Below are 115,343 nucleotides of genomic sequence, written 5' to 3'. Positions count from 1 at the left end.
CGCTCCTGTCAAACCTCCGAAGGATACCAACATAGTCGACTTTGAAGTGGCAAAAGTGGATATCTGGAATTACCAGGATGATTACCTGCAACCCATGCAGCTGAAGAATGCAGAGAAGGAACTGAAAAGAAGTTATCTGGCGGTATATTATCCCGGCAATAAACAGATCGTGCAACTGGCCGACAAAGACATGGAAAGTATCAGTGTTGCAGACGAAGGCAACAGTCCCTATGCGGTAGGTTATACCGACAAAGGGCAACGCCTCGCCATGCAGTGGACGGGCCATTCCCTGAAAACCAGCTACCTCGTGAACCTGGAAAACGGCAACCGTAAGTTATTACAGCAAACCCTTGATAGTATCAGCCGAATATCCCCTGCCGGACGTTACATCACATGGTATAACCTCCAGCAGAAACAGTGGTTCGCCTATGAAACTGCTACAGGCATTACCAGGAATATCACAGAGAAGATCCCCGTTTCTTTTGCTGAAGAAGATGATGATCATCCGGATGCTCCAGGCCCTTATGGCATGGCAGGATGGCTGGAAGACGATAAGGCTGTTTATATCTACGACAGATACGACATCTGGCAGGTCGATCCTGCCGGGAAAGCTGTTCCGCAGATGATCACCGCAGGTTATGGCCGTCAGCAGAAACTGCGTTTCCGTTACACGAAGGTGAAAAAGGAGGAACGTTTCTTTACACCCGGTCAGCAGCTGCTGTTAGAAACCTTCAATGAAACAACTAAAGAGAACGGTTTTTATACGGCCCCCAGCACCTTCAAAAAGGCCCCTTTAAAGCCCGAACTCCTCGTCATGGGACCATATACCTTCGGCGACCCGGAAAAGGCTGAAAACGCCGGAAATTACATTTTCACCAAAGCCAGTTATATACAGTCGCCCGATCTTTATACCGGCGCTTCACTGGCAAAAGCTGAACAGATCAGCCACATCAATCCGCAACAGCAGCAATACAACTGGGGTACGGCCGAGCTTTTCAAATGGACTGCTTACAACGGCAAGCCCGCTGAAGGTATCCTCTACAAACCCGAGGATTTCGACAGTACGAAGAAGTACCCTGTATTGCTGTATTTCTATGAGAAGCTGACAGATGGTTTGTATAATTATGTGCCACCCGCTCCCACTCCTTCCAGGCTTAATATATCTTTCTTTGTAAGCCGTGGCTATCTTGTGCTTGCACCGGATATCACCTATGAGAACGGTTATCCTGGACAGGGTGCTTACGACTACGTAGTAAGCGGCGCCCGCGCAGTAGCAAGCCATTCCTGGGCTGACAGTCTGAACATGGGCATCCAGGGCCAAAGCTGGGGCGGCTACCAGGTAGCATACCTGATCACCCGTACCTCTCTTTTCAAGGCTGCCTGGGCCGGCGCCCCTGTAGCGAATATGACCAGCGCCTATGGCGGCATCCGCTGGGAAAGCGGCATGAACCGTCAGTTCCAGTACGAACGTTCACAGAGCCGTATCGGCGCCACACTGTGGGAAAAGCCGGAGCTGTATATGCAGAACTCCCCTCTTTTCCAACTGCCTGCAGTAACTACTCCGCTGGCTATTATGAGTAACGATGCAGATGGAGCTGTACCCTGGTACCAGGGCATTGAGCTGTTCACCGGTCTGCGTCGTCTTGGCAAAAAAGTATGGATGCTGAACTACAACAACGAGGCGCACAACCTGGTACAGCGTCAGAACCGTAAAGATATTCAGCGCCGTGAGCAGCAGTTCTTTGATCATTTCCTTAAAAATGCGCCTATGCCGGAATGGATGGAGAAAGGAGTTCCGGCAACGGACAAGGGAAAAAATTGGGGCTGGGAAACGGCGGAGCAATAAGAGACTTCAAACTAAAAGGTCAACTTCTATAACAGTCGTTGACCTTTTGGTTTGTAGGCGCTCCTCGAACCGCCTGTCTTTCAACCTACTCAAATTAATTTTTTTTATATACTTACAAACCACTAAGTTTGTATAAGAAATGAAGACCTGATTCAGATTTCGTGGATGTTTTGCATATCTGATAACCTTATACATGTTCCTATGAATTTCCGTATCTACCAACCGGCAACTTCGCTGGCACCGTATGTTAAGCAGTATTATCATTTACAAAGCGCTAATAATGGATTGATCAACCTGCCTCAGAACCTTTTCTCCCTCGGAGATCTTTACATGGTATTTCTGCAGGAAGGAGAAGTGATCTTCCAGCCATCTCAGCACGCTTCTTTTACTTTACCGGAGGCTTCCGTAGTAGGACATTTTACCTGTCATCATCAGATCAGGGTAAAAGGCCCCGTAAAAATGACCGTGATCCAGCTGAACGCCTATGGCTGCTACAGGCTGGCAGGTCTGGATATGTCATCCTTCAATAACTACTTCCGTGATCTGCAGAAGCAGGACCGTGAATGCTGGAAGGACCTGGCAGATAAAATAGCATCTAACGAAGATGCGACCAAACTGGATGCAGTGCTGGACAATGCATTTACCAACATGATGTGCTCACATGTACACAACCTGAAGCAGGTAGATGAAATTGCAGAATATATCATTGACCGTCAGGGATATACGAATATTGAGTGGCTGACGAAGAAATTCAAATTGTCCCGTCATACACTGGAGAGGAAGTTCATGGAAGTGATAGGGCTGACGCCGCAGTTATTTGCACGTATGCTCCGCTTCAGGGATGCGATGCGCCATATGCAGAAGATGAATGTGGAAGAATGGCAGGCGTTCATTACAAACAACGATTACTACAGTCAGGCATTATTTATACAGGATTTCCTCTTCTTCAAAGGAGAAGCACCGGTCCTGAACCAGGAAACTGCTATCGCTCAAATGCCGGTAGCGCGCCCTGTAGCCGTGGCGTAACAAGACTTTGGACTAAAAAAATGAAAAATAAGAGAGCCGCCTCGTTCACGGGACGGCTTTTTCATTATGACTATTTTCCTTTCTTTTGTATCATGTACACACCTAGACACAACGCTGCTTACTGGCGCGAACACCTGCGCTTACAGTCCCATGTAGAAGGGGGCGCATTCAGAGAAACCTATCGTTCCTCCTGGGAATTTAAACGATCTGAGTTGCCGGACGCGATGAAAGGCGACCGCAATGCCTCGACAGCAATCTATTTCCTGCTGGAAGACGGCCAGTTCTCCGGGTTCCATCGTATTGCGGCCGATGAGATGTGGCATTTTTATGATGGACATTCCCTGGTTATCTACGATATTGATCCACAGGGAGGGTTAACGGTCCACAAACTGGGCCTGAATATAGAAGATGGAGAGCAACCTCAATTGGTGATCAGGGCCGGTCACTGGTTTGCATCCCGTACTGAGGTACCTGGCGGTTTTGCCCTGGTAGGCTGCACCGTTGCCCCGGGCTTCGATTTCGCTGATTTTGAAATGGCTACGAAGGCTGGCCTGCAAGCGTTATACCCACAACATAGTGAGCTGATCGCCTCTCTTGTGTATAGTTAATACAGGCTGATAAGGATCAGCTATGGACTATCAGCCATAAATATTATATTCGCTTTTGATCGTCGGGGTACTTACTTAAGTGAGTTGTAACTTATAATTTAAAAAACACAACGCTCTACCAACTGTATGTCAGGGCTATGGCCCAACGTTTGTAGACTTTTGCATACATTACTAACTAACAAACATCATCACTATGGACCTATGTTCCGCTATGGACTGCGGTCCGCAGCAACTATCTCTTCCGTTATGAAAAGATTCTTTCGTTTCGTTTTTTTCCTGTCCCTGGCAATCCTGCTATTCTGGCTGGGCAAACAATTTGGTAGTAAAAGTGTAAATCAGAGCATTCTTTCCAACAGCCAGATCGTACGTGAGATCGCAGAACTGGCCAGTCTTGAAGTACAGGGTAATGCCACTATCAAACGTAGTAATATCGCTGATGACGGAGAGTGGACCACGAACCTCAAAAAGGCTTTTCTGGAGAATACCATCTGGGTATCTATCCCCTACCTGGCTAAATATGGCATCAATGCAGATGAGAAGAATTTCCATATAACAGTGTCAGATAAGAAGATCACCATTAACTTGCCGCAACCCAAACTACTGAGTTACGAACTGAAGGTAGATAAAATGGAAACGTCCAACAGGAAAGGCTGGTTCCTGTTCCAAGATGATGAAACCTATACCGATGTGCAGAAGAAGCTGTATCAGTCTTCCCGCGATCAGCTGGAGAATAACAATCTGTACATTAATCAGTCAAAAGAGAAACTCACCAAGATCATCAGGCAGTATTATGAGCCTTTCCTTCATGATCATGAGCTGGAAATTACGTTCGGCAACAGCGCGCCGGTATTATTGAATTGATAAAAAATAAGTCGTTATCCTGCTTAGGCGGCATTGGTGGCAATGTATTTCACCAGGGACCGCTTGGCAATGGGCAGTAAAGTCTCTGTTACCGGAAATACCAGGTTTGTATCAATGCGGTATACTGCAGGGGTAGGCAATTCTTTACGCTGCCGTACAAGGCTTGTTTTAATATGTTCACAGGTATGCACCAGGTCTTTGGTGTATGTGTCGAGGTATTGAGTATGGATACCACGGTACTTTTCATCGTGGCGCTCGAAAATGCTTAACCTGTACTCATAGACAATAACATCCTGATAGCGGCCGTCACAAAGGAAGAAGTAGCCTTCCTGCGTGTCCAGCGGGATCAGTCCTACCGGTGAAATGTTCAGGCTTTCTTCTACAAATTCATAGATCTCCGTGCCTTCACGGATGGCACTATTCATCTTTTGAATAGCGTACTGGATGATAGTTTCCAGTTCCTGCATCAGTTCATCGTCGGCAATGATCTGTTCATAAAGCAGTTGCAGGCGCTCCATATTCACGGCAGTAAGGCGTTTGGGGAACTGCTGCTGAAGGAACTGTTTGTTTTCCCTGAAAGACAGCAGGTTGTTGTAATGGAAGATAACGTCCCCCAGCTGCGGATACAGCTTGTTTTCATTGAAATAACGGGTTATTTGCTGCAGGTAAGCAAGTAGGGTATACTTTTTCTGCTCAAAGTCGATATAACCATCAGCAAACCACGTCTCACTCAGGCTACTCATATCAAAAGAATTTAATGGATTATACCTATTAATTTACAAAAAATCAGGCAACTATCCATAAAACGGAAGTGGTAATTCCCGCCACTGTTAACGGTATATTTACTTTATGAAATAATTTCCGGGGGCGATGTATTTATTGAACTTATTTGTTTATCTTCAATATTATTTTTCATTTTTTTAATTTTTTAGTCATGAACATTTACGTAGCCAACCTGCACTACAGGTTGAACGATGAAGACCTTCACCAGATATTTAGCGAATTTGGAGAGGTTACTTCCGCTAAAATTATCAAGGACCATGAGACTGGCCGTTCACGCGGTTTCGGATTCGTGGAGATGCCCAACCAGGAAGAAGGTAGCAAGGCTATGGATAGTTTGAACGGTACTGAAATCGAAGGCAAACAACTGATGGTAAACGAAGCAAGACCTAAACAACCGAATAATAACTCAAGAGGTGGTGGATTTAATCGCGGTGGCGGCGGTGGATACGGCGGCGGCGGCGGCCGTGGTCGTTATTAATTCTGTTGGCCAAAGCTTATCTCGGTCAAGAAATTGAAAAAGGCTCCTGCAAAGGAGCTTTTTTTATGCCTGCAAGTTTCTCTTACATTGTTCCACGATGTCTTGTATTGCCCTTCTATACAGGGAATTACAACATAGTTCCTACAAAAAAATTACGAATGACAAATACAGCTTCACGATTGTCATCGTCCTTGTATTTATCATTCGTAATAAATATCTATACACGGGTTATGATATGTGTTGCGCCAGTATTCCGGCAAAACACCGTTAACCGCAGTTCCCCCCACATATACTACCTATAGATGCAGCGCCTCAACGAAGCATCATTTAAAGTTAGTAGCTCCTGTTCTCGTCAAAATTCTCCAGTTCCTGTGCTACTGCACTCAGGAAGGTAGAACCCAATGCGCCATCCACGATACGGTGATCGTAAGACAGTGACAGGTACATCATATGACGGATGGCGATAGTATCACCATGAGATGTTTCAATTACAACAGGGCGTTTTTTGATAGCGCCTACTGCCAGGATAGCCACCTGCGGTTGATTGATGATCGGCGTACCTGCCAGGCTGCCAAAGGTGCCCACGTTGGTCAGGGTAATGGTGCCGTTCTGTGTATCATCTGGTTTCAGGCGGTTCTGACGGGCTGCATTAGCCAGCTGGTTTACCTGACGCGTCAGGCCTACCAGGTTAAGCATGTCAGCATTACGGATCACCGGAACGATCAGGTTACCTGTAGGCAAAGCCGTTGCCATACCGATGTTGATGTCTTTCTTCACAATGATCTTATCGCCGTCCAGTGAACTGTTTAACAGCGGGAAACGTTTGATGCACTTTATCATCGCTTCAATGAAAAGCGGTGTAAAAGTGATCTTCTCTCCTTCTCTCTTTTCGAAATCCTTCTTCACCTGATCACGCCATTTCACCATATTGGTCACATCCGCTTCAGCAAAGCTGGTTACGTGGGGACTGGTATGTTTGCTACGTACCATATGCTCGGCTATCAGTTTACGCATACGGTCCATTTCGATGATCTCCACATTACCACCGTAGTTGCCGGTGCTTACCGGTGCAGACACCGGTTGAGCGCCAACACCATTACTTGTGGTAGCAGCGGGAGTTACAGCAGCAGCCGGGCGACTAACAGGTTGTTCTGCAGGTGCAGGTGCTTCTGTTCTTTGTGCTACAGGAGCGGCAACAGGGGTCAGTCCCTTGCTCTTCGCTTCTACGAAGTTCAATATATCTTTTTTGGTGACACGGCCTTCATTGCCGGTACCAGGTATTTTTTCCAATTCAGCAAAGCTGATACCTTCCTGTTGTGCAATAGTCAGCACCAGCGGAGAATAAAAACGTGCACCACTGGTTACGAACTGCGCCTCATAAGGGGCACTCACCGTTTCCTGCGAAACAGGTGCTTCTTCCCTTACTACAGCAGGAGCTTCCTGCGCAGCAGAAGGAGCAACAGGAGCAGTAGTGGTAAAACCAGCATCAGCTGCAGTGTTGATACGAGCAATGACAGTACCTACAGGTACCACGTCATTTTCTGCGAAGAGAATCTCTGTAATTTCCCCATCGGCTATAGAAGGTACTTCGCTATCCACCTTATCCGTAGCAATTTCAAGCACGGTTTCATCAGATTTCACCTGATCTCCCGGCTTCTTATGCCAGCGTAATATGGTGGCTTCCATAATACTTTCCCCCATTTTGGGCATTACCAGTTCTACAATGGCCATAAAATTGTATTTAGCGTTTTGGTACGGGAACAAAAGTAAGGTTTATACTATCAACTTCCTCAATTCATTCATCGCATAGGCTGCCGTCATGTGTATGTTATTCAACCGGTCAAAACGCAACTGGAACTTCACTGTCACCAGTTCTTTAGTACTACCGGCCGCGATCCATACCGTACCTACCGGCTTTTCCGGAGTACCGCCATCAGGCCCCATGATGCCCGATACAGCTATAACATAGTCAGTTTTTAACTGCTGCAATGCACCTATCGCCATCTCTCTTACCACTGCTTCGCTCACCGCACCATTTGTCTGTAATGTTTCCTGTTTTACGTGCAGCAATCCGCTTTTTATTTCGTTGGCATAACTTACAATACTGCCTTTATACCAGGCCGAACTTCCCGGCACCAGGGTAATACTGTGCGCAATAAACCCTCCGGTACAACTTTCCGCCGTACCTACCGTTTTGCCCTTCTCTTTCAACAAGTTGCCCAGTACTTCAGCAATAGGAAGGTCCTGATCTGCCACTGCAAAATCTGCCAGCAGCTCTTTCATCTGATGGAAGTAGATGGATAATGCGGCTGCAGTAGATAGCTTATCTATCCCGAAAGAGGTGAGCCTCAGTTTCAGCAGGCCGTAAGACGGCAGGTATGCCAGTTTGATATGTGGCGGCAAGGAGGACTCAAAGTGCGCCAGCCGTTCTGCAATGAACGACTCTCCCATGCCTGAAGTCAGCAATGTCTGGTGTACGATGGCCGGCGTCTGGAAGTATTCCTGTAAGCGTGGCAACACATGATCGGACATCAGTCCTTTCATTTCATGTGGTACGCCCGGCATAGAGACATAGACTTTTCCGTCCTTCTCGAACCACATGCCCGGCGCAGTGCCCCTGGTATTATGCAGCACTGTGGCTACATCAGGAACCAGCGCCTGGTCAACATTACGCTGAAGCGTTGGCAGGTTCCTGCTTGCGAAGAACTCCATCACCTGTAAATAGGTAGCTTCGTCCCTCACCAGCTTTCCGCCGAAATATTCACACAATACGGGTTTGGTAATATCATCAGCCGTAGGCCCCAATCCCCCCGTGATCAGAACAATATCCGATACTGCCCCTTCCCTGTCCAATGCCTCAAGGATAGCTTCCCTTACATCTCCGATGGCTACACGGCGATGTACCCATATCCCCATCGCATTCAGATGCTGGGCTATCCAGGCCGAATTCGTGTCTATTGTCTGTCCTATCAGTAGTTCATCTCCTATCGTGATGATACTTGCTAGTACCTTATCCGCTTGTACTGTCATGATTACATGCTTTTTTCAAAAAAAGGCGCCAGGCGTTCCATCATGACCGGCGGCATCCCGTACCGTAGTCTGGTATCTGCATGCAGGAATACCAGGGTAGTGACGCCTACGTTCAGCAGCTCACCCTTTTCATTATACAATTCTGTGTGGAACCGGATCTTGTGATCAACCGGCAATTCCTTCAATATAGTCTTAACTGTTATAAGATCATCATAATAAGCCGGGCGCAGGTACTTTGAGTTTAACTCCGCTACCGGCATAATGATTCCTTGTTTTTCCAGTTCAGCATAGGTAAAACCCAGCGTCCTGATGGCTTCCGCACGTCCTACTTCATAGTATAACGCATAATTGCCGTAATAAAGGTACCCCATCTGGTCCGTTTCACCATAGCGTACGCGTATCTGTGTCGTCTGTATAAACATAATATCGGTCTTATAAAGCCGATGCCTGCATTCACCGCAAAATGCATTCCGCGTTTTCCGGCGCCTGCAGGCATCTGGCATTTGATTATTTTCCTATCAGATGATCCAGGCTGTATTTACCCGGTCCTGCTACCAATATAGCGGTGAATGCAGCCAGGAACAGGATGCCCATTTCGTTTTGAGAGAATGGTACATTCTTCATTACAATAAATACTACAACACCCATGCAGATCACCAATGGTATAGCTGCAAAGCGGGTCAGTAATCCGATCACCACCAATGCTGCACAAAGCGTTTCCGCGAAGACAGTCAGCGACAGGGAGATGGTTTGCCCTATATGCAGCGGATCAGGGAAGCCACCTTTAATTTCGGAGAACTTGTTCAGTTTCGCTAATCCATGTGTGAACATTGCTGCTCCAAAAACCACGCGTAATACCAGCATGGCCAAATTTACAGCGCCGGTGTTCACACGTGAAGTAAATAGTTTACTCATAGAGAAAGTAATTTAATCCTGCAGATCTGTTTACCTTTTCCTGTTTACAGTTAAAGTTTGCAGGGACGTTTTTAAATTTAAATGAACTGGTGATAGAGTGCGCCAAAAATATGATTAATAATAAACAATTAAAACCTGTTATCAGACAATCAGGTAATTGACCCAGGCAATTATTTTCATCATCTGCAATATGCACTGAGCATCAGGCGCCGGCAACCATACCGTTACGCACAAATGCCGGATTATGTGGCGTTTAGATAAGTTGGTTTAATTCTTGCGTGTCAACACCTTAATTTCAGAGCAGCACGATCAGATCATAAGCAGGTTCCGCGTATCAGGTGCCGGTTGACCGGTTCCCGCCAGGTCCCTTCGGACGGCGTATAGCTTAATTAAATGCAATAGCTATATTTGTTGCTGTTTTTGTCTCCCTCAAAGCAATATATTATTGATTCTGAATGGAAAATAATTTCTGTTCAGGATTCGTTTTAAACGCATATTTAAGATATAACAGGTTAAAAGCATGCAATTCATAAGAAAGTTTCTTGTTCCCGGACATTGGTACTTATTCCTGGCATCTTTCTGTATACTGTCCGCACCTGTGTTAAAAGCACAGCAAACGCGCGTCTATACCGAGCCGGATAAAGTTTTCAAGGATGCCCAGCAACTTTTCCAGCAGGAAAAATATGCAGTGGCCATGCAATTGTTCCGGCAAACGATCGATAATATCAGCTATTTCCAGGAAACCAGCCGTAGCCTGGTAAGGACAGACGCACAGTATTATTATACCGTTTGTGCGCTGAAGCTGGGACAGGCCAATGCAGAAAAGCTGGCCCTCGAGTTCCTCGCTAACTATAACAACAATGCACGCGAGCAGCTTGTCAGCTATCAGCTGGCGAAGTACTACTTCCATCAGAACAAACTGAAAGAAGCTATTCCCCTGTACGAAAAAGCTAACATCGAGAACCTTTCCAACAGCGAGATCGCAGAGGCAAAATTTGAACTGGCCTACTGTTATTTCAACGTAAAAGACTTCCAGAAAGCCCAGCCCCTCTTTGGTTCCATCAAGGAGGTTCCCGGCAAATACTATCAGCCTGCCAACTACTACTACGGCTTCATCGCCTATTACAACAGGCAGTATAACGATGCGCTTACCAGCTTCCAGCGCGTTGTGGACGATCCTAAATACAGCAAGATCGTTCCCTATTACATCGCAGAGATCTATTACTTCCAGAATAAAAAAGACAAGTTGATCAGCTATGCAGAGCCCCTCGTTAAAAAAGGAGGACTCTATTATGAAGCAGAACTGAAACAACTACTGGGTCAGGCTTATTTTGAAAGAAAAGAATACCAGAAAGCACTCCCCTACCTGCAGGAGTTCCAGGACAACGCAGAAGAAGTAAGGAAAGAAGATATTTACCAGCTGTCTTACAGTTACTACCAGACCGGCAACTATTCTAAGGCCATCAATGGTTTCAAACAGCTGAGCAGCGAACAGGATTCCCTGGGACAGAACTCCATGTACCTGCTGGGCGACTGCTACCTGCGTACGAACCAGAAAGCGAATGCACGTAACGCGTTTGCCTTCTGCGCACGTAACAGCGCCAATGCACAGCAACAGGAGATCTCCCGGTTCAACTACGGCAAACTGTCTTACGAACTGGGTTACCAGGACGCTGCTATCACAGAGCTGACAAGCTTCGTTAACACCTATCCGCAGTCAACTTATAACAAAGAGGCCCGCGAGATACTGGTCAACCTGTTCCTCAACACCAATAACTATAATGATGCGTTAAGCATCATAGAGGCGATGCCTGAGAAGACACCTACCGTACTGAAAGCTTACCAGAAAGTAGCTTACGGCCGCGCCACAGAACTGATCAATGATCAGCAACTGGCGGAAGCTGACCGTTTGCTGGATGTTTCACTGAAGAATCCATACGATAAGAACCTGGTACAGCTGGCCCATTTCTGGAAAGCGGAAATTGCGATGCGTCAGAATAAAACAGATGCCGCTATCAGTCACCTGAACGTTTACCTCACTGGCAATGTACCTGCATCCGGCGAAGCCAATGGACAGACCGCCAGCTATAACATGGGTTACAGCCTGCTGAAAAAAGAAGACTATACCCGCGCCCTTCAGCACTTTGAAGCAGCACAACGCACTACCGGTCCTAATGCAGCACGTATCACCACCGATGCCGCCCTCCGTAGTGCCGACTGTTACTATATGCTGAAAGATTATCCGAAAGCAATGGCCCTGTATGACAGGATCATCAACAATAATCAGCCGGGATCAGACTATGCCACTTATCAGAAGAGTATTATCCTCGGTATCCAGGGTAAGACCAACGAAAAGGTGGCCCTCCTGAAACAACTGGGTAACAAGTTCCCTTCTTCCGGTTTTGGCAATGATGCTGACCTTGAAATTGCCAATACTTACCTGGCAGAAGAAAAATACACTGAGGCGATCCCTTACCTGGAAAACGTATTACAAAAGCAGCCTAACGGACCTAATGCACCACGTGCATTGCTGAAACTGGGCCTTTGCTATTTCAACAAGGACAATGATGATAAGGCGATCTCCTATTACCGTCAGGTGGTCGAGAAATATCCAAATTCTCCGGAAGCGAATGAGGCATTGAACGCAGTAAAAGATATTTATGTAGGACAAGGCAAAACAGATGCGTATATCGCCCTGCTGAAATCTACCGGTCAATCAGTAAGTGCTTCTGCCGAAGACTCTCTGAGTTATGCATCTGCTGAATCAAAGTTCAGCAATGGCGACTGTGCCGGCGCTACTATCGCCTTCAACAGTTACCTGCAAAAGTTCCCTAACGGCGCATTTGTACTGCCAGCCAGTTTCTACAAATCAGAATGTGCTTATAATAACAAGGACTATAACGGCGCCTTGCCTGGTTATGAGTTTGTGCTAACAAAGAACAATAGCCTGTACGCAGAGCGTGCAGCTTTACAGGCAGCCAATATCAACTTCTACCAGGTGAAGAATTATGAAAAGGCCCGCACCTATTATCTGCAGCTGCAGGACCTTTCCACCACGAAAGAGAACACCTTCGCTGCTACCCGCGGATTACTACGCAGTAACTATCTTCTGAAACATTGGGATGAAGTGAACAGCTATGCAGAGATCCTGCTGTCCAGCAGCAATATCAGTACTGACGACCAGATCATCGGGCACGCTTACCTGGGCCGTGCAGAGCAGGAACAGGGCCAGTATGACGAAGCCATCAAAGAATATAAGATAGCTGCAGGTCTGACCAAATCTGAAATAGGCGCTGAAGCCCGCTACAACCTGGCTTACTGCCTCTTGCAGAAGAATGACCTGGCAGGTGCAGAGAAAGCCGGTTTTGATGTAATTAAGAATACACCGGGATATGAAGTGTGGGTAGCTAAATCCTACATTCTGCTGGGAGATGTATATGCCCGTCAGAAAGACTATTTCAACGCAAAGGCTACCTTCCAGAGTATTGCCGAGAACTGTCCGATACCTGAACTGAAACAGGAAGCGAAGGACAAACTGGCGAAAGCTGAAGCAGAAGAAAAGGCTGCTTCCAAGATCAAATCCAATAAATAATTCCGAATTACGTTAGCATGAACGCTTATATCAAACATATTCACCGGTTCCTGGCAGTAGCAGGTTGCAGTGCGGCAGGCATACTGATGCATCAGCAGGCATACGCACAGGAAACACTGAAAGAGGAAACAATTGATATCATTTCCAATTACCGCCCGAAATTGCGGGATGCGGCTAAACTGAACCTGACAGCTTCCCTGCCCGGTTTTGATACTACCCGTCCGCGTCTGCAATACCAGGTACCGGCACTGAACCTGTATTTCATGTACCAGCCTATTCCGCTTAAACCGTTAGCGCTGGGTAAAGACTCACTGAGCCAGTTACAGAACAACTTTATCAAAGCCGGTTATGGTAATCTCAGCACGCCGTTGATACAGGCGGGTTTTGGTACCGGGAGGCAGGAAAAATATAACTTCGGATTGTATGTGAATTACACATCCTCCAAAGGAGATATCAAGAACCAGGACTATAGCGCGCTCAATATCCTGGGTTCAGGCACTTATTTCACTCCCCTGTGGGAAGTGAACGGCAGTATCGGATATGACCGTAATCAGGTGCATTACTATGGTTATGATCATGCGCAACTGGAATTCAGCAAGAACGATGTCAAGCAGGCCTTCAACCAGTTCACAGCAACGATAGGCGCTAAGAACAGGACCCTGAACGACTGGGCATTTAAGTTTGAGCCATCCGCCAAATTCATCTACTTCAGCGATTCCTATAAACGTAAAGAACCTACTGCGATCTTCAAGATCCCGGTATCCAAGCAGCTGTTTGAGGATGTTTACCTGAGAGCTGAAGGTATCTTTGACCTGTCTTCCTTCAAAGAAGACGATCATGAGCAGATCAATAATAACGTGGTGGCCATTCATCCGGCACTGGAGATCATCAAGCCGCGTTTCATGTTACATGCAGGTGTGAACCCTACATGGACCAACAGCAAGTTCTATCTGCTGCCAGATATCGTGAACGAAACACACATCATCTATAAAAAGGTGATCTTAAGCAGTGGATGGATGTCTTATGTTAATAAGAACAGCTACCGTAACCTGGCCAATCAGAATCCGTTCATCGGCAGTTACGGCGAAGGTATCCTGAACACAAGGGTGGAAGAGAAATATACTGGGATCAAGGGGTCACTGGGTAGCCATTTTAACTATAATACCAAGTTTGCTGCATTAACCTGGCATAACCTGCCGTTGTTTGTGAATGACAGCATAGACGGTAAGACCTTCTATACGAAGAACGAGGAAGAGTTAAAAGCCTTCAACCTGCATGCAGAGGTAGGTTATATACAGGAAGAGAAGTTCCAGATGAGATTAGCATTCGACTGGTTCAACTATAACAAGCAGAAATCCGAGATCAAGCCATGGGGCCTGATCCCCTTCCAGGCAGACGCTTTCGCGCAATATACCATTGCTAAGAAGCTGCACCTGAACGCGAACCTGTATTACCTGGGAGGTACTTACTACCAGGTATTTGCCACACAGGATTTCGACAAAACTAAGGGTAAATGGGATCTTAGCGCAGGCGCCAACTATGATATCGGCAAAAACTTCAACATCTGGGTGAACGCCAATAATCTGTTTAATTCCAAATACCAGCGTTGGTTCGGTTACCCGACCTACGGACTGAATGTATTGGGAGGCGTGATGATTAAATTTTAAAATCGTACAATTGCACCTAGTAAACGGGAATTAAGGACGAGGAAATTGAATACGGACAATATATTACCCCAATTCCTAATCCTTAATTCCTGATTTCAATTTCGTTCGAGGAGAGAGTCATTTTATAATAATAGGAATATCTACGTAATTGGTACTACAGCAATACATAACAGAAATTTTGTTCAGGCAGCATACATGCTGTCTGCCCCAACTAGGCGTGTTCAAACTAACACATACCCCCGCGCGTTACGATGTCACCAATAAAACCATTTCTCCTCCCGGAGAGATCATCACTTTTGAGGAAACGTTGACAAACGACGGAGGTCTTGTGGAATGGATCTCGCAGAAGGAACTCCTGGTACCTGCTATCGCGCAGCTCAAAATGGAGAAGTATATAGATGAATTCAAGCAGGTCCTCAAAAAGGGTGAGCCTGTTATCATACCAGGTGTGGGAAAATTGCAGGCAAATGTGGTAGGCAGGATCTCCTTTGAACAGGAACCGCCTGCTATAACCAGAGATGTGTTACATGTCAGTCCGGTGATCAGACAGGATGCCAGCCATAAGGTAACAGTTGGGACTAAGGAAGTGGTGAATAAGCAGGTGGTAGACCATCTGACGGCTTCACGGTCATCTTCATCCTCTTCAGCTTCGACCTCACCTGCGGCGTCAACACCTGCACCAGTGGTACCAGCTTCCGATCAGGGAGTTAAACCACCGGCTACCGCGACTCCTGCGGCAACTGAAGATTATGAATTTGACGGATATACCAGGGAAATCCCTTCTAAACTGCGCTGGCTGTGGATCGCTATTCCGGTAGCCTGCGTCGTTACTGCCGGGATAGTATGGTGGTCAGTCAACAGGAACAGACCTGAGATCACCAGGGCAGAAAGTGCAGTTCCTCCTGTACCGGTAGAGGCAGTGCCTGTCCAGGTAGAAAGAGCTGCTGACAGTGTTGCCAAGGCTGCAGCAGCTGCAGCTGCACCGACTACGCAGGAGTACAACGTTATTTTTCAGGTTTTTAAAACCAGAAAAGCTGGTGAGAACATGTATAATAAACGACTTGGATGGAAACAACCTGTAGTGCTCAGAGCTAATAGGGATTCCACATTATTCATGCTGGGCGAGCACTTCCAGACCCCAACGGGCGATACCACCGCCATGAAAGATTCCGTATCTAAAAAATACGGTGCGACCATCGTACCTTTCCTCGAGTTCAGTAAGCTCACCGAAGAGGACAGGAAAGCCTGGAAGTGAGAACAGACAGATATTTAATGATAAAAGAGATCGGGGTAAGGTTTCCAGAACAAAGGAAATCCTACCCCGATCTCTTTTATATCAAACTTTAGTGGATGTCGTTAAAGAACAGCTGTCTGGCTACCGGCGGTTCCTTTTTAAAGAAGACAAAGCTTCCGCTGAGACAAGGTTTCAAACCAGATCTCTTTCTTAGAAACTACAGCCAGCTCTGATCCTGAATTATGTGGGGAAATGTGTCCCTGGAGCTATGGAAACACTAGATCTCTTTTGCTACGATCTCCAGCCCTTCTTCAAAACTATGGGGGGCAAAACCCAGCTCTTTCACAGCCTTATCAATAACAAAACCTGTTTTAGCCGGGCGCTTTGCGGGCTGTGTGAAGCTTTTGGCATCTACCTTTTCAAGAAGCTGTGTGTTCAGTTTAAAATAACCGGCGGTTTGTACGGCCATCTGATAAGGGGTCAGTGTTTCCTTGCCTGATATATGGAAAATACCGGCGGCCTTCTTATCAGCAACCAGTTTGCATCCTACGGCAAGGTCCTGTACGAGCGTGGGCGTGCGCCATTGGTCATCCACGACCTTTAGTTTCTTACCCTGCTCCAGGTTATTCTTAACCCAGGTGATGATGTTACTGCGCTTTGAATCCGCCGCTACACCGTATACCAGTACCGTACGTACGATGGCCCACTGGAGCTTACTGTTGCGGACCATGCTTTCTGCCGCTACTTTGCTGGAGCCATAGTAGCTGATAGGATTGACCACATCATCTTCTGCATATGGTCCCTGTAAACCGTCAAATACGAAGTCGGTAGACAGGAAAACAAAGAAGGTGTTCTGCTTTTCGGCAGCATGCAATAAATAACGGGTAGCTGCGACGTTCGTGTCCCAACACAGGTCTTTATTGCGTTCACAATCATCTACCTGAGTCATGGCAGCAGCGTGGATGAGAATATCCGGCTTGTGCTTCTCCAACAGATGCTCGACGCTGGTGGCATCCCGCAGATTGGTAGCTTCATAGGTATATCCTGCCTGCATTGGCAGCCGGTTAGGGCCTCTTCCGCTGGCTATTACCTGATACCGGCCATCCTCCAAAAAAACGGGAATAAGGTGCTGGCCCAATAATCCGTTGCTTCCTGTGATTAATACCTTCATATCTATGCCTTTTACTAAAATTACGAATTCAGTTTCAATTTGGAATTACGAATTACGGATGAGCAGTGTGATCCTACCCATTCTTTCCCAAAAGCTTATCAGGATAGCAGCAAACAGGGGTCGCTTATACGGACATACGATAATTGCCGGAGCTTCCGGGAAGCACAAAAAAGGCTGACCAGCAGGTCAGCCCTTTAAATATTGACGTAGCTTATATAAGCTAAGATCCTATTCCCACCATAGTTTCAATGGCTGATTAAGATCAGTATCTAATTTAAATGGTCGTTTATCAGCTGGTGCAGTAGTACCGGCCGGCCATTCCACTACTTCCAGGGCTCCTGCTTGTATGCCTAGCTCTGAAATGGTGGCGCCCATTTTCACGCCAGCTTCGGGAGTACCTGACAGTGCGAAACAGTTCGTGATAACATTAGCACCTGTGGCCAATGTAGGTCCGATGGCCACAAATTTGTAAAAATCGGTGTTGTGATCATGTACAATGGTATAGCTATTGGATATGTGGCCTCCTTCGCCCCCCAGACCTGCGAGTCCGCCAGCGGCATATGCATCGAAAGAGAAATAGGCGTAAGACATGTTGATCCTGCAATTATCAAAACTGCCCATCAGACCACCGACGTTATTTCCTCTCAGATGTCCCCTGAAAGAGCAACCTATCATATTGGTATTGTCGTTAAATCCGGAAATACCACCTACGTATGCACTTTTGTTTTTATCTGCCACCAAATCACCTTTCACAGAACAGGCGATAATATTTGCCTGACGGGAAAAACCTACTATCCCTCCCATTGCTGCATCTACCCCGACGATGCCGGCCGGGGCAAGTTCAAGTCTGATATTCTTTATTGTGCTGCCGCTGTCCGCGAAAGGGAACAAACCGATGTATGAAGACAAATTTTCTTTTAGAGGCGCGCTGATCTTCAGGTTTGTAATCTTGTGCCCTTGTCCGTCATAACTGCCCCTCATTCCACGAATGCAAGGAGACCGGTCGAACAGTGTATCAGGAAAAGCAAAATCCTGTACCTGTATGTAGTGGTCTGATGTATCAGAATCACGAGTGATGGCCATGTTAATGAAATCATGGTAATCCCTGACCTTATATTCGGCTTTCTCCGTTTTTGCCTGTATTGTTGCATCAGGGCCGCTAAATGTTACCTTTAGAATCATTTCACCATCGCGGTAATTCGTTAATCTGTTCAATTCGAGTGTTGCGCCGCCATTTGCATCCAGCTTACTGCTGCCTTTCACGGTGGTGTCGGTTGCCTTTTTAAGTCCGTTGCTGCCAACCAGTTCATAAGTAAATGCCCGCCCCGGCATGCCATTACTGACTTTTGCATAAATACCAGGTCCGTTGAGCATACTGGAAATCTCAAACGAGCCGATCTTATCATAATTAAAGATAACCTTGGTCTTGTCGGGTTGGGGTACAGGGGTTTCGGAAGTGCCGTCTTTACTGCAGGCGTTCGCTAACAGCATAGTTGCTGCCAGCATACATAGGTATAAGTGTCTCATGTATAGGTTTACTTTTTTAAAGTTGGTGTGAAATTATTAAAAATATACATATCTACCCGCCCCCGGAAAGATACCGATGATTGAAGCCGCCTTCTGGAACGCTATACAATCAGCAGAAAGCTATCTTTACAACGATAGCTGAAAACACATACATGGTTAAGGATCTGGACAAGTCGCTAAGTGTCAACAATTAAACAAGACTCCTGTCGGGGAAGTAAACTGTAAAAAAAGCCGTACCAGCTGGTACGGCCTTCAATGTTAATTGATCTTAATTATTATTTAATGTTCATGCCGAGGTTATACATGGTAAATGCCCAGACATCTGCTGATTCTTCTATCAATTTGGAGGTAGGCTTACCGGCGCCATGGCCTGCCTGTGTTTCTATGCGTATAAGCGTTGGGTTAGGACCGGCATTGGCCGCCTGTAAAGTAGCGGCGAATTTAAAGGAGTGCGCTGGCACCACACGGTCGTCATGATCTGCTGTTGTGATCAGCGTAGCAGGATACTGCGTACCCGCCTTCAGGTTATGTAACGGGGAATATTTGTACAGATACGGGAACTGTTCGGCCTTGGCGCTGGTACCATATTCTGTTACCCACGCCCAACCGATGGTGAAGTTCTGGAACCGCAGCATATCCATTACTCCCACCGCCGGCAAAGCTACCTTGAACAGGTCAGGACGTTGCGTCATACAGGCGCCCACGAGCAAGCCTCCATTTGAACCACCGCGGATCGCCAGCTTGGAAGGATTTGTATATTTTGATTTTACAAGGAACTCTGCTGCTCCGATGAAATCATCAAATACATTCTGCTTTTTCTCCATCATACCCGCTTTATGCCATGCCTCGCCGTATTCGCTACCACCTCTCAGTGATACTACTGCATAGATGCCGCCCTGCTCCATAAAGAACAGGTTAGATACGCTGAATACAGGGGTCATCGGGATATTGAAGCCGCCATAACCATAAAGCAGTACCGGATTCTGGCCATTCAGTTTAATGCCTTTCCGATAAGACAGAAATACAGGTACTTTCGTTCCATCTTTGCTGGTGAAGAAAACCTGTTTGGTTTCATAGTCTTCCTGGCGGAATTTCACTTCGCTCTTAGAGTAAAGGGTGGACTTACCAGTAGCAATGTCATACTTATATATAGTGGCAGGGGCTACGAAGGAAATATAAGTGTAGAAGAACTCCTTATCATTGTCATTGCCACCAAAACCACTTGCAGCACCAATACCCGAAAGGGCAATGTTCCAGTCCAGCTTACCATCATAGGTATATTGCGCTACCCTGGAAGAAGCGTCTTTCAGGTAGTTAGCGAATAATCTTCTTCCAGCAGTGCCTACGCCTTGCAATACTTCTTTCTGTTCAGCGATGATCAGCTTACGGCTGGTTGGATTCTTCGGGTCTACCAGCTCCACTTTATAGTTTGGTGCGCCTTCATTGGTGAGGAGCAAGAGTTTGTCTCCATCATTGTCTATCACGGAAGGCTCGAACTCAAAACCTTTTACCAGCAGGTTAAACCCTTTCTGAGCGGGGTCCTGCATATCCCAGTAGAATAGCTGGTTACCAGAGGTGCCTTCAGACTGGTGCAGGATAAGGAAGCGCTCGTCTTCTGTCACATCCACGCCGCAGTTGCGCAGGGGATGTTCTTTATCTTCAAAGATCAGCTCATCCTGATCCTGCGAAGTGCCCAGACGGTGGTAATATACTTTATGGAATTCGTTCTTTTTAGACAGCTTGCTCTCTTCATTAGGCTTGTCATACCTGCTGTAATAAAAACCGTCCTTCCTCCAGGAGATGCCACTGAACTTGATCCAGTCAATAGAATCTTTCAGGAGTTGTTTGCTTTCCACGTCCATCACAAATGCCTGTTGCCAGTCAGAGCCGGCCTTTGCTATCTGATAGGCCATGTGCTTTGCGTCTTTCGAAAAAGAGATGCTACCTAGCGCTACAGTACCGGCTGCTGAGAACTTGTTAGGATCAATGAAAACTTCCGGTGTGCCGGTTAATGATTTCTGACGGTACAGTACTGCCTGGTTTTGTAACCCGTCATTCTTATAGAAGTAATAATAGTCGCCTTTTTTGAAAGGAGCGCCTATTTTGGGATAATTCCACAGTTCTTCCAGCCTTTTTTTGATAGCCCCGCGAAAAGGGATCTTGTTCAGGTATTCACTGGTAACAGTGTTCTGGGCGGTCACCCATGCTTTGGTTTCGGGACTGTTATCATCTTCCAGCCAGCGATAGGGGTCTGCAACGACTGTACCATGATAGTTGTCTGTAACGTCTGTTTTATTAGTTTGCGGATAATTTATTCCTTGCTGTTGCGCCATTACTGGTCCTGTTATCATTAATAAATACAAAAAGGTAAAGATAGGGTGTGTTAGCGTACGTGTTTTCATTTGGTGCGTTTGGGTTTGTATTTAAATTATATCTATATATATTTTTTAAAAAAAATTCCAGGTTAGTTAATTAAAAATGAAAATTTCGTGTAATTCATCAGAATACTATTAGAAAGAATACGCAAAATGTTATTTTTGTGCGCCACTTAGATAATTTCCTGGCAATTTATGCATTAGCAGCGTGATTTACAGGAAAAAAGGTAAGAGCGGGGGTTGGAAACAGAGGATGCAAATTATCACACGTTAGGGGTATATCATGGTACAGGAAGCTGAAAAAAACACCAGATTCCCTGAATCCAACATAAAAAAGTAGAGAGGGAAATAAACATAACTATGAAAAAAGTTTCTAACATCGCAGTTCTTACATCTGGCGGGGATGCGCCAGGCATGAACGCAGCCGTTCGTGCAGTTGTAAGGACCGGAATTTACCATCAGTTAAATGTGTATGGTGTTATGTACGGCTACCGGGGAATGCTGAAGAATGAAATATTTCCCTTAGAGTCCAAATCTGTGGCCAACATTATTCAGCGCGGAGGTACTATATTAAAGACCGCACGTTGTAAAGAGTTTTATGAAGCCGAAGGCAGACAAAAGGCCTACGAGAATCTCAAGAAACACAATATTGATGGTATCGTAGTTATCGGAGGTGACGGTTCATTCAACGGAGCTTACAAGATGAGCCAGGAATTTGACATTCCATGTATCGGCTTACCTGGCACTATCGACAAAGATATTGCGGGCACTGATTTTACCATTGGTTTCGACACGGCAGTGAACACAGCAGTGGATGCTATTGACAAGATCCGCGATACGGCTGATGCGCACGACCGTTTATTTGTTATAGAAGTGATGGGACGTGATGCTGGCTATATAGCGCTGCACAGTGGTATCTCCACCGGTGCTGAGCACATCATGACCCCTGAACACCTGATCGATGTACAGGATATCATTGAAGATCTGCAGACGAACGAGCGCCGCAGAAAGCTGGTGAATATCATTGTCGTTGCTGAAGGTTCTATTGCCGGCGGCGCTGAAGAAGTAGCCCGTCAGGTTAAAGCCAGCTGTCCTCAGTTGGATACACGTGTTTGTATTCTGGGGCACATACAGCGTGGTGGCTCTCCCTCCTGTCAGGACCGTATCCTGGCCAGCCGTATGGGTTATGCAGCAGTAGAAGCACTGTTAAGCGGTACTTCGAATGTAATGGTAGGCATTGTAAACAACAAAATCCAATATACACCTCTGGAACAGGCTATCAAGGCCAAAGAACATATTGATCCGGAGTGGTTAAAGATGGTAAAAATACTTGCGAGTTAAAAAAAAGAGCTATGAGTACAAAAGATTTATCAAAATACGTACACAAACAGATGGACCATGCAGCTTCCCGTGCACATTCCCTGCACAAAACAAAAATCGTAGCAACCGTTGGCCCTGCCTGCGATACCTATGAAGGCTTACTGGCATTAGTAAGAGCCGGCGTTAACGTGTTCCGTCTGAACTTTTCACATGGCTCTCACGAGGACAAACTGCGTATCATCGGTTATATCCGTCAGATCAACCAAACCGAGCCTTATAACGTAGCTATCCTGGCCGACCTGCAAGGCCCTAAACTGCGCGTTGGTGAGATCGAGAACAACGCATTACCATTAGTAGCTGGTCAGATCCTGACCTTCGTAAATGAGAAAGTTGTAGGTAACGCTGTAAAGATCTATGTATCTTATGCAGACCTGCACAAAGACGTTAAACCAGGCCAGAAGATCCTCCTGGATGACGGTAAAATTGAAACAGTAGTAAGAGAGATCACTGCCGAAGGTGAGATCAAAGCTGAAGTAGTTCTGCCAGGCGTACTGTCCTCCAAAAAAGGCTTCAACCTGCCAGATACTAAAGTATCTCTGCCGGCACTGACCGAAAAAGATATAGTGGACCTGGAATTCATCATCGACAACGAATGTGATTGGGTTGCCCTGTCCTTCGTTAGACACGTAGATGATCTTCAGCTGATCCGCAAACGCCTGAAAGAGCGCAATTCTAAAATGAAGGTGATCTCCAAGATCGAAAAACCTGAAGCAATTGCGAACCTGAAGGAAATCATCTGGGAAAGCGATGGCGTAATGATCGCCCGTGGTGACCTGGGTGTGGAACTGCCGGTTGAGCAGATCCCAATGATCCAGAAAGATATCATCCGCAAGTGTATCCACCGTGCTAAGCCTGTAATCGTGGCTACACAGATGATGGAAAGCATGATCGATCGTACCCGTCCTAACCGTAGTGAGATCACTGACGTAGCTAACGCGGTTCTGGAAGGTGCTGACGCAGTGATGCTGAGCGGTGAAACCGCTACAGGCCAGTTCCCTGAACTGGTGATCCAGACTATGAGAAAGATCATCGACGAAGTAGAAAAAGAAGACATTATCTACAACCGTAACCTGATCCCTCACCGCCACTCTCCTACCTTCCTGAGCGATGCACTGTGTTACAATGCCTGTAAAATGGCAGAAGACCTGGATGCAGATGCACTGATCGGTATGACACAGAGCGGTTACACCGGCTTCATGCTGAGCAGCTACCGTCCACGTTCTCCACTGTTCATCTTCACTAAAGAAAAGACATTGGTGAATCAGCTGAGCCTCAGCTGGGGTGTACGTGCCTTCTTCTATGATGGTGAAGAAGGTCTGGACGAGATCATCTCTGACCAGATCAATATCCTGAAAGAAAGAGGTTTCGTGAAACCTGCTGATATCGTAGTAAACACCGGTAGTACGCCAGTACAGGAACACCTGCCGACCAATACGATCAAGATCTCCACTGTTGCTGAATAAGCAAAGGGAACAACATTATATAAATAAAAAGGTCTCGTATTAATACGAGACCTTTTTATTTATACTTACATCATCCATTATAATGTCAGCACGAAACGGGTAAAGAGACGGATACCATTGAAACCCATCTGCACGGAATCCCACGCGCCGCCGCTCTCACTGTCATAAGCCGATAACCTTGCGCCATCTACAACACCCAGTGAAGGGTGAACATTGAAGATATTATCTGCACCAATGAACCAGTTAAGCTGTTTGGTGAATTTATAGTTTACAGCCAGATCTGTCACTGCCTTTCCTTTATATTTAAACAGTTCAGGCACCAGTTTGTCTCCATCACTGTCCAGGCCTACTACAGGATTGATACCTGTACCCGCCAGGTCTCCGCTCCAACCATAACCATACAATTCTACCTTACCGAAATAGGTTACGTGAGCGCTTACACCGAATTTATTGATACCATAATCCAGGTTCAGTCCCACTTTTACAGGAGGCGCTGAAGCCAGTACGAAACGCTCTTCACGATCGCTGAAGAATGATTTTCTGTGCAGGTAAGTGTCGTTCAGTCTTTCCGGTACGTTGATCTTGTTGATCTCCATATGTTGGAAGTTAGCTGCAAGCAATGCTCTGAAACGCTGGTTCGCCCAACGTTTGTTATAATCGATCACCACATCAATACCGGTGTTAGTTGTATTTACTGCATTTGCGAAGAACTGTGCATTGTCTATATGCAGATCGTTTAAAGTATTATACAACTCTTCAGAAAGCGTGGTATCGCTTGCGCTGAACTGGCCAGACAATACGATCCTGTCTTTTACCTTCACCAGGTAACCGTCTATCGTTACAGACAAAGCGCTGATCGGCTTCCATGTAAAGCCCAGACTTGCATTCACAGATTTCTCCTGTTTCAGGTCAGGAATGCCCGCCGCCCTGGTAATGCTATTGGTGTTAGGAGCGATTTTCACCTCCGTGATAGTTCCTCCCTGTACGTTTGTGTACTGGGAACTGAAGTTGATCTGTTGCAGTGAAGGAGCACGGAAGCCTGTGCTTACGGAACCACGCAGGTTAAAGTTAGACGTCACCTTGTACCTCGTAGCAAACTTATAATTGCTGGTAAAACCAAAGTCGCTATAGTTCTCGGCACGAACAGCAGCACCTATCAGCCATTTATCAGTCACGTCCAATTCCGCGTCCACAAAACCGGCCACATTAGAACGGTTAGCATTCACTTCATCGCTTGGACGATAGCCAGGGAAACCCTGTGCACCAGTAGCTTTGAAGAAGGTAGGATCATAATTGGTATACGACGCCTCCTCTCCTGCATAGATCTTATAGTTCTCATACCTGTATTCAGCACCTAAAGCCAGGTGTAGACCAGAAGCAACATTGGGCAGCTCTTTACCCAGCGTCAGGTTAGCGGTATTCTGGAGGAAAGAGAATCCACCGTCATCAAAGTGAGTAGGCGTATTAGCGCCCATGGAAGCGTTGAAAGTCTTGTCACCATAGAAGTGAAAGTCGTTACGGCCGAGGGTATTACTGAAATCCCAGGTCCATCCTGTACCAAATTCTCCTTTAATACCGGCAGCTGCGGACCAGTCGTTGATCTTTGTCTGGATAATAGGATCGAACACAGTATCGTTAGGCAATCCACCTGGCGATGTTACAGTGTACATAATATCCTTATAGAAGATGATGTTTCCGTTCGCGTCTGTTGGGAAACGATCAGGGTGCGCACTGGAATTGGGATTATTGCCGTTAAAATGCCTGGTATAGGCATACGTGTCGGAGAATTTATGATTATATCCGCCGAAGGCGTAAAAAGTGGTACGACCGTCTTTAAAAGGTATTTCCATATTCAGCATACCGCCACCGGTAGTCTTGGAAGCATCACCATATGACCTTCTCACTACGTTGATAGGCAGGGCGTCTTTATTCGCCAGATTGGTATCCAGTACCTGGCGGAAAGTCTTACCCTGCTTCAGGAAGTTACCGGAGAAGTTCAGGAATCCACCATTTTTACCGAGCGGTACACCATAGCTTAATCCCACGGAAACAGCGTTACCATCAATAGCACCGTTATTCTTGTATTGATTTAACTCCTTGCCAAAGTAAGTATTGTATTTATGGTCATAGTAACCAGCGTAACCGGCATTTACGTACAGGTGGTTCACTTCTTTTTTGAGGATGATATTGATAACGCCAGCGATAGCGTCAGAGCCATATTGGGCGGAAGCACCATCACGAAGTATTTCCACACGGTCAATGGCAGCTTCGGGAATGGCGTTCAGGTCAGTACCTGAGTTACCACGGCCGCGGGTACCATATACAGCGATGAAAGCGGTCTGGTGACGGCGTTTACCGTTCACGAGCACCAGCGTCTGATCAGGTCCCAGACCACGGAGTGTTGCCAGGTCTATCTGATCGGCACCATCACTACCACTCTGTTTGTTGTAGTTAAAAGAAGGTGCAGAGACGTTGAGCAGCGCTGTCAGGTCCATCTTGGCGGTGGGGTAAGCTGCCTGGCTGAGAGAGATCACATCCACCGGAACAGGTGTTTCGATCTTTGCACGGCCTCCGGAGCGGGTACCTACCAGGACTACCTGGGAGAGTTCTGATACTGTGGACGCCAGCTGGATATCCACCTGTGTACGGCCATTTACAGGAAGAGACAACGGCTTGAAACCAATAGCACTGATTTCCAGTACATCGTTTGATTGCGCTTCAATAGAATAGGCGCCGTCCTTGCCTGTCAGCGTTCCGGCATTACTCTGTTTCACCCTTACGGTGATCCCTTCAAGAGGAACGCCGGTGGTGGCATCTGTAACTTTACCGGTTATTCTTTGTTTCTGAGCATATGCTGCTGCAATTGGCACATACAGGCATAATAATAAAAGTACAATACGACTTAGACTCCTGGTTGACATCATAGATTTACGTTAAGTTGGGTTATTGTTAAATATAACCTATTTCAGGCATATAGATAAAATAGTATCAGTTTACTCAAGTAGTCGGCGTTGGCTGTTATAACATTATATTTTATCTATCTGTCATAGATTGCCTTGAGATAATAACACATTATACTTGGCACTTGTTTAACGCCTTACCGGTTCGTGTAACGGATAGTTATCATGAAAGGTTACCTCAAATCATTAACTTGTTATTAACTATTCACACAAAACAAAAGGATACCTTTATAACACCACGGTTGTCATTGTGCTATCCCTCGAATAGAGATAGTTGCCACTGTTTCAAATTGCGCAAGAATATATTGTTCCCAGTTGTACCGGCGAAAAGCCGGCATGTGCAGCGCTTTTTATTTTATCACCTCAAAAACTGACCAAAAGATGTATCTGTTTTCAGCAGGCTCCATCGAATTTTTCAGAGAGATCTACTCCCCTTCAGATGTTCCCAAAAGATTTTGCGGCACTATTATGCAACACTCAGCCAAAGTCGTGCATGGCGACGCCCAGAAGATCATTTTCCTCCAAAGGCTGGCCGCTGGCTTGTTTGAGGTATTTGAACACCAGGTGATATGTGAAACTACTGAAAAGGAGATATTGCCTACTCCTTTAAAACCTTCGTTGCATTTACACATCTCGCTAGACAACAACGATGTGGATGCATATGTGAACGGCACGGACAGTGTGGAATTGAAAAGGGATGAAGTAAATCTGTTCTATCTGGAAGAGATCAATGTAGCCATTATACCAAAGGGCAAACATTGCTTTTTTCACATCAGCTTCAGTAATGATACATTGTTCCGCATTTTGAAACAGCCTGCCTTCGAATCAGAATTTGACAGGATCAGAAAGAGTGTGCGCAATGCGGAGAAGAACATGGGCGGCATGATCAATGCACCCGGCCAGGTGCCGTTGGATGCATATTACATGATGCTTGTACAACAGATAAGGCATTGCCGTTTTAATGAGATAGCCAGTATCTATTACCGGGAAAAGAAATGTATGATGATGCTGGAACACTTCATAAGGCAAATGCTGCCACGTAAGGAAAATACCATCAGGCTGACCTCATCGAAAGTGATCATCCTGGACCTTGTGAAGGAATATATCAAGGGACATATACACCAATCTCTTACCACTAAAAAACTGTGTCAGCAATTCAATATTACCCGCAATTTCCTGGAGAAAGGTTTCTATCAGCTTAATCGTATTTCGGTAAACCAGTTCATACACTATTACCGGCTGGAATATGCAACTAAACTGTTGTCAATTGAGGATATGCCATTGAATAATATTCCCCGGTTAACCGGTTACAGGAATTACAGATCCTTTGCTGCTGCCTTCAGGAGATATTTCAATTGCGATCCGGAACTGTTCCGTCATCCGTAATAATTTCCACACATCATCCATTCCACCGAGGATATTTTATAAATGTTACATTTACACTATTGCAGACGGCATACATGTTGTCAGCAATAGTGTAAATTGTTTTATATGAGCACTTTCAGAAGTATCAATCCATACAATCAGGAAACAATAGCTGAATATACGGCACACACGGAAGCAGACATTGAACAGCGGCTGGCATGGGGCCATCAGGCATACCGGCATCTGTTGCACACCAGTCTGGAGGAGCGTTGCGACTGGATGCGGAAACTGGCTGGTTTACTGAAGACCCATGCGGATGAGCATGCAGCCATCATTACCCGGGAAATGGGCAAGACGCTGAAGGAAGCAAAGGCCGAAGTACTGAAGTGTGCCATCTCTGCGGAATATTATGTGGAACATATTGCTGATATGCTGCAATCCAAATTAATTACCTCGGACGCGCAGCAAAGCTATATATCGTATGAACCGAAAGGCATTATACTGGCCATTATGCCCTGGAACTTCCCCTACTGGCAGGTGTTCCGCTTTGCTATTCCTAATCTTCTCGCAGGCAATACCGGATTACTGAAGCATGCCAGTAACGTCAGCGGCTGCGCCCTGGCAATGGAAGATCTGTTCCTGGAGGCAGGTTTCCCCGAAGGCGCGTTCCAGGCCCTGCTTGTCAATTCACAGAATATTGAGCATGTTATTGCCGACTACCGTGTACAGGGAGTTACCCTTACCGGCAGCACGGGCGCGGGTATGAGTGTTGGTGCGCTGGCTGGTAAATACATCAAGAAATCCGTCCTTGAACTGGGAGGCAGCGATCCTTTCATTGTACTGAAAGACGCAAATCTTGAAGAAGCCGCTAAGATAGCTGTAAAGGCGCGTATGCAGAATGCCGGACAATCCTGCATTGCTGCCAAACGCTGGATCGTGGAGGAAGCGGTTCTTGGCGACTTTACCGACAAAGTGAGTAATCTTCTGGGCAATATGCGTCAGGGCGATCCCTTCGACCCTGAAACCGATATGGGTCCGATGGCACGCCCGGACCTGGCAGCAGAGCTGGCCCAGCAACTGAAACAAACTGTTTCCCAGGGTGCGAACCTTTCATTGGGTGGGCAACACCAGGAAGCTAACTTCCTTCCTACCCTGCTGACAGGTGTACAACCCGGCATGACGGCTTTTGAGGAAGAAACCTTCGGACCACTGGCGGTGATCATTAAGGCATCCAATGAGGACCATGCTATCCAGCTGGCCAATCAAACTCCTTTTGGTCTGGGCTCGTCACTTTGGACGACCGACCTTGACAAGGCAAGGCGGCTGGCCCGGCAAATAGACAGCGGGAACGTATTCGTCAATGCGATGGTACGCTCGGACGCACGCCTGCCCTTCGGAGGGGTAAAACAGTCTGGTTATGGCCGGGAACTGGCGCTCGAAGGCACACATGAATTTTTGAATGTTAAAACGGTTTATATAGCTTAGCAGCCTGAAAAAACAGGTAACAACACGTAAACTGGCAACAAAATCTGCATGACGAGGAATAATTATGCTCCCTATATTACAATCAGCAGGGAAGAATGGGCTAAAAGGAGTGACGATCCTATGTTACACCTACTCAACGATATCGATACGTTGCAGGGCCTGAACGAGCCACTGACAATGGACGAGATCACCCAGATCTATGTACCGCTTTCCCGTTTGCTGAATTTGTATGTTAGCAGCGCACAGCGGCTTCATGCCGCCACCAACAGCTTCCTGGGAAGTCAGTTCCTGAAAGTGCCGTTCATTATCGGCATTGCCGGAAGTGTGGCTGTGGGCAAGAGCACAACGGCCCGCGTACTGCAACGCTTGTTGTCTGCCTGGCCTAACCACCCTAAAGTTGACCTGGTCACTACGGATGGGTTCCTTTATCCTAACCGGGTACTGGAACAACGGGGTATAATGAACCGTAAGGGCTTTCCGGAGAGCTATGACATCCGCCGGCTCATACAATTCCTCGCCAATGTTAAATCTGCCAGGGAAAGAGTGTCCGCCCCTGTGTACAGTCACCTGGAATACGACATCCTGCCTAACCAGTTAAAATGGATAGAATCTCCCGACATCGTGATCGTCGAAGGCGTGAACGTATTACAGGTAAGACCCCGGCAACAGCAGCGGGAACCAACTATCTTCGTGTCTGACTTCTTTGACTTTTCTATCTATGTAGATGCGGAGCTGGAAGATTTGCAACAATGGTATATTGCCCGTTTCAAATCGCTGCGGCAGACAGCTTTTCAGAACCCCGACTCTTATTTCCACCGGTATGCTCATTTATCTGATATAGAATCGGAAGAATTTGCAACCAACATCTGGAATGAGATCAACAAGCCTAACCTGGAGCTTAACATCATGCCCACCCGTTTCAGGGCCAGTCTTATACTGGAAAAAGGCAGTCATCATTTTGTACAGTCACTAAAACTGAGAAGGATCTGATCTAAAATATTCACTAATGCCAGATATCGACCAGGTAAAACAGGCCTTATTAAAGCTTGATAAACATTCGGGGGATAACTGGCATTTATTTGAGCCGTTACTGCAACCTGTGGAGTTCAGTAATGGCTCTTTTCTTACTCATATGGGCAGGGTCTCTTCTGCTATCTACTTTATCTCTTCGGGCATTGTACGCGTCTTCACTGTACACGAAGACCAGGAAGTATCCCTTGATTTCGCATTTCCGGGGCAGTTTTCTACAGCCTACGCCTCTTTCATTACCCAGCAGCCATCCATCGTATCATTGCAGGCTATAACGCCTGTAAATGGCTTTGCTTTCTATTTTGAGGACCTGCAGGAACTTTATAAAAAAAGCCATGCTGCTGAACATACCGGCCGCTTACTGGCAGAGTATCAGTACGTCCGGAAATACCAGCGGGAACTGGCTTTCTTACAATACACTGCGAAAGAACGGTATCTGCAGCTGCTGGCAGATCATCCGCAGGTAATACAACAAATACCTGTCAAATACATCGCCTCTTACCTGGGCATTGCACCGGAAAGTTTGAGCCGGATCAGAAGGGATCTTAGCTAACATTGATTAAGCTTTTTCGCGGATGAGGGTACTGCGATTCCGGCATTGACCTTCTAGCTCGCAGTTCGGATGGAATCACTGGCTGTATTTCTTTGAAGTTCCTGGGTATTGAGCGTTTTTTGGCTGTTAGGCTTTAGTTTCCTATTAAACCCCTGGTAGAACGCTTCAGCGTACTTCAAAGAACTAAAGGCCAGTGATTTCCAACTGAATGCTCACTGTGGCCGGTCTTCAAAATTATAGCTGGAGTGCCGATTGCCAGATTCTAATGCTACGCTGAAGGAATGGTATGGCACGTTACTCTCTACCTGAACTATCTGGTACCATCAGGCGACATCAGGAAACGTCAGGATATATCGGGCTATCTCACACACCACCACACCCATGCAATGTATATGGGTTGAAATGCCAGTCTGCTCCATGTATACCAGGGAGCCGCTGGTAGTCCGCCGGGAGCGGGTAATTGTTTTATCGCTACGTAAATATTGGCGGGGAACATTGCGATCAGCAATGCGATCAGGCCCCATGCCGCATAAGTTCTTACTGTCGGAAATAGCAATGCTATCCCGAATGTTATTTCAAGTATTCCACTTATGAGTACAAGCTGCAGGGCATATGGCAGCCATCCGTCGATCATATAAGTAAGCTTTCTGGGGGTAACCAGATGCATGACGCCTATCAGTACGAACATTATTGCCGCGGCTATCTGCGCGTCGTGCTGCATATTCTTCAGCCAGGAAATATTGAATAAATAACCGGTTAGCAGTAATAACAAACCTATTGATAAAAGTCCGGATAAAAATGCCATTGTCTTAATTTTGCTGCAAAGTTCTCTTAAAACCAGGCCGGTCGAACTAACATATGTTAGCTTTTGTTAGCTTCCGTTAGCTTTTACCGCCTTCACTTATTAACAATTATTTATAGGTATCGTTTTTGCAGTAGAATAATTATCCGATTACATTTGAATCACTTATTTACGATAATGAACACTACAATGAAAAGAGCATTTTATCCATTTGCTGCCGCTATTATCCTGCTGGCTTCTGCTTTTACGTTTATCTCTTCGCAAAGCTGGAAGATCGCTCAAGGATATTCTATTAAGTTTTCCGGTTCCGGCGCGAATGGTATTTTCAAAGATTTAAAAGGACAGGTGATATTTGACGAGAAAGACCTTGCGGCTTCCAAATTTGATGTCACCATTGATGTAAGTTCGATCAATACCGGCAATGGCTTAAAGAATACACATGCCAAAGGCGGTAAATGGTTTGATGCATCTAAATATCCTACCATCCATTTCACTTCATCCAAAGTAAGCAAAACTGCTGCAGGCTATGAAGCGCATGGCGAACTGGAAATGCATGGCGTGAAGAAACCTTTTACCGTTCCTTTCACTTTCACAAAGAATGGTACTGGTGGCACCTTCAATGGCAACTTTGATGTAAACCGTGTTGACTTTGGTATCGGGGAAGCTGGTGGCAGGGTTGACGATGTATTTAAATTAAATGTGACCGTTCCTGTTACACAATAAACAGCATGTTCAAAAGATATTTCTTCAACGGATTGGCAGCGGGCGTTCTATCAGGTCTTGCTGCCTTTCTTTATTACCGCATCTATGTAATCTCACTCGAGGTTTCTTACACTAGTATCGTATCTCCAACCGGTATATTAAGTGCTTCACTATTTGCAGGAATGTTGATAGCATTATTCTGTTTTAGTGTAGACCGTCTTTTCAAAAAGGAGACGCCGGTTCTGAGCGGTATTCTTCTTACTGCAGGAGCTTTTCTCAGCATCATTATTCCTTTTATGATCAGCCTTCCATTGAATGTTGATCGCCCTGAATTGTTTCCCGGTTTGGTTGTTCCTATGCAGTTGTTTCCAGTGCTGGCCTGGTTTACTTTAAAGCCACTGTTTAAAAATTAACCCTTTGTTGACATTCTGTTTTCTTTAGAGACTCCCTCTTATATTTCAGCCTGCCGGGTTTTGTTGTTTTGAAGCGGTGTTCGCTGCGGTTTCATATAGTCTCCGGTCTGTGCCCGCTTTTAACACTATTTAGCTTTGGGAATTTAGCTAAGCTTTAGTTCATTCATCTTCTTCACCGACTGTGCAGGGAACCGGGCGAAGACCCGGATACTATATGAAACCTCCACTACCTCCTGGCTTCCTATTTTGTTCTGGACGCGTTGATATTTTCTGACGACTCTAAGCACATACCTCTCTTTATAAAACCAGCTTAACGAAATTCAGGCGGAAGTCTTAAATCTTAAATAAGGAAACGCCAAGGGGATCACTTCTTTTTTCATCTTATGTAGAAGAAGATAAAGGATGTAGCATGTAGGATGTAAGATGTAGGATGTCGAATCTAGTGCATATCATTACTATCGTTTAAGCAATGATGGTAGATTGAACAAGATGAAGATATAACTGATATATTAGCAAAGATTGAGTTTACAGTTTAATCTGATCGCTTGTATAAAGGACCACTTCAATGAAGAAAATTAATTTGGTTGAAGTCATGAAGTAGCGGCGGTTTCAGGTGGAGACCCCTGGCCTTTAGTTATTTGAAGCACGCCGATACGACCCACCAGGGGTTAAATAGTCAGCCCATCCGCTTGATAATGCATTATAGCAAGTAGCTTCAAAGAACTACAGCCAGTGGTCCCACCTGAAACCGCAGCAGACCCCCAACCGACAAAATACAAAACATAAAACAAACCGAAGTAACACTCAAATCAAAAAAACCAATCCTGATTAACATACATTCAAAACCAGGTTAACGATACAGCACACACTCAACAACGACTGAAAACCAAAAAGCCCCCGCGTTTTCACGCGAGGGCTCTGGCATAATTTCGTTAAGCTAACAAATCATACCATCTCAAACCCATTCATTGATATGGGTGCCACTGCCCATGCTCAGTTCGCGGGCAGAAATGGTGAAAGCAACGCTCATCGGGCTCTTGTCATCAGCGTCAAAGGACTCTTCAAACTTTACCAGATAGCCTTCCTTAAAATTGAGCTTCTTCAGCTCTGCATCAGAATCTCTTTTGAAGAATGTAATGGTGCCATCTTTTCTTTCAAAGTTGTTCACCATCCATTCAAAGAGGTCTGTTTCACCAGTAGATTCGACAATTAGACGGATGCGACCACCACGGGTTATTGATGAGGGGCGGCCGGTAGCGTCTACTTCTTGGGTGAGGTCGTAGCTGCAGTGTTTTACCACCATTTTTTTGCCAGCTACTTCAAACACTGATTTGAAGGACATGGGTTAAATGTTTAGAGGTTCAATAAAGAAATTAACAAATGAAGCTAACTATTTATGTATTTATCTATCTTTCAAATTTAAATTAATCCCTTAATACAACCAAAAATTTAACTCATCTTGATCTCATTATCTGTCTGTTATAATCCAGTTCATTCCTGGTGGTTTCAAGCTCCCTGTTGAGGTCAGCGATCTTTTCTTTCAGTTCTGCAATAGTCTGTTGTGCATTCTGTAAACCTCTCATTTGTTGTTTACCTTGTTGTATTGACAATAAATTCTGAATAATATTATTGTACAGACCGTAATGTGATACAGATTCTTTTGGAATGGTATTACGCATATTCACAAGGTCCTGTGCAATTACCTGATCCATATAATTGGCATTCTGAGTAGGCAGATTGATCGAATCAAGGTTGTTCTTCACCTTTTCCATCTTTTGCAGAAAATCGCCCTGAAATGCCTGTTCCTGGCGGAATGCACTCAATTGCTTACGAAGGGCGGTATTCTCTCTTGAAGGTACCTGAAAGTTGAAAAATACGGCCAGTACAAAGAGCCCTACTGTAACAACGAAAAAAAGCAGGAACCATAGGAATGCGGATGTTCTCTCCTGTTTGTTTAGTACACGCATGTATTATATTGTTTGAATGAATCAATCTGTAAAAAACCACCTTTTGGTTTTATGCTTACGCAGGTATTCTGCATCTTCGGCAGACTCCTCCTTCACGAAAATGCCGCTGTCTGTTTTACGTCCGATGTAATCCAGCCTGCTCAAGCTTTCGAACAGTTTACTGATTGCACGCACAAACGGGATCATCGGCTGCAGGCACTCCCTCACATCAATATGTTTATAACGGATGTTCGCACAATTGACCATGAGTGTTTCCAGCTCTCCCTGACGCAATTCGCACCATTCAGAGAAGTAGTTCAGTAACTCTTCCTTACCGGTGCCTGCACGCAGATCTATTGCGTTCTTTATAGTACGTGCCAGGCCTGCCACTACTTCCAGCATCTCGGCCGGCGACTGATACAGACCTAACCAGCGGAACTGTGAAATACGGGTACCCAGATATTGTACAAGCCTTTCCGTAATATATAACACTACCTGCGCCAGATCATTATTCTGATTTCTCCCGTAGATCTTCTGCACGATCTGTACACCATGTAATTCCAAATGACCCAGGAACTGGTCCAGCTCCTGATGCAGATCAGCTAATGATGGATGAGCAGACACAATGCTTGTAGGAGGTATATAGTCATCATCGAGCTGCGGACGACCATCCGCAACATTAATACGGCCCAGCACCATCTGATAACTGCCGAGCTGTCCCTGTGGTAATTGTGATACCGGCTGTACGAACAACTGGTATTCAGGTGTAGCATATGGCAAACGTGGCGGATCTTCATGCAACAAAGGTTCTCCACTAGGCTGACGATCAAAAGGGTTCACCTGGATGATGATATAATAAGCACCCTCCGTATGTTGCGGGTCCCATTTAAAGGTTGCTTCCGGAAAAGTAGTTGCATATTTGAGTGAATGCACAGTATGTTCCGGGATCTCAATACGGGCGCCACCAGGAGTTACAGCACGGCATTCCGTCAGCTTGATACGCCACTGATGCTGATTGTCTGTCACAAACCAGCAACGTAAAGATTCCTTGCTCTCTGCCTTCGCCGGCAATAGCCCGTAGTTCTGCGCATGCAAACCGCTGGAGATAGCATCCCGGATCTGATCAAGCATCGCATTTTCTGTTTCTACGAAATGCTGTTTTTTTATTTTCATTCCATCCACCCAGTTAACGGGAAAATGTTTGAGCGGTTCTGCCATGGGATGATTGTTTACGATAAGAAATGATTATTAACATGTATAAGGGATTAACGTACGGTTAATTCAACGATCCAATAATTCAATATCCGTTTATCTTTCAATTGCTGCTGAGCACAACCCTGTTACAAATGATCACACTATTTTCCTGCATGCCGTTCATGAATACCGGCTTCTCAGGGTCCAGTGTGCGCGCTATTCCCAGCCATCTTGATTTAAGATGGAACACCCATCCGTAAGGCTGTCCGTTAGGGTCCATCACGTCTATCGGCGTATTCGGATAACGGTCGTTGTAGTCATTTACAAAGTGATAGAACAGGTCGCCCAGGTCCATCTTAATAGGTGTACGCGCTCTGAAATAAGTACGGTCAAAATCTTTGCTATTCTTCTCCAGTTCAAATCCGATCACGATCAGGTCTCTCATATCTTCTTCATTCACCTCCGGCTGTTCATGATAAACCGGATACTGCCACCACTTGTGCACTTTAGCAGGTATGGCCATCATCTTTTCAAACGTTTTGTATACGAAGGTCGGCAATACAAAAGCGAGGAAACAGGTCAGCATCGGGTAATACAGAAAATCACCCTTGGTGAAAAGGAACTGTACCAGCATAAAGCCCACGCCACCAAACAGGCAGATAGCTAAAATGAAGGAGAGTTCGGAGCCTAGTGTATGCTCATTGGCCCAGAACCGCGTATACATAATATGACAATGAGCAATGCCAAGCCCGAGGAACCAGACCTGGTAAAAGAGATACTGGCTGACAAGATTCTGATGTGTGAACAGGAAAGGAATGGAGCTGATAACTGCAAATACAAGCGTAAGCAGGAACAGGTACCACAATGCCTTTTTCTTATATAGGGTAAAGTTTTTAATATAACGACTCAGTAACCCTACTATCAGAGATCCGATCGCTAATATTGCGGCTAATACAAGATAAATTTTCGCTTTAAGTATCATAGTTTTCCAATTGGGAAAAGGGTTAAAACAGTTTTACAGAGCCAACATTATGTGCAAAAATAGTTCCATTTAAGAGCTACAGGAAAAAATTATATCCCATAATTCCCTCTTTATATTTGCTATCGGCCACAACTACTTGTTTCTCATCAGGATGGGGTTCCAGCAAAGTTTCCACTTCCACATCTGCAGGCATCAGGAAGCCCAGACAAGTCTCCAGTAATTTACCATACGGTTGCCAGGAAAGAAAATCGTATACCCGGCGATGTTGCAATGGCCCTACTTTTACAAGTACCCGCGGCATATCGGTGTAAAACAGGTTGCCAGTCATTGAATCTATTCCCAGCCTGCACTCTCCCAGGCCTGTCTGATTGCCGGTAGATACAGCAACACGGCCATTCTGACGGGTGATCTCCACATGTTCGTCCAGGATAGCTTCCAGATATAATTGCACCAGTGGTAAATTACCTGCTATACGATGAATATACGGCAATAACCTGATAAGTTTATTGACCGGCCCTTTAGGCAGTCCCTGCGGGATTCCCCAGAAGGACAGGAACAACGCATCAGCATCCTTCCCAAAAGCATCAAACAACAGGTGTTTCTCTCGTTGTTCGAGAAATACACGTTGCAGAAAAAATTCATGTTCAAGCGGACGGAAGAATTTACGTGCCTCCTGTTCCTCCTGCTGATGCTTCTTATAGTTCGCCACCATTTCACTGACTTCCTGCTGTTTCTGAGAAGAGAAAGTATGGAACAGTCCTTCCGGCAAGCGGTCATACAATCCGTCACGGGAGAGTGTCAACGTCACAAACGGATGATATGGCTGTGAGTCATCCAATTGTGCATCTAAAATATCTTTATTAAAAGCTCTTGTAAAAACGTTCTTCATTTGCACCGCCACTTCAGCTTCTTTCACATCATTGTCCAGCAGCTCGCCTACCACTACTTCAGCACGTACATCGTAGTGCAGACGGCGTATATGATCAATGACTTCTTCGAGCACTGCGGCTTTTTGGGCATTATTTACCATCAACGGGTTAATTTAGGTTTTTCGATTACTCAGGGTCTTATTTCAGGCTTTCAACTAACACAACAATTATTAAAATTTCAACTACGAATGTAGGTTGTTTAGTCATTTATGTAAAAAAATATTTAAAATTGCATAAATTGAAAAACCCATGACCCCGCGCAAGTCCCAAAACGAGCGAAGACTAAATACGTACAGGCCCTTTAGTAAAATTACAAGCCATATTGACCCAATGGTATTGTATACATTCCTGTCTTTACTTGCTATCAGCATCGTTCTGCTGGCATTCCAGGCATCTAACAGGGAAACCTGCAGCGAAGCTGCCATTGTACTAGCCAGTCAGCAACATGCCAGTAAAACCAATTCATTTACGGCTGGAGAAGTGATCACGTTCAGAGCAGATCTGAAAGGTAGCAGTAACGATGGATTAAGCTGGGATTTCGGCGACTCCACAGCCGCCGCCCCCGGACTTCAGGTATATCATGCTTTCAGCAAAGCCGGCAGTTATACTGTTACCTTACGCCGCGGTAAATGCGACTGGCGTCAGGAAGTGATCGTGCTGAATGCCCCACCAGAGAAAGAACCCGATACCAGAGGAGATATCTACCCGGTCATAGATGGTCCGGAAGAAGTGTTTGTAGGCCGATCCGTCACTTTCTCCAATCGTACGCCTAATGCCCACAGCTGGTCATGGCAACTGTTGCAGCCTAATGCAGAGACCCATTCCGGCAACTCCGTTAAATACACCTTTGGTTCTCCGGGAGAACGTATCCTGTCCCTTATCGTGAATGGCGACAGCAGCAAAATGGTAACTAAACGCATTACCGTGTTCAGTGCAGCGCCTCAACGTCCCGCAAATGACCATTTTGAGCCTATTCCTTTCCCTGAAGAGCCAAAACCTGTAGATCCGTCCGCCGGAGCAGCAGCTGTGCCAGAAAAGCCTAAAACGCCTGCTATTTCGGATGACGAGTTTAAGTTCTTCCTCATGCAGGTTGTAGATAAGCAAAAAAATGCGTCAGACTTCTCTCCGTATCTCTGTGACAATCTCGGTGCACGTGTGCTGCTGAATGATAAAGACACTGATACTTTCTCACACTTCTGCTCCAGGATCCGTGGTAAGAAACGGTTCAAGATAGAACTGGTGAACCTCATCAAAGACCAGAACGGTTGTGTGAAAGAGATCCGGGTAAGATATGACAAGAAATTCCTCGGTATATTCTGATCATTTACACGAGCTGATGAAAAACGAGCTGTATGAAAAACCAGTATTATAAACTGCCACTGGACTTTTCCCGCGTCCTGCAAAAGAAAGACTTGCCGGACTGCAGCCTGGAAGATTCCGTGGCCCAGCATATACACCTGCTTATCACTACCGTACTTGGAGAGAATAAAGACGATCCGCAGTATGGCTGTAAGTTGTGGGATTCGGATTTCGATATCCGTGCATCCAACAACGAGGTAAAGGAACAGGTTGAGATAGCCGTTAAGGCTGCGATCTCCCGCTACGAACAGCGGTTAACACAGATCAGGGTAATGGCGATGGTCAGCCAGGAAGAACTGGCCGGCATTAACGCACGTAAGATCAAAAAGAAGATCAAAGTGACCATTACCGGTACCCTGTCCCGCAACAAAACACCATTCAATTACAGCAGCTTCTTCTATGTAAGTCCGCTGTCGTACGATTAAAGCCATGCCATGCCCAAAGAACAAAAAGAAAGGATAAAAGACCGCATGCTGAAAACAGCTGCCAGACTATGGGGATATCCTGATGCTGAAGTGGAGTCTTCTTTCGATCCCATTGTGCAATTATTGCTTGAAGCCTGTGCCAGCGAGCTCGAAAAGATCTCCGGTGAAATGGACGTATCACATGCGCGCCTCGTTGAACGCCTGGCGCAGATCATGATGCCGGAACCCATTACCAGCAGTCAGCCTGCCTATGGTATCTTACATTCCTCCAGTAATGAATCATCTACCACCATTACATCAGAACACCAGCTTTTCTACACGTTGCGGAACGGCTTCAGTTCAAAGGACCTTTTCTTCATGCCCCTGACCAGGCATCGCCTGTTCCGCGGACAGATAAAATACATGGCTATCGGCAATAAGTTGTTTGAGACCCGTGAACACTGGTTTAAAGAACAGATATTGCAGGGCAACCTGCAGGCCGATACGCCTCCCAATCATCTCTGGATGGGTCTTTCCTTAGAAACCCCTCCTGCTTCCATTGAAGAACTGTCGTTCTTCTTTGATCTCAGGAACGCACACCAGCAGGAAATGTTCTATTACTACCTGCCGCTTGCACGGTTCTTCCTCGGCGATACCGAGCTCACAGTGAAAAGCGGGTATAGCCATAGCCGCGATGTTGCTTCCGAAGATCTTGATAACATTATGCAACAACCGGCCTTCGATACCAACGCACGGTATGGTCAACAGGTATTACAACGCTTCCGGCATCATTTCCTTACCATCAGTAAACCGGCATCGTTGCCGCCCCAACCCGCTCCTCCCGGCGCTTTGCAACAGATCTTCGGACAGGCCTTCTCAAAGCTGCATCCTGATACCTGCTGGATCAGGGTGGAATTTCCCGAAGCGATCAGGCATACTTTACTGGAAGACTTATTCTGTAACATCAACTGTTTCCCTGTTGTCAATAAACGCATCAATGAGCAATCGCAACGCCTGAACCGTTACCTCAACATCATGCCCTTGCATACTTCGGATATCTATTTCGACATCAAACGGGTATATGATGTTACAGGTACTGACTATCACGTCCGTAACTTCACCACTACCGGAGAAATGCAGGAAGGCGAACTCGTGGTACGCAGTAGTGGTATAGGCAGATTTGACTCCCGCGAAGCAAAAGAGATCATTGCCTACCTTATTGAAGTGATCAGGGATGAAAGCTCTCTGTTCGAAGAAGTACGGAATGACTATGTTTCCAGTCGCATAAGGGAACTGCATCAGCTGATAGCCTCTCTGGAAGAACAGCTACAACCGGGTACCAACCGTGGTAACATTCCTTACCTGATGATCAAGCCACGTGAGGATGCCGACTTTCTGTTCATAGAGTTCTACACTACCAATGGCAGCATTGCCAATAACATCCGGATGGGTAGCCGTTTACAGGAGTATGGCAGTGTACAGCTACAACCGGGATCCATCACATTATTATCTAACACACAAGGTGGCAGGGACCGTCTCAGTATAGATGAGAAGATCAATCTCTACCGTTACCACCTGCTCAGCCGTAGTCGTATCGTTACGTCTGAAGATATTAAAGCATTGTGCCGTTACGTCATCGGTAATGAGTTACGGGAAGTTACTATTTCAAAAGGCGTCTCTGTTCTGCCTGGTGCGGCTGAAGGCTATAGCCGCACATTGGATATTAAACTAACACTGTCCAAACCTGCGGCCAACTATGCAACTGGCAACCTTGTTTATCTTAAAGACGAGTTGCTGTCTCAACTGAAAGAACATTCTGCGAATAATTATCCATATAGGATATTTATGAATGAGGTGTTGATGTAAATTCTTCTTTTAGTGGATGGGAGATGCTCCCAGCACGTTTTACAACATGCTGAGAGCATCTCCCTACGAATATCTCAACACCATCATTCTGGACACATTATGATAATAAACACTATACAGCGTTCATTCACAATGAAGAATAGGCAGACTTTTTATTAAGCATCAACCGCGATTATTGAAGCAAACTAGCACAATTAAAATAATGAGCAAACAAAGCAGATGGAGGATTCAATAAGCAAATGAAGCAAAGCAAACCAATTGTCAAACTACTTCCGGAAAACAGTAATCAGTATACACACATACAATATTAGCTGCACTGAATTTATACGATAAATCATTATGGGGAGAACAGAAGCGGCAGCGGTTTCAGTTGGGAATCGCGGGCCTTCGGCTCTTTGAGATACGTTTGATGCAGCTAAATAGAGATCCAATGTCCATACGCTTGAAAAAGTTCAATAGCATTCCAACCAAAGAGGCGCCGACCGCGATCCCAAGCTGAAACCGAAACGCTTCGGGATCAACCAGAAACAAACGCCCGGTTCACACTATCTGGGAGTAAGTCTATCAATAAACACATCTCTTTTACGAACTGTAAAAGCTCTTACTAATTTCAAATCTTCAACAACCGCACATCCTCACCCGATTTCAATGAAGCTGGCGGCACTCCCTTCCTCCCACCAGCATCACAAAGTGTTATAGTATTTCCAAAACCAAGATCAACATAAATACGATCGCTCACGATCCATCCCCTGCCTGATAGTTTAGTATTCTTACGGATATAGACGCCATTCGCCTGAAGATCATCCAGGAGAAGGATACTCACCAGCTGACCATCTTCAAAGGTATTATCACTTTGCAAACGTGCAGAGAATGCGGCAGTAACTACCGGCGTCTTTCCCCGCGTCCTGGTATCAACAGTAATGCGGATGGATTTGAAATCTCTACTGCCAGATGATGCTATAGCCTTTGAAGATTCTCCCGGCTGTACAATACCCGAGGCAGGCTTAGAAAAGACTGAGACATTCGCATTCGCCTTATTGAACACGTTATAGCCAAAGCCGGGAATATAAATCTCAGGACTTTCGAATAACTGTTTAATAGCAATGATCTTGTAAATGTATTGTGCCGTCTCATTATTAAGCGCCAGCTGATAATAGTCGATACTCCCCTGCCTTTTTACGTTCCGGGAAATGTTGCCGGCGCCTGCATTATATGCAGCAGCAGCCAGCGTCCAGGAGTGTAGCTGGCCGTAGAGTTGCCGGAGATACCGGCAGGCAGCATGTGTAGACTTCAGCAGGTGATTACGTTCGTCATTATCGTATCGTACTTCCAGCCCCATGGCAGCGGCAGTAGCAGGCATGAACTGCCAGACGCCCTGCGCACCAACTGCGGAAGTAGCATTGGTAAAACCACTTTCAACAACAGGCAGGTATTTAAAATCTTCCGGTATATTGTACTGCTGTAAAATTGGGATAATAACAGGAAAATAGATATCGGTCTTAGCCTTGAGTACCGGCAGGAAGTTACGGTACTTCAAATGTCCCTTAATGACGTCCATCAGTTTGTAGGAAACGAAGTCGCGTTCCATAGGAACCATTTCTCCGCAGAAACTCACCTGCTGTGCAGTGCCTGTCAGAGCGAATATACAGAGACAGCCAACAAACAATATGTAAATAATGGTACGCACGCGAATGAACCTATTTGCTGATCATATACTTTGGTAAGGCGCTCACAGGAGTGTAAAGCACTATCTGATTGTCTGTAGCCTTATTGTACATTACCAGGATGATCTCATCATTCTTTTTGAAATCTCGGGCAGCGGCTACATACACAACACTTTCATCAGCCCTGCCTGCAATAGTTGACAACCCTTTTCTGTAGAGTACCGGCATAGTGAACAGCGTGGCCGTATCTGCTTTGGTCTTGTGCATCAATGTTACCTTATTGATCACATAAGCGTTGCCTGAACGGTTCCTGATATGAAAACTAAAGTATACCAGGTTGTTAAGGCTCATCCCCTGGGAAAAGCTCAACGTGATACCATCTGCCGTGGTTTCATACTGATGACCACCTCTCCGCTGCTTCCGGAAATCTTCCGCAATGTTGCCTACTGTTACCGTGTCAATGCCCGATGCGGCAATGGCGGCATCCTCAGTTTCTTTGGAATTGTCTTCCTCCTGTGCGGAAGTTGTGCTGCTCCCTGAACCGGCATTGCTACCCGTTTTAACTGAATTGCCGGCAGAAAGATTGTACTTCAATCGCGACAATTCTGCTTTTTCACGGAATGCAAGTATCAGGTAATGTATATTATTTCCTTCCCTGATCACCAGGTTTGTGGCTTTGGGGTTGACCACGGTAGGCCTGATAAATACTACGTTACCATCTACTATGCGATAATCGTAATCTGCGTTCTTGCCATCTCCGATCTGGAATGTAGTGATTGCTGATCCACAGGTAATAAGGGTGACAGCGCCTTTAGTTGTAATAATGCTATCTGTCTGTGATTGTCCGAATGCATTGCACCATGACAATAAAAAACAGAAGACGCCTGTTAAGACATACTTCATCTGATAATCTTTTCCTTTCTTAATTTTAAAATGATGAGGAACAGTGAAGCTGAAGACTGTCCTGCCATTCAACTTCACTGCCTTCAAATCAGGATTTATCCTGTTCGTACTCAGTATCCCATTCTGTTGCATCTTCTCCTTTATGTCCCTCCATTTTGATCATGAAGTTCTTTGCAGGGAAGTATGGTTTCAGATGTATATTGAGATGGATACGATCTTTCTGAATAGGGTCCTGCTCAAACTTACGAACATTAAAATCCTCGATCAGTTTATCAGGCCCTGTAATGCTGTCAAGGAAACGTATGATCTGTTTCATCAGATCTTTACGTGTGTTGGCATTGAAGTTCTCAAAAGCACGACGGTTCAGGAAGTCCATCATCACTTTTGTCACATAGTCGAATACGCGTACAACAGAGTAAGTTTGTAAACCAATATTATCGCCATTGAACAATGTCTTGGCACTGAAGGCCATTACTTTGCCGTATTCTTTTACCATGGGTATCAGACCCATTTTTTCCAGACTGGCAATTTCACTTTTCTTCAGTTCAAACTTCACACCGTCCACTTCATTCATGCCCCCGAATTTCTTACCTGCCGTTACCTGCGACATCAGCGTTCTATAGATCTTACCTGCGAGTGCGCCGGATGGAGGAACATAGAGATTGTCCTGTTCTTTGATCTCATCAAACTTTCCACGGCCTACCAGCCAGTTACACGTCATGATCACATTGGAACGATGTATTTCACCACCGGTCAGGTTAGCCAGTTCAAACATCTCCATCACGTCGTCAGGCGCGTCAAGATGAGAGAAATCTGTTACCAGCATGGTCTTATTTTCATAAGCGATCTTCGCCCATTTCTCCAGTACTTTATTGGAACCGAGATAACCAGGAATAACCAGCAGACTGTAGTTATCACGCAGGTCAAGACGGTCATAGTTGCTGACCAGTTCCTGATGAATAGCATCGATAAATCGGGTATTGTCCAGGTCTTTCAGCTGGTCAAGCTCTACGTTGATGAAAGCAACGTTCTTTACTTTATCCGACTCTGTGTTCTTGAAGAAGAGGGCGACGTTGCGATAGGATTGTTCCAGTTCGCGGGTGGCTTCAACTGCTTCAGACAGGTTATTGTTCAACACTCTTTCCGACTGTTCAGAATGTTCTGTACAGAAGCTGACCATATCGGGCAGGTCCTGTGCTTCCGTCAGTACTTTTTCCCAGAGCTCGAGGGTCTTCTTCAGTTTGTCCCGCTCTCCTTTTTTGGTACTTTCTGTTAAAAAGATATTACGGCGTGCTTTACGCTCGGGGTTCAGGTTCTGCACACCTTCAATAGCGCTTTCCAGCAGGTCAAAACCGCCGTATTTCGCCAGTATGTCAATATTTTCCTGCAGGGATACGGGTTGCTGTTTCGAGGCCGAAGTTTGCAGCTCTTCCGGCTGCTCCTGCTGTTTTTGTAATTCTGCCATAAGAACAAGTTGTCAATTGTCAATTAGGACTCAGGAATCATTCCTGATATTTCACTTTGTGTTCAGGTCTGCCACCAATGCGCGGATGGATTCCAATAATGCCTGCCTGGCAGCGGGATCGGCCAGGGCTGCTTTCAGCACTTTATTTGTTTTCAGATGTTTCATGATCTTGAGGTACTGTTCCTTTTCTGTAGCGAGGTTATCCAGGAATGCACTCTGTGCGGTAATACCCTTCACACCGAAGTCGCCAAGATTGTGGAACTCGAGATTTTCGGGGATAGTACGGCCTTCTGCATCATGGAACAGCATGTTCACAGCAGGCTTGTAATGTTCAAATACACCTTCTACAGTCGTTAGTCCCTGCACTATTTCCGGTTTAACAGGTGTTTGCTGGGTCAACTTTTCAGCAAACAGGGTCCGGTTATGAGAGATCTCAACAATGGCCTCATTAGCGTCGAGTTTTACCTCGTTACCGCCAATACCGTAATTGTCATTCATATCATTTGGTTTTTACAACAATAAATGTTCTATGGTCGTTCTTCTGATCTTCCCTAAACTTCCTGAACGCCCGTATGCCATTGCAGCGTACCTTGAGCGTCTACATCCAGTTTAACGGTCATGTGGGGTTGCAGGCTACCTTCTATGATCATACGTGACAAGGGCTTCCGTAACCTGCTTCGGATCACTTCTTTCAATGGACGGGCGCCATACTGCGGCGAATATCCTTCTGCCGCCAGTTGTTCTCTTGCCGCAACAGATACTTCCAGCGTGATCTGTTGCTGCGTTAGTAACTGCAGCAAATGTTTAAGGTGAATATCAAATATCTTCACTACGTTTTCCTGCTGAATAGGGCCGAATGGTACGATCTCTGTGAGCCTGCCAAGAAATTCGGGTCTGAAACTTCTTGACATGATCTCCATCAACTGTTGGGAGGCGGGTATCACACCCTGTCTGAAAGACTGGGCAATGACATCGCTTCCGATGTTTGAAGTGAACAGGACCAGGGCATTTGAAAAATCGCCGGTCTTACCCAGGCGGTCGTGCAATTTACCTTCGTCCATTATCTGCAGGAAAATATCAAATACTGATGGATGCGCTTTCTCTATTTCATCAAATAAAACAACGGCATAGGGTTGCTGACGGATCTTGTTTACCAGCAATCCCCCTTCTTCATATCCAACATATCCCGGCGGAGCGCCATATAGTAATGCCGCCGAATGTTCTTCTTTAAATTCGGACATGTCAAACCTGATCATGCACCGCTCATCCTGGAACAAGAAGTCTGCCAAAGATTTCGCCAGCTCCGTTTTACCGGTACCTGTCGGCCCGAGAAAAAAGAACGATCCTATCGGCTGGCCCGGTCTGCTGAGACCGGAGCGTGATTCTAAGATCGCTTCCGCAACAGTCTTCAGTGCATGGTCCTGCCCTACTACCCGCTTCCGCAATTCGAGGTCCATATTCACCAGCCGTTCACGTTCGCCCGACTGTATCTTACCCAAAGGGATACCCGTACTTTCTGCGATCATCGTAGCCAGATCAGTAGCTGTCACAGCTGTATGCTGTGTTTGCACTAATGGCTCCAATTGTAATATAATATCTTTCAATGCGGCCTTTAATGCAGGCACATCGTCGATCTTATATACGTCATTTTCTATCTGTAAACGCGTAGTCAGTAATGCGCTGAAACGATGCATACATTGCTGATACCACCACAACAGTTCTTCTTTGCTATCGCCTGCAGCTTCCAATTTTATTTTCAGGTCTTCAAGTGTCTGCGCAGCGGTGTCCTCTGTAGTACGTATAGCTGCCAGCGTACGGTCCAGGAGATTAACAGCACTGTCCGGCAAACTACGTTCTTTCAGGTAACGACGGGACAGCTTGATCGCCTCGGTAATAACGTCGGGTGCTACCTTCAGATTATAATAGCTTTCATAATCCGGCATCACGGCCTGTATCATACGCCCAGCTGTTGACTCGTCAGGCTCGGATAATTGTATGACCTCAAAACAGTGTCGCAGTAAACCATCGGGTTCTATCAATTTGCGATAGCCTTCCGATGTACTCGTCGCGATAAGAATAACCTCGCCTTTGTTCATGGCGGCCTTCAGTACATTACCAATGCCACCGGCTGAACCGGGTTGTTTGTCCAGTAAGGTATGCAGATTATCTATGAATAACACATGCCTTCCGGCACCCTGCAATTGTGTGATGATCTGTTGCAGACGATCTTCCAGCTCATTCTTATAAGCAGCCCCGGCGATGAATGCACCGTAATCCAACGCATAGATGTCGGTCTGTTGTAATTGCTGCGGCGCCTGTTTATTAACAATAGCCCGGGCTAATGCATCAGCCAGAGCGGTTTTCCCCACGCCACCTTCACCTGTAACAAGAATGCTTGACCGTCCTTTCCGTGTCAGTATCTCAAACATGGAACGTACTTCCGCATCCCGTCCCGCAAGTGCATGTTTTGCCTGCAGCCGCTGAGCGTCTGTAAGCTTGTAGATATATTTCTGAGCAGTAGCTTTACCTGAAACAACCGTTGTTTTAGGAGCCGCGTTATTAGTGTTATTATCTTTTTTATTAAAATGAGTCAGCAGTTGTGCTCTTTGCAGCGGAAATGTCTTTAGCTGTTCAAATGAAAAACCTACACCGGGTGTACTAAGCGCCACTAACAGGCACCAGGCATCCGCAGTATCAAGATCATATTCTAATCTTACAGCGTCCGCTTCCTGCAACACGTTTGCAGCGTAATCATCCGCCTCCGGCTCTTCTGGTGAACGTCCGGCTTTAGCAATATTATCTAGCCTGACTTCAGCCCATTCTTCCAGGTAATAAGTATCAACATCCATTGCCTGTAACTGTGAAACAAGACCTATCTCTTTATGCAGACATGCGAGTAGTAAATGAGCGGGCGTATAGTTCACATGGTGGTGTTCCTTTGCCAGCGCCTGTGCGATGCGTATTGCAGTCTGCACTTCCGGAGCATATATGGTATACGTAGTCAGGGTCATTTGGGTAGTTCAAGGTTTTTCAGTGAACTGTTTAAGGGTTAAATATTACATCGATCTGTTCCTTAAATGTAATATCGGGTTTTAATCTTTCAAAGTAAAGATACTGCGAAAATGTATATGAAATATTTATTACGCACACGAAAGAGGGATTAACATATTATGCCATTTGTAAGTATCGTGTATACATAGTTTATACAGCTGTAACAGGGAATAATTATAAAAATTGAAGGTCCCCGAATAAAGAACAGATAATAAAAACACATCACATATCAGTTTTCCAATACAAGCTTTTTTCTCCTTGTCACTTACCTCCATTTATCGCACCCCCTATAAGCACATGCTTCTGAACAATGGGCATCATCTTCTAAAATCCATATAAAAGGCATTTTAAGCCTTTTTTAGCCATTTAAACGGCCAAACTGATAATGGATCAGGAAAAACACTAAATCGCCAAAAATGGCTAATTATAAACGAATTCTGCCATTACCCTTAAAGTGTATACTCTATACTTCTAACGGTCCGCAGCGGCCGAATATACAGCATAGATGTGGTAATAGCATTATCAGTATTTACTGGCATTTTCAGTATTCCCGGGATGCAAACCCGGTCTGAGTAGGCTTTGATCTCTATATCTCCATATCGCGAAACCGTCATCTGGCCGTCACTTTACCGTCATCTATATATCCCTTCGATATAGAGATGACGGTAAAATGATATGGAAGTGACGGTGAAGCGATATGGACGAACAGAGGAAAGACCGATGAAATAAGGATATAATGCAGATTAAACTGCGAAGACTCAATACAGCTGTGACAATAAAAAAGAACCAGATTGAGAAAACCGGCAGCAGTACAGGTCTTGTCATAATTTGGGAGACCGGCCGCTGCGAGCTGGAAGGTCAACGCCAGAATCACTGTAAGCCTCATCACATTCCGAACTGCGAATCATCGTAAGTCATATGCAATAATTAAGTAACACCAGCAGCCAGGGCATTAACACCGCTTTTTGATAAAATAATTTCGAATATGTCCCAGAATAATTATTTTCGTGCTGACCATGTATCTTTATATTAGTTAATCCGGCATCTGAATTGTAACTATGGAAAAACCTGCCGCTAACAAAGCAGTTAATCCGAGCGGGACCTACTGAAAATGAATACACGTTGTCCCCAATTTCCATGTACATCTCTCATTTGCTGCCATAAATAAATTTGTTAACGATACCATATTTATCAAGCTAAACCTCAAGGATATGTCATTCAAAGCAGTATTGCGTTTAGATGGTGAAGAAATCAACGTACTGGATTGCCAGTTTTCCTTCGCTCAACATACGGACCACAATGGAAAACCAGCTGCCCGTCCTACGGGAGGAGCGCTGACAGTTTTACTCGAATCAGACGGGAATACGAACCTCTTCGACTGGATGATCTCCAACACACAGACGAAAAGCGGTAGCATTGTTTTCTATCGCCGTGACGCTATGTCTAAAATGAAAGAGTTGAAATTTACAGATGCATACTGTGTCGAGTATGCTGAACATTTCAAGGCTACAGGAGATGTACCTATGCAGATAAAACTAGTACTGTCTGCCCGGGAGGTACAGCTGGGCAGTTCTACCTATCAGAACCCATGGCCGCAGTCGTGATATAATTCATCAAGCGCTACAGGATTGTTCCATTGCCGGTGTACATATTACCGCAAACGTGTAATTCTTACTTAAAGCATGTATCCATGGCCCTGAAGAAATTTCCTGCTTTCAGTACATTGTGGGCAAGTTATCCACACGATTCAGCCGCTCCTCCCGGTAGTGCTCATGCTATGCCCTGCGACGAAAAGGATAAGAATGGTTTCTATCATTACGAGAACCAATGCGCCATCCGTATGTCCTACTGCCTCATCAAAGCTGGCATTTCACTTGCAAATTACACTGACCCTAAATGTAAGCACGGCTATGCACGCGGAGCGGAAAGCCTGGCTACCTGGATCTGGCGCAACTTTGGTGTGCCCTTGCAGGTAGATTGTTCCAATGCTGCGAAAAAAAATGATTTTATTACCAACCAGTACTGGTCAAAAAATGGCATCATTTTCTTTAAAGACTTCTATGGAAATAATAATGCAGGAGATCACATAGACCTCCTGTATCATGTCAATACGCAGATCAGAACGGCTACCGGTGATTATACCAGCGATAGCCGGGTGAAACAGATCTGGTTCTGGGAAGTAAACTGAAATTGTATGAAGACATTACACATCATTTGTGCCTTACTGTTATGCGCCGCTGTTACAGCCTGTGCGCAGACGCCCACTAATAAAGTAACGGTACTGGATGCCGTGTGGATGCCCAAAGTTTATCTGGATGCAAGAAAGGTACATCCTCCGCAGGACACTTTCTGGAAGACCGTCGACTTCGCAAAATATCTCAGCCCGGTGAGCGCTTTACGTATCTCTAATTCTAACCGGCAACAACAGGTCAGTGTTTATACTTATGGCGCAGAGAATTTCCCAATTGCAGTAACAGGCAATAAACATATAGGCACTCGTAAAGAATGGCTGCTGGACAAACCTATTTTTACCGGTGGGCAGTCCGCAGTCTATGACAGTGTACACTTTAGTCTGATCAGCCACGACAATGACCGTACAGACCTCTGGGTCGGATTAGCATACGGCGATGGTAAGATGGATTCCATCCAGCTTGCGCCTGTACCTAAAGAATCTGCCGGTGCACCATTATGGATGCATGCCAATAACTACCTGGCCTACTATTTCAAAGGAAAGCATTTTGATATTTACGATGATAAAGGCGCACTGTTGTACAATGATGTAAATACAGATTCCAGTGGCGCCATTAATGGATTGCCAGGATATAGATCCTGGAGCATCACTTCAAATAACATCTTCCAGGTAATAGCCGATAACCAGGGAGATGCCGGTATTTCCAGCTTCAATGTTGCTTTCAAAGGAGAGAACATCTCCCTCCAACCAGAACAGGCCGCAGGCCCCTTGAACAAAACACTTGTTTTGAAAGAAAAGACAAATAAAAATTAACTCTTTTCCCATGGCACTTAATACAAAAACCTCATTCTCCATAGCCGGACAACAATTCGAAACGTTTAACACGATCGAATTGCGACAATACATTAATGACCATCACGAATTTGAGATATATGTCAGTTATGACTGGTTTGAAAAACTGGGAGGCGGCATGTCCGGCGCTGCCAATAAATTCCTGGGGGAAGAAGCAGAGATCATAATAGCACCGGCAGAGCAATTGCCTGGTATGAAAGACCTCATCTTCAAAGGCATTGTGACCAATATTACGACCGGTAAAGCGGGCGACGGCACACATGGCCATTGCATCATTCGCGGCCATAGCCCCAGTATACTGCTTAACGATGACCCTCACATTGCCGCTTATGAAAGCAAATCCCTTTCAGATATTGTTTCCGCCACAGTGAAAAGCTATCCTCCCAATGTACTGAAGACAGCTATCAATCCGGAGAACAAAGAGACACAGAAATATGTGGTCCAGTACAATGAAAGCTCTTACGCTTTTATTACACGCCTGTCTGAACGTTATGGGGAATGGTTCTTCTATGATGGCCAGCAACAGATCTTTGGAAAATATTCTCCACAGAAAATTACGCTGACACACCAGATCGATCTCCTTGACTTCAATATTGCATTATCGGTACTACCGAACAACGCCAAGTTAAATGGTTATGACTACCGCCAGGACAAGGTAGTGGAAGATACCACTCAATCCAAAGAAACAGGTAAACTGAATACCTATTCGCAGCATGCCAGTGACATTAGCAGTAAGCTGTATAATCGCGAGGGATTATACAAAATGAACTACGCTTTCAACAGCAGTGCCAAGTCGCAGATGGACAAACTGGCTACATTGCAGAAGAAAGGCAGGCTGGCAAAGATGGTGACCCTTAAAGGCAGCAGCACGAATCCCGCTGTGCGTATAGGAGATACTGTTAGTATAAAAGAATCTTTCTCAGGTCAGGAACAACATCATGGCGAATTCATGATCACTGGTGTACGTCACTATTGCGGCGCCAACGGAAGCTATCATAATATGTTCGAAGGCATCCCGGCAGATGCAGCAGCACCTCACATTAACCTCGCTAACATTCCATATACAGAACCACAATCGGCCGTTGTGACCGACAACAATGACCCTAAAGGACTGGGCCGGATCAGGGTACGCTTCCGTTGGATGCAACAGGGACAGACCCCATGGATACGTGTAGTATCGGCATCAGGCGGTGGTGATAAAGGGATGTTCATCATGCCGGAAGTAGGAGAAGAAGTTATTACAGAATTTGAAGGCGGCAATCCCGAACAACCTTTCGTGATGGGCGCTACCTATAATGGCGGTGCCAAAAGCAGTTATGGCAATGCTGGCAACGATATGAAAGCACTGAAGACAAGAAGCGGCAATACCATCCTGCTCAATGATGCAACAGGCAGTATTACTGTAACAGATAAGAATGGCAGCAGTATGGCCATGGATGGTGCAGGAAATATCACCGTGAGCTCCCAGACATTGATCACAGTGAAAACAGAAGATCATATAGTGGTGGAAGCGCCCAATAAGATAGAACTGAAATCTAAAGAAATACATCTTATAGGATCAGAGAAAGTATTCATTGGTGAACAGAATGCCAGCATGCTGATTGACAACGCGGCCAACAACATTGCCAGTGGGGCCAAGACTATCATCTCAGCTGCAGATGATGCTAATTTCGTCACCAGCAAGTCCAACCTGTATATTGATTCAAAGAACCTTTTTGCAGCAGGAGAACAGGTAGTGAATATCGGCAGTGAAAAAGGAAATGTAAAAGTAAATGGGAAAATAACCACTGATATTGTAGGTGGTATGCTCAATCTTAATTGTTAAACACATCTTATGAACGAGCATAATCCCATAGCGCAATTAGTGAATCTTATCCAGAAACAGTGGCTGGAGAAAACCGCCAATAAGCCATCTCTCAGATTCGTAAGGTTCATCATTAAACCGGAAGAGGCAAGGGTTTATGAAGGCTTCTGCAAACTGGAATCTTCAGAACATGGCAGCTTACCGGAAGTATTTGTAACCCAGCTAACGTCTTTTGAAAATGAAGATACTTTCAGTGCAGCCCTGATCAAAGACTGGCTGCATACATACGAAAAGAGTATGGCCTTAGTACAGCAGGTGCAGGAGCGGACACTCTTTACCTGGGACCCGCGCCCGTTTCAGCAGCTATTGGAACGTAACAGCGGAACTCCAATGGACGATGTATTGGTGTCACTACTTGGCAGCTTCCGGCAATCACTGCCTCAACAGCATAAGCAACTTGTACTGGCTTTAATACCCCGTCAGGTGAGCAGTACAAAAGATATGAAGAACTGGATCGCTAACCTTTTGAAGAAAGGTATTCCTGCTGGCGTAAAACTCCTGGTGATCGATCATATAAATGCAGATCATTTTGCCTTTCATGACCGCCAGTTTCCTGATATGGTTTGCAATATCCATATTCCCATGGACCTTCAGGCTGCTATACAGAAGCTGGCTACCAGCGGCAATCCCAATGACCCGGAGATTATGTTACGCAAATGTGTATTTGAAATGGGCACTGCTATGAAAGATAAAGACCTGAAACGGCTTCATCGCTGGGGGCAACAAGCACTGGACGCGACTCAGAGGAGTGGCAATAAAGGACTGTTTGCTACTGCCCATATCATGTATGCAGGCGTCTTATTTCATTTCAAAAAAGACCCGAAAATACCCGAGCTGCTGGAACGCGGGCTACGTATTGCAAAACAGGGTATGCAGCTGAACGATGGTGCATGTTTACCACTACTGGTACAATTCTATGGCTATCATGGCGCCTACGCACAGATACGCCGCCGTTTTACAGAAGCCATCAACTGGTTCATCCAACAGGCAGAACTTGCAGAACAACATAAATTCTCTCAACAGGCATTGAATGCCTGGTACCAGGCAGCAGAGCTGTGCAGAAGAAAAGACAGTGGCCGGTACTATGAAGTACTCGAAAAAGGCTATAAATCGGGCCTGCATTTATCTGATGAAGAGATCAGCGCCTCTATCTATATTTACCTTCTACGCGATTATTACACTTACGCGCATGCCAATCGCAAACATGATATTGTACAAGCCATAGATGAAAAGATGGGCAGAGTATTCGGTAACGACTGGAAGTCGGATGTAGACAATATCCGGAAGAACCGCGAACCCATGATCCTTCCGCTCGAAATAGAACAAAATGAGGCGCTTCAGCCTTTAAAATAATTGCTTATGCTTGTCAGCAATAAACATTTTATTCCTGTTATAGGGCTTGACATACACATTGTTATCCTGCTGGGCTTTCCTATTCCCCTGCCCCACCCTTATATCGGCTTTGTACTGGACCCTATGGACTATATTCCATTCATGGGCGCAAGCACAAAGGTCAATCACGTACCAAGAGGAGTAAGTGATACAAGTGGTATCATCATCATACTGTTTCACTTTCCTATGGGCGGACCCTGGCTACTGGCACCTATGATAGGCCATGATTCGGTTAACTTCTTTGGTAGTAAGACAGTGAAAGCGGAAGGCAGATTGTTAAGTCCTACAGGCCATATGCTGATGACCTGTAACGATATTGGCATTCCGCTCTCCCTTCAACCCGGTAAGAAACTGAAGCCTATTCCCAGCATGTATCTGCCCACTTCATTCTCCATTCCGCTTTCATTTGGAAAACCAGTAATGGTAGGCGGCCCTTATGTTCCTGACTGGGCAGGCGTGCTGTTAAACCTTGTGATGTCTTTCGGATTTGGCGCCTTGATGAAAGGACTTGGTAAACTTGGCAGAAAAGGACTGACCAAATTCAACCACGCACTGAAAGGGAAATTAGGCAGTAACAAACTGAGTAAAGCATTGTGTAAAAGAGGATTTGAACCTGTAGACCTTGTGCAGGGCATTGTGATATATGATGGGATGGATTTCGAATTGCCAGGTCCCATCCCGGTTAAATGGATAAGGTCATGGAACAGTGACAGTCCTTTCACCGGTGTACTGGGACATGGTACGCATCTTTGCTATGACATGCGCATTGAAGAATTCATCAACGACGGCGCTGTTGTAGTATTACTTGGAGATGGCCGCAGTGCCGTGTTTGACGCATTGCCTGCCACCGGCGATAGTGATTACAACCGGCATGAAAAGATGACGCTGACACGTACCGATATTGATGAATACCGTTTATATAACCAGGACGACGGACTGTATTACACCTTCCGTAAAACATATACCGCAGCAAAGCAGTATCAGCTTTCCACCATTCATGACAAAGCGCAGTTCATGATCAGCTTCCATTATAATAATCGCGGAGCGATCGTCCGTATTATTGACAGTGTGGGAAGGCACCTGCATATAAGCAGTGACACTGCCGGAAGAATTACCGGCGTAACTGCACGTCATCGCGGACAAGAACGCCTGCTGATCAGCTATGCTTATAATGAAGCCGGCGATCTTACCGGCATCACTGATGCTTTAGAACAGACCACTGAAATGACCTACCGCGATCATCTGATGATAAAAAAGACAGATCGTAATGGACAGTCCTTCTACTGGGAGTATGACAAACAACGTCGTTGTATACATACCTGGGGAGATGGCGGACTACTGGAAGGGCATATTGCTTATTATCCGAAAGAAGGATACAATCTTGTCATCAATTCATTAGGACAAACTACTACTTACTATTATACACCCGATTTTGCAGTATACCAGATCAAAGATGCATTGGGATATTCTACATTCACAGAGTACACTCCTGAATTTGAAATATACAGAAGCATCGATGAGGAAGGGAACATGACAGGTTATGTGTATGATGAAATGGGCAATTGTACTGCAGTTGTTCATCCGGATGGCAGTCAACTGACTTACAGCTACGATGAGGAAGGCAAGTTGCTGGTTGCTGCCGATGCACAAGGTAACAGTACTTCTTATGTTTACTATGACAACGGATTATTACATAGCCGCAGTGACGCAAATGGCAGTCTGCAACTATTCACCTATAATGCACAGCATCTGTTGAGCAGTATTGCAGAGCATCAGGCAGGAACGACTACTTTCACTTATGATGAAGACTATAATCTGTCAGCACTTACATTGCCCGATGGCGGAAAGGCCACTTGGGAATATGATAACTGGGGACAATGTCTGAGCGCAACCAACCCACAGCAACAGGAACAACTTTTCCGTTACGATAAACTGGGAAGAGTAACAGAAGTACATGTACCGGATGGCAATATTGTACAACTACAGTATAATGCCTATCTCGATGTGATACGTGCAAAAGATAAACACAATGATGTAAGATTCCAGTATACGCCACTCGGCAAGCTAAAGCAGCGCGAGGAGAACGGCGCAAAAATTCATTTTATATACAATACAGAGGAACAGCTGAATACCGTTGTTGATGAACATGGCAGCAGTTTCCAGTTCACCCGTAATGCACGTGGAGAGATCATAGAAGATAAGAGCTTCGATGGAATTATACGACGTTATACGCTGGACGCTACAGGAAATCTATTAACTGTAAACCGCCCCGGCGGCAGACAAACAACGTTAGAGTATGATAGTAATCACAGGATCACACGGGCTGAATATAGTGACGGTAGTTGGGAAACCTTCAGTTATGACCGTAATGGCCTGCTGATAGAAGCAGTAAATGAATTCAACACTATCAGTTATACAAGAGACTATCTTGGCCGCGTTGTGGAAGAACGGCAGAACGGACATACGGTAACTGTCAGCTATAACAAGAAAGGTCATAAGGAAAATATTAAAAGCTCACTTGGAGCATTGATAGCCCTCACGCATGACAAAATGGGCGTATTGACCGGCATAAACGCCAGTCATGAAGGAACAAAAAATGCCTGGACGACGCAGATCATGTGCAATCACCTGGGACAGGAAGTAGAACGCCATCTTCCCGGAAGTATTACAAGCAGCTGGACATACGACAATACAGCGTTGCCCTCAACGCACACCGTACGCCATGGTGATGAGGTTACCCGCAGTTTATATTACCGCTGGGACCCGCACAACAGGTTACGCCAGATTGTGAACGCATTGGATAAAGGCGCCACTAAATTCGGGCATGATGAATTTGGAAATCTTTCCCGGGCGCAGTATGGGGATGGACAATATGATCTCAGGTTACCGGATAAACTAGGCAATCTGTTCCGGAGTGAAGAACAGAAAGACCGTAAGTACAATGCCGGCGGACAATTAAAAGCCTCCGCACAGGCAAGGTTTGAATATGATGAAGAAGGCAATCTTATCAGAAAAGTAACCAATGATCTGAAAACATGGCAATATGAATGGTATGGCAATGGCATGCTTAAAAAAGTGATACGTCCTGATAATAGCACTGTCACTTTTGAATATGATGCGTTAGGCAGAAGGACCGCCAAACTATTTAAACAACAGATCACCCGTTGGGTGTGGCATGAACATGTACCTTTACATGAATGGACTTATGAAGCCGGGCAACGGCCGGTAGCTGAAGTAGATGAAATGGGCAATGTAATACAGCCACCTGAACCGATACCTCCAACTTCGCTGGTCACCTGGGTATTTGAAGGAGCGGTTCCGTCTGCAAAGATCATCGGAGATAAAACATATTCTATCATAACCGATTACCTGGGTACACCTTGTCAGGCATACGATACAGATGGAACACTGGTATGGGCTTGTGAACTGGACATCTATGGTAAGCCCCGTAAAACGAAAGGCGATCTGTCTTTCATACCTTTCCGGTATCAGGGGCAATATCAGGATATAGAAACTGATCTCTATTATAACCGGTTCAGGTATTATTTACCTGATGAAGGTATTTATATCAGCCAGGACCCGATACGGCTTGCCGGAAAAAATGCTACTTTCTACAGTTATGTAAAAGACACCAACTGCCAGATAGATATCCTCGGCCTGAACCTGATAGAGTCTGTGCTGACGCTGAAAGGTCAGGCGCCCGAAAAATTGCCGAATGTAAGGGCGAGCACTGGTGCAAGAGAGGTAGAGGGACGTTTGGAGGATGCGGAACAAAAGTTGTTACGTAAACTGGAACAGCGGTTTGAGAAACAAATGGACCAACTGCATGGCGCTACGCTGGATATTGAATCGAAACCGATATTTATGAAAGCAAAGAACGGTAAAACAATCTATGTACCGGGAATAGCGCCATGTGATTTTTGTAATCCTGCTATGCATAACTTTGCAGTAGATAACAAAATGACGATCAATTACACGCATACTAACAAGGCTGGGCAGACATTTACCGTAAAGTATCCGCTGGCCGGTTTTGAAAAACAAAACATCAAGTCGCCTTTTCCTTGTCCTTAATAAACCAATTATGCATCCAAACACAAAACAACTTATTCAACAGATACAATGGAATGATTTTCCCGGAGGATATGGCAGCTCAACAGAAGAAGTGCCACCAATACTGGAATCGCTTTGTGATATGGAAGAAGAGGACGAGGTGCTTTCACTCTTGTATGGCGAGTTGCTCAGTAATCTGAGACAGGGCTATATTGTCTTTGACATTTTAAATCCGGTCATACAGGTCTTTGACAGCTTATGCAAAGAGAGCTTTTCACATCCTGCGGCTCTGCTGGATTTTCTGGCTTACGTGTACACACTTGATATCAGGTCGGCAGTACCGTTATTAACGATGCCGGTACGTTATAGCTTTGGACGAAAAGAAGAAGAACCCGATCCGGGATTTGCTTCCTTTAAGACCTTCTTCAAACAACATTTTTATAAGACTACTGACGAAACGCTGATCACGAGTGATGTATATTATACAGCGGTGTTATTTCCGGCGGCGGAAGAGATCAGCAGGACCTTCAACATTATTATCAGCAACAGCAATAACAGGATTGTAGTCAAAACTGCCATCATTAGTGCAGCACTGATCAATTACCTGACAGAACAAAAGCAACAGCTTCCGGAAGAAATAATACAGTTATTCAATGCCGATGAAACACTGACGGCATTTATCGCCTTATTCAACGGTATCAGCGGCTTCCCTGTGGAGCAGGAACAGCTGCAGGAGTTGCTGGATATGGAAGAAGATGTGGAAGCACAATGGGCACAGGCGTTTATTATAATAGTAGCAACAGATGCATTAGTGATAGGCAGTCTTTCGGACGATAAACGATTCAGGGCTGTACTGGATGGTATACTTCCCTTACTGGAAGAACAGAAAGCGATATTTGACCAGGAAGATCAGGAAATGGATTTCCCGCTGTATCCTTACATGGCGGAAGATCTTACAAGTATCGTGTTCAGAAATTTCCTGAACAGAGGTAAAGTACTTGAAGTATCAGAACTGAGCGATATACAGCGTTATTGCCTGGAAAAATTACGTGCGCTGAAGATACATACACATGCGATGTTACATGCAGGAATATTGCCGGAAGGTATAACACCAGATAATCAACCGACCCTTCTGCCGATATATAATTACTCTATCTGATCAGGGAGGGAGAGGTACTACGCGGCATAGCATCTACGGAAAGAAAAATAAATGGCAAGCGATACATATACAAAAGCGCCCGTCTCAGTGAATGGAGACGGGCGCTTGCATTTAGCATAATATCATTACTTTATCGGCATATAGGTATAGAGACTATACTTCCCTTCCAGCATACCCGCTACTTCTTTTTTGAAACGATCTATATCAGTGACGCCGCCACCCCAGAACTCACGGCCTAAGAGAAAGTCATTGAAGTAAGCATGCCAGTCGCTGTATTCAGATTGTACCACCTGTGGTGCTTTCTTCAACCAGAAATTTGCTTGTCCCCTATTAAAATACCCTGCCTGGTACGCAATACAGATGTTATTGATGTAACGAGCGATATCCCAGGCCCTGATACCTGCCTTACTGAATTCGTTGTAATGGTCCTTTATAAACCTTATACCCTGAAGATCGGTGTCAAGCAGATCATATTTTTTAGGATCAATGGATGTGAGCACTGCCTCCACTCCACCGGTTTGCTCAAGCACTTTACGATATTTGGTGTACTGTGCCTGATGTCCTTCTTCCAGCAACCAATTCAATGATTTCTCCAGTTCTGCAACATTATGGATATCCCAGTATTCGGCCAGGGTTGCCTTTGCTTCCTTCTCACCATCTTTTTCTTCCGGTTTAAAAGGAAAGATGAAATACCGGCTGTATGCTGACTGCATAGATTTAGAAAAATCGTCAGAACCAGGTTCTCCTTTTACTGCTGGTTGAATCAGGGTATTGAAGGTCTGTTCAGGGCCGCCGTAACCATGTACAAAATACACGCCTGCCAGCATGAACGGATATAATTCATCATTCCTGATCACTGGTGCATCGTGCGCTGTAGCTACCTGCACCTGCTTATCCTGCTTATTGTTATTACTGTTACATCCTGCTATACTGATCGCCAGCAGGCAGATGGCTGCGATGATATTTGACTGAGTTCCTTTCATGTAGCATTATTTTGTTGAATATAGAGGCGTCAAATATAAAACTTTTCAAATTCTTTCAAATAGTACATATGATTATCAATCACTTAATAAATACCCTACAAAACTTATAGGGTATTACGGAATTATCCCTATATTTGTGTCGTTAATAAAGGCAATCACACAAAATACAAGTTCACATGCCTCAATTTAAGTATAGAAAGATAGTCTGTTGTTGTAGCTGATGTCGTACTGCCGATAACATTTACCGGCAACCGTTTCATAAAAATCATTACAACCATTTTAATCACTGTTTACCAACCATCGTTAAATTAATTTTATGTCCAGCAACTTCAACAGATATGCCGATCTTCTTCCTGAATACGAACTTGAATTTGTGAAAAGATCTAACAAAGACAGGAAACCAATTAGTCCTTTACATGCAGGCGATACACTACCTGCTTTCTATATAAACAAGAAAAATATTATTTCCACCTCAGATATCCTGAAATCTGTACAAGGGCCTCAGCCTATCACACAGCTGATAGACCGTCCACTGGTACTGGCTTTCCACTCCATTCACTGGAATGGTTACGGTAACAGGCTGCTGGAAGAGCTAAATGACATTTACGCGGATATCCGTGTAATGGGCGGACAGCTGCTGCTGGTGACCACCGACGAAAAAGAACATTTCGAGCACGCTACATCCGGGCTGCAGTTACCATTTGCAAGCATCTGGGACCAGCAGAACCAGATCGCAACGAAAGCTGGTATTTACTCCTCTACTGATCCTATCTGGGACAGGATATCAGGTGTGAACGAAGATGTACCGGTACCTGCCATTTATGTACTGACGCCTTCTCTGAAGATCGCTTACAGCTCAGTAGACCTGTGGCTTGAAAAATCACTGGAGAAGAGGGACCTGCTGTCAGCAGTATATCAGGCAAGTCACCAGGGATCACATGGAATAGCTATATAGAACTACATATCAGAAAACGGCGAAGCCCTGTACGCTTACTGTGTACAGGGCTTTGTCGTTTTATTTGTATATTGTTCTTATGCAAACTACCCCTGAACGACCCACTCCCGAAGAAAAAGAACCTGCCTCGTGGACAACGGTGATCTGGATGTCAGTTGTTGCGCTGACCGGTTTTGGTTTCGCTGTTTACCGTTTCCTTCAATTCTCACAGGCAGCTGGCCAGTTAAATACAGTTCGCCTGACGCGTATAGAGCTCTATATTTACCGCGCTACCGGTGAATGGGGAGTAATATTCGTTTTTATAATTATGGGCGTTTTCGGGCTTTATAATGCCATTATTAACGTCCGGCAACTACGTTCGGGTAAACGGTGACCATCGGAGGATATACAAAAGCGCCCCAGGCCTCTTCTGCTTCCTGTGCAGTCAGGTCGTTGTTAAATACCATGACCCTGTAATACATCCTGTAAGTCTTTCCATAGGTCATTTCCATAGGCCTCATTTTGGTCGGGCTGAAGTTCATCATGATCTCTCCTCTTTCTGAATTTTCAGGCCATACACGTACCGGCTGCGGATAGTCAAAGTCGTACGGATGGTTCATTATAAGGATACCTGCCTGACCTTTAGCCGTACGGCCGGTGATCTTGATCCAACGGGCGCGTGTACTATCAGCGTCTTTACGGGTCTTGCCTTCAGAGGTCAGTACCTGGCTGGTCGTGGTGGTCCATTCTGCGTTAGTACGCAGACCGAATCCTCCGCCATACCGGTATTGCAATAATGTGATGCCGGCAGTATCTGCACAACTCTGGGATGTAAAGAAGTCCCATACGGAGCGGGTATTATCGGTACCGCTGTTAAATGCCTTTACTTCCCAGGTTTCATTAAGAGCGACAGTTTCTTTATCGCCTGAGAATGCGACATGATCTTGTAATGCCTCAAAGCCGCATAGTACCGGTCCGTTTGTATGGCTGATGAAACCATTGAAACGAACGGTGCCTTCCTTTTTCTGAAGGTTCCAGAAATCAGTTTCTTTTCCTTTGAAGGAAGTGTGCGTCCAGGGGTTCCAGATACCTACATGATGCCAGTGCCCTTCCGGATGGATATTGGTGATCACCTGGCCATCGGGCGCCCACAGGGGATGAATAAAACCACTGCGGCGGTAAACCTTGTCAATACCGGCCGGTGGTTCAACGATGCTGTAATTGTATTGTAACAGTTTGCGGGCACCGTCACGAAGCACCAGGGTACCGGCGGAGTCCTTTACCTGCATACCGGCCATAGAACGGACAGGGGCAGCTTTTACCAGCTCGTATGTACGGGTGGTATCAGGTGCTGTTATGCCATCCAGTATCCAGTAGAGGTATTTGTTCTGATAGTTCTGAAAGGGAACCTGTCTGCGCAGGTTACCTGTTGTTTCAAACAACTGGAGAGAATCTCCTCCGGCCATCAGGTTATAAGACACGGGCGTGTGCACGGGCGTATTGACCCGTTTGTATTTTCCGGAATTTACGGTAAAACGGGCCATTACCTGGGCTTGCGCCGCTCCGGCAACTGTTATCAGCAGGAACAGTATGGCATACCGCAATAGGTTGTTTTTCATAACGGGTTATTCATTAGAGGGTGATAGATACTATCTTAATAAGGCCCCGGTACCAGGCCTGTCGGCATAGATGATACGTCCGTCCACGATCTTCACTCCGTCGGAGGTATCTTCAGCCAATAGCAACGGGCCGTCCATATCAACATAATCCAGATAAGGCAACAGATGGGCCACTGCGGAAGTGCCTACTGTACTTTCGTTCATGCTGCCGGTCATAACCTGCATGCCCAGGCGTTTTGCATGATCGATCATTCTGCGTGCGGGTGTAATACCTCCGCATTTAGTCAGTTTGATATTGATGCCATGAAAAAGCCCTTTACAGTTTGCCACGTCTGCCTCGGTGATACAGCTTTCATCGGCAATAATTGGCAAGGCGGATTGCTCATATACTTTCCTCATGCCTTCTACATCAGCAGCAGGCATAGGTTGTTCGATGAACTCCACTCCCAGCGATTTAAATGCTGCCGCATTGCGTAAGGTTTCTTCCACTCCCCAGGCACAGTTGGCGTCTACACGGAAGATGGCATCAGTATGCCTGCGTAGCTCTTCTATGATAGCGATATCATGCTGGGTGCCCAGTTTGATCTTGTAGATCGGCCAGGGAAATTCTTTCAGTTTGCTGACCATATTCTCTACGGTATCAATACCGATGGTATAATCGGTCATGGGGTTATGGGAGATGTCGAGTCCCCATACCTCATATAATTTCTTATTCAGCTTTTTGGCGTAGAGATCGTGGGCTGCCAGATCGATGGCGCAGAGTGCAAAGAGATTGTCTTTGAACAATGGATATAGCAAGTCCCAGAAGGCTTCAGGAGTTGTTAAGGTGTGCCCTTCTATCAGCTCACGATGCGCATTGATAGCTTCCATCAGGCGGGGCACCGTCATATTGTAATACGAGTTGTCTGCTGTTTCCCCCAATCCGCTTATACCATCCTGTTTGAGCTCTACCACCAGCAGAGGTTGAACATCTTTGGATTTACGTGAGATGGTAAATGTATGTCTGAACTTTAATTCGAATGGGTGTAGTGTCAATTGCATAACACAAAATATAAAAAAGAGACAAAAAAAGGCTGACCTTTTCAGGCCAGCCCTTTTATACTATATCCCTAAGCTATTACTATTTCACTTCTTCAAATTCAGCATCAGTTACGCCTTCGTTGCCGGCAGCGCTTCCCTGTGGCTGACCTTCACCCGGAGCACCACCGTTAGCCTGTGCTTCCTGTGTTGCTTTGTACAGTTCTTCGGAAGCGGCGGTCCATGCGTTGTTCATTTCTGTAACAGCTGCATCTACCTGGGCGATATCGCCACCCTTGTGCGCTTCTTTCAGTTTGTTCAGGGCAGTTTCAATTGTACCTTTCTTATCAGCAGGGATCTTATCACCGTATTCTTTCAGCTGTTTTTCAGTCTGGAAGATCAGGCTATCGGCCTGGTTCAGTTTTTCGATCTTTTCGCGTTGTTCCTTATCTGAAGATTCGTTGGCTTTTGCTTCGGCTTTCATCTTTTCGATTTCTTCCTTGCTCAGACCACTACCTGCTTCGATGCGGATATTCTGTGTTTTACCGGTGCCTTTATCTTTTGCAGTTACGTGCAGGATACCGTTGGCATCGATATCGAAGATCACTTCTACCTGAGGTACACCGCGTGGTGCTGGTGGAATACCGTCCAGGATAAAGCGGCCCAGTGTACGGTTCTGGCTTGCTAAAGGACGTTCACCCTGCAATACGTGGATCTCAACGCTTGGCTGGTTATCAGCAGCGGTAGAGAAGGTTTCAGATTTCTTGCTTGGAATGGTTGTGTTGGATTCGATCAGTTTAGTGAACACACCGCCCATGGTTTCGATACCCAGAGAAAGCGGGGTAACGTCCAGTAACAGTACATCTTTTACTTCACCGGTCAGTACACCACCCTGGATAGCAGCACCAATTGCTACTACTTCATCCGGGTTCACACTTCTGTTTGGTTTCTTACCGAAGAATCTTTCCACTACTTCCTGGATTTTCGGGATACGGGTAGAACCACCTACCAGTATTACTTCGTCGATCTCGGAAGTGCTCATGCCTGCATCTTTCAGTGCTTTACGGCAAGGTTCCAGTGTTCTTTCCACCAGTGCATCTGCCAGTTGCTCGAATTTAGCACGGCTCAGTTTCTTTACCAGGTGTTTAGGCACGCCGTCAACCGCAGTGATATAAGGCAGGTTGATCTCTGTTTCCTGAGAGGAAGACAGTTCTACCTTTGCTTTTTCAGCTGCTTCTTTCAGACGCTGCCATGCCATTGGATCTTTTTGCAGGTCAACCGCTTCATCTTTCTTGAATTCTTCGGCCAGCCAGTCCATGATCACCTTGTCAAAGTCGTCACCACCCAGGTGGGTATCACCGTTGGTAGATTTTACTTCGAATACGCCGTCACCCAGTTCCAGGATGGAGATATCGAATGTACCACCACCGAGGTCAAATACTGCGATCTTGCTATCAGCATGTTTTTTATCCAGTCCATAAGCCAGTGCAGCAGCAGTAGGCTCGTTTATAATACGGCGTACAGCCAGACCTGCGATCTCACCTGCTTCTTTAGTAGCCTGACGTTGAGCGTCATTAAAGTATGCAGGTACAGTGATCACTGCTTCAGTTACTTCCTGACCCAGGTAATCTTCTGCTGTTTTCTTCATTTTCTGCAATATCATAGCAGAGATCTCCTGTGGAGTGTACAATCTGCCATCGATATCGATACGGGTAGTGTTGTTTTCACCACGCGCTACTTTATAGCTCCAATGCGGTATTTCATTGGACAGTTCGTCATAATGGCGTCCCATGAAACGCTTTACTGACATAATAGTGTTCACAGGGTTAGTGATAGCCTGGCGTTTTGCCGGGTCACCTACCTTTCTTTCACCATTCTTTAAGAAACCCACAACGGAGGGCGTAGTTCTGCGTCCTTCATCATTGGCAATTACTACCGGTTCGTTACCTTCCATAACAGCAACGCATGAGTTGGTAGTTCCTAAGTCAATACCTATTATCTTTCCCATAGTTTTTATATTCTCGCTTGTAGTTGTAGATAGATTTTTTGTCTCCGAGGTAGCAAATGTCAATGATTATGCCAGACGAACGGGCATGCAAATATGTCAGTTCCCGGTGTCAGTTTACCGACAGTTTATGTTTATGGCAGGTTTATAATGAACAATTTAGATACAAAAGGGTTCTTTAAAGTAAGCACATGAAACCGACATGTGATATGCTAGTGATATAACCGAAATTCAGTCACCTACCAACCCCTCAATAATGATTATGAAAAACACCTCAATCTTCCGGGCAGCGTGTATGCTGGCTCTTTTCGTACCTTTATGCAGTATAGCCCAGACCACTGTGAATGGTCCCATTTTTACGGATGGCCCTGGTTACAGACGATGGTCAGTGGGCGTTAACGGAGGCCTGCTGGCCCCGGTAGCCCCTACCGGCGGCAGCAATGACTTTACTAAATGGAAAGCCAAAGCCGGCTATGGAGCCTACGTAAAATACCAGCTCCTGCATTCCCTGGGTATCCGGGCGGATTTTGTCGGTGGCAAGCTGGCAGGCAATAATGACAACAAACTGGGGAATGAAAAAGATCCCAACAGGAAGATCAACTCCTTCGAAACCAAGCTAAAGTGGACTGCCAGCCTGAATGCAGTCGTTAATGTGGCCACTATTAACTGGATGTATAAAAAGAACGCCATACAGATATATGTGTCTGCCGGTGGCGGATTGGCTAATTATTCCCCAAAAATAAGCAACCAGATGGAAGGCAACCTTATAGAATATAAAAGGGGCGGCAGCATCACCGAGTTCTATGTTCCGGTAGGAGCTGGATTGAAATTCAAGCTGTCCGAAGCCGTGAACCTCGACCTGGGTTATACCATGCATTATGTGGATGGGGATAACCTGGACGGAAATGATCTGGGCCTGAACAGGGACAAATATTCCTATGGTTATGCCGGACTGGAGTTCCCGCTGGGATCACGGAGTAAACCGCAGCTCTCCTGGCAGAACCCTGCGAAGGTCATGTATGATGAACTAAGCGCGCAAAAAGCCAATCTACAGCGCGAACTGGAAACCAGCCGGGCCGAGAATGTCCGCCTCACAGCAGATGTGAACAAGCTGCTGGCAGATGCTGACGGAGATGGCGTATCAGATTATTTTGACAAATGCCCTGGCAGCACCTCCGGCTCCAAAGTAGATGGCAGTGGCTGCGATCTGCCAAAAGTGGAAACTCCTCCTCCACCTCCTCCTACTGTAATTATCACGGAAGAAGACCGCAGGATCGTCAGGAATGCTATTGAGAACCTGGAGTTCCAGACAGGTAAATCCAGCATTAAACCTGCTTCCTATGCAGCTCTAGACCGTTTGGCAGAGATGCTGAAGACCAAAGGCTTCAGCCTGAAACTTGGCGGCCATACGGATAATGTAGGTAATGCGACAAAAAATATGGCCTTATCTAAAGACCGTGCAGAATCAGTGAAACAGTACCTCGTAAACCGGGGCACGAATCCATCTAAAATTGAAGCTGTAGGTTATGGTCAGGACCAACCGATCGCCAGTAACAAAACGGCGGCGGGAAGACAAAAGAACAGAAGAGTAGAATTTACTATCTACTAATATATAGCTACCACAAAGCTTTCGAAGGACTGGCAGTTGTACTGCCGGTCCTTTTTCTTATTATATTATTGCGCCAGCGAACTCCCCCGGCGGATTTTTTATACCTTTGACGTTACTTTTGGCATTAACCGTTTATCAGCATGAGTGTTGTACAATCCATCAGATCCGCTGCTGCTGCAGCGATCAAGGCGCTTTACGAACAGACAATTCCTGCAAAGGACATTGCGATCAATACTACCAAACCTGAATTTGAAGGTGAATACACCATCCTGGTATTCCCTTTCACTAAATTCAGCCGCTTAAAACCGGAAGAAACTGCTGATCAACTGGGTAAATACCTCGTCGAACATAATCCCGACCTCGTGTCTGCCTACAATGTGATCAAAGGCTTCCTGAACCTGCAGATCACAGAGCAGTACTGGGCAAAGTACCTGCAGCAACAATTCAACAACCGTAATATTGGCAAAAAGCCCTCCAACGGCAAAAAAGTAATGGTGGAATACTCTTCCCCCAATACTAATAAGCCTTTGCACCTGGGCCACCTGCGTAATAACTTCCTGGGTTATTCCATTGCCGAGATCCTGAAAGCTAATGGTTACGAAGTGATCAAGGCTAACCTGGTGAACGACAGGGGTATCCACATCTGCAAATCCATGCTGGCATGGCAACTGTTTGCTCATGGCGATACGCCGGAATCGACCGGGATCAAGGGCGACCACCTGGTAGGCGATTACTACGTGAAGTTTGAGACCATCCTCAAAGAACAGACAGAACCTATTATAGCACGTGCACTGGAAAATGACTTTAAAGATTTCCAGGGTGCAGACCTCGAACGTATAGAGAAGCTGGTTACAGCGTTCCATAAGCCTGAAATAAAGGCTGATGCAGACAAGCTGGCCAAACTCAATGATGACATCAAAGAACTGTCCCGTAAGCAGACAGAGATCATGCAGCAGGCACAGATCATGTTACAGCAATGGGAAGCAGGCAATCATGAAGTGAGAAGTCTCTGGGCAACCATGAACGGCTGGGTGTACAAAGGATTCAGTGAAACTTACGAACGCCTGGGCATCGACTTTGACAAGATGTACTACGAAAGCGAGACTTATCTGCTGGGTAAAGACCTGGTAGAAGATGGACTGGCTAAAGGCGTACTGTTCAAGAAACCGGATAACTCTATCTGGATAGACCTGACTGCCGACGGACTGGATGAAAAGTTATTATTACGTGGCGATGGCACCTCTGTGTATATGACGCAGGACATGGGTACCGCCCGTCTTAAATATGACGACTATCAGATGGACCAGAGCATCTATGTGGTAGCGGATGAACAAAACTATCACTTTAAGGTGCTGCAACTGATCCTGAAGAAATTACAGGAGCCTAGTGCAGATGGTGTTTTCCATCTCTCTTATGGTATGGTGGAATTACCACACGGCCGTATGAAAAGCCGTGAAGGTACCGTTGTGGATGCTGATGACCTGATTGATGAGACCATCGCAGCAGCGGCAGAACAAACCAATAACTCAGGCAAACTGAAGGACCTGGACGATGATGCCCTGCAACAACTTTATAAGATGCTCGGCATCGGCGCTATGAAGTTCTTCCTGCTGCGTGTTGATCCGAAAAAGAGAATGGTATTCGATCCTAAAGAGTCTATTGACCTTCACGGATTTACCAGTGTATTCGTTCAGTATGCGCATGCCCGTATTAAATCTATTCTGCGTGAAGTAACTCCTGATACTGATAAACTGGAAGGTTACTGTCATAAGGGCAGCTTACTGCCGCTGGAGAAGGAACTGATCCTGCTGAACGAACAGTATGAAACCATCCTGGAGGAAGCTGAAAAAGAGATGAGCCCTTCTGTGATCGCTAACTATGTATTCCAGCTTGCACAGCAGTTTAACTCATTCTATGCAGAGAAGGTAGAAGGTAAATACACCTATTCTGTGCAATCGGCAGAAACGCCTGAGAAGCAAAAGCTGCGTACCCAGATCGTTATGCTCACAGCAAGGACGATCCAGAAAGGTATGAAGCTGCTGGGTATTGATGTACCGGAAAGAATGTAATATCATGCTATAGTATAAAAGGAAAAAGCTCCTGCGATGGGAGCTTTTTCCTTTTATACCTTTTCTTTCTTACAGCATATTATTGTGTTACGGCCAGCGCTCTGTCGCACAACTCCTCTCCTTTTGCCACCTCACCATTACCGATATATGATTTGCCAAGCATAAACATCGCAAAGGCATTCCCCGGCTGCACATGCAGTAATTTATCCCAGTAAGTAATTGCATGACTAAAATTGCCGGCCAGGTAATAATGATGCGCCAATGCCTGCATCGGCCGTGGATCATTCTCCCGCAAAACAAGACAGGACCTCAGATGCTTCACGCCCTTTTCTATCTCACGCACATGCAGATACGCTGTACCCAGGTTGAGATGATAATCTGCATCAACAGGATGCCCTTTCTTCAGCGCAGTTTCAAAAGCGGCGACTGCATTAGGAAAATCTTTTGTATTGAAATAGAGTACGCCTATGGCATACCAGGAAGAAGGCTGCTCTTCATCCAGCCGTAAATAGTGCCGGTAATAGCGGATACTTTCATGATATTCCTCTTCCAGCGCACAGATCTCTGCTATTTGCAGATAAGCCACGGAATAGCTGCTGTCATGTTGTAAGATTTCATTAAAACACTTCTTTGCTGCCTGGAGTTTACCTTCATTCCGGCAGTTCACCCCTTCCTTATAAAGACCCTTTAATTTATTTCCTGGAAAAGCCATAGCAACTTGCACGAATAAAACCGCCCATAGTAGCGGACATAGGACACGGATATTCAACATAGAGCATCATAGAGACCTCCCAAAGATAGTAAATTTATTGCATATCTTCCGCTGAGAATCCCAATGGTAACAGGTGTCTTATAGTCTGAATGACAAACACCTTACCAGTTTGTCCACTCATAATGACACGGATGGATTGTTGCTGACGGCCTTCGTATTCTGAGAGGGTTTGCCGGCAGATACCGCAGGGCGAAATAGGGGTATCATTACTGCCGGAAGGGTTGTGATAACTGACTGCTATCGTGAGTATTGGTACTCCGGGGTAAAGCGATGCTGCAGTAGATAAAGCCACTCTCTCTGCACAGATACCGGCCGGGAAAGAGGCGTTCTCCTGATTTGTACCTCTTACCACAATACCATTGGCCAGTAAAATAGCAGCTCCTACATAGAAGTTGGAATAAGGGGCGTAGGCCTGACCAGTTACCTCGCGGGCTTCTTCCAGTAACCGGAGATCTGCAGTGGGTAGGGCTGCACTGTCCTGGAAAGATTGATACTCAAAAGAATGTTTACGGATGTCCATATACTAAATTACGAATTACGGATGACGAATTACAAATTAGTGTTTGTAATTGGATGTCATCTGTAATTCGTAATGAATATCATCCGGCGTCCGGTAAATGTGTTATAACACAACGTCGTGGCTATGCGTTACAGACATTCGCCTCCGGAGCTTCTTATTTTATGGTCCTGAACAACCTGTTCCAGCGGATGCTACCATGGCCGTAACTCATCCAGATGAGCCATGCCTTACCTACGATATGATCTTCAGGAACAAAACCCCAGAAGCGGGAATCCAGTGAGTTATCACGGTTATCACCCATCATCCAGTAGTAGTTCATTTTGAAGGTATACGTGCTGGCAGGTTTATTATTGATATAGAACTGTCCATTCCTGTTCTCCAGTTTATTGCCTTCGTACACGCTGATAATACGGTCATAGAAAGCAATAGTTGAGCTGTCCAGGTTTACGGTTGCACCTTTCTTTGGAATGTACAGCGGCCCGAAGTTATGCTCAGTCCAGTGGTAATGTGCAGTATCATGCGGGAATACCTGTACATCTTGTCTTGGCGATTTTACATAAGGCGTGATCTCCTTTACTACCGGCCATGTTCTTAGCAAGGTGGCCATACCGGGAGTCAGGTCATATCTGAAAGTGCTGGAATCGTCCACACTGCGTGGAGACGGATCGATGTTCAGTTCGTCGAGACGGGAAGGGTTCAGCGGATCGCCGGTGGTCCTTACCCAGTAAGTACGCTCACTTTCAGCCGGGATCGGCGCCTGCGCGCTATTCACATAAACAATACCTTCTCTTACAGACAGTGTATCGCCGGCAACAGCCATACAGCGCTTGATATAATTCTCTCTTTTATCTACAGGACGGGCAGTAACGTGGTTCTGTTCCCACACGTTATCACGTCCATAAAATCTTACCAACTGGTAGTAGCTCTGTTCCTGTTGTTCCAGGGCTACAGTATCGCCTTCGGGGAAGTTAAATACCACTACATCATAACGTTCAACATCTGAGAAACCTGGCAAACGTCTGTATTTCCAATGTACTGCTTCAGAGTACGCTTTGCTGTACTTAGTAAAAGGCAGCGTGTGATGCGTAAATGGTACAGCGAGTGGCGTCATTGGAATACGAGGCCCGTAACTGATCTTACTAACGAACAGGAAATCGTTCACCAGTAATGTCTTTTCCATAGATGGGGTTGGGATAGTGTACGCCTCAAAAATAAAAGTGCGTATCAAGGTAGCAGCGATGATGGCGAAAATAGCAGCATCAAACCACTCTCTAACGGCAGATTTCTTCTTCTTTGGCTGACCCTCTTTATTTCTTCTCCAAAAAGCCAGGTTCATTAAGATTTGTTTAAGATATTTAAAAGATCAAATATAATATTCTGTATTCTGCAAGCTAATTAATACTAATCAAAAGTTTTGCTAAAATAAGGGGATTAGGTTGATTTAATAAACTTTTTTACATGTAAAGCAATTGGTTGATAGCAGTTTTGCTTTTCATTTCAGCTCTTTTTTCAGGATCTCATTGATTTCTGTGGCCCGGTTGTATACCATGAAATGACCGCCGGTAGGGATGACATAATCAGCCTTGATAAGCTTTAGCGGGAATGTCTTGTCTTTTCCTCCATGAATATGCACAAGTGAAGATGGGATAAAATCGTTCCGCCAGTTCACCACTTCACGGATGCCCCAGCGGAGGTAACCGTAGGCTGTTTTCTTCATATATTCGGACAGCAGTTCATGTTCTTCAGCCGTTTCGGCATTCAGGAACAGTTTCACCACTCCTTTTCTGCGGGTAAAGATGATGGAATCCGGCAGGCGGAGTAAGTGCAGCAGCCCTGTTTTTCTTACCCAGGCCAGGTAAGCAGGCTTTTCCCCTGTCGTTTTAATGCTGCTGATCAGGATCACTTTCTCTACAGGGCGTAACCGGGCTATTTCCAGGGAAAGCATGCCTCCGAAGGAGACGCCTATCAATGTAACATGTTCATGTTCAATTCTGGCGGCCATCCTGGCGGCGTATGCTGAAAAAGTTTCTTCAGGGATGGGGGTCAACCAGTCGAGGTAGTGTACGGTATAGTCTGCGGGAAAACTCAGATGTCTGAAGATCCTTTCATCTGCTCCCATGCCGCTGAGCAGGTACAGGTGTTTGTCCATGGTCCATAAACATGAAAAAGGGCTGTCCGCCGGCGGCAGACAGCCCTGATATTATTAAGCGTTTACTTTCTTTTTATCTCTGGCGGGCAGCACATAATCATGTACATCATCTGCCATGATCGTTTTACCGGAGAGGATCACGAGACGGGCCACTACGTTGCCCAGCTCGCGGATATTGCCTGACCAGTTATGTTGCTGTAACACCTTCATGGCTTCCTTATCGATGGCCTTTTTAGCCATACCATATTCATGGCAGGCGCTTTCCAGGAAGTGATCCACCAGCAAGGGAATATCGTCACGACGCTCATTGAGGGAAGGCACGTGGATCAGGATAACGCTCAGACGATGGTAGAGGTCAAGACGGAAATTCTTCTCTTCCACTTCCTTCAGCAGGTCTTTGTTGGTAGCTGCTACCACGCGGACGTCCACGCTGATCTCTTTATCGCCCCCAACACGGGTGATCTTACCTTCCTGCAATGCTCTCAGTACTTTGGCCTGTGCACTGAGGCTCATATCTCCTATCTCGTCCAGGAACAGCGTACCGCCGTTAGCCTGTTCGAACTTACCAATGCGTTGTTTTACTGCGGATGTGAAGGAACCTTTCTCATGACCAAACAGCTCACTCTCAATCAGTTCACTTGGGATAGCCGCGCAATTTACTTCTACGATAGGACCGGAAGCACGGTTGCTGCGTTCATGTATCCAACGGGCCACCAGTTCCTTGCCTACTCCGTTTTCGCCGGTTACCAGCACACGGGCGTCTGTTGGCGCTACCTTTTCAATTGTCTCTTTTATTTTCAGGATGGGGGCAGAATTGCCGATCATCTCCTGTGTTTTGTTCACTTTACGGCGCAGTGTTTTTGTTTCTGTCACCAGGTTGCTCTTATCCATCGCATTACGAAGGGTGATAAGCAAGCGGTTCAGGTCTGGTGGCTTAGAGATATAATCGTAAGCACCTTTCTTTACTGCTTCTACGGCTGTATCAATATTTCCATGGCCCGATACCATTACGATAGGAACATCCGGATTGGTTTCTTTAGCCTTTTCCAGGAATTCCAGCCCGTCCATCTTGGGCATTTTTATATCGCAAAGGATGGCGTCGTACTGTTTGTCCTTGAACATTTTAAAGCCTTCCGCTCCGTCAGCTGCCTCGTCTACCTTATACCCTTCATAGCTCAGGATCTCAGATAACGTTTTACGTATGCTTTTTTCGTCATCAATTATCAGAATGTTGGCCATATTATCATTTTAGTGAACAACGAACAAAATTAAGGGAAAATACTTGATCCTCGCCAAGATAACAAAATGGTGGCAGCTGCAAACGCCCATCTCCGATATCTGCCATTTGTCTACTAAGTTTATGGACTCTCGACATTAATACGTAATTTCATTATTCGTTTCCCTCAATCCTGTAATTCACTCGGATATGCAACAACTTTTAGAAGAACTAAGGCGGAGACACCAGCTGGCAGCAGCTACGGCTTATCCGACTACCACTGCGGTGAACGATTTTGCCAACAATTTCATCAACTGGCTTTTTCCTGAGTACACCGGTAAGGTCATGGCTGACATCGTGTTACTGGAAGAATATGCGCGTGGACTGCAATCAGAATTGCAGCAATTACTGCAACCAATGCAACAGCAGTTACCAACAGGTGCAGAAGCGCTAAGTGAACAGTTCATGGCGCAGGCAGAAGTCATTTATGACGAACTGAAAAAAGACGCAGAAGCTATATATAAAGGAGACCCGGCAGCGACCTGTATGTACGAAGTGATACGTGCTTATCCGGGGTTTTACGCAATTGCGTTTTACCGCATCGCACACGCACTGCATAAGCTGAAGATCCCGCTGTTGCCGCGTATGATCACTGAGCGGGCACACAGTTGTACCGGTATTGACATACATCCTGCGGCAGTGATAGGACCTTATTTCTGCATTGACCACGGTACCGGTATCGTCATCGGTGAGACCACTGTCATCGGCTGCAATGTAAAACTTTATCAGGGTGTTACTTTAGGTGCATTGAGCGTGGATAAGGACATGGCGCGCAGCAAGCGTCATCCGACAATCGAAGACAATGTTATTATATATGCGGGCGCCACCATCCTGGGAGGTGATACCGTAGTTGGTCATCATAGTATTATAGGCGGTAACGTATGGCTGATAAAAAGTACAGCCCCCTTTAGCCGTATCTATTACCGTGCAGACGGCAGTATTAACGTAGTAGAAAATAGTTATTAGATGCATTCGATATTAGATCTTGTTGGTAACACCCCCATGGTAGCGCTAAAAAACATCAGCGCAAATCCGGGGGTTACAATTTATGCGAAACTGGAAGGAACTAATCCGGGAGGCAGTGTAAAAGACAGAGCGGCTTATGGTATGATCAAGGGAGCATTGGACAGAGGCGAGATCAAACCGGGCATTAAGCTGATAGAGGCTACCAGCGGCAATACAGGTATCGCGTTAGCGATGATTGCCAGTCTGTTCGGCGTAGAAATTGAATTGGTGATGCCGGAAGACGCCACCCGCGAAAGAGTACTGACGATGGAAGCTTTTGGTGCTAAAGTAACATTGACGCCCAAAGAGGCATCTATGGAAGGCTCTATTGACTATGCCAATGCACAGGTAGCCAAAGGCGGTTATCTTATGCTGAACCAGTTCGGCAATCCGGATAACTACGGCATGCACTATAAAACCACCGGTCCGGAAATATGGCGGGACACTAACCAGGGCGTTACCCACTTCGTAAGCGCTATGGGCACCACCGGTACCATTATGGGTGTGTCCAAGTTCCTGAAAGAACAAAATAACCAGATACAGATCGTTGGGTGTCAGCCTACGGAAGGTTCCAGGATACCTGGTATCCGTAAATGGCCGGAAGAATATCTGCCGGCTATATTCGACAGGTCCAGGATAGACCGTATCATGGACATTTCGGAAGACGAAGCGAGAGCCATGACCCGCCGTCTGGCCAAACAGGAAGGCATCTTCTGCGGTATGAGCAGCGGCGGAGCAGTGTCAGCGGCAGAGAGGATCTCCAGGGAACTTGAGCATGGCGTGCTGGTATGCATTATTTGTGATCGGGGGGATAGGTATTTGTCCTCGGATCTGTTTGGGGGGTAGTTTTTCGTTCTCTGGATTGAAACCCGGGGGGCTACAAATACGAGCCTCCTATCAGAGTCCATTAGGTTAAGGCGACCTTCTCTATTTCCAGTACGCTTTATACATGACGTATACATACCTTATACATGGCGTATATATGCCTTATACGTGGACTTGATCAGGCCGAAGTACGCTTTATATATGCTTCATACATGACGTATACATGCCTTATACGTGGACTTGATCAGATGAAGAGGGTAACCTGACCTGAGGTATCGGGGCCAGATTTATACCAGGCTATACATTACATATAAAAGGAAAGCCGGTCTGTTAAACAGACCGGCTTTCCTTTTATTACGATATAACTGTTACTTCTTCATGTACATTACTTCCTTCACCAGTTTCACAGTGCGCTCAACGTCAGGCAGATACAGTTTCACCAGATTTGGTGCATAGTGCATTGGCGCATCGGCAGCTGTGATACGACGGATCGGAGCATCCAGGTAGTCAAAACCTTCTTTCTGGATACGGTAAGAGATCTCGGAAGAAACGCTGGAGAATGGCCATTGTTCTTCTACGATCACCAGACGGTTGGTTTTCTTAACAGATTCCAGGATGGTGAACCAGTCCAGCGGACGGATGGTACGCAGGTCGATCACTTCAGCTTCGATACCTTCTTTTGCCAGTTCTTCAGCAGCACCCAGGGCAACTTTCATCATTTTGTTGAAAGAAACGATGGTTACGTCTTTACCGGAACGTTTGATATCAGCTTTACCGATCGGGATAATGTATTCTTCTTCAGGCACTTCACCCATGTCGCCGTACATCACTTCACTTTCCATGAAAACAACCGGGTCGTTATCGCGGATAGCCGCTTTCAACAGACCTTTTGCATCATAAGGATTGGAAACTGATATTACTTTTAAACCCGGGATATTTGCATAATAGCTTTCGAAAGCGGTGGAGTGCTGTGCACCCAGCTGACCTGCAGAACCGTTAGGTCCACGGAAAACGATAGGACAACCTACCTGTCCGCCACTCATAGCCAGCATTTTAGAAGCGGTGTTCAGGATCTGGTCGAGGGCCAGTACGGCGAAGTTCCAGGTCATGAATTCCAAAACAGGACGAAGACCATTCTGTGCTGCACCAACACCAATTGCAGTGAAGCCCAGCTCGGCGATCGGCGTATCTATTACTCTCTTAGGGCCAAACTCATCCAGCATTCCCTGGCTTACTTTATAGGCTCCATTATATTCTGCTACTTCCTCTCCCATCAGGAAAACGCGATCGTCACGGCGCATTTCTTCCTGCATGGCTTCTCGTAAGGCTTGTCTGAAAGCTATCTGACGCATGCTGTTACTCTTAAAGTTTGAAAGTTAAAACCTCATTTATCCTGAGGCAGGGGCAAAATTATCGTTTGTTGGCGAAAAAAGCAAAGGAAAACTTCAGAGGAGGACCGCTGAGATTTTAAATACTATATATTAAATATTATATATATTAGCAGGAATACTGCCGTTTATAAGTTAATATCCTATCCTATGTTTACCATTACCGTCCTTTCCATATGCTTTCTGGCGGCCATATCCTGTAAGATCAAAAAGGTCAAAGCACCGCTGATCACCGGCTTGATCTGGTACTTTCATCTTGCGATGTGTGTGTTTTCCGTCGTTTGCCTGATACTTCTGATCAGCGGTTACGGGTTTAAGGGTACCTATACGGAGCGGGTATTTTTCACTCTCTATGCCGGATCGGGCGTTGTATTATACGGACTTACCCAGCAGGAAGTGTCAGGAAAGTGGGTATACCTCTGTGCTTTTTATGGATTTCCCTTCGCACTGGCCTTCGGACTGCTGTTACCTCCCCTTCGCACGCTGACCGTTATTGCGGGATTGGGATTGTTGTCTGACGGGGAGATGAAAAGATATCCTATTGACGACGACTTTGCACTGCAAGCCAGTTCGGTAGATATTATTTACCGTTACCCGACCTACAGCCTGGTACAGGATAAATACTGGTTCTTTGAAAAGATCTCAGGAGATATAGTAAAACCTGCCGGGCAGCTACAGGCCCTGAAAACGGAGAAAACCGCCGGGAATGACAGTGTGCACCTGTATATGAAACTGATAAATGAGCCTGGGGTTGTATCGCGCGTTGATACGACCTTCAGTCTGATACAATAGAAAAAGCCGCGAAATCACTTCGCGGCTTTTTTATTCCTGATCGATCTCTTTATTATTCTGCTCTTTCAATAACGATAGCGCTTGCGCCGCCACCGCCGTTACAGATACCGGCCACACCGTAGCGGCCCTTGTTCTGATGCAGGATTGAGTTGAGCGTCACTACGATACGTGCACCACTACAACCAATAGGATGTCCCATAGAAACAGCTCCACCCCATACATTCACCTTATCTGACGGCAGACCGAGGTCGCGTTCATTGGCAATAGGCACGCAGGAGAAAGCTTCATTGATCTCTGCAAAGTCAATGTCAGCTACTGAAAGCTTCGCTTTTTCAAGGGCCTTATTGATAGCCTTCACAGGAGTAGTGGTAAACCATTCAGGCGCCTGAGAAGCATCGGCAAAACTGATGATCTTCGCTAATGGCTTCAGTCCCAGTTCTTTCAGCTTCTCTCCGCTTACAAGTAACACTGCCGCTGCACCATCATTGATATTAGAGGCATTGGCTGCAGTAATGGTCCCGTCTTTCTGGAAAGTGGGTTTTAGCGTTGGGATCTTGTCGAAGTTCACCTTTTTATAATCTTCATCTTCAGTTACAGTAACCACCTGTTTTCCAGGTACTTCAACCGGGATAACCTCATTTTTGTAATATCCCTGTTCGGTGGCTGCTGCCGCCCTTTTATAGCTCTGTATTGCATAAGCGTCCTGTTCTTCACGGGAGATCTTGTATTCGGTAGCACAGAGTTCTGCCGCATTACCCATGTGGAAATCCTTATAAGGGTCCCAAAGGCCATCGCGAATAATACCATCGGTCACTGCACCATTTCCCAGTTTGTAACCGCCACGGGCTTTATCCAGGTAATAAGGCACATTGCTCATACTCTCCATACCGCCAGCCACTACTACATCATTATCGCCAGAGAGAATGCTTTGTGCGCCTAACATAATGGCTTTCATACCGGAAGCGCATACCTTATTAACGGTAGTGCATGGAACATTAGTAGGAATACCTGCATAGATACTGGCCTGATTAGCGGGGGCCTGACCCAGGTTGGCACTGATCACATTTCCCATATACACCTCATTCACTGCAGTGGATGGTACTCCCGCTTTTTCAAGTGCTGCTTTCATTACCAGCGCGCCCAGTTGTGTGGCTGACATGGTAGATAACGCGCCATTAAAAGATCCTATGGGGGTACGTACTGCTGAAACTATAAATACTTCTTTCATCCGTAGAAATTTAAGTTACACGATAGCGCAACTGTTAAGATTGTTTGGTTTCCACCAAATATAACGGATTTTCAGAAACGGTAGCCGAGCTTAAAGCCAAATGCCAAATGCGGATCGTATCCGTCTACATCAATACGACGGCTTCCCAAATAAAGCTGATTACCCATCCATACGTCTGGTTCGGTTTTGCGATGCCGGACGCCCAATCCCAGATACATATCCAGGATAAAACGATGTGACCTGTCCAGGTAGCGTTGCCACCCCACATTTGGAGACCCGGCTATAACTTTCCTTTCCTTCCTGATGCTATTTCCGGTAGCTTCAGAAACTTCAGTATACCTGACCTGCTTATATACTCCCTGCAAGCTAAAATAAAGTTGTCCGTTTTTCCCTCTTGTGGCGGCCGGGAAATATTTTATTTCCGGTTTTATCCTGAAGCCACTCTTTCCATACTCTTGTGCATATAAAAAAGGGAATGCTTCATAAAGAACAGCAGTACCTTCTATGCCAATAGCCAATCCTTCTGAAATGCGGTATTCCAATCCAATTGAAGGTCCTCCTTCCGGCTCTGTTAGTGACGTTAGCGGAGTATTTAAAATAAAGCCGGGTTTTGCAGGGAAAAGCTTTTCACTACTATCCTGGGCATTAACAATGCCTGTCAGCAAAAACAGGTAACAAATGAGTAAAAGATATTTCATAACTGTGTGGCCACTACGGGGCATTTAACTGTTAGGGATCAGGTATTAAAAGCGATATCCTACTTTAAGACCCATAGGTATGTTAATATTCCATCCGGATTCAAGTGTGTCGAAAAAGTAACCGTCGTTATCTTCCAGATAGCTGCCATAGATCGGCACTTCGTCTTTAAATTTAATCTTTCTGTGTTTAATACCCAGACCTACATAAAGCTCCATGATGAATTTATGACGCGGATCAAAGTAGAACTGCAAGCCCATTTTACCGGATGTGCCAATAATCGTTTTCACTTTATCATAAGGAGTTATTTTCTCGTAGTTAAAGGTGCCATTATTAGGATTTTCGCCTTCCCTATGTATCCATTCTTCCAGATAACTAACTCGCTTATATGAAATTTCCTGGGCGAAGAACAGTTTATACTTATGTCCTCTGCCCGGCATATAGTAACGTATTTCCGGACGAATACGGAACCCTTTTGCTTTGGGTGTATATTGGCCTCGCAAGCCGAAATCACTTTTTTCATCTATGAAGATCCAGGTACCCTCTACCAGCACGCTCCATTCTTTGGTATAACGGTTTTCCAGGGCAAGAGAAATGCCTCCATCGGGCTCCCTAAGTGTTAAAAGATTAGTGCTGATGCGTACTCCTGTGAGCAGAGAATCGGGAGTCCCTCTTTGCTGACCTTTTAAAGAAACTACAACAAGCAGGCAAAGAATAAGAATTGTGTATAATTGTTTCATCAATAAGGGAGTTTAGAGATTAACGTTGGAGATACCGGGGAGGTGGCTATGCTATAACAAACGACTTGCTCTCTGCCATGCAGGAATAAGAGATTGCCGTTGACGACGATGTCCTGATAACGTCCATCATTCAATTGTCCAACCTTTACAGGTGTTGGGCCGGCAATGTTTACAGTCACCAAACCTATGTCGCTGGCCAAATAAAGATATTGGCCGGATTGAACTAGCCCACCTGTTATCCCTACCTCCAGTTCACCTGATCTGATAATTGCATTCGTATCTCTTCTCAATTCATATTGCGTAAGGTATGTCCCCTGATTACAGTTATAGCGGTTGGGAATGGCATATGCAATAGTATCCCCTACTGAGAAGTATTTCTCACATTCCGATGCGCTATTGTAGTAACCGGCATCATCCAATCTTGCGGTATCGTATAAATCCAGGAAGCCGTTATACCATATAATTGCCAGGTTTCCCCTAAAAAGGAATATGCTATCCACCAGCTTCCCTGCAACGTTCCGCGCTTCTGCAATAACAGGCTGCATTGGAGATACGAGTGAATACATCATTACAAAATCCAGGTTCACCAGGTAAAGCTTCCCATTTGAAACAACCAATCCTGGGTTGTTCCTTGTGTTTTCACCATCACCGGGACCATCACCTATTAATTGTTGTCTGCGGCATTGGGGATTCTTTATCTTCGCTCTGCGCCATCCTACTACAACACCTTTTGAATGGTCAACACATTCAAAGTAAGCTCCTGCCTCCACTGGATAATCCGGTTGTTTCCAGACGTCAGCAAGCCTACCTACCGTCATATTGGTAGACAGTGCCTTTAATGAAATGATGATCAGGTCATTGTAATTGTTCGCATACAGATAATCGCCTTCAATAGCAGCAACCTGGAATCCGGGAATACGCAGAAAACCTGTTTTTACGGGGTGAGCGGGGTCCTGGTAAGAGATAATATGCAATCCTGAGTCAGCTTCTTCCTGCAGTACATTGGTACCAGCAGTAAACAGTTTTCCTCCATTAACCGTTTTACGGGGCGATTGGAAGCTGATCTGTTTCAACATGGGGTCTGCACTGTAAATGGGCGCATATCCATCTATTTCTCCCCGTTGCCAGGGTTGATCATTATCACAAGCTGCTAACATGCAGCAAGTTGCTAACAGTACGTAAGTCAGTAATAGGCGGGTCATAATAGGTCTAGGTATTTTCAGTTAAGCGTGCAAATGTAGGGTGAAGTTACAAGACCGGGGTTAAGGAAAAGTTAAAGAAGATATTACGCACAATAAATCAGAAGTATACAAAAGAGAAACCGTCCCAAATAATTGAGACGGTTCTTTCTTCAAGCATAACCGGTCCTTACGATAACCGGAAAGTTATTTACCAGCCACTATTATTAGGCAGTGAATTTGGATTGATCGATGTTTCGCTTTGTGGTACGGGCCAGAGATAGTCACGGCCAGCATTGAAACTACGTTGTTCTACCAGTACATGTTTGTTGTAATCCTGTCTTGACTGGTCGTAGTTATTCAGGATACCATATACAGGCCCGGTCAATACTGTTTCAGCGATCTTCCAGCGGCGGATGTCAAAGAGACGGTTATCTTCCATCGGGAATTCTACACGTCTTTCACGGCGTACCGCATCACGCAGGCTTGTCTGGTTCGGATAATCTACAGCTGTCAGCGCCTTCATCATCACACCCGGCCTTTGTCTCACCTGATTGATAGCGTCGTACACGCTTGCATCGATCTGGTTCTGTTCTATTTTCGCCTCTGCATATGTCAACAGTACTTCTGCATATCTCAGCAACACGAGGTCATTGTATGAGTTGCTGTCCCAGTTACCCTGGATATCGGCGGGTACATATTTCTTGTAGTAGAAACCTGTTAATGAAGCATTGTTCTTACTCAGTGCGTCAAGACCTTTGGTATTGGTTACATCTATTGTGATACCATTTACCACAACACCTGGCACCACTACTGTCAGCTTCAAACGGGGATCACGGTTATCGTATGGATGTGCCGGATCATAGAGTTGCGATTTATCTATTGTCTTTCCATCTGTACACTCATATGCGTCTACCAATGACTGAACCGGCACAACCTGTGACCAGCCTCCGATAGAAGGTCCGCCTACCCATGTTGCCATAGCATTAGGAAGGGTTGTTTTTACAAACCGTGCAGACAACAGGATCTCCAGGCTGTTCTTGTTAGTACCATTGAACAGGCTCACATAATCATTGTCAATAACATAGGTATGCAGGTCCATCACCTCTTTCGCAGCAGCAGCGGCTTCTGCGTATTTGCCTTCATATAACATCACACGCGCTTTCAACCCTAATGCAGCACCACGGGTGGCACGGCCAATGTTGTTAGCATCATAAGTAACCGGCAGGTATTTAGCAGCAGAATCAAGTTCAGCTGCGACGAAAGCTGCTACTTCAGCACGTGGTGTACGTGATGCATTAAAGTCCTTGATCGGAGGTGTGGTTGTTCTCAATATCACATCACCGAACAATCCCGTCAGTTGCTGGTAAGCATAAGCTCTGATAAAACGTGTTTCCGCTTTCAGACGTCTGTTGAGAGAATCGGACAAAGCTTTGTCCCTGTCAATGTTATCGAGAACATCATTACAGGAAGCAATCATTTTATAGAGATTGTTCCAGAAGTTACTGAACATACCGGTGCTTATAGAAGCGCTCCCATTACCGACCAGTCTCACATCACTAGGCCAGTCACTCCAGGAGTAACTGTCGTCTGTAGCACAACTGAGGAATATACGATTGTCTACATCTCCCAAACGGCGATAACAGTTATTTACGGCATTGATAGCATCGGCTTCTGTAGTCCAGTAAGCATCCTGGCTCACCTGAGACTGAGGCTGCTCATCCAGTGTTTTCTTACACGCGGATACTGCTGCCAGTCCCGCTATAGTGAATATAATTGCTAATTTCTTCATGACCACTTAGTTTAAAATTGCACATTTAATCCGAAGGTGAATGTCTTCACCTGTGGGTAATACCTGCTATCGTTTGGCGCCTCCGGATCAATATCATTTGGCAGGGAAGAGAAGGTAAGCAGGTTCTGTCCGCTTACATAGATGCGGCATCTGTCAAAGCCGGAACGTTTCATAATATGATCAGGCAATGTGTATCCCAGCTGCAGACTTTTCAAACGCATATAAGCACCGCTCTTCACCCAATAAGAAGATGACTGATAGTTCTGTGTTGTATTGAGCAATCTTGGAAAATCAGCACCTGTATTGGTAGGCGTCCAGCTATTCAGGTGTTCTTCCCTGAAGTTTCCGTCATTGGAGGTAGGCGCTCTTTCTATTGCCAATGCATTAATAGATACCTTTCCTACTCCCTGGAAAAATGCAGACAGGTCAAAGTGTTTATAATCAGCACCCAGATTAACACCATATGTATATCTTGGAATATTGCTTCCCAGATAGATCAGATCACCACCATTCTTTACTGTCGCTTCTTTGATCTGTTTGTCGTTGTTCTGGTCTTTGTACATAAAGTCGCCAGGGCCGGTAGTAGGGAATGGCTGTGTCGGATGTCCTGTTACCTGCTGTGCACTCTGGAAAATGCCTTCCACCTGGTAACCATAGAAACCATTGATAGGCTGTCCTACAACAAGACCTGTATAAACGTTGTTGTTATCTTTTGTGATGTTATCTGTTCCTCTGATATCTACCAGTTCATTGCGAACATCAGAGAGGTTACCACCTACATTGTAGTTCAGTTCACCGAGCTTTCCACGGTAGTTCAATGACATTTCCCAACCGGTGTTACGTACTTTACCTGCATTCTGTGAAGAAGGGTCCAGACCAACTGAAGGTGGGATACGCAGGAATATCAGGATATCCTTGGTGTTTTTCTGATAGTAGTCAAAAGAGAAATCCAGGTTCTTGAACAATGTCGCATCCACACCGAAATCAGTCATTACTGTAGATTCCCATGTCAGGCCTGAGTTCGGGTAAACAGTAATACCAGCGGTAGGATTCAGCGTACCGCCAAATGGATAGCTGTTGTAACTATATGTTGATTGGTAAGGATAGTTAACAGCGGCCTTGTTCTGATCGAAGATTATATCATTACCCAGTTCACCCCAGGAACCACGGAGTTTCAGGTTGTTGATAAACTTTACGTCCTGCATGAAGCTCTCTGAAGAGATACGCCAGCCGGCAGAGAATGAAGGGAATACGCCCCATTTCTGACCATCAGCGAAGCGGGATGAACCATCACGGCGAAGGTTTGCTTCAAACAGGTATTTATCATTGAATGAATAGTTCAATCTGCCGAAGAAGGAAACCAATGAATATACTGTCCTATCACCGGTAGTACTTTGTCCTGAAGCGGCTCCAGCATTGATCTGTTCAATGGTACCGTTAGGCAGGTTCTGTCTGAAGCCACTGAGATCGTCAGTAGATTCTGTAAGACGGGAAGCACCGCCCAGTAAGGTGAAGCTGTGCTTACCAAAGTTGTGTGAATATTCTGCCAATCCCTGGTAGTTCTTGAACCAATAACCCTGGTAAGACTTCCTGATTGAATTGTTCCCTAAAGTCAAAGTTTTCTCATTGTCAGGGAAGTCAGTAAAGTATGTCAGCGCTTTTTCGTGAATGCTGTTATAGTCTGATCGGTAGTTAACGGATGTGAGGCCGGTCAGTTTCAAGCCTTTTACAAGGTTGTAAGTGGCTTTAAAGTTGCCGGTGAAAAGGTTGCTTTTATATTGGTACAGACCACCTTCATCCTGAAGACGGATAGGATTCTGGCCACCTCTTACGAGTGCCCAGGTACCATCTGAATATTTATTAACGGAAAGCGGATTCACTACTGCTGCTTGTCCGAACTGATACCATGCAGAACCTGAAGCGCCCTGTGGCTCTTGCCTGTTGCCTAATCGGGCAGCGATGTCTGCACTGAAGGTCAGTTTTTTAGTAACGTTGATGTCGGTGTTCAGACGAACAGTAAGACGGTTGAAATCCATATTGGAGATCAGACCTTTCTGATCGAAATAGTTCGTAGAGAAACGGTATTTCACATCTTCGGTACCACCGGACACGCCCAGGCTATGTTCCTGCTGGAAGCCGCTACCTGTTAATACATCATCCAGCCAATAATTGTCCGGATACAAATCTTTGTTACGGTTAGGGTCGTCATAAGCGGCTATCTGCGCATCACTATAGGTAGGATTGCTGCCGGAATTGGTAGCAGTGAGATTGACCAGTTTCATAAAGTCTTTCGCGCCAACATATTTAGCCAGACGTGCAGGGCGTTGCCATGCGAAGTAATTGGAGTAGTTCACCTTTGCCTTACCGGAAGCACCTCTTTTGGTAGTGATCAGGATCACACCATTTGCAGCTCTTACACCATATATAGCAGAGGAAGCAGCGTCCTTCAATACAGAGATAGAAGCAATATCATTTGCGTCTACATCATTCATGTTCATCTGCACACCATCTACCAGCACCAGTGGATCATTACTGTTGAGCGTACCGATACCACGGATACGCACTGTACCCTGGTCTACGCCGGGTTGACCACTGTTGGTGGTCACCGTCACACCCGAAGCTACCCCCTGCAGTGCAGCAGATACCTGTCCAACTGGTTTCCAGTTTACGTCTTTACCATCTACTGCAGCAATAGCACCGGTAACGTTTACTTTCTTCTGCGTACCATATGCTACTACCACTACTTCTGAGATAGCGGTAACATCCGGTACCAGTTTAATACTGATGGTAGTACGGCTACCTACAGCCACTTCCTGTTTGGTATAACCGATGAACGAAAATTCAAGTACTGCACTTTCGTTTGGCACCTGTAATGTCCAGGAGCCATCAACACCTGTGGAAGTACCATTGCTGGTACCCTTCACCAGCACAGTTACGCCCGGTAAAGGCTGGCCGTTATCGTCGGTCACCACACCTTTTACGGTGATAGCAGCAGGAGCAGCAACTGGTGTTGTGCTCATGGCTGCAGTTACCTTTGGAGAAGTACTTTCTCCGGCGCCTGAAGGTGGCATATCAGTTGGCTCCTCATCCTGTAAAAAGATGATGTAGAAACCATCTCCCATCTTTTTATACCGGAGTTTATTGGGAGTAGTGATACTTTTCAATTCTTCTTCCAGAGAGCTGGTCCTGTTGTTCTCTGCACGCAATTGCAATTTTGCAAGATTGCTTTTGTACATGAAGTGTACATTGTATTTTACTTCAAGCCCGTCCAGCACATTTTTCAATGACTTTGTCTGAGATCTTTCGAAAGGGCTGGCAGGTTTACCCAGCACTGCCAGGTCCTGTGCATCTGCCGGCATATTGCAATAACATACCATGCCCATAGCAGCCATAAAGGCACTAATGAACTTGTTCATACATTTTAATTTGAATGATTACCTGTGCTGCGGTCACTGCATTCCGTTGTACACCGGTCTGCAATATTTACTGCATTGTTTTTCTATTTATTCTTTTTCTCAATAATGACGGTATTATCGATATGGCTCACTTTCAGATGAAAGAGCTGTGAAAGTCCTTCCAGCAACATATCCATTTGCTGGCTAGGCACTGTACCTGTAAATTCCTGATGTAATAATGAAGTGTCCCTGATCTCCACAGTAACTCCATAAGTATCTTCCAGCAGCTGTGCCAATTCTGCAAAGCTGGCATTTTCAAATTGCAGACTGTTTTTTTTCCAGGAAGAATAACGTTGTGGATTAGTGTGGTTCTTCACTTTTGTTCGTACCTGTTCTTTGTATTCAACAAGATCTCCCGGTTGCATAATGATCGCTTCTTCCGGCGTTTTGTTACTGTGTAAACGTACCTTACCACTATTCAGCACAACCTGCATACGGCCATGACGGTCAACGAGGTTAAATGTGGTACCTAATACTTCTACTTTCATATCACTGGCCGTATGTACAAGGAACGCGCGGGGTACTGCTGATGGCTTTACAGAGAAATATGCTTCTCCTTCAACCCATACTTCCCGATCCTTACGGCCTTCCCAGTTGCCGGCATAACGTAATGTACTGTTACCGTTCAGTGTAACTTCTGACTGATCCGGGAGTACTACGGTACGTACTTCTCCGTAAGCTGTCTGAATGATAGTATTGCGGTGCTGATGATATATTTTCCATCCACCATAGGCGAGCAGTATTGTCCCTGATAACACTGCCGCTACTTTAAGACCTGTAAACCAGCGGGGGCGTCGATAACGTAACTGTTCCTGACCTGTAGTATCCAGGATGCGCTGATAGAGATCCCCGGCCTGTGACGCAGACATCGTAACATCCGGCGTAGCCAGATCGAGGTCCTGTGTCATGACAGTATCCAGGTATTCCCTTCCTTCCGGAGTGGCAAACCATTCCAACACCCTTTCGTATTCTTCAGGAGTACATTGGTTACGCTGATATTTATGCAGCAGACTTTGGTCGAATTGCTCCATAATGTGGATTACGTGAAAAATGACAAGTGATTATTTACGTTCTTCTATAATACTACACCTGGGAAAATGAAAAGTATTATACCGGACGAAAAAAAATTTAAAAAAAGATAACAATGAAAGTAACCAAACTAAGGAATGTGCCCATCATGAGCTTCAAAGCATGTCTTAAGGCTTTACTGGCCTGAGCGTACTGGAATTTGACAGTATTGATAGATAACCCCAAATGCTGTGCTACCTCCTCATTACTAAGCCCTTCGTAAGAGCGCAGGCGGAAGATCTTTTTCTTTTGGGCGGAAAGATTGTTAATGGTTTCGTCCACTACTTTGCGGTAATCGTTGAAGATGACGGTAGATTCGGCGTCCCGGTGTTCACTGCTGGTATTATATATAAGTTCGTATTGTTTTGAGAGGCTGCGTTTCTGATCGCGGATGAAGTTTAATACATGGAACTTGAGGCATTTAAAAAGAAAATTACGTACTCCCTGCGAAGGGTCCAGCTGTTCCCTGTGGAGCCAGACCTTCGCAAATGCTTCGTGCACAGCATCTTCCGCAGCAGTAGTACTTTTCAAATACTTATACGCTGTACCATATAATGACTGATGGTAAGCAGCATATAATTCTTCAAAAGCATTGTGGTCACTGTTGCGCAGGCGTGCAGCCAGCTGTTGGTCGTTATTGACTATATACATTGACACTATTCTGATCCCCCCTTGTAAAAAGTGCTGTTTTTAGTTTTCGTTACGTGTTCACTAAAATTAGATCATGATACTGTTTTAAATAAATGGTAAATTATCCAAGTAAGGTACTTTTTTAACATCATCTATTGAAAAAAGAAAAGATCCTGCCTATAATACTATCAGGCAGGATCTTTTCAAAATAAAGTGATACTATTTATTGCAATAGTAAAGGCTGTACTTTACGATCAATACCATCAGAAATAACTATCAGGTAATATCCCTTAGGTAATGTGGAAAGGTCCAGCTGTTGCGATTGCTGGGTAGTAGTACGTGTATATAGTACTTGTCCCTGCTGGTTCTGAACAGACACGATTACTTTTTTCACCAGAGGATTTGCGAACTGCAGGTTCACCAAGCCACTGGATGGGTTTGGATAAGCTTTCGCGACATTAGCGTTAAAAGAAAGCGCGGCATCACTACTGTTATGCGCAACGTGTTGATTTGGCGCTGCTGCAATAAGGGAATCTGCTGCCCTTACATTTCCACACTGGTCGAACACTTTAACAACGTATTTTCCAGATACAGTAACTGGAATGGTGTGTACAGAGTCACCGGTATTCCAGACTATCTTCGCATTTGCTGGGGTCGTGTAGGCAGTCAGGAACTGTACACCGTTCCCACCAAATTGCGGCTGTATCGTTACGCTCCATTGCTGTTGACCAGAAACATAAATCTGTCTTGTAAGAGTACCGATATATTCAGGGCCATCATATAATGTTAAGGTTACGAAATAAGCACCTGTAGAATCGTAACGGTGTTCCGGATTTGAGCCAACCCATCCTTGGTTGTCACCAAAGTTCCATACCTGGGTAAGATCAGCACCACCGGAATAGCTGTAAAACTGGATCAACTGAGGATCGCAGTTAATAGCCCACCAGTAGAATTCCATTTGTGTAGAGTCCAGTCTGTGACGGTAAGTCAGCGGCACCGATACAGAAATACAACCCAGGCTATTTTCTACGGCAACCTTAAAGGTACCATTAGGCATCGATGTTAAGATACCGTTGGTATTTGTCTGGACTACTGTGTCATTCCAGTACCACTTATACACGTATTCACCAAAAGTTGCGCTGCGCGGAAAGGCAACGAGCGAATCAATACTACCGCGACGCAATTCTATACTGGCGAACAGCGAAGTACTGTCCTGATATACATCCACATAACGGAATGTAGAGGCGGTGTCTCCTTTTACAGTTCTGACCATCAGCCATACTGTATACGTACCCGGGCCCTGGTACGAGAAAGAAACGTCTTTTCCATGATAAGTACTGTCGCCAGAACCAAAATACCAGCTGTAATCGGCAATAGCATTCGATGTGTCAATGGTAGCAGCGGAACCATGAAAAGATAACTGATAACTGTTGCAGGTTGCTCTTTCATACGTGAAGGAAACATTGGCAAATTGCGGGTTGGATTGTGCCATAGTGATACCGGACAGGCATAGCAGCACAAACAATAGGTAGAATTGTTTCATAGAATTATGGGATATGGGTTAAATGAAATATCCCATCAAATGTAAATTATATAACATATTAATCCAAATTAACAATGTGTAACCGCTGCCCGGACAAGCGATGAAATTTAGTTAAGTTTGCAGTCTGAATTAAGCGCCATTGATTTCACAGAATACCATACAACAGATACTTAGCCGGATTGATATTGTGGAGATAGTAGGCAATTTCGTGAAACTTAAAAAACGGGGTGCCAACTACTTAGGCTTATGTCCGTTCCATAACGAGAAGTCTCCTTCTTTCACAGTAACGCCAAGCAAGGAGATATTCAAATGTTTCGGTTGCGGCCAGAGTGGTAATGCCATCAAGTTCCTGATGGAACATGAAAAGTATTCCTATGTGGAAGCTTTGCGCTGGCTGGCACAGAAATATGACGTACCTATTGAAGAAACAGAGGTAAGTCCTGAGGCCCGTCAGCAGCAGTTGATGGCGGACAGTCTCTACATCATCAATAGCTTCGCCCGCGAATACTTCTCCAATACACTGCTGAATACCGAGGAAGGCCAGAATGTAGGCCTTAGTTATTTCGAGGAACGTGGTTTCACCCAGGAAACCATCCGCAAATTCCAGCTTGGCTACAGTCTGAACAGCTGGGATGCTTTTACTAAAACAGCGCTCGGAAAGGGTTATAATCTGGAATACCTGCAGAAGACTGGCCTTGTCACCGTCAGGAATGAACAGCCGGGGGATAACTACCGTGGCCGTGTGATCTTTCCTATTCATAACCAGAGCGGTAAAGTGCTGGGATTTGGTGCGCGTATCCTTGTCAAAAACGACCGTGCTCCGAAATACATCAACTCGCCCGAAAACGAGATCTATGTAAAGAACAGGGTACTGTATGGCACCTACTTCGCCCGGCATGCGATTGACAAATTAAATGAGTGTTTGCTGGTAGAAGGTTATACGGACGTGATCTCTCTGCATCAGGCGGGGATAGAGAACGTAGTGGCATCCAGCGGTACTTCCCTGACACAGCACCAGCTACGGCTGATCAAAAAATATACGAACAATCTCACCATCCTCTTCGATGGTGACAATGCCGGTATCAAGGCTGCCCTGAGAGGTCTGGATATGGCCATCGAGGAAGGATTGAACGTAAAGCTGGTTTTAATCCCCGATAAGGAGGACCCGGACAGTTATGTACAGAAGATCGGCGCCGATGCTTTCCGTGAGTTTATAGCGGCTAATAAGCAGGATTTCGTGCTGTTTAAACTGCAGATCTCAATGCAGGACGCCGGCAATGACAGCAACCGGAAATCACAGCTCGTAAATGAGATCGCAGAGACCATTTCCAAGATCGACAAAACCGAAGACTTTACCCGTCAGCAGGATTATATCCGCCAATGTAGCCAGGTACTGAAGATCGATGAGCAGGGGCTTATTAACCTCGTGAATAAGTTCATCCGCGAGCGTTTCCAGAAGAAAGAGAACCAGATGGCCCGGGATAACGCTGCTTCAGCGCCTCCTATGGGTGATGACGAGCTTTCGCCCGAGGCGATTGCCGCTATGGAAGCGATGGAGAACGGCGGCGAACCTGCTGTTAACTTCTTCAATCCGGATGAAAAACAGGAAAGGGAGCTGGTGAAGATACTTCTGCGTTTTGGCGACAAACCTTTTAGTGAAGAAGATAAAAGTTCTGTAGCTGATTACATCTTCCACCTGCCATATGATTTCGAGTCACTGGCCGACAATGAACTGGTGAAGAAGATATTACGGGAGTACAAACATATGTATGACCAGGATAATCTGCCGGATAAAAAATGGTTCCTCTATCATAACGACCAGGATGTAGCCGGCATGGTAGTAGCCATTATGGAAGATAAAGAAGCTGAACTAAGTGCCGCCTGGAAAGATAAATTCGAAATAGATACCGTATATGGCGATAATGCCTATCTGCGTGATACGATATCTACGACTAATTATCTTATTTTAAGAAAGATCCGTAAAATGATCGTGGAGAATCAGCAGGAAATGGAAAGGGCTACTGATTTTGATGTGCAGATAGAATGTATTAAAATGCATAAGCATCTTAAACAGCTGGAAACAGAGCTGACACAGGGGATTGGGACTGTGATCTTCAGATAAAACTGCCTTCAGGCTTACCCATAAAAAAGGGGCTGACTATTAAGTAGTCAGCCCCCTTTTCTTTTGATTCCTTTTCTTATTGCAGAATTAGTGATAATACCTTCTTCTGATCGTAACCTGTCAGTTCAATCAGGTAATATCCTTTCGGCAGATTGGACAAATCAAGTGATTGCAATTGCTGTGTGGTTGTACGATTATACATCAAACGGCCATTCAGGTTATATACCTTAACTACCACTGCTTTCGGTAATGGATTTTCAAATTGAAGGTATACCTGACCCTTAGATGGGTTGGGGAAGGCTTTCACTTTATGAATTCCCAGAGTAGCCTCTCCTGCTGCACGGGTCATGGATAGCACTTTCAGATTTAATGAATCTTCCACAGATACGTTGATCCAGTCAGCACAAAAATCATAATCACGCCATATATAAAGGTTATACAACCCGGCTTTTGTAATCTTTACTGCTTCGCCTTCTGAAGTGAACTGTCCATCACTGCTGTACCAAAAATAAGATCCGCCTGGATTCCCTGCATGCAACGTGAGTGTATCTCCAGCGCTGATAGTGGTATCCTTCATATGCCAACTGTTATGTGCAGCATAGGAATTACGGATTATAAACTCAAAGGTGGTTGATGTATCAGCATACATTCCGCTCACATTATCCTTCATGGTAGTAGTGAATGTTACTGTATGCGCACCAGGCGTACTAAAGGAAAATAGCGCAACATAGGGATGCCGGTCCACTACAGCTCTCAGATCACCACCATCACTACTCCAGCTAAAGCTTTTTACATCCTCATATGGGTAGGGTACAGTAGCTAAGAAACTAATGTATGTGCTGTCACCATTCCAGTAATACTCTGTCGGATCTTGCCACACAGTTGGGCCGGCTGGTGTATCAGTTGTGTCAGCAGATGTACACGGCGCCTCGACGATTACATTAACACTATCATAACCTTTTAAATTGTAGCAGGTGTCATAAACCCTGACAACATAAGAACCGGATGCCGTCGCAGCAATGGTTTTCGTCTGCTCGCCAGTCTTCCAGAAATAGTAAGCATTTGCCTGATTATTGGAAGCGCTCAACCAAACCGTATCTCCACATTGATTAGGTTCCTGGATGATATTAGTGATCCAGGTTGTACTATCGGCAGTCTGGATAGTCAATGGCTTGGTAATGGAACCGGTTTGGCCGGAAACTGTGGTCACAGTCAGTGTTACATTATATGTACCTGCTGGAAAAGGATGCCATACATCCCGATTCTCCAGTTCTCCTCCATCTCCGAAATTCCATCTATAAGTCACGGAGTCCTGCGTATTTGCAGTTCCTACGAAGTAGACCAGCTGCGGGTTACATGCCGTTACCTGATAACTGAAATCCACAGATAATGTGTTTTCCGTACGGTGGAAATTAACTGTGTCGGAATAACCGCTGCAACCTGTCGCACTTCGAACATATACTTTATATGTACCTGGTTGTGGGTTGATCAGCATTGGATAATTACCTGCTGCTACTTCCCAGATATCACGGTACCATTTATAAAAGTACTGTGTAGACGTTGGCGGTTGTTGTGGAAAAGCGATCAACGTATCATTTCCCGGGGTAACCGAACGATGAATTTCTATCATCGGCTGCAAGTCTTGTTGTGGTGGGACAACAATCGTATCTCTTTCAACCACTGCTCCTGCCGGGTTTTTTAAAACGGCTACATAAGAACCGGGCTTAGTTACAATGATCGAATCTCCTATAACACTGTTCTGCCATACAACAGTATATCTCGCCACCCTGTTATAGACGGTCGCCTTCAGTATCACTGTATCTGAGCACGGCCTCAAATATCTGTACGTCAGGTCCATCGAGGGAAGTACTGTGTTATGATAGTGAAAAACAGCCAGGGAAGCAACCGGGCTTTGGGCAATAGCCATACGGCATAGAATGAATAACACAAACAATAGTAAGGGTCTTTTCATAAGTAATAGGGTTTAATAAACAATACTCAAATATATATTAAATCTTCCATTTAACAAGAAATCCCGCGAGAATAACTCAGCGGGATTTCTTTATTTGAATATGATCTTTTCTTATTTTTCTCTTTCCCACACCTGGAAAGTCAACGCATATGCGTGCTTTTCATCTTTCTCATGACGCTCGTTCTTTACCAGCTTCCATCCTGTAGGATCAAACTCCGGAAAATAGGTATCGCCGGTAACCTCCGCGTGTACGCGTGTGAGATATAGTCTGTCAACTATAGAAAGTGCCATTTTGAAGATCTCACCTCCACCGGTGATAAAGATCTCCTCGGTCCCAAATGTCTTCGCTTTTTCTATACCTGCTTCCAGTGACGGCACAACATACAATCCTTCAGCAGCATATTCCGGCTGACGGGTGATCATGATATTAGGTCTTCCGGGTAATACCCTTCCCAGTTCTTCAAAAGATTTACGGCCCATTACGATAGGCTTGCCCATCGTTGTGTCCTTGAAATACTTCATATCAACCGGTAAGTGCCAGGGCAGGTGATTGTTAATACCGATCACATTATTTTCAGATGCAGCAACTATTATTGAGAGTGTCAAGCAGTAAACATTTAAAGTTCTAAATAAATATCGTTCCTTATATAGCTACAGGAGCTTTTATATGAGGATGATGCTGATAGTTCAACAGTTCGAAATCTTCAAATTTGAAGCCGAAAATGTCTTTTACTGCCGGATTGATCTTCAGTGTTGGCAGTTCAAACGGCTGGCGGCTGAGCTGCAGATTAGCCTGTTCAATATGATTGCTGTACAGGTGTACATCACCGAACGTATGAATAAACTCTCCCGGTTCCAGGTCGCACACCTGCGCCATCATCATGGTGAGGATGGCATACGAGGCGATATTAAAAGGCACTCCGAGGAATACATCTGCGCTACGTTGGTAAAGCTGGCAGCTTAAGCGGCCATTAGCCACATAGAACTGGAACAGGCAATGGCAAGGGCTCAAGGCCATATCAGGCAGGTCGCCCACGTTCCAGGCATTTACGATGATCCTCCGGGAATCCGGGTTATTTTTGATAGTCTTTACAGCTTCAGTGATCTGATCAATTACCCGGCCGTCTTTCGTCTCCCAACTACGCCACTGCTTACCGTAAACGGGACCCAGGTCACCGTTTTCGTCAGCCCACTCGTCCCATATGCTTACACCGTGGTCTTTCAGGTATTTGATATTGGTATCACCGTTCAGAAACCACAGCAGCTCATATATAATGGATTTCAAATGCAACTTCTTGGTTGTTACAAGGGGGAAACCTTTCTGCAGGTCAAACCTCAGTTGCGCACCAAAGCAGCTCGTTGTACCGGTACCTGTCCGGTCAGTCTTCACAGCTCCCTGATCTATAATGTGTTGGAGTAATTGAAGGTATTGTTCCATGGCAGCAAAGTAACGAATTTGTTACTTTACTCAGTTGATTTGTTCCCCACATCCTTTACACACTTCCATTACAACTGACAAAATCAACAAAAAAGCGTTTCACGACAGCGGGTATACTATTATGAAACGCTCTATTTAAACTTTATGATGTCTTATAAAATTTCTATATACCTCGACGTTTTCTTTCCCGGCGGATCAGTCCCAGCTCACGCCCCATTTGTCCTGAAATAGAAGTGTTTTCCTGGGCCCTGCGCAGCAGGTATGGCATCACATCTTTCACCGGACCATAAGGCAGATATTTTGAAACACGGTAGCCATCATGTGCCAGGTTAAAGGTGATATTGTCGCTCATACCCAACAGCTGTGAGAAGCTGACATGGGCATGGTTATGTGGCAATTCCTGCTGATGTAGCAGGCTGGCTGCCAGCATATTACTTTGCTCGTTGTGGGTACCGACAAATACTGCCAGTTTATCCAGGCGGGCCATACAGAACCTAACTGCAGCATCGTAATCCCTGTCGGTAGCCTCCTTATTTGGCTGGATCGGAGATTCATAGCCCATCTCTTCCGCACGTTTGCGTTCCTTTTCCATATAGGCTCCCCTTACCAGCTTAGCGCCCAGGAGATAGCCCTGCTGTTGCGCTTTTTCGAAAGACGCCTTCAGGAAGGCCAGTCTATCGTGACGATACATCTGGAAAGTGTTATATATAATAACTTCCTGTTTATTAAATTGTGCCATCAGCTCATCAGCCAGATCATCTACCGGCTGCTGTATCCAGGACTCTTCTGCGTCTATCAGTAATCCGATCTTATGTTTGGCGGCAGTAGCAGCGATTGACTGTATACGACTGCGAACCCTGCCATATTCAGCTACTTCTTCCGGCGTCAGCGTTTCCTTGCTATGGATCTTCTCCAACAGGCTGAAACGGGCAAAGCCGGTCACTTTAATAGCAATAAAAGGGATATTGTGATTACCTGCCGCATATTCGATAGCGCGGATAAACTCAGGCACAGCGTGATCATAGTTTTCCTCTCCTTCCATGGCTTCCACACCATAGTCCAACACTACTCCTACATGGAATTTCCCTAATGTAGTGGCAGTCTGCGCTGCTTCCTGGAGACTCTCACCTCCACAGAACTGGCTAAAGATCGTATTACGGATCAGCCCTTTAATGGGCAAACCCAGTTTCAGCGCCAACGGTGTTACCGTCGTCCCCAATTTCACCAGCCAGGGTTTACCTATGCTGCTAAAGAGAAAGTCAGCTTTTTTTAATGCCTTGTCGGTTTTTGATTCAAAAGCTATGGTGGTATTCTCGAATGATAATGATAGCTGCTTTTCCATGGGCCGCAAAGTTAGTATGCGGACAGATCACCAACAAAATGATCTGTCAACGACCATGGCCGGAGTATGCCTGTTTAGAAAACCTCCAACAAAAGCCTTCTTTTATTAAACAGAACGCTCACAAGTTTCTTTTTATTTAAACCTAATAAAGCTTCTGTCCTATATTTTTTTCTTTAATTTTATATCTTCATTAAAATCAATATTCCCAGTGCCTACTCAGCAATCAAAAACCTGGTCACGACGTAACTTACTTTATATTATTGTGGTCGCAGTATGCGCCATTGCCTCTCTCCTGTTGTTCCTGCGGCCGAGCACTAAGGAAGCTTTGCTTTCTTTTCGTGACAAAGGACAGACCTATACTACCCACGAAGGAGTTCTGGGAGAACGTAAAAAAGTCACCCTACCCGGCGGAGCTACCGTCATTCTGAATAGTAATACTAAATTGCTCGTACCGGCCGATTTTGCCCAAAGTCATATCATCCTGCTGGACGGAGAAGCTTATTTCGATTCAACAGCTTATCCGCTTACGGTAAGGACGAATATCCTGACAATGAACGTCACAAAACCTGCAGCTTTTAAAATGCGGTGTTTTGAATCACAACAGGGAGCTACGGCTTATGTTTTGCGCGGAGAGGTAAAAGTGAGTAAATCCTATCATTCCAAAACGGACGATCAACCTGAAATGTTAGGTCCCGGGAATATGGTGCTTGCCAATAAGGAAATAGACCTGATGGAAAAAGAAACCTATCATCCTGTAGAAATGGAGACATGGTTACAGGATAAACTGGTTTTCCAGGATGAGCCGTTTATGAACGCTGTTCGTAAGCTGGAGGAATGGTATAGTACGGAAATCTATGTAGAAGGTGATGTATCCGGCGCAGGAGGCATTAATGGAGAGTTTAATCAGGCATCTTTAGCGAAAGTACTGGAGGAGATCAAACAGGCTGCAGGGTTTAGTTACCAGGTGAAGAAGAATAAAGTATTGATCGACTTTTAAAATGCCGGAAACAATAACAAATCAACTTGTCAAAGTTCTAATAAGAAATGCCCCGCTATCGGGGCATTTCTTATTTTTATATTAAACACTAAATGATGGCCGCAAAGGATTACATATTATGTGAATGGAAGAAACCTTATATGATTCAATTTCATCTTCACCGATCCTGTTGGCTATGTACTAACCTTTGTGGGCAGCTGCTTTCTCCTCCTCCTCATAAAAAGAGCGCATATTCAGCACTCCATATTTTGCAATGGACGCCTTTGCCATTTCTAATTTCTGCTTAAAGAATGTGCGATCAGCATAATCCATCATCTTCATATCTATGGTATACCTCAATCTGGGAATGCCTGAGTCTTTTCTTTCTCCTAGAAATTGTGTTAACATAAGTATGTTTTTTATACCATGCAAACTAACACATCCGACCCATTTCAAATTCACTCCGCGCAACATGAACAAAACTGAACGGTCATACGAATACCTGAACAAACTGCACCAATGTATTTTTCGCTAATAAAAAACTGAAAAACAACAATATTAAAAGGAATTATCTGCAACAATCAACTCACTTCCCTCGCCCAAAAGCAAACATCTTTTGTACAGGATTTTTCTTTCCGAGAATAATTTCCGTGATCATCTCCGCTGCAATCTGAGAAAAAGTGATACCATTCCCACCAAAGCCCAATGCAAAATAAGTACGCGGCATTGCTGGATAATTGCCGATAAAAGGAAGACCATCCTCAGTAGAAATAAAAGTACCTGTCCACTGAAACTCAGGTATAAAACGAATATGAGGGAATTTCTTATTGAAGTCTTTTTTAAGCTCGCGGCCTTTTTTACTGATAAGTTTATCACGCCGGGAAGGATTGTAATATTCTTCATCCCTCCCTCCTATAAGAATGCGCTTATCCTTTGTAGGACGCATGTATAAATAGGGATCCCTGGTTTCCCATATAAGGCAGTTATTATACCAGCAGCAACTCTCAATATCGAGATGTTCGCTAACTGTAGCATAGGTGGAACGTAGTTGCAATAATGGTTCCCGGATATATTGCGAAGCTTCATACCCGGTAGCCATGACAAGGTATTTCGCCTTGATCATATATCCTTCTGAAGTTTGTGCAGTAATTCCATTCCGCTTATGTGCAATATCAGTGATAGTGGTTCTATCATACACCCTCGCCCCGTTTTTTAAACTGTGCTGATGCAATAAATGCGTCAGCATATAACTATCCGTCTGCGCCGCCATACCAGAGTAAATAGCCCCCGGTGCGTCAAAGCCCATTTTTTCCTTTACGGTGACCTCATCCCAGTAAGTAACATCAAAACCGAGCGATTTACGCATCGTATATTCCTGCTTAAACCACTCCAGGTCTTTTTTATATGAGGCCAGATAAAGACTGTCCCGCCTGTCAAAAAAAGGCGCTTCGATCTTTTTACAGATATCTTCCAGCTCCGTTATAGACCTATAACAAAGCTGATAAGCAGTAGCCGCATTCTTCTCCCCTATTTTACGCGATAATTTGACTAATGGCACATCTATTTCATACTGTAATAATGAAGTACTGGCGCAGGTGCTACCTAATCCGATGGTACGACTATCGGCCACTACCACCGGTATTCCCGCCGCTGTCAGATAATAGGCTGCTAATGCGCCTGAAATACCTCCTCCCGCAATCAATACATCTGTTTGCAGATTGTGATCCAGGCGAGGGTAGTTAAACGGCAACCCATATCTGACCAATGAATAAGGATAACCAGCGTGAAGATCCAAGGGGTATACATTTAGTTAAGCAACTTCATCCAAACATTGTACCGGGGAAAACAAAAAAAGGGATCAGGCACGTTATAGCTCCTGATCCCTTTAATTCATGATGACTATTATTCTCAGCTCAGTTCTGCGCCTACTTTCTTAAGCAGTTCCAGTGTCTTACGTACACCTTCTTCCTCAGAGAGTTTAGCACCTTCATATTCGATCCCGATATGACCTGTATAACCGGCGTCTTTTACTATTTTAAGCATCTTGCGGTAATCCGTTTCCACGCAATTGCCTTCAGCATCAAAATCATGTGCCTTTGCGCTTACTCCCTTTGCAAAAGGCATTAATTCTGTAGTACCTTCATAACGGTCGTACTCTTCCAGGCACTTTGTAGCAGCCCAACCCTGTGGCGTATTGTCTACAGGTTTGGAACGGTTTATACAGAAGTTGCCAAAATCAGGTAAGGTACCACAATTCGGCATATTCACCTGTTTCATCACGCCTGCCAGCCATTTACCATTAGATGATGTTCCTCCGTGGTTTTCTACAATAACGTTGATATTATGTGTATTGGCGAACGTTGACAATTTAGCCAATGATTCTGCCACTGCTTTTGACACATCATCCGGCTTGCCCTCTCCTGCCGCATTTACACGGATAGCATGACAACCCAGGAATTCCGCAGCTTCCACCCACTTGTAGTGATTCTCTACGGCCTTTGTCCTTTTCTTCGCATCCTGATCTCCCATCTCTCCTTCACCGTCTATCATAATAAGCACGCTGCGTACGCCGTTATCACTGCAACGCTTCTTAAGATCTGCCAGATATGCTTTATCTGTTGCCTTGTCCTTAAAGAACTGGTTCACATATTCCACAGCTTCTATTCCAAAGTCATTTTTCGCTTTCAGCGGAAAGTCAAGATGGGACAATTTACCTCCGAATATAGCCTCGTGAAAAGACCATTCAGCCAGAGATATCTTGAAGAATAACTCCTTGGCCGTTTTGTCGGCAGACGTTTCGCCTACACTGGTACTGTCTTTGCTTTCTTTTGTTGAAGAGCCGGTATTACAAGCTGACAGGACTGAAGGCAAAAGGCCCGCTCCCATTGTGTACAATGCCATCTGCCGGAGAAATTCTCTACGTTGTTTAGGATTATTCATATACGTGGTTTTGTATAACAAAATACACTTTTATGGGTCAAAGTGGATGCCTTTAGAAAAAAACTGTAAAAAATTAACTCAAAAGGATGCTTTTTTCACATTTTGTCATTATCTTGATGATCCCTTAACATAGTAATTCCCCGTTTGTCTTTATTTATATATTCCACCTCGTTGATGTAACAACGTAATTGTTGCCACATTATAAATGATAAACTAAAGCCGTTCCGTTTCCAGTGGAACGGCTTTTTCTTCTTCTATATCTTTTGGCGGATGCCTATGCCACCAGGACGCAAGCAAGGACCCTGTTATATTCATCATCGGCCCGAATACTGCAGGCGCCAGACCAATAGTTGCGATCTTCCCCATGTTCTTCGCAATGGCAGTTGCCAGTCCCCCGTTCTGCATACCTACTTCAATGGCAATAGTCCGGCAATCCTGTTCTTTCATCCTGATAAGACGGCATAACCAATACCCCAGTGTATAACCAGACAGGTTATGAATGAGTGATGATAATATCAACAACATTCCCACATCCAGCAGGCTCTCACGGCCTTTTGCAGTAATGATCACAATGATAAAGGCAATGGCCGACATAGATATTTTAGGCATAATATTATCCAGCCATTTCAGCTTTCCTGTAAGGAAATGATTGAACACCAGTCCTGCAGCCACCGGCACGATCACTATTTTACAAATGTCCCACATCATTGCGGTAACACTGATATCGATATAACTGCCGGCCAGCCAGCGCATCAGGAATGGCGTTACAAAAGGCGCCAGCATCGTGGATACCGCTGTCAGCGTAACCGACAATGCCAGGTTTGCTTTTGCCAGGTAAGATATTACGTTGGATGCCATGCCGCACGGTACTGTTCCTATCAACACCACACCTGCCGCTATTTCCGGCGGGAACTTGAACAGGTGCGCTAAAGCCCAGCCTACAAACGGCATGATCGTATAGTGACATACCACACCTGTAAACACGCCCATCGGCATCTTGATCACGCCATAGAAATCGCGGATGCTCATGGCTGTTCCCATACCGAACATGATGATCTGAATAAGCGGTGTGATCAGCTTGGAAAGATCGTAGCCTCCTACTGTGAGGAAGTATTGAGGATAATACATTGCGGTGGTGACCGCCGCGAAGATGGTCAGTGTATATACAAAACCTTTTGTTTGCGGACGTCTTGAACAAATTATAGCCAGTATGATCCAGAAAGCAATAATGAAAGGCCCGGCGGCGGGAAGTAATGCTGTCATAAAGTGGAAGTAGTTTAAAAATTAGAAATGATCACCAGGTCCTTTTCTCCAGCATCTTGTCGAGTTCCTGGCGTGTCATAGGTTTCTTGCCCGGTAGTTTATGCTGCCATTCCAGGAATGTTTCCCTGATAGCATCTGTCCAGTTGTTGTCAATCTCTCCCGGCGTATATTTCCCGGCTTTCAGCATCTCAAATCCGAACTGGTCTTTCACTTGTATAAATGCTGCAATACCGATCACTTTTTCCGCCAGATGAGCCGGTACGAATACCACTCCTTCACTTGATGTCAGCACCAGATCGCCGGGAAGCACCACTGCGCGCCCAATTCGTATAGGCACATTCAGTCCTGATAACATCACATTTTTCAGGAAAGAAGGGTCCCAGTCCCTCACCAGTGCATTAAATCCATCTATCTCTTTCAGGCCTTCCAGATCACGTGCTGCTGCATTGAACACTACCCCATTACCAGAACGTGCATAAATAGCATTTCCGAGTGTTGAACCGATCAACGTACCATCTGCTATCTTACCAAAACCATCTGCTACATAAACATCTCCCTTTGATAACTGCTGAATAGGCCAGGAATTACTGTTCCCTTTAAAACCTTTCTGCTGGCCTCTTTCCTTCATGTGTACTTCCACATCGGGACGGGAAGGAATAAACATCGCTGTCACAGCACGCCCCACAATAGGCTTATTATCGTAGATCATTTTCCAGCCTCCGTCAAACTGGCAATGGTAGCCCTCTCCTTCCAGGATGGTCCATACATCGTCCAGGCTTACAGTTCGCGCCTGTTCAATAACAGCATCAGGGATCTTGGGTCTTCCGTCAGCGAAGCGCTCGCCTTTCCATTCTGTTGTAAGAAAGATCAGTTCCTCCTTAGGAATGGTCTGTGCCCGCAACCCATATGACAGTAGCAGTAGGGGGAGGAAATAAAGGAATTTCATGTATCAGTATTTGATTTAAAAATTACAACACGTTTTGTAATATCCACACGGTTTCTGCAATTATTTACCGGGCTATCCCATTGAGGTCGTACACCACCTTTCCTGCCCTTACTGTCGCCTCACACACCAGTTTACTATCTCCCTGCTCTTTTGTCTGTGCATCAGTAAAACCAAACTTTCCTTTTTCCACGCGCAGGATGGCTATATCTGCTACACTATTTACAGACAGGTTGCCCAATTCCTCATGACGTATCGCTTTCGCTGATTCGGATGTAGCCGCCTTTATCAGTTCAGGAACAGGCATTCCCATATTTAAAAACTTGGACATTACATTCAGCATATCTTTCATATCTCCGTTCATACTGCCGGTATGAATATCTGTACTGATCGTATTAGGATAAAAGCCTGCTTTTAATGCTGGCAATGCCTGTGAATAACTAAAGCTGGTACCGCCATGCCCTACATCAAAGAGGATACCTTTCTTACGCGCTTCCCATACGAAAGGACGTAATTTACCATTGTCGTCAACGATAGACATGCGTCCTCTTACTTTCGCATATGCATGCGTAAAAATATCTCCCGGACGCAGGTGCTGCATAAACAGTTCTTCCAGCGATAACGGCGGATTACTGCCCCCAAAATCGATCATTACAGGCGTTCCTGCCACACGTCCTGCTTCTACTGCACGATCTACCGGCGTCCACTCCGGACCTTCATAATGCGCTACTTTAATACCTACGATCCATTGTTTGTAACGGCGGATGGTCATTGCGGTCATCTTAGCGTCCATATCGGTGAGGTTCTGCTCATAAGGGCCGCCCCGCATCCCTTCACCTACGATGTTAATAAAGGCAAGCACTCTTGTTTTAGAATGTTTGATGGTCTGATCAAGGAAGGTCTCGAAATTCTTCCAGCCCGAACTTCCTGCATCCACTACAGTGGTCACACCACACCGGAAGGTAAATCCATCCGGTGCTACTGCATCATAACTGTTGTTCAGATAACGGTTAGGCACAGTGCCAATGAAATTATGTGTGTGGAGGTCTATCAGGCCGGGTGTAACATACAAACCGGTAGCATCAATTGTTTTCTGGGCTGCAGACGGATCTATATGTGCGGCTACTTTCGCAATAGTATCATTTATCAATGCAATGTCCATGATGGCATTGATGTTATTTTTCGGATCTATCACCTGCCCGTTTTTGATCAGCAGGGTGTATTGTTGGGCACTGGCGCCTGTAAAAATAAAATTCACTGATACCAGCAGTACCAGGTATTGAATTACGCTCCTCATTTTCCTTACTTTTTAATATTGAGACCTGTAAATGAATGAAAGCTCCGGTCAGGCATTTCTCCGCTATGGCATGCGAGGGCCTGCACAACATTAATAACATGTCGCTGTCTCCGTTTGTTGCAGTAGAAATCCTTTGCCGGCTTATTGTGAATCTGAAATCTTCCTAAAGAAAAAAGGGCAGAGCTGGTAAATTTCCTTGCGCCTTACCAGCCCTGTAACTCCCTGTGGGTGACTAAACACACCATTTATCAACCATGATTTTCGGACAGTGCCTTTTCTGTCAGCACTTTTTTCAGTTGTGTTGCTACGATCTTCTCTTGTCCCGGCACCAGCATCCAGGTTGTAACATTAAAGGTATGCTGATTGGCGCCGTCGGCTACTTCTATAGATGGGTTACCACTCCGGAGTTTCTCCCGGATCTCGGCTGCTGTGGCAGGGATCTTTTTCGGGTCCCAGGAAATGTGCAGCGTAGGTATATGGTTTGCCACCGGAGGCACCACTACTTTAGTTTCCACGCCAGATACAGTTTTCACTGCATCGCTGATCAGCTTAATTTGCGCCTCCCACATTTTCCATTCTTTAGCATGGTCGGTGGCCAGATATGTTTCCAACGCCACCAGCATGCCTAATATCTCTTCTTTATTTACCTTAAGCCCTCTGCCTATCGTATTACCACGGGGAGGCGCGCTTAATCTGCCAGCTTCAATATATTTTTTCCTGCCCAGCAGCAGTCCCGCGCTCTGCGGACCACGAATGCCTTTTCCTCCGGAAAAGCATACAAGGTCATACCCCATCTCCGTATACTTAAACAGGTTTTCTACGGGAGGTACGTCTGCAGCACAGTCTATCATCGTAGGAATATTATGCGCCTGAGCTATTTTCAGGAACTCTTCCACCTGTACCTTGCCTTCAAAGTTGTTGGCATTGAGAAAATACATCAGGCCTGTTTTGTCCGTAATGGCTTTCTCCAGCTCTTCACGGCTCTCCACATACACGATCTGCAACCCTACATTTTTCAATGCATGTGCGTAAGCAATATCATGTGCTTTCTGTATGATCACTTCCCTTTTCATATCTGTGCCTTCCAGGAAAGGCAGCTGCGCTACTTTCTTTTCATCCATCCCGGTCAATACGCCTGCTGCACCCAATGTCATTGCTGCTGCTGCACCGGATGTAACCGTTGCATACTCACAACGTAACAGCTTAGCGATACGTGCCCCTACCTTATCCTGCAATTCATCCAATAGTACATATTCCTTCGATGCATAGTTAATAGCGCTCATCACTTCATCCCGCATCAGTGAGCCTGTCATAAAGGTATATGTACCGGCTGCATTGATAAAGGTGCGGATGCCTAATTCCTTAAAGTAATCTTTGCCCGCCGCTGCTTCAGCTTCCGCTGATCCGTCCATTATGGGCAATAGTTTAGCACTGCCTGCAAATGCCCCGAATACGGGGATTGCAGACATATTCTTCAGCAAGTCTCTGCGTTTCATATGTAAAAAAGAAAAGAGTAAAGAAAAACGTTTCCCTAGAGGGCAGCGATACAATCCATCTCTACGAGAGAATCGCCGGGTACACCTCCATATACTGCTACTGTGGTACGGACAGGCGGATTGCTACCGAACCGTCCCCTAAACACATCATTCATCGCTTTGTAATCGTTCAGATCATGCAGGAATACGCTTACTTTCAGCACTTTGTCCATAGATGAACCGGCCTTGATCAGTACTTTTTCCATTTCCTTTAAGACATGGTCCGTATGCGCTTTGATATCGCCTTCAAAGTGGGCGCCTATACCTGAAACGTAGACTGTATTACCATGTACTCTGAAGCTTGAGAACAGCGGTATCTCCTGGTCATAGATCACGTCTCCCTGCGGAGTGCTTTCCGGTAATGCCGGCGCTGCTGCTTTCGCTAATGCATTAATACCTGTTATACCAGCCAGTGTAGCGGCCATCTTTTTTAATACGGATCTTCTCTGGTTTTGCATGATTTGAGTTAGTTTGAGATAAGGGTAGATTATTGTTTATCCCACCATACGCGGGTAGTCATGAGATTTGGTCCCTGTCTGCTGATTGCTTCTGCCAGGCTGGCGCTGTTTACACTTTCTTCGGAAGGCGGATATAACAGGCGTCGGGGTATAGTGCCTCCGGTAGTATTACCCGGAATATTCACTGGGGTCAATGCAGGATATCCTGTACGGCGCCAGTTAGCGTGTATCTCCTGTTCATCCAGGAATAAAGATACCCATTTTTCCTGTCCGATCATGGCCTTCATTGCTTCCGCATTGCCGGTCAGCGGATGTGCCGCCTGGTAAGCGCTGATCTTCTCCGGAGCGATCACTCCCCCACTGCCAAACAAGGCCCAGTTACGCATAGAAGCGCCTATTGCATCAGAGAATGCTCCTGCCGCACTTCCCTCCCACCAGCCGTTTACGCCCGCTTCTGCCAGTAATAGGTTCACTTCCGCAGCGCTCATCATGATGAAAGGTGCATTATACTGGAGGATAGTGGCCGGATTCGGCTCAGAAAGACCAGGGAAATCAGCCGGCTTGTTCAGCAAGCCGTTTGGCATGCCTTTCTGGAGTGCTGTACTGGTATCTGCTTTTCCATTATTCCATACTATAGCAATAACATTTAAACGGGGGTCATTGTTGGCCTTTAATGCATCTATGAATGTCTTAGCCAGTTTTCCACCCTCTGTATTACTGTTCCCATTGGCCACCGCATAGTCGTTAGACAACATGCTGGCGGCTGCCGGATTACGGTTGATGGCTTGCGAACCATCTACATACTTCATCGTGGCAATGTCTCCGTCAGCTGTGATCACGCCACCTGCTATGGCCTTTTTCACCCAGTTTTCAGCCACATCAGGGGCCTTCCTTGACAATCGCATACCTAAACGCAGCATCAGGGAATAACCGAGCTTCTTCCACCTATTCACATCTCCGGAGTAAATGAAGTCGCCGGGACCAAAACTAGCTACAGCAGGATCCAGTTTGGCGGTTGCTTCGTCCAGTTCTTTCAGCATATCTGCATAGATATCTTGCTGCGTATCATACTTAGGCGTGAAGTTATTCTCTGTATATCCTTTTACAGAAGCTGAATAAGGAATATCCCCATACAGATCTGTTATTCTGTGCATGATATACACCCTGAAGATGCGGGCAATTGCCAGCTTGTTTGCATTCGCAGGATTGTCTGCATCCAGTGCGCTGATAGTAGTAGCTATTTCGTTAACAGCTGTCGTATACCCTGTTGTGAAATAATCATATGGATAAGTACCCTGCTGGAAATAATATTTATCACCGATACCAGGTACGTCTTTGTAAGTGGCAAAGTGCTGCATTGAGCCGCCACAGGCCAGTACAGTCGTAGAGAAGTAGCTATTACCAAATGCGTCCAGCAAAGCCTTACTGAACATGTATTCAGGCTGTACCACCGGTGATGCATCAGGATTGACGTTCATTTCTTCAAATCCTTTATCGCAGGCCTGGAAAGTCAGCATTGCCGCAACGGCTGTATATATTAGAAAGTTAAAGCGCATTTTCATCCATAGTAGTTTTAATAGATTAGAATTTCACCATCAGGTTCACACCAAAGCTTCTTGTACGGGGAATACCAAACGCCTCAAAGCCTTGTGCATTACCATTCGTGTAGCTGGATTCCGGATCGAAGTTGTCTGTCTTTTTATACAGGATGGCCAGGTTACGTGCTACAAAAGAGAGGGAAGCACTCTGTACCACTTTCAGATGTTGTACAGGGATCTGATAACTGAAGATCACCTGGCGCAGTTTTACGAAGCTTCCATCAAACAGGAACTGGTCTGTGTAGTTCTTGGTGTTATCGTAGTATAGACGAAGATTCTCTACAGGGATCGTATTATGATATTCATTGCCCTTCTCATCCACACCATTCAGCTCAAGACCGTTTTCCCTCCCTGCCAGTGTTTTCTTATGCAGACCGAAACGTGTAGCATATACGTCAGTTACGGAGAATACTTTGTTACCAAATTTACCGTCCAGTAAGACGTCGAGCGACAAACGTTTGTAAGTAAATGTATTGCTCAGGCCCATTGTTAGTGGCGGCACACCATTGCCAAGAGGCATCAGGTCACTCTTTTGTTCGTAACCTGTTGTGCTATTATAAACAGTCTGTCCCTTCGCATTCTTTACTGTAGTATATCCCTGGATAACACCATATGGCTGTCCTACCGTGTTGTGAACAAATGCCCAGCTACCCACACTCGTCGCCATCTGTAATGTTGTAAGCCCTGCTGCCAGCTGCTCTACCCTGCTTTTGTTATATGCCATATTGTAGCTCACAGACCATCCGAAGTCCTTTCTCTTTATAGGCGTACCTGTCAACAGCAACTCAATTCCCTTATTGGATAACTTACCTACGTTTAGCAATGCATTGTTATAACCAGAAGCGGTAGATACTGCCGTGCTCACGATATCGTCAGTCGTTTGTTTCTTATAATAGGTCAGGTCAATGCCCAATCTGTTATTGAAGAACTGTGCCTCACCACCTACTTCAAAAGTGGTAGAGGTCAGCGGTTTCAGATTGGAGTTAGTTACCAGGTTGACACCGTTTGATTGTGTGATCTGTTGTACCGGACGGCCCAGATGCCCACCTTGTACCATGGAATAGGTCTGGTTCAGGATATAAGGATCAGGAGTAGCACCGCCTACCTGTGCCCATGAAGAGCGCAGTTTCGCAAAGCTGATGACTTTAGGCATCTTCACAGCATCTGACAGAATGAATGTACCTCCTACAGATGGATAGAAGATGCTGTTGCTCTGCGGACTGAGTGTAGAGAACCAATCCTGACGGCCGGTGAAGTTCAGGAAAATGACAGATTTATAATCCAGGTCTACGGAACCGAACACTGAGTTGGTCGCTATCTTATTCCTTGTAGGCGTAGTAGTCGAAGTGGTCAGGTTGGTAGAGCTGTAAAAGAATGGAATAATGAACTGTGTACCGGTGATAGCGGTCTGGTTAGAATTGTAGCGGCGGGCATTTACACCAGCCAGTGCGTTCACACCAATAGTACCGGCAATCTTTGTATTGTAGTTAGCAGTTGCCATAGAGTTGGTTTCTGCTACTGCATTCCTCAATTCGCTGTACTCACCTGCTGCACCGGTTGTATATACTGTACCTGTAGGCAGGATACCTACATAGTTGAAGTTAAAGAAGTCACGGCTTACAGTACCTTTTACATACAGGTTCTTCAACAGATCATACTTCACACTTGCCTGACCGATAAAGCGGTTTTTAGTATCGTTATTCTTAAACCTGTTGATAACAAAATACGGGTTAGACGCATATGCTGTTTCATTCCACTGGATCTCACGGCCTGTCTCATCATAACCGGGATCGAGCGCACGGATATCTACTGTGTTAGCGATCATGTAAACGCCCCAGTTAGGGTTGCCGGTAGCATCCCCGGAACTGGAGCGGTTGGTTGCATTCTCAACATTATATTGCGCTACAGCTTCTATGCTCAGTTTTTTACCCAGGAAAGCATTCAGATTCAGGTTCGCGATCTTCTTATCGAACTTTGAATTAGGAACAATACTTTTACTGTTAGTATTAGAGAGCGAGAAGCGGAAATTTATTGCATCACTGCCACCGTTAAATGCTACTGTATTTGTATAAGTAGATCCTGTACGGTAGAAGTTTTTAATATTATCTCTCTGCGGGGAGTAGGTATGCATTTTACCATCAAAAGCGATGTATTCCGTACCATCCATTTTAGTACCCCATGAACGGCGGCCATAAGTAATGGCTTCTGCCTGTGATGTAGGTTTCAGGCCTTTATCGCCCTGGCCATATTCATACTGCCAGTCTGGTTTTACAGATGGTGTTTCAAGTGTCATGGTCGTATTGTAATCCACACCAATACCTTTACGTGCACGACCTTTTTTAGTAGTGATGAGGATAACACCGTTTGCAGCACGGGAGCCGTAGAGAGCCGCAGCAGATCCACCTTTCAATACACTGATGGTCTCAATATCGTCAGGGTTGATACCACCGATACCATCACCTCTGTCCACGTTCTGACCACCACCACCTGTAGTAGGCGCACCACCTGGTGTTGTATTATCGATCGGCATACCATTCACTACATACAAAGGCTGGTTTTCGCTACCCAGTGAGCTGTTACCACGGATGATCACGCGGCTGGAACCACCCGGACCACTGGCCAGACTGGTAGCATTCACACCTGCTATCTTTCCGCTCAATGCATTCGCGATGTTCACTTCACGCGCCTGGGTGAACTCACTGCCTTTTACTTCTGTCACTGCGTATACCAGCGCCTTTTTCTCTTTTTTGATACCAAGTGCGGTTACAACTACTTCAGACAATGACTCATTTGATTCAGCAAGGCTCACTGTTAGAGGAGCGGCTGCATCTGTTACGTTCACTTCCTGTTTGGCAAAGCCCATAGAGCTAACCACCAGTACGAAAGGAGGAGTAGCGCCCTTGAGGTTCAGTTCAAAGCTACCATCAGCTGCAGCCATAGCAGCTACTGATGAATTGCCTTTGAGCACAATGCTTGCACCGGGAATAGGAGCACCGTCGGGACCTGTTACTTTACCTTTTAATTTATCTGCCAGCAGACTGTTTACATTCAGTAAGGTAGCCGCTGTTGGCACGTATATAGAATATTGTGTTTTATTAACCCGCATGTAGGCCAGTGAGAAATCAGACAACAGCAGCTTCAGGGCAGCTTCTGCATCCAGATGTTCTGCCTTCTCGACTATTGCGGCGGATATTACTTTTCCATCCAGCAGTCCCTCTTTGTAAGCAATACGGATATTCTGGAATTTCTTCAGCTTTATTAAAGCTTCTTTCAGGGATACAGTTGCGGATACATGTTTTACAGGGATCTTATCAGATTGCCGCATGGCGTACACAGGGGACGTCTGTGCGCTGGCAGATATGGCAATACCTGGCAACAGGGCACAAGAGAGCAGCCCCAAAACGAGATTTTGGTTCAAAATGTTCATTCTTTTTTTTTTACGAGTCCTAGTTTTTCCCGCGTCGTCGCGTTTTCCTGCTGTTATTTTCCTGAAGTAATGACAAGCTCTTTCTCGGAAGGCTGTTGTATTTTGACGTTAAGCGTCGTGGTAATTACAGTCAATAGTTCTTCTACGTTGGCTACGTTGATATCTCCCTCGATCTTTAGCTTTTTAATTGATTGTTCACCGACTTTTACAGTGTAACCATAATTGTCTTGTAATGTTTCTATAATTTCGTTTAACGTGGCATCTGTAAACGTTAGCGGTACCTGTGTCCAACGTTTAATTGTTTCTGGCTTGTCTATTTTTTTAGTTAGTAATACGTGGTTATCGGCGTACTCAATATAATCGCCCGGTAACATTACCACTGCTTCAGGAGCTGCTTTCGTGCCAAATCCTACCTGGATCTTTCCTGTTACCAATCCTACTTTGGTTTTTCCGTGACGGCTTCTTACATTAAAGGATGTTCCCAATACCTCTATTGTAAGGCCATTGCTGTGCACCAGGAATCGCTGGCCGGGTCTTATGTCAGCGGTATCCCTGTTCAGGTGTTTCACATCAAAAAAGGCTTCTCCGTCTACCCACACTTCCCTGGCGGAAGTTGTATCCCACTTCTCATTGAAAGTAATGGCAGAAGAAGCATTCAGTGTTACAACCGAATGGTCCGGCAGTGTGATCGTTCTCTTTTCTCCATATCCGGTAGCGATCACTTCCTGTGAAGGTTTACCAAACTTATTATAGACAAGGTAACCACCTGCGGCAACGATCAGTACGATAACCGCAGCTCTCATCCAGGTGCTCATTCTGCGCACCAGTGCCGGACGCCGGTTATTGTTTGCTTCTATTGTAGCAGTGATCCTTTCAAGCACGTGCGCTTTATTATCCTTGTTCTCCCAGACTTCCTGAGAGCGGTAAGTACGGATCACACTGACAGCAAAATCAAAATTGGCGGCAGCGGATGGGTACTGTGAAGGGAACTCGCTCCAGAACTTTGCGGCAAGGGCGTCCTGTTCTTTTCCTGACACCCATTTAATAAAGGCATCGTCGTCCAGGAAGTCCTCTAATCTGTATGTTACGTATTTCTCATTGTTCATCACGATATCCCCGATTTACTACTATTAGACATGACATGGTGGAAATTATCCCTCCGGTATCATAATTTTTTTTGAAAAATTTCTGGAAAGGAAAAAGAGTATGGTTAAGAAGGTCAGGAAACGCTTATCTGACACCTTTTGCAGGTTATCGAGGGCTTTATATAATAACTTGTAGGTTGAGCTCATATTGATGTCCATAATGACTGCTATTTCCTCATAGGACATTCCTTCATAAAAGCGGAGAAAGATGATTTCCTGCTGGCGCGCAGGTAATGTATTGACCAGGGCAATGACCTGGTTCCTGAGTTCCTGTTCTTCCTGGCGGAAAGAAGCATCGGGTATAAAATTTACTGCAAACCCTCCCTGTCCGGAGGCATTATCCAGCTCCACAAACTTTGACAGGGATTGTATTTTGCGGAACAGTGTGGAGCGCAATGCTTTATACAGGTAGTTTTTCACAGAGGCGGGATTGCCCAGCCGTGTACGGGTCGTCCATAATCTCACAAAAAGATCATGTACTACATCCTGGATCAGGTCCGCGTCCTGCGTAAACTTGCGGCCGTAATTGTTCAACAGTTCGTAAAATTCGCCGTAGAGTGCAGTAAAAGCGTCCCAATCCCCCTGTTTAAACGCATTCCACCATAACACGTGACTCTCCGATTGCATTGGCAGTAAAGTTTAGGAAGACGATTCCTTAATAATACAAAAAAATACCGGCCTGTGGTAACATTTTCGTTCCACTTCAGATTTTTACTATGATATTCTTTTTATACATGATCCATACTGGTATGAACATCAGTAACACAAGCGTAATAGCTGCAGCAAGCGAGGCATCAAGAGTAGAAAAGATCCCCGAATACCACCTGAACATTCCACCCGACATCCCTTTAAATATCATAGGAATGGCGCCCGATAATACATAAGCTGTGATGGCGTTCCTGCCAAACGCTACAAAAGGCGGCGTTAAGCGCTGGTATTTCTGTACATCAATGAGCCAATACGACAATGCCAGTCCCATCGCTGCCAGTCCGCCGGTATAGAGTACAAAAGAGCTTGTCCAGAGTGATTTGTTGATAGGGAAAAATCCATCCCATATC

The 115,343-nt window shown here is 45.4% G+C and carries 91 protein-coding genes (2 of these 91 only partly in view); 35 read left to right on the top strand and 56 right to left on the bottom strand.

Annotation, left to right across the window (positions count from 1 at the left end):
- The 4 genes from C7475_RS20970 to C7475_RS20955 form a co-directional block, all read left to right on the top strand.
- Positions 1 to 1,846, top strand: partial view of a S9 family peptidase gene (locus C7475_RS20970; RefSeq protein ID WP_233259912.1) — the 3' portion only. 917 nt of this gene lie to the left of the window's left edge; 1,846 of the gene's 2,763 nt are visible here — the last part of the coding sequence; its start codon lies beyond the left edge, outside the window; it ends in the stop codon at positions 1,844 to 1,846.
- A gap of 201 nt (positions 1,847 to 2,047) precedes the next feature.
- Positions 2,048 to 2,872: a DUF6597 domain-containing transcriptional factor gene (locus C7475_RS20965; protein ID WP_146217609.1), complete on the top strand. Its 825-nt coding sequence runs from the start codon at positions 2,048 to 2,050 to the stop codon at positions 2,870 to 2,872.
- A 20-nt stretch (positions 2,873 to 2,892) separates the two neighbouring features.
- Positions 2,893 to 3,480 carry a cupin domain-containing protein gene (locus C7475_RS20960; RefSeq protein ID WP_110055339.1) on the top strand — a complete coding sequence of 196 codons (588 nt, stop codon included), beginning with the start codon at positions 2,893 to 2,895 and terminating at the stop codon, positions 3,478 to 3,480.
- A gap of 246 nt (positions 3,481 to 3,726) precedes the next feature.
- Positions 3,727 to 4,341 (top strand): DUF4230 domain-containing protein, encoded by a 615-nt coding sequence (locus C7475_RS20955; RefSeq protein WP_110055428.1) that lies wholly within the window; start codon positions 3,727 to 3,729, stop codon positions 4,339 to 4,341.
- Positions 4,342 to 4,364: 23 nt separating this feature from the next.
- Here C7475_RS20955 and C7475_RS20950 read toward each other — a convergent pair whose 3' ends face one another.
- The gene (locus C7475_RS20950; protein ID WP_110055338.1) at positions 4,365 to 5,084 is read right to left on the bottom strand and encodes a hypothetical protein; all 720 of its coding nucleotides are present in this window, start codon (positions 5,082 to 5,084) and stop codon (positions 4,365 to 4,367) included.
- Between the two features lie 191 nt (positions 5,085 to 5,275).
- Here C7475_RS20950 and C7475_RS20945 point away from each other — a divergent pair, with 191 nt between their 5' ends.
- Positions 5,276 to 5,602 carry an RNA-binding protein gene (locus C7475_RS20945; protein ID WP_089832925.1) on the top strand — a complete coding sequence of 109 codons (327 nt, stop codon included), beginning with the start codon at positions 5,276 to 5,278 and terminating at the stop codon, positions 5,600 to 5,602.
- A 333-nt stretch (positions 5,603 to 5,935) separates the two neighbouring features.
- Here C7475_RS20945 and C7475_RS20940 read toward each other — a convergent pair whose 3' ends face one another.
- The 4 genes from C7475_RS20940 to C7475_RS20925 form a co-directional block, all read right to left on the bottom strand.
- Positions 5,936 to 7,333 (bottom strand): dihydrolipoamide acetyltransferase family protein, encoded by a 1,398-nt coding sequence (locus C7475_RS20940; protein ID WP_110055337.1) that lies wholly within the window; start codon positions 7,331 to 7,333, stop codon positions 5,936 to 5,938.
- Between the two features lie 42 nt (positions 7,334 to 7,375).
- Positions 7,376 to 8,632: a CinA family nicotinamide mononucleotide deamidase-related protein gene (locus tag C7475_RS20935; protein WP_110055336.1), complete on the bottom strand. Its 1,257-nt coding sequence runs from the start codon at positions 8,630 to 8,632 to the stop codon at positions 7,376 to 7,378.
- A 2-nt stretch (positions 8,633 to 8,634) separates the two neighbouring features.
- Positions 8,635 to 9,054, bottom strand: coding sequence for a thioesterase family protein (locus C7475_RS20930; protein ID WP_110055427.1), 420 nt, complete (start codon positions 9,052 to 9,054; stop codon positions 8,635 to 8,637).
- Positions 9,055 to 9,139: 85 nt separating this feature from the next.
- Entirely contained in the window at positions 9,140 to 9,547 is a 408-nt protein-coding gene (locus tag C7475_RS20925) for a DoxX family protein (protein ID WP_110055335.1), read from the bottom strand.
- A 520-nt stretch (positions 9,548 to 10,067) separates the two neighbouring features.
- Between C7475_RS20925 and C7475_RS20920 the strand changes: the two genes are divergently transcribed.
- From C7475_RS20920 to C7475_RS20910, 3 genes are all read left to right on the top strand, one after another.
- Complete coding sequence (locus tag C7475_RS20920; RefSeq protein WP_110055334.1) at positions 10,068 to 13,139, top strand: tetratricopeptide repeat protein; 3,072 nt, start codon at positions 10,068 to 10,070, stop codon at positions 13,137 to 13,139.
- 17 nt (positions 13,140 to 13,156) lie between these two features.
- Entirely contained in the window at positions 13,157 to 14,806 is a 1,650-nt protein-coding gene (locus C7475_RS20915; RefSeq protein WP_110055333.1) for a hypothetical protein, read from the top strand.
- 148 nt (positions 14,807 to 14,954) lie between these two features.
- The gene (locus C7475_RS20910) at positions 14,955 to 16,061 is read left to right on the top strand and encodes a hypothetical protein (RefSeq protein WP_255412660.1); all 1,107 of its coding nucleotides are present in this window, start codon (positions 14,955 to 14,957) and stop codon (positions 16,059 to 16,061) included.
- Positions 16,062 to 16,317: 256 nt separating this feature from the next.
- Here C7475_RS20910 and C7475_RS20905 read toward each other — a convergent pair whose 3' ends face one another.
- From C7475_RS20905 to C7475_RS20895, 3 genes are all read right to left on the bottom strand, one after another.
- On the bottom strand, positions 16,318 to 17,211 hold the full coding sequence (locus C7475_RS20905; RefSeq protein WP_110055331.1) for an SDR family oxidoreductase: 894 nt from the start codon (positions 17,209 to 17,211) through the stop codon (positions 16,318 to 16,320).
- A 228-nt stretch (positions 17,212 to 17,439) separates the two neighbouring features.
- A complete protein-coding gene (locus C7475_RS20900) occupies positions 17,440 to 18,738 on the bottom strand; it encodes a hypothetical protein (protein ID WP_146217608.1) in 1,299 nt (432 codons plus the stop codon).
- Positions 18,739 to 19,013: 275 nt separating this feature from the next.
- Positions 19,014 to 21,071 carry a prolyl oligopeptidase family protein gene (locus C7475_RS20895; protein WP_110055329.1) on the bottom strand — a complete coding sequence of 686 codons (2,058 nt, stop codon included), beginning with the start codon at positions 21,069 to 21,071 and terminating at the stop codon, positions 19,014 to 19,016.
- A gap of 402 nt (positions 21,072 to 21,473) precedes the next feature.
- Between C7475_RS20895 and pfkA the strand changes: the two genes are divergently transcribed.
- Together pfkA and pyk are read left to right on the top strand one after the other, a co-directional pair.
- Complete coding sequence (gene pfkA / locus C7475_RS20890; protein ID WP_110055328.1) at positions 21,474 to 22,454, top strand: 6-phosphofructokinase; 981 nt, start codon at positions 21,474 to 21,476, stop codon at positions 22,452 to 22,454.
- An 11-nt stretch (positions 22,455 to 22,465) separates the two neighbouring features.
- The gene (pyk, locus tag C7475_RS20885; RefSeq protein WP_199236268.1) at positions 22,466 to 23,956 is read left to right on the top strand and encodes a pyruvate kinase; all 1,491 of its coding nucleotides are present in this window, start codon (positions 22,466 to 22,468) and stop codon (positions 23,954 to 23,956) included.
- A gap of 77 nt (positions 23,957 to 24,033) precedes the next feature.
- Here the strand turns inward: pyk and C7475_RS20880 are convergent, their stop codons facing one another.
- A complete protein-coding gene (locus C7475_RS20880; RefSeq protein ID WP_110055327.1) occupies positions 24,034 to 26,880 on the bottom strand; it encodes a TonB-dependent receptor in 2,847 nt (948 codons plus the stop codon).
- 417 nt (positions 26,881 to 27,297) lie between these two features.
- Here C7475_RS20880 and C7475_RS20875 point away from each other — a divergent pair, with 417 nt between their 5' ends.
- The 4 genes from C7475_RS20875 to C7475_RS20860 all read left to right on the top strand — a co-directional run bounded on the left by C7475_RS20875 (position 27,298) and on the right by C7475_RS20860 (position 31,348).
- Positions 27,298 to 28,302 carry a helix-turn-helix domain-containing protein gene (locus C7475_RS20875; protein ID WP_158286566.1) on the top strand — a complete coding sequence of 335 codons (1,005 nt, stop codon included), beginning with the start codon at positions 27,298 to 27,300 and terminating at the stop codon, positions 28,300 to 28,302.
- 105 nt (positions 28,303 to 28,407) lie between these two features.
- Positions 28,408 to 29,766: an NAD-dependent succinate-semialdehyde dehydrogenase gene (locus C7475_RS20870; RefSeq protein WP_110055325.1), complete on the top strand. Its 1,359-nt coding sequence runs from the start codon at positions 28,408 to 28,410 to the stop codon at positions 29,764 to 29,766.
- 48 nt (positions 29,767 to 29,814) lie between these two features.
- The gene (coaA, locus tag C7475_RS20865; RefSeq protein WP_110055324.1) at positions 29,815 to 30,756 is read left to right on the top strand and encodes a type I pantothenate kinase; all 942 of its coding nucleotides are present in this window, start codon (positions 29,815 to 29,817) and stop codon (positions 30,754 to 30,756) included.
- 16 nt (positions 30,757 to 30,772) lie between these two features.
- Complete coding sequence (locus C7475_RS20860) at positions 30,773 to 31,348, top strand: Crp/Fnr family transcriptional regulator (RefSeq protein WP_110055323.1); 576 nt, start codon at positions 30,773 to 30,775, stop codon at positions 31,346 to 31,348.
- A gap of 358 nt (positions 31,349 to 31,706) precedes the next feature.
- On the opposite strand, the gene C7475_RS20855 is transcribed toward C7475_RS20860, so the two are convergent.
- Positions 31,707 to 32,153, bottom strand: a complete 447-nt coding sequence (locus C7475_RS20855) for a hypothetical protein (protein ID WP_110055322.1) — start codon at positions 32,151 to 32,153, stop codon at positions 31,707 to 31,709.
- 186 nt (positions 32,154 to 32,339) lie between these two features.
- On the opposite strand from C7475_RS20855, the gene C7475_RS20850 reads away from it, so the two are divergent.
- Both C7475_RS20850 and C7475_RS20845 read left to right on the top strand, forming a co-directional pair.
- Positions 32,340 to 32,873 carry a YceI family protein gene (locus C7475_RS20850; protein WP_110055321.1) on the top strand — a complete coding sequence of 178 codons (534 nt, stop codon included), beginning with the start codon at positions 32,340 to 32,342 and terminating at the stop codon, positions 32,871 to 32,873.
- 5 nt (positions 32,874 to 32,878) lie between these two features.
- Positions 32,879 to 33,265 carry a hypothetical protein gene (locus C7475_RS20845; RefSeq protein WP_110055320.1) on the top strand — a complete coding sequence of 129 codons (387 nt, stop codon included), beginning with the start codon at positions 32,879 to 32,881 and terminating at the stop codon, positions 33,263 to 33,265.
- 955 nt (positions 33,266 to 34,220) lie between these two features.
- Here C7475_RS20845 and tssD (C7475_RS20840) read toward each other — a convergent pair.
- The 5 genes from tssD (C7475_RS20840) to C7475_RS20820 form a co-directional block, all read right to left on the bottom strand.
- Positions 34,221 to 34,607: a type VI secretion system tube protein TssD gene (gene tssD, locus C7475_RS20840; protein ID WP_110055319.1), complete on the bottom strand. Its 387-nt coding sequence runs from the start codon at positions 34,605 to 34,607 to the stop codon at positions 34,221 to 34,223.
- Positions 34,608 to 34,719: 112 nt separating this feature from the next.
- A complete protein-coding gene (gene tssO, locus C7475_RS20835; protein WP_110055318.1) occupies positions 34,720 to 35,232 on the bottom strand; it encodes a type VI secretion system TssO in 513 nt (170 codons plus the stop codon).
- A gap of 21 nt (positions 35,233 to 35,253) precedes the next feature.
- Positions 35,254 to 36,429 carry a hypothetical protein gene (locus tag C7475_RS20830; protein ID WP_110055317.1) on the bottom strand — a complete coding sequence of 392 codons (1,176 nt, stop codon included), beginning with the start codon at positions 36,427 to 36,429 and terminating at the stop codon, positions 35,254 to 35,256.
- A 97-nt stretch (positions 36,430 to 36,526) separates the two neighbouring features.
- Positions 36,527 to 37,387 (bottom strand): TssN family type VI secretion system protein, encoded by an 861-nt coding sequence (locus tag C7475_RS20825; protein WP_110055316.1) that lies wholly within the window; start codon positions 37,385 to 37,387, stop codon positions 36,527 to 36,529.
- Between the two features lie 76 nt (positions 37,388 to 37,463).
- Positions 37,464 to 38,417, bottom strand: a complete 954-nt coding sequence (locus C7475_RS20820) for a type VI secretion system baseplate subunit TssG (protein WP_110055315.1) — start codon at positions 38,415 to 38,417, stop codon at positions 37,464 to 37,466.
- A gap of 229 nt (positions 38,418 to 38,646) precedes the next feature.
- On the opposite strand from C7475_RS20820, the gene C7475_RS20815 reads away from it, so the two are divergent.
- Genes C7475_RS20815 through C7475_RS20805 form a run of 3 tightly spaced genes read left to right on the top strand, consistent with a single transcriptional unit; the run spans position 38,647 to position 41,945 of the window.
- A complete protein-coding gene (locus C7475_RS20815) occupies positions 38,647 to 39,636 on the top strand; it encodes a PKD domain-containing protein (RefSeq protein WP_158286565.1) in 990 nt (329 codons plus the stop codon).
- A gap of 32 nt (positions 39,637 to 39,668) precedes the next feature.
- Positions 39,669 to 40,100, top strand: a complete 432-nt coding sequence (locus C7475_RS20810) for a GPW/gp25 family protein (protein WP_110055313.1) — start codon at positions 39,669 to 39,671, stop codon at positions 40,098 to 40,100.
- Positions 40,101 to 40,109: 9 nt separating this feature from the next.
- Positions 40,110 to 41,945 (top strand): type VI secretion system baseplate subunit TssF, encoded by a 1,836-nt coding sequence (locus C7475_RS20805; protein WP_110055312.1) that lies wholly within the window; start codon positions 40,110 to 40,112, stop codon positions 41,943 to 41,945.
- 610 nt (positions 41,946 to 42,555) lie between these two features.
- Here C7475_RS20805 and C7475_RS20800 read toward each other — a convergent pair.
- Genes C7475_RS20800 through C7475_RS20780 form a run of 5 tightly spaced genes read right to left on the bottom strand, consistent with a single transcriptional unit; the run spans position 42,556 to position 48,988 of the window.
- Positions 42,556 to 43,632, bottom strand: coding sequence for a transglycosylase SLT domain-containing protein (locus C7475_RS20800; protein ID WP_110055311.1), 1,077 nt, complete (start codon positions 43,630 to 43,632; stop codon positions 42,556 to 42,558).
- Positions 43,633 to 43,642: 10 nt separating this feature from the next.
- The gene (locus C7475_RS20795) at positions 43,643 to 44,644 is read right to left on the bottom strand and encodes a hypothetical protein (protein WP_110055310.1); all 1,002 of its coding nucleotides are present in this window, start codon (positions 44,642 to 44,644) and stop codon (positions 43,643 to 43,645) included.
- On the bottom strand, positions 44,601 to 45,977 hold the full coding sequence (locus C7475_RS20790) for a DUF5458 family protein (RefSeq protein ID WP_110055309.1): 1,377 nt from the start codon (positions 45,975 to 45,977) through the stop codon (positions 44,601 to 44,603). The genes C7475_RS20795 and C7475_RS20790 overlap by 44 nt, the downstream gene beginning before the upstream one ends.
- Before the next feature lie 51 nt (positions 45,978 to 46,028).
- A complete protein-coding gene (locus tag C7475_RS20785; RefSeq protein ID WP_110055308.1) occupies positions 46,029 to 46,475 on the bottom strand; it encodes a hypothetical protein in 447 nt (148 codons plus the stop codon).
- A gap of 53 nt (positions 46,476 to 46,528) precedes the next feature.
- Positions 46,529 to 48,988 (bottom strand): AAA family ATPase, encoded by a 2,460-nt coding sequence (locus C7475_RS20780; protein WP_110055307.1) that lies wholly within the window; start codon positions 48,986 to 48,988, stop codon positions 46,529 to 46,531.
- Positions 48,989 to 50,239: 1,251 nt separating this feature from the next.
- On the opposite strand from C7475_RS20780, the gene tssD (C7475_RS20775) reads away from it, so the two are divergent.
- The 7 genes from tssD (C7475_RS20775) to C7475_RS20745 all read left to right on the top strand — a co-directional run bounded on the left by tssD (C7475_RS20775) (position 50,240) and on the right by C7475_RS20745 (position 60,536).
- A complete protein-coding gene (tssD, locus tag C7475_RS20775) occupies positions 50,240 to 50,632 on the top strand; it encodes a type VI secretion system tube protein TssD (RefSeq protein WP_110055306.1) in 393 nt (130 codons plus the stop codon).
- A gap of 86 nt (positions 50,633 to 50,718) precedes the next feature.
- Positions 50,719 to 51,216 carry a type VI secretion system amidase effector protein Tae4 gene (locus C7475_RS20770; RefSeq protein ID WP_158286564.1) on the top strand — a complete coding sequence of 166 codons (498 nt, stop codon included), beginning with the start codon at positions 50,719 to 50,721 and terminating at the stop codon, positions 51,214 to 51,216.
- Between the two features lie 6 nt (positions 51,217 to 51,222).
- The gene (locus C7475_RS20765; protein ID WP_110055305.1) at positions 51,223 to 52,032 is read left to right on the top strand and encodes a hypothetical protein; all 810 of its coding nucleotides are present in this window, start codon (positions 51,223 to 51,225) and stop codon (positions 52,030 to 52,032) included.
- Between the two features lie 10 nt (positions 52,033 to 52,042).
- Positions 52,043 to 53,896 carry a type VI secretion system Vgr family protein gene (locus C7475_RS20760; RefSeq protein ID WP_110055304.1) on the top strand — a complete coding sequence of 618 codons (1,854 nt, stop codon included), beginning with the start codon at positions 52,043 to 52,045 and terminating at the stop codon, positions 53,894 to 53,896.
- Between the two features lie 9 nt (positions 53,897 to 53,905).
- A complete protein-coding gene (locus C7475_RS20755) occupies positions 53,906 to 55,288 on the top strand; it encodes a hypothetical protein (protein ID WP_110055303.1) in 1,383 nt (460 codons plus the stop codon).
- A 6-nt stretch (positions 55,289 to 55,294) separates the two neighbouring features.
- The gene (locus C7475_RS20750) at positions 55,295 to 59,398 is read left to right on the top strand and encodes a DUF6531 domain-containing protein (protein ID WP_110055302.1); all 4,104 of its coding nucleotides are present in this window, start codon (positions 55,295 to 55,297) and stop codon (positions 59,396 to 59,398) included.
- 10 nt (positions 59,399 to 59,408) lie between these two features.
- Entirely contained in the window at positions 59,409 to 60,536 is a 1,128-nt protein-coding gene (locus C7475_RS20745; RefSeq protein ID WP_110055301.1) for a hypothetical protein, read from the top strand.
- A 125-nt stretch (positions 60,537 to 60,661) separates the two neighbouring features.
- On the opposite strand, the gene C7475_RS20740 is transcribed toward C7475_RS20745, so the two are convergent.
- Positions 60,662 to 61,519, bottom strand: a complete 858-nt coding sequence (locus C7475_RS20740) for a DUF1266 domain-containing protein (RefSeq protein ID WP_110055300.1) — start codon at positions 61,517 to 61,519, stop codon at positions 60,662 to 60,664.
- A gap of 316 nt (positions 61,520 to 61,835) precedes the next feature.
- Between C7475_RS20740 and C7475_RS20735 the strand changes: the two genes are divergently transcribed.
- Together C7475_RS20735 and C7475_RS20730 are read left to right on the top strand one after the other, a co-directional pair.
- On the top strand, positions 61,836 to 62,474 hold the full coding sequence (locus tag C7475_RS20735; RefSeq protein WP_110055299.1) for a redoxin domain-containing protein: 639 nt from the start codon (positions 61,836 to 61,838) through the stop codon (positions 62,472 to 62,474).
- Between the two features lie 79 nt (positions 62,475 to 62,553).
- Entirely contained in the window at positions 62,554 to 62,847 is a 294-nt protein-coding gene (locus C7475_RS20730) for a hypothetical protein (RefSeq protein WP_110055298.1), read from the top strand.
- Here the strand turns inward: C7475_RS20730 and C7475_RS20725 are convergent.
- The 3 genes from C7475_RS20725 to dnaK form a co-directional block, all read right to left on the bottom strand.
- Positions 62,813 to 64,072: a PmoA family protein gene (locus C7475_RS20725; protein WP_110055297.1), complete on the bottom strand. Its 1,260-nt coding sequence runs from the start codon at positions 64,070 to 64,072 to the stop codon at positions 62,813 to 62,815. The two genes, C7475_RS20730 and C7475_RS20725, sit on opposite strands and share 35 nt — an antisense overlap.
- Before the next feature lie 30 nt (positions 64,073 to 64,102).
- Positions 64,103 to 65,113, bottom strand: coding sequence for a dipeptide epimerase (locus C7475_RS20720; protein WP_110055296.1), 1,011 nt, complete (start codon positions 65,111 to 65,113; stop codon positions 64,103 to 64,105).
- 79 nt (positions 65,114 to 65,192) lie between these two features.
- Complete coding sequence (gene dnaK, locus C7475_RS20715) at positions 65,193 to 67,097, bottom strand: molecular chaperone DnaK (protein ID WP_110055295.1); 1,905 nt, start codon at positions 67,095 to 67,097, stop codon at positions 65,193 to 65,195.
- A 259-nt stretch (positions 67,098 to 67,356) separates the two neighbouring features.
- Here dnaK and C7475_RS20710 point away from each other — a divergent pair, with 259 nt between their 5' ends.
- Positions 67,357 to 68,703, top strand: coding sequence for an OmpA family protein (locus C7475_RS20710; RefSeq protein WP_110055424.1), 1,347 nt, complete (start codon positions 67,357 to 67,359; stop codon positions 68,701 to 68,703).
- A 140-nt stretch (positions 68,704 to 68,843) separates the two neighbouring features.
- Complete coding sequence (locus C7475_RS20705) at positions 68,844 to 70,772, top strand: arginine--tRNA ligase (protein WP_110055294.1); 1,929 nt, start codon at positions 68,844 to 68,846, stop codon at positions 70,770 to 70,772.
- A 79-nt stretch (positions 70,773 to 70,851) separates the two neighbouring features.
- On the opposite strand, the gene C7475_RS20700 is transcribed toward C7475_RS20705, so the two are convergent.
- From C7475_RS20700 to C7475_RS20680, 5 genes are all read right to left on the bottom strand, one after another.
- Entirely contained in the window at positions 70,852 to 71,484 is a 633-nt protein-coding gene (locus C7475_RS20700) for a lipopolysaccharide assembly protein LapB (protein WP_158286563.1), read from the bottom strand.
- Positions 71,485 to 71,578: 94 nt separating this feature from the next.
- Positions 71,579 to 72,064: a cytidine deaminase gene (locus C7475_RS20695; RefSeq protein WP_110055292.1), complete on the bottom strand. Its 486-nt coding sequence runs from the start codon at positions 72,062 to 72,064 to the stop codon at positions 71,579 to 71,581.
- 154 nt (positions 72,065 to 72,218) lie between these two features.
- Positions 72,219 to 73,400 carry a signal peptidase I gene (lepB, locus tag C7475_RS20690; protein WP_110055291.1) on the bottom strand — a complete coding sequence of 394 codons (1,182 nt, stop codon included), beginning with the start codon at positions 73,398 to 73,400 and terminating at the stop codon, positions 72,219 to 72,221.
- Positions 73,401 to 73,556: 156 nt separating this feature from the next.
- Positions 73,557 to 74,213: an alpha/beta fold hydrolase gene (locus C7475_RS20685; protein ID WP_110055290.1), complete on the bottom strand. Its 657-nt coding sequence runs from the start codon at positions 74,211 to 74,213 to the stop codon at positions 73,557 to 73,559.
- A gap of 54 nt (positions 74,214 to 74,267) precedes the next feature.
- Positions 74,268 to 75,452 (bottom strand): sigma-54 dependent transcriptional regulator, encoded by a 1,185-nt coding sequence (locus C7475_RS20680; protein ID WP_110055289.1) that lies wholly within the window; start codon positions 75,450 to 75,452, stop codon positions 74,268 to 74,270.
- 187 nt (positions 75,453 to 75,639) lie between these two features.
- Here C7475_RS20680 and C7475_RS20675 point away from each other — a divergent pair, with 187 nt between their 5' ends.
- Together C7475_RS20675 and cysM are read left to right on the top strand one after the other, a co-directional pair.
- Complete coding sequence (locus C7475_RS20675) at positions 75,640 to 76,455, top strand: serine O-acetyltransferase (RefSeq protein WP_110055288.1); 816 nt, start codon at positions 75,640 to 75,642, stop codon at positions 76,453 to 76,455.
- Entirely contained in the window at positions 76,456 to 77,340 is an 885-nt protein-coding gene (cysM, locus tag C7475_RS20670; protein ID WP_110055287.1) for a cysteine synthase CysM, read from the top strand.
- 347 nt (positions 77,341 to 77,687) lie between these two features.
- Here the strand turns inward: cysM and C7475_RS20665 are convergent, their stop codons facing one another.
- The gene (locus C7475_RS20665) at positions 77,688 to 78,671 is read right to left on the bottom strand and encodes a pyruvate dehydrogenase complex E1 component subunit beta (protein WP_110055286.1); all 984 of its coding nucleotides are present in this window, start codon (positions 78,669 to 78,671) and stop codon (positions 77,688 to 77,690) included.
- Positions 78,672 to 78,857: 186 nt separating this feature from the next.
- On the opposite strand from C7475_RS20665, the gene C7475_RS20660 reads away from it, so the two are divergent.
- On the top strand, positions 78,858 to 79,499 hold the full coding sequence (locus C7475_RS20660) for a hypothetical protein (protein ID WP_110055285.1): 642 nt from the start codon (positions 78,858 to 78,860) through the stop codon (positions 79,497 to 79,499).
- Between the two features lie 52 nt (positions 79,500 to 79,551).
- Here C7475_RS20660 and C7475_RS20655 read toward each other — a convergent pair whose 3' ends face one another.
- The 9 genes from C7475_RS20655 to C7475_RS20615 all read right to left on the bottom strand — a co-directional run bounded on the left by C7475_RS20655 (position 79,552) and on the right by C7475_RS20615 (position 91,829).
- Positions 79,552 to 80,727, bottom strand: a complete 1,176-nt coding sequence (locus C7475_RS20655) for an acetyl-CoA C-acyltransferase (protein ID WP_110055284.1) — start codon at positions 80,725 to 80,727, stop codon at positions 79,552 to 79,554.
- Between the two features lie 71 nt (positions 80,728 to 80,798).
- Entirely contained in the window at positions 80,799 to 81,425 is a 627-nt protein-coding gene (locus C7475_RS20650) for a DUF3575 domain-containing protein (RefSeq protein WP_110055283.1), read from the bottom strand.
- Positions 81,426 to 81,470: 45 nt separating this feature from the next.
- Positions 81,471 to 82,163: a DUF3575 domain-containing protein gene (locus C7475_RS20645; RefSeq protein ID WP_110055282.1), complete on the bottom strand. Its 693-nt coding sequence runs from the start codon at positions 82,161 to 82,163 to the stop codon at positions 81,471 to 81,473.
- On the bottom strand, positions 82,163 to 83,320 hold the full coding sequence (locus tag C7475_RS20640) for a hypothetical protein (RefSeq protein ID WP_110055281.1): 1,158 nt from the start codon (positions 83,318 to 83,320) through the stop codon (positions 82,163 to 82,165). The genes C7475_RS20645 and C7475_RS20640 overlap by 1 nt, the downstream gene beginning before the upstream one ends.
- Before the next feature lie 232 nt (positions 83,321 to 83,552).
- On the bottom strand, positions 83,553 to 85,133 hold the full coding sequence (locus C7475_RS20635) for a RagB/SusD family nutrient uptake outer membrane protein (RefSeq protein ID WP_110055280.1): 1,581 nt from the start codon (positions 85,131 to 85,133) through the stop codon (positions 83,553 to 83,555).
- 11 nt (positions 85,134 to 85,144) lie between these two features.
- Positions 85,145 to 88,549 (bottom strand): SusC/RagA family TonB-linked outer membrane protein, encoded by a 3,405-nt coding sequence (locus tag C7475_RS20630; protein ID WP_110055279.1) that lies wholly within the window; start codon positions 88,547 to 88,549, stop codon positions 85,145 to 85,147.
- 83 nt (positions 88,550 to 88,632) lie between these two features.
- Entirely contained in the window at positions 88,633 to 89,619 is a 987-nt protein-coding gene (locus C7475_RS20625) for a FecR family protein (protein WP_110055278.1), read from the bottom strand.
- Between the two features lie 97 nt (positions 89,620 to 89,716).
- Positions 89,717 to 90,307: an RNA polymerase sigma factor gene (locus C7475_RS20620; RefSeq protein WP_110055277.1), complete on the bottom strand. Its 591-nt coding sequence runs from the start codon at positions 90,305 to 90,307 to the stop codon at positions 89,717 to 89,719.
- A 202-nt stretch (positions 90,308 to 90,509) separates the two neighbouring features.
- Complete coding sequence (locus tag C7475_RS20615) at positions 90,510 to 91,829, bottom strand: PKD domain-containing protein (RefSeq protein WP_110055276.1); 1,320 nt, start codon at positions 91,827 to 91,829, stop codon at positions 90,510 to 90,512.
- A gap of 139 nt (positions 91,830 to 91,968) precedes the next feature.
- Between C7475_RS20615 and dnaG the strand changes: the two genes are divergently transcribed.
- The gene (dnaG, locus tag C7475_RS20610) at positions 91,969 to 93,951 is read left to right on the top strand and encodes a DNA primase (protein WP_110055275.1); all 1,983 of its coding nucleotides are present in this window, start codon (positions 91,969 to 91,971) and stop codon (positions 93,949 to 93,951) included.
- A 76-nt stretch (positions 93,952 to 94,027) separates the two neighbouring features.
- Here dnaG and C7475_RS20605 read toward each other — a convergent pair whose 3' ends face one another.
- The 4 genes from C7475_RS20605 to C7475_RS20590 all read right to left on the bottom strand — a co-directional run bounded on the left by C7475_RS20605 (position 94,028) and on the right by C7475_RS20590 (position 98,703).
- Positions 94,028 to 95,923, bottom strand: a complete 1,896-nt coding sequence (locus tag C7475_RS20605) for a T9SS type A sorting domain-containing protein (RefSeq protein ID WP_110055274.1) — start codon at positions 95,921 to 95,923, stop codon at positions 94,028 to 94,030.
- A gap of 111 nt (positions 95,924 to 96,034) precedes the next feature.
- Entirely contained in the window at positions 96,035 to 96,529 is a 495-nt protein-coding gene (locus tag C7475_RS20600; protein ID WP_110055273.1) for a dihydrofolate reductase, read from the bottom strand.
- Between the two features lie 37 nt (positions 96,530 to 96,566).
- Positions 96,567 to 97,361: a thymidylate synthase gene (locus tag C7475_RS20595; protein WP_110055272.1), complete on the bottom strand. Its 795-nt coding sequence runs from the start codon at positions 97,359 to 97,361 to the stop codon at positions 96,567 to 96,569.
- Between the two features lie 163 nt (positions 97,362 to 97,524).
- The gene (locus C7475_RS20590) at positions 97,525 to 98,703 is read right to left on the bottom strand and encodes a proline dehydrogenase family protein (protein WP_110055271.1); all 1,179 of its coding nucleotides are present in this window, start codon (positions 98,701 to 98,703) and stop codon (positions 97,525 to 97,527) included.
- 262 nt (positions 98,704 to 98,965) lie between these two features.
- On the opposite strand from C7475_RS20590, the gene C7475_RS20585 reads away from it, so the two are divergent.
- On the top strand, positions 98,966 to 99,700 hold the full coding sequence (locus tag C7475_RS20585; RefSeq protein ID WP_146217606.1) for a FecR family protein: 735 nt from the start codon (positions 98,966 to 98,968) through the stop codon (positions 99,698 to 99,700).
- Between the two features lie 180 nt (positions 99,701 to 99,880).
- Here the strand turns inward: C7475_RS20585 and C7475_RS20580 are convergent, their stop codons facing one another.
- The 13 genes from C7475_RS20580 to C7475_RS20520 form a co-directional block, all read right to left on the bottom strand.
- Positions 99,881 to 100,087, bottom strand: coding sequence for a hypothetical protein (locus tag C7475_RS20580; RefSeq protein ID WP_146217605.1), 207 nt, complete (start codon positions 100,085 to 100,087; stop codon positions 99,881 to 99,883).
- A 178-nt stretch (positions 100,088 to 100,265) separates the two neighbouring features.
- Positions 100,266 to 101,474 carry an FAD-binding oxidoreductase gene (locus C7475_RS20575; protein WP_110055268.1) on the bottom strand — a complete coding sequence of 403 codons (1,209 nt, stop codon included), beginning with the start codon at positions 101,472 to 101,474 and terminating at the stop codon, positions 100,266 to 100,268.
- A 113-nt stretch (positions 101,475 to 101,587) separates the two neighbouring features.
- Positions 101,588 to 102,619: a sugar phosphate isomerase/epimerase gene (locus tag C7475_RS20570; RefSeq protein WP_199236267.1), complete on the bottom strand. Its 1,032-nt coding sequence runs from the start codon at positions 102,617 to 102,619 to the stop codon at positions 101,588 to 101,590.
- 213 nt (positions 102,620 to 102,832) lie between these two features.
- Positions 102,833 to 103,882 carry a bile acid:sodium symporter family protein gene (locus tag C7475_RS20565; protein WP_110055267.1) on the bottom strand — a complete coding sequence of 350 codons (1,050 nt, stop codon included), beginning with the start codon at positions 103,880 to 103,882 and terminating at the stop codon, positions 102,833 to 102,835.
- 31 nt (positions 103,883 to 103,913) lie between these two features.
- Entirely contained in the window at positions 103,914 to 104,828 is a 915-nt protein-coding gene (locus C7475_RS20560) for an RraA family protein (protein ID WP_110055266.1), read from the bottom strand.
- Positions 104,829 to 104,892: 64 nt separating this feature from the next.
- Positions 104,893 to 106,122 (bottom strand): amidohydrolase/deacetylase family metallohydrolase, encoded by a 1,230-nt coding sequence (locus C7475_RS20555; protein WP_110055265.1) that lies wholly within the window; start codon positions 106,120 to 106,122, stop codon positions 104,893 to 104,895.
- 248 nt (positions 106,123 to 106,370) lie between these two features.
- Positions 106,371 to 107,618: an aminotransferase class V-fold PLP-dependent enzyme gene (locus C7475_RS20550; protein WP_110055264.1), complete on the bottom strand. Its 1,248-nt coding sequence runs from the start codon at positions 107,616 to 107,618 to the stop codon at positions 106,371 to 106,373.
- 35 nt (positions 107,619 to 107,653) lie between these two features.
- Entirely contained in the window at positions 107,654 to 108,115 is a 462-nt protein-coding gene (locus C7475_RS20545) for a RidA family protein (protein WP_110055263.1), read from the bottom strand.
- Between the two features lie 29 nt (positions 108,116 to 108,144).
- The gene (locus C7475_RS20540) at positions 108,145 to 109,677 is read right to left on the bottom strand and encodes a SusD/RagB family nutrient-binding outer membrane lipoprotein (protein ID WP_110055262.1); all 1,533 of its coding nucleotides are present in this window, start codon (positions 109,675 to 109,677) and stop codon (positions 108,145 to 108,147) included.
- 19 nt (positions 109,678 to 109,696) lie between these two features.
- Positions 109,697 to 113,140, bottom strand: a complete 3,444-nt coding sequence (locus C7475_RS20535; protein WP_110055261.1) for a SusC/RagA family TonB-linked outer membrane protein — start codon at positions 113,138 to 113,140, stop codon at positions 109,697 to 109,699.
- Positions 113,141 to 113,193: 53 nt separating this feature from the next.
- Positions 113,194 to 114,246 carry a FecR family protein gene (locus tag C7475_RS20530; RefSeq protein WP_110055260.1) on the bottom strand — a complete coding sequence of 351 codons (1,053 nt, stop codon included), beginning with the start codon at positions 114,244 to 114,246 and terminating at the stop codon, positions 113,194 to 113,196.
- A 45-nt stretch (positions 114,247 to 114,291) separates the two neighbouring features.
- Positions 114,292 to 114,912, bottom strand: a complete 621-nt coding sequence (locus tag C7475_RS20525; protein ID WP_110055259.1) for an RNA polymerase sigma factor — start codon at positions 114,910 to 114,912, stop codon at positions 114,292 to 114,294.
- A 76-nt stretch (positions 114,913 to 114,988) separates the two neighbouring features.
- A protein-coding gene (locus tag C7475_RS20520; protein ID WP_110055258.1) for an acyltransferase family protein crosses the window boundary here: on the bottom strand, positions 114,989 to 115,343 show its 3' end. 722 nt of this gene lie beyond the right edge of the window; 355 of the gene's 1,077 nt are visible here — the last part of the coding sequence; the start codon falls outside the window, past its right edge; it ends in the stop codon at positions 114,989 to 114,991.

This window comes from Chitinophaga sp. S165 (assembly GCF_003182155.1).
Taxonomy (GTDB): Bacteria; Bacteroidota; Bacteroidia; order Chitinophagales; family Chitinophagaceae; genus Chitinophaga.
Note: the sequence above shows the minus strand (reverse complement) of the source record. Positions and strands in the feature narration are given on the sequence as shown.

Excerpts from the sequence above, each read along its gene's own strand:
- C7475_RS20965 (WP_146217609.1), top strand. The coding sequence starts at position 2,048 with ATGAATTTCCGTATCTACCAACCGGCAACTTCGCTGGCACCGTATGTT.
- C7475_RS20960 (WP_110055339.1), top strand. The coding sequence starts at position 2,893 with ATGAAAAATAAGAGAGCCGCCTCGTTCACGGGACGGCTTTTTCATTAT.
- C7475_RS20955 (WP_110055428.1), top strand. The coding sequence starts at position 3,727 with ATGAAAAGATTCTTTCGTTTCGTTTTTTTCCTGTCCCTGGCAATCCTG.
- C7475_RS20950 (WP_110055338.1), bottom strand. The coding sequence starts at position 5,084 with ATGAGTAGCCTGAGTGAGACGTGGTTTGCTGATGGTTATATCGACTTT.
- C7475_RS20945 (WP_089832925.1), top strand. The coding sequence starts at position 5,276 with ATGAACATTTACGTAGCCAACCTGCACTACAGGTTGAACGATGAAGAC.
- C7475_RS20940 (WP_110055337.1), bottom strand. The coding sequence starts at position 7,333 with ATGGCCATTGTAGAACTGGTAATGCCCAAAATGGGGGAAAGTATTATG.
- C7475_RS20935 (WP_110055336.1), bottom strand. The coding sequence starts at position 8,632 with ATGACAGTACAAGCGGATAAGGTACTAGCAAGTATCATCACGATAGGA.
- C7475_RS20930 (WP_110055427.1), bottom strand. The coding sequence starts at position 9,054 with ATGTTTATACAGACGACACAGATACGCGTACGCTATGGTGAAACGGAC.
- C7475_RS20925 (WP_110055335.1), bottom strand. The coding sequence starts at position 9,547 with ATGAGTAAACTATTTACTTCACGTGTGAACACCGGCGCTGTAAATTTG.
- C7475_RS20920 (WP_110055334.1), top strand. The coding sequence starts at position 10,068 with ATGCAATTCATAAGAAAGTTTCTTGTTCCCGGACATTGGTACTTATTC.
- C7475_RS20915 (WP_110055333.1), top strand. The coding sequence starts at position 13,157 with ATGAACGCTTATATCAAACATATTCACCGGTTCCTGGCAGTAGCAGGT.
- C7475_RS20905 (WP_110055331.1), bottom strand. The coding sequence starts at position 17,211 with ATGAAGGTATTAATCACAGGAAGCAACGGATTATTGGGCCAGCACCTT.
- C7475_RS20900 (WP_146217608.1), bottom strand. The coding sequence starts at position 18,738 with ATGAGACACTTATACCTATGTATGCTGGCAGCAACTATGCTGTTAGCG.
- C7475_RS20895 (WP_110055329.1), bottom strand. The coding sequence starts at position 21,071 with ATGGCGCAACAGCAAGGAATAAATTATCCGCAAACTAATAAAACAGAC.
- pfkA (WP_110055328.1), top strand. The coding sequence starts at position 21,474 with ATGAAAAAAGTTTCTAACATCGCAGTTCTTACATCTGGCGGGGATGCG.
- pyk (WP_199236268.1), top strand. The coding sequence starts at position 22,466 with ATGAGTACAAAAGATTTATCAAAATACGTACACAAACAGATGGACCAT.
- C7475_RS20880 (WP_110055327.1), bottom strand. The coding sequence starts at position 26,880 with ATGATGTCAACCAGGAGTCTAAGTCGTATTGTACTTTTATTATTATGC.
- C7475_RS20875 (WP_158286566.1), top strand. The coding sequence starts at position 27,298 with ATGTATCTGTTTTCAGCAGGCTCCATCGAATTTTTCAGAGAGATCTAC.
- C7475_RS20870 (WP_110055325.1), top strand. The coding sequence starts at position 28,408 with ATGAGCACTTTCAGAAGTATCAATCCATACAATCAGGAAACAATAGCT.
- coaA (WP_110055324.1), top strand. The coding sequence starts at position 29,815 with ATGACGAGGAATAATTATGCTCCCTATATTACAATCAGCAGGGAAGAA.
- C7475_RS20860 (WP_110055323.1), top strand. The coding sequence starts at position 30,773 with ATGCCAGATATCGACCAGGTAAAACAGGCCTTATTAAAGCTTGATAAA.
- C7475_RS20855 (WP_110055322.1), bottom strand. The coding sequence starts at position 32,153 with ATGGCATTTTTATCCGGACTTTTATCAATAGGTTTGTTATTACTGCTA.
- C7475_RS20850 (WP_110055321.1), top strand. The coding sequence starts at position 32,340 with ATGAAAAGAGCATTTTATCCATTTGCTGCCGCTATTATCCTGCTGGCT.
- C7475_RS20845 (WP_110055320.1), top strand. The coding sequence starts at position 32,879 with ATGTTCAAAAGATATTTCTTCAACGGATTGGCAGCGGGCGTTCTATCA.
- tssD (WP_110055319.1), bottom strand. The coding sequence starts at position 34,607 with ATGTCCTTCAAATCAGTGTTTGAAGTAGCTGGCAAAAAAATGGTGGTA.
- tssO (WP_110055318.1), bottom strand. The coding sequence starts at position 35,232 with ATGCGTGTACTAAACAAACAGGAGAGAACATCCGCATTCCTATGGTTC.
- C7475_RS20830 (WP_110055317.1), bottom strand. The coding sequence starts at position 36,429 with ATGGCAGAACCGCTCAAACATTTTCCCGTTAACTGGGTGGATGGAATG.
- C7475_RS20825 (WP_110055316.1), bottom strand. The coding sequence starts at position 37,387 with ATGATACTTAAAGCGAAAATTTATCTTGTATTAGCCGCAATATTAGCG.
- C7475_RS20820 (WP_110055315.1), bottom strand. The coding sequence starts at position 38,417 with ATGGTAAATAATGCCCAAAAAGCCGCAGTGCTCGAAGAAGTCATTGAT.
- C7475_RS20815 (WP_158286565.1), top strand. The coding sequence starts at position 38,647 with ATGGTATTGTATACATTCCTGTCTTTACTTGCTATCAGCATCGTTCTG.
- C7475_RS20810 (WP_110055313.1), top strand. The coding sequence starts at position 39,669 with ATGAAAAACCAGTATTATAAACTGCCACTGGACTTTTCCCGCGTCCTG.
- C7475_RS20805 (WP_110055312.1), top strand. The coding sequence starts at position 40,110 with ATGCCCAAAGAACAAAAAGAAAGGATAAAAGACCGCATGCTGAAAACA.
- C7475_RS20795 (WP_110055310.1), bottom strand. The coding sequence starts at position 44,644 with ATGCAACAGAATGGGATACTGAGTACGAACAGGATAAATCCTGATTTG.
- C7475_RS20790 (WP_110055309.1), bottom strand. The coding sequence starts at position 45,977 with ATGGCAGAATTACAAAAACAGCAGGAGCAGCCGGAAGAGCTGCAAACT.
- C7475_RS20785 (WP_110055308.1), bottom strand. The coding sequence starts at position 46,475 with ATGAATGACAATTACGGTATTGGCGGTAACGAGGTAAAACTCGACGCT.
- C7475_RS20780 (WP_110055307.1), bottom strand. The coding sequence starts at position 48,988 with ATGACCCTGACTACGTATACCATATATGCTCCGGAAGTGCAGACTGCA.
- tssD (WP_110055306.1), top strand. The coding sequence starts at position 50,240 with ATGTCATTCAAAGCAGTATTGCGTTTAGATGGTGAAGAAATCAACGTA.
- C7475_RS20770 (WP_158286564.1), top strand. The coding sequence starts at position 50,719 with ATGGCCCTGAAGAAATTTCCTGCTTTCAGTACATTGTGGGCAAGTTAT.
- C7475_RS20765 (WP_110055305.1), top strand. The coding sequence starts at position 51,223 with ATGAAGACATTACACATCATTTGTGCCTTACTGTTATGCGCCGCTGTT.
- C7475_RS20760 (WP_110055304.1), top strand. The coding sequence starts at position 52,043 with ATGGCACTTAATACAAAAACCTCATTCTCCATAGCCGGACAACAATTC.
- C7475_RS20755 (WP_110055303.1), top strand. The coding sequence starts at position 53,906 with ATGAACGAGCATAATCCCATAGCGCAATTAGTGAATCTTATCCAGAAA.
- C7475_RS20750 (WP_110055302.1), top strand. The coding sequence starts at position 55,295 with ATGCTTGTCAGCAATAAACATTTTATTCCTGTTATAGGGCTTGACATA.
- C7475_RS20745 (WP_110055301.1), top strand. The coding sequence starts at position 59,409 with ATGCATCCAAACACAAAACAACTTATTCAACAGATACAATGGAATGAT.
- C7475_RS20740 (WP_110055300.1), bottom strand. The coding sequence starts at position 61,519 with ATGAAAGGAACTCAGTCAAATATCATCGCAGCCATCTGCCTGCTGGCG.
- C7475_RS20735 (WP_110055299.1), top strand. The coding sequence starts at position 61,836 with ATGTCCAGCAACTTCAACAGATATGCCGATCTTCTTCCTGAATACGAA.
- C7475_RS20730 (WP_110055298.1), top strand. The coding sequence starts at position 62,554 with ATGCAAACTACCCCTGAACGACCCACTCCCGAAGAAAAAGAACCTGCC.
- C7475_RS20725 (WP_110055297.1), bottom strand. The coding sequence starts at position 64,072 with ATGAAAAACAACCTATTGCGGTATGCCATACTGTTCCTGCTGATAACA.
- C7475_RS20720 (WP_110055296.1), bottom strand. The coding sequence starts at position 65,113 with ATGCAATTGACACTACACCCATTCGAATTAAAGTTCAGACATACATTT.
- dnaK (WP_110055295.1), bottom strand. The coding sequence starts at position 67,097 with ATGGGAAAGATAATAGGTATTGACTTAGGAACTACCAACTCATGCGTT.
- C7475_RS20710 (WP_110055424.1), top strand. The coding sequence starts at position 67,357 with ATGAAAAACACCTCAATCTTCCGGGCAGCGTGTATGCTGGCTCTTTTC.
- C7475_RS20705 (WP_110055294.1), top strand. The coding sequence starts at position 68,844 with ATGAGTGTTGTACAATCCATCAGATCCGCTGCTGCTGCAGCGATCAAG.
- C7475_RS20700 (WP_158286563.1), bottom strand. The coding sequence starts at position 71,484 with ATGGCTTTTCCAGGAAATAAATTAAAGGGTCTTTATAAGGAAGGGGTG.
- C7475_RS20695 (WP_110055292.1), bottom strand. The coding sequence starts at position 72,064 with ATGGACATCCGTAAACATTCTTTTGAGTATCAATCTTTCCAGGACAGT.
- lepB (WP_110055291.1), bottom strand. The coding sequence starts at position 73,400 with ATGAACCTGGCTTTTTGGAGAAGAAATAAAGAGGGTCAGCCAAAGAAG.
- C7475_RS20685 (WP_110055290.1), bottom strand. The coding sequence starts at position 74,213 with ATGGACAAACACCTGTACCTGCTCAGCGGCATGGGAGCAGATGAAAGG.
- C7475_RS20680 (WP_110055289.1), bottom strand. The coding sequence starts at position 75,452 with ATGGCCAACATTCTGATAATTGATGACGAAAAAAGCATACGTAAAACG.
- C7475_RS20675 (WP_110055288.1), top strand. The coding sequence starts at position 75,640 with ATGCAACAACTTTTAGAAGAACTAAGGCGGAGACACCAGCTGGCAGCA.
- cysM (WP_110055287.1), top strand. The coding sequence starts at position 76,456 with ATGCATTCGATATTAGATCTTGTTGGTAACACCCCCATGGTAGCGCTA.
- C7475_RS20665 (WP_110055286.1), bottom strand. The coding sequence starts at position 78,671 with ATGCGTCAGATAGCTTTCAGACAAGCCTTACGAGAAGCCATGCAGGAA.
- C7475_RS20660 (WP_110055285.1), top strand. The coding sequence starts at position 78,858 with ATGTTTACCATTACCGTCCTTTCCATATGCTTTCTGGCGGCCATATCC.
- C7475_RS20655 (WP_110055284.1), bottom strand. The coding sequence starts at position 80,727 with ATGAAAGAAGTATTTATAGTTTCAGCAGTACGTACCCCCATAGGATCT.
- C7475_RS20650 (WP_110055283.1), bottom strand. The coding sequence starts at position 81,425 with ATGAAATATCTTTTACTCATTTGTTACCTGTTTTTGCTGACAGGCATT.
- C7475_RS20645 (WP_110055282.1), bottom strand. The coding sequence starts at position 82,163 with ATGAAACAATTATACACAATTCTTATTCTTTGCCTGCTTGTTGTAGTT.
- C7475_RS20640 (WP_110055281.1), bottom strand. The coding sequence starts at position 83,320 with ATGTTAGCAGCTTGTGATAATGATCAACCCTGGCAACGGGGAGAAATA.
- C7475_RS20635 (WP_110055280.1), bottom strand. The coding sequence starts at position 85,133 with ATGAAGAAATTAGCAATTATATTCACTATAGCGGGACTGGCAGCAGTA.
- C7475_RS20630 (WP_110055279.1), bottom strand. The coding sequence starts at position 88,549 with ATGAACAAGTTCATTAGTGCCTTTATGGCTGCTATGGGCATGGTATGT.
- C7475_RS20625 (WP_110055278.1), bottom strand. The coding sequence starts at position 89,619 with ATGGAGCAATTCGACCAAAGTCTGCTGCATAAATATCAGCGTAACCAA.
- C7475_RS20620 (WP_110055277.1), bottom strand. The coding sequence starts at position 90,307 with ATGTATATAGTCAATAACGACCAACAGCTGGCTGCACGCCTGCGCAAC.
- C7475_RS20615 (WP_110055276.1), bottom strand. The coding sequence starts at position 91,829 with ATGAAACAATTCTACCTATTGTTTGTGCTGCTATGCCTGTCCGGTATC.
- C7475_RS20605 (WP_110055274.1), bottom strand. The coding sequence starts at position 95,923 with ATGAAAAGACCCTTACTATTGTTTGTGTTATTCATTCTATGCCGTATG.
- C7475_RS20595 (WP_110055272.1), bottom strand. The coding sequence starts at position 97,361 with ATGGAACAATACCTTCAATTACTCCAACACATTATAGATCAGGGAGCT.
- C7475_RS20590 (WP_110055271.1), bottom strand. The coding sequence starts at position 98,703 with ATGGAAAAGCAGCTATCATTATCATTCGAGAATACCACCATAGCTTTT.
- C7475_RS20580 (WP_146217605.1), bottom strand. The coding sequence starts at position 100,087 with ATGTTAACACAATTTCTAGGAGAAAGAAAAGACTCAGGCATTCCCAGA.
- C7475_RS20570 (WP_199236267.1), bottom strand. The coding sequence starts at position 102,619 with ATGAATAATCCTAAACAACGTAGAGAATTTCTCCGGCAGATGGCATTG.
- C7475_RS20565 (WP_110055267.1), bottom strand. The coding sequence starts at position 103,882 with ATGACAGCATTACTTCCCGCCGCCGGGCCTTTCATTATTGCTTTCTGG.
- C7475_RS20560 (WP_110055266.1), bottom strand. The coding sequence starts at position 104,828 with ATGAAATTCCTTTATTTCCTCCCCCTACTGCTACTGTCATATGGGTTG.
- C7475_RS20555 (WP_110055265.1), bottom strand. The coding sequence starts at position 106,122 with ATGAGGAGCGTAATTCAATACCTGGTACTGCTGGTATCAGTGAATTTT.
- C7475_RS20550 (WP_110055264.1), bottom strand. The coding sequence starts at position 107,618 with ATGAAACGCAGAGACTTGCTGAAGAATATGTCTGCAATCCCCGTATTC.
- C7475_RS20545 (WP_110055263.1), bottom strand. The coding sequence starts at position 108,115 with ATGCAAAACCAGAGAAGATCCGTATTAAAAAAGATGGCCGCTACACTG.
- C7475_RS20540 (WP_110055262.1), bottom strand. The coding sequence starts at position 109,677 with ATGAAAATGCGCTTTAACTTTCTAATATATACAGCCGTTGCGGCAATG.
- C7475_RS20535 (WP_110055261.1), bottom strand. The coding sequence starts at position 113,140 with ATGAACATTTTGAACCAAAATCTCGTTTTGGGGCTGCTCTCTTGTGCC.
- C7475_RS20530 (WP_110055260.1), bottom strand. The coding sequence starts at position 114,246 with ATGAACAATGAGAAATACGTAACATACAGATTAGAGGACTTCCTGGAC.
- C7475_RS20525 (WP_110055259.1), bottom strand. The coding sequence starts at position 114,912 with ATGCAATCGGAGAGTCACGTGTTATGGTGGAATGCGTTTAAACAGGGG.